Raw genomic sequence first — 112,940 nt, 5'->3', positions numbered from 1 at the left:
CGGCTCCCCGAGCCGGACGAGCTGCTCGGGCTCGTCGCCGCCGCCGGGTACACCGGCATCGACTCCGGCCCCATCGGCATGTTCGGCCGCGGGCAGCAGCTGCGCGACACCCTGCGCCGCCACGGGCTGTCCCTCGCCGGAGGCTGGGTCGACCTGCCCTTCGCCGACGACGACGCCTTCACCGCCGCCCTCCCCGGCTACCGCGACGCCCTGGCGTTCTTCGCCGAGGCCGCCCCGCTCAACCCCGAGCTGCCCCCGAGACCGACTCTCGCCTGCTCGGGGTCGCAGGAGCGCAAGGCCAACCCCGGCGGCGGACCCGGCCTCGGCCTGAGCCCCGACCAGTGGGACCGCTACGCCGCCAACGTGGAGCACGCGGTGGCGCTGGCGACCGAGCACGGGCTGGAGCCGACCTTCCACCACCACGCCTGCACCTACGTCGAGACCCCCGAGGAGATCGACGAGCTGCTCGCCCGCACGTCGGTCGGTCTCACGCTCGACACCGGCCACCTCATCCTCGGTGGCGGCGACCCGCTCACCGGCCTGTCCCGCTGGGGCGCGCGGGTCAACCACCTCCACCTCAAGGACGCGCGTCGCGACGTGCTCGACGGCGTCGTCCGGGGGAAGGGCGACCTGCGCACCGTGTGGGCCGGGAAGGCCTTCGTCCCGCTGGGGGAGGGGGACCTCGACGTCCCGGCCGTCATCGACGCCGTCCTGGCGATGGGCTACGCCGGGTGGCTGGAGGTCGAGCAGGACACCATCCCCGACCCCTCCGACCCCCCGGGCAGGGCGCAGGCCGACCAGGTCCACAACCGCGAGGTGCTGCGGAGGTGGTTCCCGTGAGCGGGCGGCTGCGGCTGGCCGTCGTCGGGCTGGGCGGGATCGCGCAGAGCGTCCACCTGCCGCTCGTCTCGCGGCGCTGGGACCTGGTCGAGCTCGCCGCCGTCGTCGACGTGTCCGCGGACCGCGTCGAGCGGCTCGGGCGGCGCTACGGGGTCCCGGCCGGACGACGGTTCCCCGACCTGGACGCCCTCCTGGGGGCGGTCGACGACGGGCTGGAGCTCGACGGCGTCGTCCTCGCCACGAGCGGCAGCCACGGCGCCGACCTCCTCCGCCTGGCGCGCGCGGGTCTGCCCGTGCTGTGCGAGAAGCCGGTCGCGCTGAGCACCGCCGAGGTCGACGCCGTCGAGCAGGAGCTCCGGCGGCGCGGACGCGACCCGCGCACCGCCGTCCTCGTCGGCTACATGAAGGAGCACGACCCCGCCGTCGTGCGCGCCAGGCAGGAGCTCGCCGGGACCGACCTGCGGGCCGTCACGGTGGAGGTGCTCCACCCCGCCGACGACGCACAGCTCGGGTTCGCACGGCTGCTGCCGCCCGCGCAGGACGTCGGCCCGGACGTCGCCGCCGCCCTGGAGCGCTCGACCGGTGAGGCCGTGGACCGTGCAGTGGGCGCCGGGACCCCGGCGCTGCTGCGCACGCTGTACACGAACGTCGTCCTCGGCTCGATCGTCCACGACATCTCGCTGCTGCGGCACCTCACCGGCGGGATCACGGCCGTCGACTCCGCCGCCCACTGGGGCGGGACGCCGGGGTCGCTCCAGCTCACCGGGGAGGTCGAGGGCGGGGCGCGGCTCCACCTCGGGTGGCACTTCATCGCCGACTACCCGGACTACCGGGAGACGGTGACGTTCCACCACGAGCGGGGCAGCGTCCAGCTCACCTTCGCGGTGCCCTACCTCCTCAACGTCGCCACCGAGCTCGTCGTCACGGTCCGCGCCGGCGACGACGGCGGGGAGGCGCGCACGACGTTCCGCTGGTCCCAGCAGGAGGCCTTCGAGACCGAGCTCGTCGCGTTCCACGCGATGGTCACCGAGGGCACTCCTCCAGCGTCCGGGCTGGCGGAGGGGCGGGCGGACCTGCGGACCGGGCAGCGGATCCTGGCCGCGCTCGCCCGCAGTCAGGGCACCGAGCTCGCGGGGGAGGCGGCGGCGCACTGAGGCTGCGGGGCCCGAGGAGGAACGCCGTGCCGCCGGTGAGCCGTCGCTGCCGGGCCGGGACCGGTGCGCGCCGCCGGCTAAGCGGTGGGGTGAGCGGAGCAGGGGCGGTAGCGTCTGGCCATGGCAGCGACGAAGAGCCCCGCCGTCGAGATCGACGTCGCCGGCAGACCGGTCCGGATCACGAGCTCGGACCGCATCATCTTTCCCGAGCCCGGGATCACCAAGCGGGAGGTCGTCGACTACTACCTCGCCGTCGGGGACGGGGTCCTGCGCGCGCTGCGCGAGCGGCCGGTGACGCTCGAGCGCTGGCCCAAGGGCGTGCGTGAGGGGATGAAGCGCGCCACCCGCAGCGACCCCCACGGCGACGCGTTCTACCAGAAGCGGGTCCCCGCCAAGGGCGTGCCCGACTGGATCGAGACCGTCGAGATCGCGTTCCCCAGCGGCCGCACCGCCGACGAGCTGTGCCCCACCGAGCTCGCCGCCGTGGCCTGGGCCGCCAACCTCGGCACCGTCACCTTCCACCCGTGGCCGGTGCGGCGTGACGACGTCGACCACCCCGACGAGCTGCGCATCGACCTCGACCCGCAGCCGGGGACCGACTTCGCCGACGCCGTCGAGGTCGCCGCCGTCGCCCGGGAGTACCTCGCCGAGCTCGGCTGGCGCGGCTTCCCCAAGACCTCGGGGAACCGCGGCGTCCACATCTACGTCCGCATCGAGCCGCAGTGGGACTTCACCCAGGTCCGCCACGCCGCGATCGCGTTCGGCCGGGAGCTCGAGCGGCGGATGCCGGGGAAGGTGACGACGAACTGGTGGAAGGAGGAGCGCGGGGAGACGATCTTCGTCGACTACAACCAGAACGCCCGCGACCGCACGATCGCCAGCGCCTACAGCATCCGGCCGCTCGCCCACGCCCCGGTCTCCGCACCGGTGACCTGGGACGAGCTGCCCGACGTCGACCCCCGCGACCTCACCGTGCGGACCATGCCGGCCCGCTTTGCCGAGCTCGGCGACCTCCACGCGGAGATCGACGACGTCGCGCACGACCTCACCCCGCTCCTCGAGCTCTTCGCCGAGCAGGAGAAGGCCGGTCTGGGCGACATGCCCTACCCGCCCGAGTACCCGAAGATGCCGGGTGAGCCCGCCCGGGTGCAGCCGTCGCGGGCGCGGAAGAGCGACTGACGGCGGTCACCGGCACCGACGTCCACGTCGTCCGGGACCAGTGCCGCTCCGCCACCTCGCTCCGCAGCGATATCCGCGACGGCGGCGGTGGTAGCAGATGAACGCAGAGCATCTTCACAGGGGACAGTCCGAGGCTTAGTCTGAACCACAGCCCGGCGACGGTGCCGGGCCGGTCCGAGGAGGCCTCGTGAAACTCCGTTCCACCGCACTGTCCCTGTCTCTCGTCGCGGTGGTCGCGTTGGCGTCCCCCGCCACCGCGCGCAACGTCTTCGACGACGCGACGACCACTGCTGACGGCTACCACACCTACGACTCCGACCAGATCGACATCGAGCACCTCACCCAGACCGGGGAAGGTGTCTACGTCGCCGTGCTCGACACCGGCCTGCTGCCCTACTGGTCCGAGTACTTCCCCGAGGAGCGCGTCGCCACCCACCTCGGCGCCGGCTTCTACCAGACCCTCACCTTCAAGCCGGGCGCGGCGGACGCCTGCGAGGCCGTGGAGTCCGCTCGTGGCCCGCTGCGGCAGACCAACTGGGTCAGCGCGCGCGGCAGCAGCCACGGTACCCACGTGGCCTCGACGATCCTGGGCTACAGCTACGACTCCAGCGCCGACGACGCCGAGGGCTACCCCCTGCCGCCCATCCAGGTGCGCGGCATCGCGCCGGACGTCACCGTGATCCCGGTCAAGGTCCTGGCCGACTACACCATCCCCAGGCTCAAGGGCTGTGACGACCCCTCCCAGCAGGTGGTCTTCGGCACGGACGAGATGGTGGCCGCCGGCATCGACTACGTCACCGACCTCAAGGAGAGCGGCGCCCTCGGCGACGCCCCGGTCGTCATCAACATGAGCCTCGGCGGCTCGGAGCTGGTCGGCGTGGAACAGGACGCCCTGGATCGCGCCATCGTTGCCGGCGTCATCATCGTCGCCTCCGCGGGCAACGAGGGCACCGAGGGCATGGGCTTCCCCGGCGCCTACGCGCCGGTCATCAGCGTCGGCGCCGCCGGCTGGACCGGAGAGTGGACCGAGGAGCCCGGCGAGGAGCCGGACAACGGCTTCCGGTACCGGCTGTGGTGGCTGAAGAACGAGAAGGGCACCCCGCCCGCGCCGGGCGACCTGCCGCTGCCGGCCGGCAGCGGAGAGGTCGCGGAGGGGCTCGGCGTGGTCGCCGAGACCTACGTCGCCGACTTCAGCAGCCGCGAGCTCGAGGGTCAGCAGCTCGACGTGCTGGCACCCGGGTCCTGGGTGCGCGGGCCGTTCCCGGGCACGCCGGGCTACAACCACCTGCCGTGGTGGTCCAGCGGTCAGGGCGGTCCGGGCAACTACTTCTACGTCGGCGGGACCTCCATGGCGGCCCCGCACGTGTCCGCCGTCGCCGCCCTGATGCTCGAGGACAACCCCGCCCTCACCCAGGCGCAGGTCGAGTCGGCGCTCAAGGACACCGCGGTGGACATTCCGGCCGGCTCGCGGCAGGTCTGGGACCCGTTCCAGGCCGTGCCGGGATGGAGCACCATCAGCTGGGCTGAGGACGCCACCGGTGAGGGTCTCGTCCAGGCCGACGAGGCGGTGGCCGCCGTCACGCCCTGACGCCTGGACGCAGCACGCGACACACCGTCGTACGGGTGCAGAGCAGTGCTCGTGCCCCTCGACCCGACGGACCGGCGTCCTCGTGGTCGAGGGGCAGTGGCCTCCTACCGGCCCACCTCGGACAACGTCAACCCGGTGTCGGCGTCGAAGAGGTGCGCACGGTCCAGGTCGACGGTGACGGACATGCGCTCACCCGGTGTGCCGGTGACGGTCGGCCGTGCCTTGACCTTGAGCATCTCCGTGCCCACCTTGACGTCGACGACGGTGCGGTCCCCGAGCGGTTCCAGCCCGTAGAGCTCCCCGGCGAGCGCCGTGTCACCGCGCGCCTCGACGGACAGGTCCTCGGCGCGCAGACCGAGCAGCAGCGGACGACCGTCCTCCGCGGTCGTCCACCGCGGCCGCGGGAGCGTCCAGCCCTCCGCACCGACCAGCCGGTCCCCCTGGGCGTGGCAGGCGAGCAGGCTGATCCGCGGGCTCCCGACGAAGGCGGCGACCCACTGGTTGGCCGGGCGTTCGTAGACCTCGGTCGGGGTCCCGACCTGCTGGACCGTGCCCTCGCGGAGCACCGCGACGTGGTCGGCCATGGACAGGGCCTCGACCTGGTCGTTGGTGACGTAGACGAAGGTCCCGCCGAGGCTGCGGTGGATCCGGGTGAGCTCGGTGCGCATCTCGACCCGGAGCTTGAGGTCGAGGTTCGTCAGCGGCTCGTCCATGAGGAACGCGCGTGGGTTGCGGACCAGTGCGCGAGCCAGTGCGACGCGCTGCATCTCACCGCCCGACAGCTGCCCCGGCTTGCGCGTGAGCAGCCGCTCGATGTGCAGCAGGCCGGCCACCTTCTCCACGGCTGCGGTGATCTCGTCGGACCCGGCGCTGCGGGCGCGGAGCGGCGAGGCGATGTTCTCGAAGACCGTCTTGCGCGGGTAGAGGGCGTAGCTCTGGAACACCATCGCCAGGTCGCGCGCGGCCGGGGTGTCACCGGTCGCGTCACGACCGTCGAGGTGCACCGAGCCGGCGTCCAGCTTCTCGAGCCCGGCGATCGCCCGCAGGGTCGTCGTCTTGCCCGCACCGGACGGCCCGAGCACGACGAAGAAGGAACCGTCCGGCACCTCCAGGGTCACCCCGTCGAGCGCCTGCACCTCACCGAAGGACTTGCGCAGCCCGTAGGCAGCCACCGTTCCCATCAGGCCACCAGCTCTTCCGTGCTCGAGTCGTAGACCGGCGGGGTCCCGCCGGTGTGCCGCAGACCCACCGGTGCCTCAGGTCCGAAGCGGACGGTCGGGGGCATCCGCACGCGGACGTCTCGCCCCCCGCTGTCGACGACGTAGATGATCTCGTCGCCCAGGACCTCGGCGGACACCACCCGTCCCGGGACCGTTCCGTCCGCCCCGGCCGAGGTGATCTCCAGCGCCTCGGGCCGCACGCCCGCGACGAGCGGGCGGTCGCGCCGCAGCCCCGGCGGTGGGCTGAGCGCGAGCCCACCGGGCGCACGCAGCGCACCGTCCGCCACCTCGACCTCGAACAGGTTCATCGGCGGCGAGCCGATGAAGGCCGCGCAGAACAGGCTCGCCGGGCGGTCGTAGACCTCCAGGGGCGTCCCGACCTGCTCCACCCGGCCCTTGTTGAGGATGGCGATGCGGTGCCCGAGCGACATCGCCTCGACCTGGTCGTGCGTGACGTAGACCATCGTCGTGCCGAGCTCGGCCTGCAGGTGCTTGATCTCGGTCCGCGTGTCCGCCCGCAGCTCGGCGTCGAGGTTGGTGAGCGGCTCGTCCATGAGGAAGGCGCGCGGACGCCGGACGAGGGCCCGGGCCAGCGCGACGCGCTGCTGCTCCCCGCCGGACAGCCGGTGCGGCTTGCGGTCCAGGAGCGGGCCGAGCCGCATCATCCGAGCGGCCTCCTCGACCCGTTCGCGGATCTCCGCCTTGGGCCGGCCCTCGGCACGTAGCGGGAAGGCCAGGTTGTCGCGGGTCTTCAGGTGCGGGTAGAGGGCGTAGAACTGGAACACCATGGCGATGTCCCGCTCGGCGGGCGGCAGGTCGTTGACCAGCGTCTCCCCGATGTGGATGTCGCCCGACGTCTGGCGCTCCAGACCGGCCATGGCGCGCAGCGTGGTGGTCTTCCCGCAGCCGGACGGGCCGAGCATGACGAAGAGCTCGCCGTCACCGATGGACAGGTCGACGTGCTCGACCGCGACCGTCCCGTCCGGGTATCGCTTGTGCAGGGAGGTGACCTCGATACCGGCCATCAGCGCCTCACCGCCCCGAGGGTCACGCCGGCCACGAGGTGCTTGCGTACCAGGTAGGCGAACACGAGCACCGGCAGCGCGAAGACCACGGCGGAGGCGGCGACCAGGCCCCAGTTCACCGTGGTGCCGCCGATGAGGCCGGCGATGGCCGGTGGGGCCGTCCGCACCTCCTGGCTGGACGTGAGGAAGATGGCATAGACGAACTCGTTCCAGGAGAAGATGAGGGCGAAGACCGCCGTCGCGGCGATGCCGGGGATGAGCAGGGGAAGGGTGAACTTCCAGAACGCCTGCAGGCGGGTGTAGCCGTCGAGCATCGCCGCGTCCTCGTACTCCGAGGGCACCTCGTCCACGAAGCCCTTCATCATCCAGATCGTGAAGGGGAGGTTGAACGCGGTGTAGACGAGGACGAGACCGAGCCTGGTGTCGATGAGCCCGAGCTCGCGGTACATGAGGAAGACCGGGATGACGACCACCACGGGCGGCATGAACCGGGTGGAGAGGATGAAGAACAGCTGGTCCTTCTTGCCCTTGAGCGTGAACCGCGAGTAGGCCCACGCTGCGGGTACCCCCAGCAGGGTGGCCAGCACGGTCGAGGACCCGGCGACCACGACGGAGTTGAGGAACGACTGGGACAGGTCCGAGCGCCCCCCGCCGGGGGCCACGAAGACGTCCCTGTAGTGCTGCAGCGTGACGTCGAACCCGAAGAACTTCGCCGGGACGGCGTAGATGTCCTGGCCGGTCTTGACGGACGTCTGGAGGATCCACATCACGGCGAAGAGCGAGCTGCCGAGGAGCACGGCCAGGAACGCGATCTCGACGGCGGACCGGGCCCTGCCGCGGCGAGCGCGGCGGGCGCGCGGTGGGTCTGCGGTGACGGGGCCGGGGACGGCGTCGTCGACGGAGATCGCCATCAGCCCTCCTTGAGCTTGTTGAGGTAGCGCAGGTAGAACTGCGCCAGGACGATGACGACGAGGACCATGAGGATCCCGTACGCCGAGGCGGCCCCGGTGCGGAAGCCGAGGAACGCGACCTTGTAGACGTGGAACGACAACGTCTCGGTGGACACCCCCGGTCCGCCGTTGGTGAGGACGTAGACGAGGTCGAACTGGCGGAAGGCCTCGATGGCCCGGAACATCACCGCGATGAGGAGCAGCGGCCACACCATCGGCAGGGTGATGTTGCGGAAGCGGAACCACTCCGAGGCCCGGTCGATCGACGCGGCCTCGTACAGGTACTTGGGCACCGCGGTGAGCCCGGCGAGCGCGATGAGCATGATGAACGGGGTCCACTGCCACGTGTCGACGAGGATGAGGGAGAACAGCGCCGTCCGCTGCTGCGTGAGCCACTCGACCGGCTCGAGCCCGAGGGAGGTGAGCATGCTGTTGACCACGCCGAACTGCGCGTCGAGCATGAAGCGCCAGAACAGCCCGACGACGACCGGCGAGAGCATCATCGGCACCAGGAACAGCGTGGTGAGCAGCCCGCGTCCGCGCGTCCGCCGCGAGATGAGGTAGGCGATGGAGAAGCCCAGCACGGTCTGCAGGATCACCGCACCGGCCACGAACAGCACCGTCGTCAGGGCTCGCGTGTGGACCTCCGACGACGTGAGGACGTCGGCGTAGTTCTCGAACCCGACGAACCTGCCGGGCACGTTGCTCGTCGCCGAGTAGTCCGTGAACGACAGGTACAGGGCCCACAGCAACGGGAAGACCGACATGCCGAGCAGCAGGAGCATCGCCGGCGAGATGAAGGCCACGGCGAGCCCGCGGTCACGCAGGCGGGGGGACCGCCCCGGTGCAGGAGGCAGGGGTGCTGCCTCCTGCACCGGGGCGTCGGTGGACGTCGTCATGCTCACCTCACAGCCCGCCGTCGCCGTCCAGCACCGACTGCTGCTCGCGGGCGATGTCGTCGAGCGCCGTCTCCGGGTCCTTGGCCCCGTTGAGGGCCGCGTTGACGTTGGTGTTCTCGATGTCGATGAGGCGGGCGTACTCGGGCACGTTCCACATGTCCCGCTGCCGCGACACGGAGTCGGCGTAGACCTGGTTGAAGGGTCCGGCGTCGAGGAACTCCGAGGACTCCAGGGCGTCCGTACGCGACGGCACCCCGCCGGCCGCGGCCCACTTCTTCTGGATGTCCTCCTGCTCGAACCACCGCATGAAGTTGAGCGCCTCGGCGACCCGCTCGTCGGGCGCGTAGGCCGAGATGTGCATCCCCATGCCGCCGAGCGGCACGAGGTCGGTCTCCTGCGTCGGCAGGGTGGCGAAGCCGAGCTTCTCGAGGATCTCCTCGCGCGTCTCGCCGAGCACCGTCTGCGCGGGGTCGAGCAGGCCACCGCTCGCCGCGATCCAGTTGAACGCGATGCACGCGTTGCCCTGCGCGACGGCCGCGTTGACCTCGTCGATGAACCAGTTGCCGGAGCCGGGTGCGGTCAGCGGCTTCATCTCGTTGACGAGGATGTCCATCGCCCGCTGCCCGGCCTCGTCGTTGATGACGCCCTCGATCTGGCCCTCCTCCCGGTTCCAGAGGTTGCCGCCGTAGAGGGCGTTCACGGTGTTGTAGGTGACCGCCGCGGCGTCGGAGCCGTTGGCCTGGTGGAAGGCCAGCCCGCTGACGCCCGGGTTGTCCTCCTGGCACTGCCTCGCGACCTCGATCATCTCGTCCCAGGTCTCGGGGGGCTCCTCGCCGATGAGGTCCTTGCGGTAGATCATCGTCCAGGTGTCGCCGAGCAGCGGCAGCCCGTACATGCTGGCGCTCTCGTCTCGCTGGCCCGTCTCGGCCTGGGGGTACTGGCCGTAGGCGGCCAGGAGGTACGGGTCGTACGCGTCGGTCTCGATGTTCTCGTTGATGAAGTCGGTGATGTCGAGGATGTTGCCGTTCGTCACGGCCTCGCCGATGTGCTGCGAGTCGAGGACGGCGATGTCGAAGTCGGTCTGGCGCGCGGCGAACTGGGTGAACATCGCGTCGTGCCAGTTCGCGTTCGGCACGGTGTTGACCGTGACGGTGACGTTCGGCCGCTCCTTGGTGTACTCCTCGTTCGCGAAGTCCTCGAGCAGCTGGGCGGGGGGCCACTCGAACCAGATGAAGCTGAGGTCCAGTGGCTCGTCGGTGAGCTCGGGGATCGTCGCGGGCGCGGCAGGGCCGCCGGCCGCGGCTGCTGCGTCGCCGCCGCCGTCGTTGCCGTCGTCACCGCCGCCGCCACAGGCCGCCAGCGCCAGGACGACCAGTGTGGTCGTCGCCGCCGCCCGCGTCCTGAGGCCGTGGCGAGAGCTCCGTCGGTCTCGCTGTGCGTTGCTCATCAGTTCTCCTGCTTCCTGCATCGGGGGGATGGTGCCGGATGTGTTGGGGGCGTGCGGCGGCGTCACCAGGACGTCGCGATGTACTGGGTCTCCATGAACTCGAGCAGGCCCTCGGTGCTCCCCTCGCGGCCCAAGCCGCTCTGCTTGGTGCCGCCGAAGGGCGCGGCCGGGTCCGAGACGAGCCCACGGTTGAGGCCGACCATGCCGCTCTCGATGCCTTCGGCGAGCCGCAGGCCGCGGCCGAGGTCACCCGTGTAGAGGTAGCTGACGAGTCCGTACTCGGTGTCGTTGACCATCGCCAGCATCTCCTCCTCGCGCTCGAAGCGGACCACCGGGGCCACCGGCCCGAAGATCTCCTCGTGCAGGAGGCGGGCGTCCGGCGGCACGTCGACCAGCACCGTCGGGGGGTAGAAGCAGCCGTCACCGGGCCGCTCGCCGCCCAGGACGGCACGGGCGCCCCGGTCGAGGGCGTCCCGGACGAGCTCGTCGACCTTGCGGACGGCGTCCTCGTTGATGAGCGGACCGCACTGGGTGCTCTCGTCGGAGCCCGGACCGACCCGCACCGCGGCCATCTGCGCGACGAGGCCCTCCACGAAGGTGTCGTGGACGGCGTGGTGCACGAAGAACCTGTTGGCGGCGGTGCACGCCTGGCCGCCGTTGCGCATCTTGGCGACCATCGCGCCCTCGACCGCGGCGTCGACGTCGGCGTCGGCGAGGACGACGAAGGGGGCGTTGCCGCCGAGCTCCATCCCGCACTTGATGACCTGGTCGGCTGCGGTGCGCAGCAGGCGCCGGCCGATCTGCGTCGACCCGGTGAACGAGAGCATGCGCGTCCGGGGGTCGGTGAGCATCGTCTCGACGACGGGACCGGGCCGGGTGGTGGTGACGACGTTGAGCACCCCGGGTGGCAGTCCCGCCTCCTGCAGCAGGGCAGCCACGGCGAGCGCCGTCAGCGGCGTCTCGGTGGCCGGCTTGAGGATCGCGGTGCACCCGGCGGCCAGGGCCGGTGCGATCTTGCGGGTGGCCATCGCCGCAGGGAAGTTCCACGGGGTGATGAGCACGCTGATGCCGACGGGCTGGTGCGTGACCACGAGCCGGTTGGCGCCGCTGGGGGAGCGGCCCACCTGTCCGCGCAGCCGGACACTCTCCTCGCCGTACCAGCGGAAGAACTCGGCGGCATAGGTCACCTCGGACCGCGCGTCCGCCAGCGACTTGCCGTTCTCGAGGCTGATGAGCAGGGCGAGCTCCTCGCTCCTCTCGTGCATCAGCGTGAAGGCACGCTGCAGCAGCTCGGCCCGGGCGCGGGGCGCCGTGGCCGCCCATCCGGCCGCCGCTGCGGCCGCCGCGTCCACCGCCGCCTGCGCGTCACGGACGCCCGCGTCGGCGACCGACGCCAGCACCGCACCGGACGCGGGATCGCGGACGTCGATCCGGTTCCCGTCGGAACCGCGGTGCCAGGCACCGGCGACCAGCAGGTCGGTGGGCACGTCGAGGCCGTCGAGGACCGGACGCATCAACTCGTGCATCGTGATGCTCATCGGGTACCTGCCGTCGTGGTGAGGTCCGGCGAGGCGGACCCGGGGAGGGTCTCTCGCAGGGCCGCTCGGTCGCCGGTGTACGCGGCGCGGACGATCTGCTCGAGCGCGTCGACGTCGAGCGGACGCGGGTTGTTCGCGATGAGCCGCGCGGCTCCCATCGCCTGCTCGGCCGTCCAGCGCAGCCTGTCGGCCGGCAGCACGAGATCCGCCAGCGTGGCGGGGATCCCCACCGAGGCGAGCAGGGCCGCGACCCGGTCGATCGCCTGGTCGGCCAGGTCCTCGTCGGACGCCTCGGCGGACGCACCCATCGCCAGCGCGACGGTGGCCAGCTCCCGGACCCGCACGGGCCGGTTGAACTCCATCACGTAGGGCAGCAGGACCCCGACCCCGATCCCGTGCGGGGTGTGGGTGAGGGCGCCGACCGGGTACTGGATCGCGTGCGCCGCCGCCGTGCCGGCGGTGCCGAGGGCGAAACCGCCGGCGGTGGCCCCGAGCATCATCGACTCCCGGGCACCCATGTCGCTCGGGTCCGACCAGGCACGCTGCAGGCTGCCGGCGATTAGCCGGACGGCCATGAGGGCGAAGGAGTCGGTCAGCTCGTTCTTGCCGACGAAGACGCGCTCGGTCACCAGCTCGGTCGTCACCGGGCGCCGGACCGCGGTGAAGGCCTCGATCCCGTGCGACAGCGCGTCAGCACCCGCGCTCGCCGTGAGGGCGGGCGGGCAGCCGACGGTGAGCTCCGGGTCGCACACGGCTGTGTGCGGGATGAGGTGCGGGCTGGAGATGCCCACCTTGCTCACGCGCTGCGGATCGGTGAGGACGGCCACGGGCGTGACCTCGGACCCGGTCCCAGCGGTGGTCGGCAGGGCCACGACCGGTATCACCGGTCCGGGGACCCGGGACTCGCCGTAGTAGTCCGCCGGCTCACCGCCGTGCGTGAGGATCACGGCCGCCGCCTTGGCGAGGTCCAGGCAGCTTCCTCCGCCCATGCCGATGACGACGTCCGGGGCGGCCGTCCTGGCGAGCTCTGCGCACCGGGTGACCTGGTGCACCGGGACGTCCGGCAGGACCTCGGCGAACACCGTCACGGCCACACCCGCGCGCTCGAGCAGCCCGACGAGCTCGGCGAACTCCTCGGTGGCCCCGAAGCGGGGGTCGGTGCAGACCAGGGCGCGGGAGCCGAGGGCCGCGGTCAGCGTGCCCAGGGCGTGCCGCTGCCCGGCGCCGAAGACGACTTGTCGAGGCCCGCGCAGGACACCGAGCTTGCTCATGGGGACTCCAGGGGGTCGGGGAGAGCCAGCGGGACGGGTACGCCACAATGCGATGAAGATGCTGACGCGCTGGTGTTTTCCGATACGATCCGATTTCGGGTGATCATGGAGCAACGGAGCGGCCGCTGTCAACCGTGAGCGCCGACGAGATGGAAAGAGGGCAGAGCCCCGTGGACGACGAAGCGATGACCGGGCGGGACCGTGGGAGCCACGGTGCGCAACCGAACGGACGACCCGGCAGACGGCTCGCCGACGAGGTGCACGACACGCTGCTCCGCCAGCTCATGTCATCGCGCTTCATGCCGGACTCGCGCGTCACGATCGACGCCCTGGCGCGCGAGCTGGGGGTCTCGCAGACGCCGATCCGGGACGCCCTGAACCGCATGGAGGCGGACGGGCTGGTGGTCCGGGTGCCGCACGCCGGTTACCGGATCCCGCCCTTGATCAGCCGTGAGCGGTTCGACGACATGCTCGAGATCCGTCTGCTGCTGGAACCTGCAGCAGCCCGCCACGCGGCGGAACGGGCCACGACGTCGCAGGTCAGCCATCTGCGGAGGCTGCTCGAGGAGATGGCCGGGCTGGAGGAGGGGGACGGGCCGACGGCCTACGGCGCCTTCGGTCTGCGTGACGCCGCCTTCCACGACCTCGTCGCGCAGAGCGCGGGGAACCAGCTGGTCCGCGAGGCGCTCGCCCGGCTGCACACGCATGTGCACCTGTTCCGACTGGTCTACGACACCCAGGTCACCTACCTCGCCATGGGCGAGCACGACGAGATCCTCGCCGGCATCGCGGCGCGTGACCCCGATCAGGCCGCCTATGCGATGCGCCAGCACATCCTGCTGTCGGGCGACCGGTTCCGGCGACTGTTCGACGACACCAGGCTCGGGGACGCCCGGTAGCCAGGGGCTTGACTGGCGAGGCCCCTACGCGTCATTCTTACTCGTCTGGACCGATCGGATCGGATCCGATCCCCGGTCCCGCTCGGCAGAGTGGGGCCCACACCCAACGTTGAGTGCGAGGAGAGATCACGTGCCCAGAGCGTTGCTCCTGACCGGCGATGCCGCCGAGGAGCTTGACACCATGTACCCCTACTACCGCGTGCAGGAGGGCGGCTGGGAGGTCGACGTCTCGTCGAGGACGATGCGCGACGTGCAGCTCGTCATCCACGAGTTCGACCCCAACTCCGACGCGTACGTCGAGAAGAACGGTCGCAAGCTGCCGGTCGACGTGCCGTGGGAGGACGTCGACGTCGAGCGTTACGACGCCCTCATCATCCCCGGGGGCCGCGCCCCCGAGTGGATCCGGGTGGACGACCATGTACGGCGCATCACCGAGCACTTCTTCGCTCGCAACCTGCCGATCGCCCTGGTGTGCCACGGCGCGCAGGTGCCGGCGGTGTACGGCCTGCTCCAGGGCCGCAGGACGGCCTGCTTCCCGCCCATCACCGGCGACATGGAGAACGCGGGCGCGACGGTGGTCGACGCCCCCGACGTCGTGGACGGCAACCTCGTCTCCTGCCGGGGATGGCCGGACATGCCGCAGTTCGGCCGGGCGATGATGGACCTGTTCGCGAGGTCCGTCGACACCGTCAGCGCCTGATGAGCACGACCGCTGTGGGCCGGTGACGGCGGAACGCACCGTCTCCGTCGACGGCTCGCCAGTCCGGGTGACCGAGGGCGGCACCGGACCGGCGGTGCTGCTCCTGCACGGCTCCGGGCCCGGGACCACCGGGTCCGGAGCCTGGGCCGCGACCATTCGTGCGCTCGCGGGGTCCTGGCACCTGGTGGCCCCCGACCAGGCGGGGTTCGGCGGGACGCCGCTCCCTCCGCGCTCCCGGGGCGGGCTAGGGGTGTGGACGGAGCAGGCCGCCGCGCTGATGGACGCCCTCGGGCACCCGTCGTACGCCGTCGTCGGCCACTCCATGGGCGGTGCCGTCGCCCTGGCGCTGGCGGCGGCGCGCCCCGAGCAGGTCACCCACGTCGTCCCGGTGTCGACCATGGGTGCCCCGGGGGCACCGCTGTCGGCCGAGCTCGACGCGGTGTGGGCCGCCCCCGCCCACGAGGACGGTGCGCGGGAGATGCTGGGCCGCCTGGTGCTGGACCAGTCACTCGTCACGGAGTCGGCGGTCGCGGCCCGGTCCGCAGCGATGCGTGCCGGCGAGGCCGCGTTCGCGACACTGTTCCCGCCGCCCCGGGCACGGTGGGCCGTGGACCTCACCCTGTCGGTGGAGACGCTGGCGGCGGTGCGCGCGCCCGTCCTGCTCGTCCACGGTGCTCAGGACCGCCTCACGCCGCTGCGTCCCGCGGTGCTGCCACTGCTCGACCTCCTCGCCGACGTCCGCCTGCACGTCCTCGGGCGGTGTGGGCACGCGCCGGCGGTCGAGCACCCGGACGACTTTCACCGCCTGCTGTCGGACTTCCTCAGTCAGGACTGACGGCGGCCCTGCGTCCACGAGCACCGTCCGTGAGCCGTGCCTGCCGACCGTCTCAGCGCAGCACGTCGGACAGGTCGAACCGCACCGGCTCCTCGAGCTGCTCGTACGTGCAGGACGCGGGCTCGCGGTCCGGGCGCCAGCGGCGGAACTGGGCGCTGTGGCGGAAGCGGGTGCCCTCCATGTGGTCGTAGGCGACCTCGATGACCCGCTCGGGTCGCAGCGGCACGAAGGAGAGGTCCTTCCCGGCGCTCCAGCGGCTCTGCGCGCCCGGGAGACGGTTCTTCTCGTGGGCGCCGGCGTTCTCCCAGTCGGCCCACGGGTGCTCCTCGCCCTCGACGACGCGCAGCGGCTCCAGCTCGGCGACGAGCTCCTCCCGCCTCCTTGCCGTGAAGGAGGAGGCGACACCGACGTGCTGGAGCCGCCCGGCGTCGTTGTACAGCCCGAGGAGCAGCGAGCCGACCACCGGGCCGCTCTTGTGCCACCGGAAGCCGGCGAGCACGCAGTCCGCGGTGCGCTCGTGCTTCGTCTTGAGCATCACCCGCTTGTTCGGCTGGTAGGGCAGGTCGAGCGGCTTGGAGACGACGCCGTCGAGCCCCGCCCCCTCGAAGAGGTCGAGCCACCGGGTGGCGAGGTCGGTGTCGCGGGTGGCCTGGGTGAGGTGCACCGGCCCCCGTGCGCCGTCGAGCACCTCCTCCAGCCGTGCGCGCCGCTCGGACATCGGCTTGCCCGTGAGGTCCTCGTCCCCGAGGGCGAGAAGGTCGAAGGCGACGAAGGACGCGGGGGTCTCCCCGGCGAGACGCCGGACCCGCGACTCGGCAGGGTGGATGCGTTGGAGGAGGGCCTCGAAGTCGAGGCGGTCCCCGGTCACGATGACGATCTCGCCGTCGACGACGCAGCGCTCGGGAAGCTGCTCGCGCAGGCTCTCGACCAGCTCGGGGAAGTAGCGCGTCATCGGCCGCTCGTTGCGGCTGCCGATCTCGACGTCGTCACCGTCGCGGAAGATGATCGCGCGGAAGCCGTCCCACTTGGGCTCGTAGAGGTAGTCACCCGCGGGGACCTGCTTGACGGACTTCGCGAGCATCGGTGCCACCGGCGGCAGGAGCGGGAGATCCATCCCGCCGACGCTAGCGCCCGCAGATCAGCCACGCGAGGGCATAGCCGTTCGACGCGGCCGCATGGTCGATCCAGTGGGGCACCGGGCAGCGCGGCACGGGCGGCGGGACGGGCTAGGGGCGGCGCCAGTCGTGGCTCGTGAGGTGGGAGCCGGCCTGCGGGCCCATCTGGAGCATCCCGCCGTCCACGGCCCAGGACGCACCGTTGACGTAGCCGGCCTCGGGGCCGCAGAGGAACGCGACCGTCGCGGCGACCTCGCGGGCGTCGCCGGGCCGGGCGACGGGGATGCCGAACCGCTCCTTGTCCTCCAAGACCGACTCGTCCTCCTGGCCGGTCATGGGAGTGGCGATCTCGCCCGGTGCGACGGCGTTGACGGTGATGCCGTGCTCGGCGAGCTCGAGGGCCGCGACCTTGACGAGCAGACCGAGCCCGCCCTTGGCCGCGCAGTAGGGGCCCGCGCCCACGCGTGGGGCGTGCTCGTGGACGCTGGTGATGGCCACGATCCGGCCACCCGTCCCGCCCGCGACCATGTGCCTCGCGGCGGCCTGCAGGCAGCAGAACGCACCGTCGAGGTCGACGGACACCACGTGCCGCCACTCGGTGTAGGCCATGTCGAGCAGCAGGGTCGAGCTGCCGGTGCCGGAGGACATGACGAGTGCGTCCACCCCGCCCATCGCCTCGGCGAGGTCGTCGACGACGGCGCCACCGGTCTGGGGGTCGGTGAGGTCGAGCCGGCGCACGTGCGCCGTCGCGCCCGCTGCCCGGACCTCCTCGGCGGTGCGCTCCACCCCGTCGCGGTCCTGGTGCCAGGTCAGCCCGACCTCCCGGCCCGGCGAGGCGAGCGCGACGGCGCTGGCCTTGCCGATGCCGGAGTCGGCGCCCGTGACGATGACCCGCCGTGGCTCGAACCCGAGCGGGCCGGGTCGTGCCGCGGTCACTGCCCCAGCCGGGCCACGAGGAGCTTCTTGGCGATCTCCGCGCCCTTCTGACTGTCGGCCTGGGCCTTGCGGAAGAGGTCGGCGACCTCGGCGTCGCCGTCCCGCTCGGCGTCGGCGATGAACTGCTCGAGCCGCAGCGCGTTGTCGAGGCACGCCTCGGTGTACCAGATGAGGTTGTAGTTCTTGTCCTTGGTACCGGTCACGTGCCCGGTCTCACCACTGATGTCGGTCATGACGTTTCCCTTCGGTGCGTGCGGATGGTTCAGCGGGAGACGAGCGTGAAGTGCTCCCTTCCCAGCCACGGACGTGGCCGCCTCTCGACGGTAGGTCCGGGTCCCGGTCGCTGCATCCGGAGAGGTGACCGGGGTCACACCGACGCGGGTGGGGCGGTCCGAGGGGCGCTCCGCGGGCTCGGATAGCCTCGCCCTGCCCAGATCCCCTGAGTTCGAAAGGCAGTGTCGTGAGCACCCCTCCGCCCGGTCCGTACCAGCCTCCGCAGCCGCCCTACGGTGAGCAGCCCTCCCAGGGTCAGCCGCAGATGCCTCCGCCCCCGCCCGCCTACCCGCAGGGCGGTCAGCAGTGGGGCTACGGCTCGACCGGCGTGCCCCAGGGCCCGGGCGGGGAGTCGCCGAAGAACTTCTTCGCGGCGCTGTTCGACTGGCGCTTCCACACGCTCATCACGCCCAAGATCGTCAGCTGGGTCTACCTGGCGACGATGATCCTCTCGGGCCTGTACTGGCTGTTCCTCGTCTTCGCCGGTTTCGCGAGCGAGCCTGTCATCGGGGTCCTGGCGCTGATCGTGGGCCCGATCGTGCTCGTCATCAGCCTCGCGTTCTTCCGCATGACCCTCGAGTTCTACTTCGCCGTGGTGCGCATGTCGGACGACATCCACCGCAGCAACCAGCGGGTCGGCAGCTGACCGAACGCCCGGACGGCAGCACCCTGCACCCGGTCGGGTGCAGGGTGCTGCCGTCTGAGGCCCGGGTGGATCGTGGGAGCCGCCCGGAGGAGGCAGCCGACCGGCCGGTCAGCTCAGCAGCTGGGCGAGCTCGCTCACCTCGTGGACGACGGCGTGGGCGCCGTCCTCCTCGCCGGGCCGGGCGTAGCCCCACCGGACGAGGATCGTCGGGAGTCCGTAGATGCCGGCGCCGTCGACGTCGTGGTGGCGGTCGCCGACCATGACCGCTCGCCCGAGGTCCACCCCGGCGTCGCTCAGCCCGGCGAGGGCGTCCGCGACGATGTCGGCCTTGACGGCCCGCGACTCGTCCTCGGAGGCGCCGCACATGACGGTGAAGTACTCCGCGAGCCCCGCGTCCCTGAGGATGACCACGGCCAGCGACTGGCGCTTGGACGTGGCCAGGGCCAGCGGGACCCCGCGGGCGTGGAGCTCGCGGACGAGGTCGGCCATCCCGGGGAAGACGGGCGCCTGGAGCATCCGGTCGTTGTACCGGTCGCGGTAGTCGGAGACGACGGCGTCGAGCTCGTCCTCGGGCACGCCCACGAACGTGCGGAACCCGTCCCGGATCGGCGGACCGACGAAGCGCAGCAGCTCCTCGGGCGTCTGCGCGGGGTAGCCGAAGTGCGCGAGGGTCTCGGCGATGGAGGCCGTGATGACCGGCCCCGAGTCGCTGATCGTGCCGTCGAGGTCGAGCAGCACGGCGGTCGGCCGCATCGGCTGCAGCGCGGTGGGGGCGGGGGTGGGGGCGTGCAGAGTCAATCGTCTTCCTGAGCTCGGGGGCGGGGGATCTGCTCCCAGGATCCCACGGAAGCGCCGGGAGGGACCCATCTGCGGCGAACCGCACACCTCTGGACGGGGCCAGGACGTGTCCGATTCTCGGGTACTGTGACCTGGACAACTCGATACGCCGCTCACCCGTGGCGGGAGAGCCCCGCCTCGAGCGGGCGCCGAAGGAGCAAGTCCTCCCGCAATCTCTCAGGCACCCCCACCGCCACGATCAGGCAACTCTGGAAAGCAGCGCGTCTGCGCTCACCGACGGTGCAAGCGAGCAACGCTCGCGAAATCTCTCAGGTCACCCCACAGAGCGGAGAGGACAGTCCCAGCACCGACCCTGGAGCCGTGTCCATGTCCTCGTCCCGCCCCGCGCCATCGCTCGAGTCCACGTTCGCCGACCGTCACATGGGTCCGCGCGCGTCGGACGCCGCCGCGATGCTCGAGTCCCTCGGTCACGCCGACTGGACCCCGCTGCTGGAGTCGGTACCGCCGAGCATCCGCCAGCGCCGCGTCCTCGACCTCCCCGCGCCCCGCACGGAGCCGGAGGTGCTCGCCCGTCTCCAGCAGCTCGCCGCGACGAACGTCCGGCGCGTCCAGATGATCGGCCAGGGGTACTACGGCACCCACACCCCGCAGGTCATCCAGCGCAACGTGCTGGAGTCCCCGGCCTGGTACACCGCCTACACGCCCTACCAGCCGGAGATCTCCCAGGGCCGGCTCGAGGGCCTGCTCAACTTCCAGACCGCCGTCGCGGACCTCACCGGCCTGCCGGTCGCCAACGCCTCGCTGCTCGACGAGGCCACCGCGGTCGCCGAGGCCGTCCTCCTCATGCAGCGCGCGCAGAAGAAGGACACCGCCGCGACGTTCGTCCTCGACGACGAGCTCCACCCCCAGACCATCGCCGTCACCCGTGCGCGCGCCGAGGCCGTCGGCCTCACCACCGTCGTCGCCGACCTCGACGACGGTCTGCCGGACCTCCCCGACGGCGTCACCGGTCTCGTCCTCCAGCAGCCCGGGACCTCCGGGCAGGTCCGCGACCACGCCGGGCTGATCGCTCAGGCCAAGGAGCGCGGCGCCCTCGTCACCGTCGCCGCCGACCTCCTCGCCCTCACGCTCATCACCCCGCCGGGGGAGCAGGGCGCCGACGTCGCCGTCGGCTCGGCCCAGCGCTTCGGTGTCCCGCTGTTCTTCGGCGGTCCGCACGCCGCCTTCATGGCGGTCCGCGAGGGTCTGGAGCGGCAGCTGCCCGGGCGGCTCGTCGGCGTGTCCAAGGACAGCGACGGCCGCCCCGCGCTCCGGCTGGCCCTGCAGCCCCGCGAGCAGCACATCCGCCGGGAGAAGGCGACGTCCAACATCTGCACGGCGCAGGCGCTGCTCGCCGTCGTCGCCGGCATGTACGCCGTCTACCACGGGCCCGAGGGGCTGCGGGAGATCGCCCGCCACGCGCACGGTGCGGCACGCACCCTTGCTCTGCGCCTCACCGCGGGTGGGGTCGAGGTGCTCCACGACGCGTTCTTCGACACCGTCACCGCCCGCGTCCCCGGGCGGGCGGCAGCCGTCGTCGAGGAGGCCGAGCGGCGGGGTGTCAACCTGCGGCTCGTCGACGAGGATCGTGTCGGGATCTCCTGCGACGAGACGACCACGCCGGACCACCTCACGGAGGTCCTTGCCGCCTTCGGCGTCGGGTCGGCCGAGCCGGGGAGCGGCTACGAGATCCCCGAGCAGCTGCGCAGGACGAGTGACTTCCTTACCCACCCGACCTTCCACGCCCACCGCTCCGAGACGCAGATGATGCGCTATCTGCGGCGGCTGGGGGACCGGGACCTGGCGCTGGACCGCACGATGATCCCGCTCGGCTCGTGCACGATGAAGCTCAACGCGGCCACCGAGATGCAGGCGATGCTCTGGCCGGGCTTCGCCTCGATCCACCCGCTCGCCCCGGACCACCAGACCGAGGGCTGGCGCGAGCTCATCGCCGAGCTGGAGGCCTGGCTCGCGGAGATCACCGGCTACGACCGCGTGTCCATCCAGCCGAACGCCGGCTCCCAGGGTGAGCTCGCCGGCTTGCTCGCGATCCGCGGCTACCACCGCTCCCGTGGCGAGGACGAGCGCACCGTGTGCCTCATCCCCTCCTCGGCGCACGGCACCAACGCGGCCTCGGCCGTGCTCGCCGGCATGCGCGTGGTGACCGTGCGGACCGCCGACGACGGCTCGATCGACGTCGCCGACCTCCGCGCGAAGATCGAGCAGCACGGGGTGCAGCTCGCGGCGATCATGCTCACCTACCCCTCGACCCACGGCGTCTTCGACCCGGAGGTGCGCGAGGTCTGCGAGGCGGTGCACGCCGCGGGCGGTCAGGTCTACATCGACGGCGCGAACCTCAACGCGATGATCGGGCTGGCGCAGCCGGGCGAGTTCGGCGGCGACGTCTCCCACCTCAACCTCCACAAGACCTTCTGCATCCCGCACGGCGGCGGCGGGCCGGGCGTCGGTCCGGTCGCGGTGCGCGAGCACCTCGTCCCCTTCCTCCCGGGGGACGCGGCGGCGGCCGACGACGACGGCGCGGTCCCGGTCTCCGCGACCCGGTACGGCTCGGCCGGGGTGCTGCCCATCTCCTGGGCCTACATCGCCCTCATGGGCGCCGAGGGGCTGGAGGCCGCGACCCGGACCGCACTCCTGTCGGCCAACTACGTCGCCAGGGCGCTGGACCCGTACTTCCCCGTGCTCTACACCGGGACCGACGGCCTCGTCGCCCACGAGTGCATCCTCGACCTGCGCGACCTCACCAAGCGCTCGAAGGTGACCGCCGAGGACGTGGCCAAGCGGCTCATCGACTTCGGCTTCCACGCACCCACGCTCTCCTTCCCGGTCGCGGGCACGCTCATGGTCGAGCCGACCGAGAGCGAGGACGTCGCCGAGCTCGACCGCTTCATCGAGGCGATGGTGACGATCCACGGCGAGATCCAGCAGGTGCTCGACGGCGAGATGGACGTCGCCCAGAGCCCGCTGCGCCGCGCCCCGCACCCGGCGGCGGACGTCGCCACGGACGCGTGGCACCGTGTCTACTCCCGCGACCAGGCCGTCTTCCCGGTGCCCGGGCTGAGGCAGGACAAGTACTTCCCGCCGGTGAGCCGCATCGACAACGCCTACGGGGACCGCAACCTCATGTGCAGCTGCCCGCCGGCCGAGGCCTTCGAGGAGGCGTGATGAGTGACCAGGTGACCGCCCTGCGCGCCGAGCACGAGAGGCTGGGCGCGCGGATGACGAGCTTCGCGGGCTGGCTCATGCCGCTGCAGTACGGCTCCCAGCTGGCCGAGCACCGGGCGGTGCGCGAGTCCGCCGGACTCTTCGACCTCAGCCACATGGGCACCGTGTGGGTGAGCGGGGAGGACGCCGGCGCCTTCCTCGACTTCGCCTTCGTCGGGAGCCTGTCCACGCTGGAGGTGGGCCAGGCGAAGTACACCCTGATGTGCACGCCCGAGGGCGGGATCATCGACGACCTCATCGTCTACCGGGTCGAGCCGGACCGGTACCTCACGGTGCCGAACGCGGCGAACACGGCCGGCGTCCTGGCGGAGCTGGCGGAGCGGTCGACGGGCTTCTCGGTCGAGATCACCGACTCGACCCAGGCGACGGCGCTGCTCGCCGTCCAGGGTCCGCGGGCGGCGGAGATCGTCGGTGGGCTCGCGGCCGAGCCGGTCGGGGACCTGCGCTACTACCGGGCACGCTGGACGACGCTGGCGGGTGTGCGCGTGCTGCTCGCCCGCACCGGGTACACCGGTGAGGACGGCTTCGAGGTCGTGCTGCGTGCCCCGGACGCCGTCGCGCTGTGGCACGAGCTCCTCGCGACCGGCGCCGACGCGGGCCTCGAGCCCGCCGGCCTGGCCGCCCGCGACTCCCTGCGGCTCGAGGCGGCGATGCCGCTGTACGGCAACGAGCTCACCCGGGAGGTGGACCCGTTCACGGTGGGGTTCGGCGGCGTCGTCGGCCTCAGGCGTAAGACCGCCGACTTCGTCGGCCGCCCGGCGCTGGAGCGGATCCGCGAGGCCCACGTCGCCCGCGAGCCGGGCCGGCGCGTGCTGGTCGGGCTCGCGGGCGAGGGGCGCCGCGCGGCCCGCGCCGGCAGCCCGGTGCTGCGCGACGGGCAGGAGATCGGGGTCGTGACGTCGGGGCTGCCCAGCCCCACCCTCGGCCACCCGATCGCGTTGGCCGTGGTCGACGTCGCAGCCGCGGAGGTCGGCACCGCCGTGGAGGCCGACGTGCGCGGCAGGTCCGAACCCCTCACCGTCGTCGAGCGCCCGTTCTACCGTCGTCCCTGACCCAACCCGAGGAGACCCCCATGGCAACCATCCGTCCCGACCTCAAGTACACCGCCGAGCACGAGTGGGTGGACGACTCCGTCTCGCCCGTGCGGGTGGGCATCACGACCGTGGCCACCGAGGCCCTCGGTGACATCGTCTACCTCGACCTGCCCGACGTCGGGGCGGAGATCACGGCGGGGGAGACCTGCGGCGAGGTGGAGTCGACGAAGTCCGTCTCCGACCTCTACGCGCCGATGACCGGCACCGTCGTCGAGGTCAACCAGGAGGCGATCGACGACCCGTCGCTCGTCAACCGCGAGCCCTTCGACGGCGGCTGGCTCTTCACCGTCGAGGTGGACGACGAGGGCGAAGTGCTGACGGCGGAGGAGTACGCCGAGACCGCAGGCGCCGAGATCGCCGACTGACGGGGGCGCCGGTGAAGCTCCCCGAAGCCCTCCAGTTCGTCCGCGACAACCCGCGCGGGGTCCTCGCCACGCGGCGGCGCAGCGGGGACGCGCAGCAGTCCCCGGTCCTCGCGGTGGTCGACGACGCGGGGCGCGTGCTCATCAGCACGCGGGAGACTGCCGTCAAGGTCCGTAACCTCCGGCGCACGCCGCGAGCCTCGCTCTGCCAGATCACCGACGAGTTCTTCGGCCGCTGGGCCCAGCTCACCGGGCCCGTCGAGATCGTGTCGCTGCCGGACGCGATGGACCTGCTCGTCGAGTACTACCGGCGCGCGGCGGGGGAGCACCCGAGCTGGGAGGAGTACCGGGCCGCGATGGAACGGGAGCGGCGGTGCGTCATCGTCCTCACCCCCGAGCAGGTCGGGCCGCGACTCAGCGGCTGAAGGTGAGGGTGTACCGGAAGTAGCAGCGACGGCGCAGCCGGGAGCCGGGGAGGAGCTCGGCCGCGGCCGCCCGGATCTCCGCGACCGACTCGACGGGGTCCGCCATCGCGACCCCGACGTCGCCACGTGCCCGGTGGAGGACGTCGAGCACGCGCACGGGCAGGACCTGCGCGCCGGACACGACCCAGTCGAGGGCCGAGCGGTTCGCCGCGAGCCCGACGACGATTAGCTGCCCTCCCGGGGCGACGAGCCCTCGCAGCCGCTCGAGCGCCGGGCGGAGCGGGAGGTGGTGCAGGGTCGCCACGCACGTGACGGTGTCGAAGCGGCCGAGCGCGGGCACGTCGTCGTCGAGGAGCCCCGCACGCACCACCCGGGCGCCGGCCACCCCGGCGAGGCGCTGCTGTGCCCGTCCGACGGCGTGCGCGTCCGGGTCGATGCCCACCACCTGGTCCGCGGCGGTCGACAGTCGTTCGAGGAGCAGTCCCTCACCGCAGCCCACGTCGAGCACCCTGCCTCCGCGGGCGCGCGCTGCCCTGGTGATCTCCGGGTGGTAGGCCGTGTTGTGGTTCCAGTACGCGGTCACCGCGCCATCATCCCAGCGCACCTCGGCCGCCCCGCGTCACGTCACCACCCGAGGTCGAGGACCTCCACGCCGGTCGCGTACGGCACGCCGAGGCGCTCGCCGGTCGCGCGGGCCGACTCCCGCAGGAAGCCGGCGACGTCCGTGTCCCAGCCCAGCCCGTCGAGGTAGGCGCGGTGGGCCTGGAGGGAGGCGACGCCGTCGTCCATGGTCGTGGTGACGTCGACGGCGTGCGCGGCCAGCGGCGATCCCGGGAGCCAGACCTGCCGGACGCCGTTCCACGGCTCGCGGCCGTCGCCGAGCTGCTCGGGGAAGACCCACCGGTTCCCGGCGTCCCGCACGGCGTCGAGGGTGGCGCGGCCCGTCGCGACGTGGTCCGCCTGGTTGAGCCCGCCGCCCTCCCAGGTGTCGCGGACGTTGTTGGTGATGACGATGTCCGGCCGGTGGCGGCGGACCTGCTCGCTGATCAGCCGCCGCAGGTGCAGGCCGTACTGGAGGACGCCGTCGGGCTGATGGAGGAACTCGACGTCGTGCACCCCGACGAGCCGGCAGGACTCGAGCTGCTCCGCCTCCCGCAGCGGGCCGGTCTCCGCAGGCGGGATGCCGTCGATGCCCGCCTCGCCGGAGGTGAGGAGGCAGTACACGACGTGCTTGCCCTGGCGGGTCCAGCGCGCGACGGCGGCCGCGGCCCCGAACTCCATGTCGTCCGGGTGCGCGACGACGGCGAGCGCCCGTTGCCAGTCCTCGGTCACGTGCTCAAGGTCGGCCATCGTGCCACGCTACCGGCGTGGCAGACACGGTCGAAGACCCCGGCGCGCTCGCGGCGGTGGCGCGCGAGCTCTACGCCCACGTGCCCGCCGAGTTCGTCACCGCCCGCAACGCCCGCGCCGCCGAGGCGCGCCGGGACGGCGACCGTGAGCTCGCCCGCCGGGTCAAGGCGCTGCCCAAGGCCTCGGTCGCGGCGTGGGCGGTGCTCGCCGTCGCCCGGCAGCACCCCGAGGAGCTCGACGCCCTCGGGGAGCTCGGCGCCGAGCTGCGGGTCGCCCAGGCACGCGCCGACCCGGCCGAGCTGCGCGCTCTGGGAAAGCGCCGCCGCCAGCTGACGTCGGCCACCACCCGGACCGCGGCCCGGCTCGCCGACGAGCGCGACGTCGGGCTCTCCGCCGCCGCGCGGGAGCAGGTCGAGGCGACGTGGCAGGCGGTCGTCATCGACCCGGGCGCGGAGCGCGCCGTCCGGAGCCTGCTGCTGGTCCGCACCCTGGACCCCGGAGACCCCGGGGCGCTCGCCGACGCGCTCGCGGTCCCCGGCGCGTTCCCGGCGGAGGAGGACGACGACGGCGCACCCGCGGCCCCGCCCGTCGACCTCGGGTCCCGACGACGGACGGCGCCGGCACCCCGGCGGGACCGGGAGGAGCCCGGGACGGCGGAGGCACCCGAGGAGGAGGTGCACGGGTCCGCCACGGCCGGGGAGCCGGACGAGGTGGTCTGGTCGAAGGGCGGCCTCACGCGCCGCCACCGTCGCGATGCCGCGGCTGCGTCCTCCTCCGGCGACGGCGCGGCCGCGTCCCCGCCCCGCGACGACGCGGTCGCGTCCCCGTCCCGCGACGGCGCGGCCGCGTCCCCGCCCCGCCGGCCCGATGCGGCTGCACGCCGTCCGTGTCGCGTGGAGCCCGAGCCGTCGGGACCGGGCAGGGCGGCGGCCGGCCGCGGCGAGGAGCGCGACGCGCCCGCACCCTCCGGTGACGTCGCCCGGGAGAGACGCCGCGTCGAGCGTCAGCTGCGGGCGCGGGAGCGGGCCGCCGAGCAGGCGCGGACGGACCTCGAGGAGGCGACGGAGGAGCTGGCGCGGGTCGAGGCGGAGGTGTTGCGGGTGGCGGCGCGGATCGAGGAGCTGCGGCGCGAGCTCGGTACGCGCGAGGACGAGCTCGCCGGGCTGGACGAGGACCGTGCCGCGGCTCGGGAGGAGCGGGAGGACGCGGAGGACCGAGCCGACGCGGCGGAGCGGGCCGTGGAGGAGACACGCACACGACTCGCCGAGCTCGCGGACTAAGCACTGGCCATCGGTGCACCCGGCGGGGCACGCTGGCCCGGACACATCCGGCCACGAGAACGGGGGCCACCATGGCTCAGCAGACGCCAGACGCAGCAGAGACGGCGAAGGAGAAGATGCGCGAGGCCCTGGAGCGCAAGAAGGAGCGCGAGCACCTGGCGAACGAGTCCCACCGGAACACCGGCTCGGTCCACGGCAGCCAGGTCAACGGGGCGGCGGGCAAGCGGACCTTCCGTCGCAAGTCGGGCTGACTCAGCCCTCGACGGCGCGGCGGAGGGCGGCGAAGCTCTCCGCCAGCGCCGTCGGCGTGAAATGCGCGTTGAGGCCGCTGGGGTTGGGCAGCACCCACACCCGGGTCGGTCCGAGCGTCGCCTCCTGCTCGCCAAAGGTGGCCGCGGGCCGGTCGAAGGCCGTGCGGTAGGCGGTGACGCCGAGGACGGCGAGCCACGCCGGCCGGTACTCGGCCACGTCCGCGACCAGTCGGCGGCCACCCTCCCTCAGCTCGGTGGGGGTGAGCTCGGCGGCCGCCGCCGACGCGCGCTCGACGACGTTCGTCACGCCCAGCCCCCAGTGGAGCAGCTCCTCCTGCTCGGCGGGCGCGAGCTGACGCGGTGTGAACCCGGAACGGTGCAGCGCAGGCCAGAAGCGGTTGCCCGGCCGCGCGAAGTGGTGGCCCGTCCACGCCGAGTACAGGCCGGGGTTGATGCCGCAGAAGAGCACCCGCAGGCCCGCCGCGACGACCGCCGGCAGCGTGCGGTCCGCCGCCGCGGCGAGGTCGGCACGGCTCGGGCGGCGCTCAGCTGGTGGCACGACCGCGCTCCGCGGTGACCACCGCGCCCTCGAGGGCGTCCAGGATGACACCCAGGCCGAACTCGAACTCCTCGCCGAAGTCGTAGCCCGGCTGCATGACGTGCTCGGTGGCGATCTCGACGAGGTGGGGGTACTGGTCCGGCGTGAACCGTGCCGCGATCGCGGCGGTGACCTCCTGGGCGCCGTCCCTGCCCACGAAGGGCAGCGCGGCCTCCTGGACCGCGAAGCCGTACACGTAGGCGTCGAGCAGCGCGTAGGCGTGGGCGGTCATCGCCACGGACAGCCCGGCGCCGCGCAGCGTCCCGAGCACGGCGTCGTGGTGGCGCAGGGTCGCCGGGCCCGGCGTCGAGCGGGACTCCAGCAACCCGATCGCCCAGGGGTGGCGCGCCAGAACCTCGCGGGCGGACCGGGCCCGTCGGGTGATCTCGGCCCGCCAGTCCTCGCCCGCTACGGGCAGCTCGATCTCGGCGAAGACGAGGTCGATGATCCCGTCGAGGATCTCGCCCTTGCTGGCCACGTGGTGGTACAGCGACATCGGCTTCACGCCGAGCGCCTGGGCCAGGGACCGCATCGTCAGCGTCGCCAGCCCCTCCGCGCGGCCCCGAGCCTCAGGAGCCCAGATGGCAGTTCGCGAGCAGGACACGACCCCGGCGCAGCACGACGCGACGGCGACCATGCGGGCGGCGGTGCGTGACGTCTACGGTGACGTCGGCGTCGTGCGGGTGGCCACCGTGCCGCGGCCCGTCGCCGGTGACGGCGAGGTGCTCGTCAAGGTGGGTGCCGCGGGTGTCGACCGGGGCGTCTGGCACCTGATGACGGGCCTGCCGTACGCCGGACGGCTCGCCTTCGGGCTGCGTCGCCCCCGGCAGCCCGTGCTCGGTCTCGACCTCGCCGGCACCGTCGTCGCCCTCGGCCCTGGCGTCACCGGCCTCGCCGTCGGCGACGAGGTGTTCGGCGCGGGGGCCGGCACGTTCGCCGAGTACGCGACCGCTCCCGTCCGTTCGCTCGCGCGCAGGCCGGCGGGCCTCAGCGCCGAGCAGGCGGCCGTGGTCCCGGTCTCGGCGGCCACGGCGCTGAAGGCGGTACGTGACATCGGGAAGGTGAGCCCGGGCCAGCGCGTCCTCGTCACCGGGGCCGCCGGGGGCGTGGGTTCGTACGCGGTCCAGCTCGCCGTCTCGGCCGGTGCCCACGTGACGGGCGTGGCGAGCGCCGCCAAGGCGGAGTTCGTCCGCGAGCTCGGGGCCGAGCGGGTGCTCGACTACCGGACCGAGGACTTCGCCGACGGAGCCGAGCGTTACGACGTCGTCATCGACATCGCCGGCAACCCCTCGATCTCCCGCCTGCGGCGGGCGCTGACCCCGACCGGCACGGCCGTCGTCACCGGCGGGGAGGGCGGCGGGCGGGTGCTCGGCATGGGGCGGCAGGTGCGGGCCGTCGCGGTGTCGCCCTTCGTGCGTCAGCGGCTGGCGACTTTCGTCGGCACCGTTCGCACCGCCGCGCTCGACGACCTCTCTGCTCTCATCGCGACCGGCGCGCTGCGGCCCACGCTCGAGCGGGCCTACCCGCTCGAGGAGGCGCCCGCGGCCATCGCGAGCCTCGTCGCGGGGGAGGTCCGGGGCAAGCTCGCCGTCGTCGTGTAGCGGCACGGTGCGGCACGAGGGCGACCCCGTGCCGCACCGCCGCCCACCTGACATGGTGCTGCCATGGAGCGGATCACCGACAAGCTGTACTCCTGGGCGTCGATCATCGACGACCACGCCCTGGCCCAGGCACGCCTCACCGCCGAGCTGCCGATCGTCGACCCGCACGTGGCCCTCATGCCGGACGCGCACGTGGGGATGGGTGCGACCGTCGGTTCGGTGATCCCCACCGTGGGTGCGGTCATCCCCGCCGCGGTCGGGGTCGACATCGGGTGTGGGATGGTCGCGGTCCGCACCCAGTACACGGTCGAGCAGCTGCGCTCCGCGGGACGGCGGCTGGCCGGGCTGCGCGAGCAGATCGAGCGCGCGGTCCCGCTCAGCCCGGGAAACTACAACCGCAAGGTCTGGGGACGTGCCCCGGAGGCGGTCGCCGAGCTCGAGCGGCTCGCCCGGGAGGAGGACGTCACACCCGAGTCCTTCGCCAAGAACTGGCGCCTCCAGCTCGGCTCCCTCGGCGGCGGGAACCACTTCATCGAGGTGACCGCCGACGAGGGCGGCTCCGTGTGGACCTTCCTCCACTCGGGCAGCAGGGGAGTGGGCAACCAGATCGCCCGTCGTTACATCGCGGCCGCGCAGGAGCGCACCGCGCGCCGGGGCGTCGAGCTGCCCGACCGGAACCTCGCCCACCTCACCGTCGACGACGCCGAGTACCACGCCTACCTCGCGCACCTGCACTGGGCCCAGGAGTTCGCGCGGCTCAACCGCGAGGTCATGATGGACCGCGTCGTCGACCAGCTCGGCCGGTTCATGGGTGGGGAGGTCCGGCGTGTGGAGGAGGTCAACTGCCACCACAACTACACCGCCGTCGAGCGGCACTTCGGCGCTGAGCGGCTCGTCTCCCGCAAGGGGGCCATCGCCGCGCACGAGGGCGTCCGCGGCCTCATCCCCGGCTCGATGGGTACGGCGTCCTACGTCGTCACCGGCAAGGGGCAGGAGATGTCGCTGTGCTCGGCGCCGCACGGCGCGGGACGCGCGTACTCACGCACCCAGGCCCGCAAGACCTTCACCCAGGCCGACCTGCGCCGTCGGATGAGGGGCATCGAGTACCGCGACCTGCCGGCGTTCATCGACGAGATCCCGGACGCATACAAGGACGTCGACGTCGTCATGGCCGACGCCGCGGACCTGGTCGCCGTCGACCACGTGCTGCGCCAGCTCGTCAACGTCAAGGGCCAGTAGCGGCGCCGCACCGCCGTGGGGGCACATTTCCGGGATATGCGCACGGCTAAAACGTGAGGCAGTCCACGGGCTGGATTTGGTGAGCATTTTGTGAGAAGGTGGTAAACGCTGGCTCGCGGAGGTCGGGCGCTTTCACCGGATGTGGCTGCGAATTCCTCCGTGTCCTCGTGCCGCTCGACGACCAGGCTTTCACCGTCAAGGGCTCGTTCGCGTGGCTGAGACAGTCGTCGGCGGGTTTCCGCGGACGCTGGGTGTGGCGCTCTGTCGCGGCGAAGGGTCACGCATTGAGTTTCTCCACTGGTCAGGTCGTCGTCCATCCGCACCACGGCCCGGCAACGGTCAAGAAGATTTTCACCCGAGTCATTCGAAACGAACGTAAGCGTTACCTGCGGCTCGCCGTGCACCACGACGAGCTTCTTTCCGTCGCGGTGCCGCTCGACGCCGCGGAGGAGATCGGGGTGCGGGCGACCGTCGACGTCGTGGAGGTCCGCGAGATCTTCGCCGAGCTCCTCGCGGAGAGCAGCCCGTACGAGAAGGTGTGGTCGCGCCGGATCAAGGCGGACACCGAGCGTCTGCGGTCGGGGCGGATCGGGACGATCGCCGGCCTGATCCGGGACCTCACCCGTCGCAACGAGGAGAAGCGGCTCGCCTTCGGCGAGATGAAGCTGCTCCGTGACGCCACCGGCCCCTTCGTCGCCGAGCTGGCCCTCGTGCTGGCCCTCACCGAGGAGAAGGTCGCCGCCATGGTCCACGCGGCCATCCTCGAGGGGACCAAGCCCGAGCTTCCGGACCACGAGCTCGCTGCCGCGAGCTGACGACAGGTCGACGACGGCGCGGCCTGCGCCGTCGTCGACCTACGCTTGGCAGCTATGAGACTTGCCGAGCTCGCCGCCGCCCTGAACCTCGAGCCTCCCGCCCAGGAGGACGCCACGATCGAGGTCCGCGGTGCGACGCACCAGGCGGACTGGGCCACGACCGGCGACGTGTTCGTCGCGATCCGGGGCGCGCGCGTCGACGGGCACACCTTCATCGCCGACGCGGTGGCACGGGGCGCCGTGGCGGTGCTGGGCGAGGGGCTGCCGGACGGCGCGACCTGCCCGGTCCCGTACCTGCGCGTCGCCGGTGCCCGCGCCGCCCTGGCCGACGCGGCCACGGTGCTCGCGGGCCGGCCCAGCCACGAGCTCACCGTGCTCGGCGTGACCGGGACCGACGGCAAGACGACGACGTCGGCGCTCGCCCGGCACCTGCTGCGCGCCGCCGGCCGTCCCACCGGTCTCCTCTCGACGATCGGCTACGAGCTGCCCGACGGCGTGCTTCGTCAGCCACCCACCCACTTCACGACGCCGGAGGCGCCGCAGGTCCAGCAGATCCTGCGGCAGATGGTCGACGCGGGCGCGAGCGACGCCGTCGTCGAGGCCTCGAGCCACGCGCTGGCGCTCGACCGCGTCCGCGGCGTGGACTTCGACGTCGCCATCTGGACAAACCTCACCGGGGAGCACCTCGACTTCCACGGGACGATGGAGCAGTACTTCGCCGACAAGGCGCTGCTCGTCCAGCGCGCCCGCCACGCCGTGCTGAACCTCGACGACCCGTGGACCGAGCGGCTCGTGCCCATGGCCGCCGAGCACGTGACCTACAGCGCCGACGGCGCACCGGCCGACTGGTGGGCGAGCGACGTCGTCGAGGGCACCGACGACCTCCGGTTCACGGTCCACGCCCCGGCGGGCGAGACCACGGCCGTGCTGCCGATGATCGGGCGCTTCAACGTCGCCAACGCGCTGGCCGCGATGGCCGGCGCGCACGCTGTCGGTGTGGGTCTGCCCGAGCTGGTCGCCGGCCTGGCGACGTTCGCCGGCGTCCCCGGCAGGATGGAGATGACCGAGCACGTGGCCGGCGACCCGCGCGTCATCGTCGACTTCGCCCACACCCCGCCGAGCCTGGAGAAGGCGCTGGAGACGGTGCGGGTGACCACCGAGGGACGGCTGTGGGTGGTCATGGGCTCCGCCGGTGGACCCCGCGACCCCTCGAAGCGCGCGCCCCTCGGCGAGGTCGCAACGCGCCTGGCGGACGTCGCCGTCTTCACCGAGGAGGACCACCGGGACACGCCGCTGGAGGAGATCCTGCAGGAGATGGAGCGCGGTGCCCGCGAGGCGGGACGCACGAACTTCCGCAGCATCGGTGACCGACGGGAGGCGATCCGGCACGCTGTCGCGGAGGCTGCCCCGCAGGACACGGTGGTGCTCGCCGGGAAGGGCCCGGAGACGACGCTCGAGCGTGACACCGAGACCATCGGCTGGGACGAGATGGCCGAGGCGCGCGAGGCGCTGAGCCGCCGCCGGCACCCGTAGTCGGCACGGTCAGCGGCCGGCGGCCGCCTCCAGCACCCGACGCGCCGCGACGACACGGTCCTCGTCGCCGGTGCCGCCGGCGGCGAAGTCGCCACGCAAGGCCTTGAGCGCCGTCCGCTCGACGTCGATCTCCCGCCGGGTGCGCACCCCGAGCCGGCGGATCACGGTCAGCGGCGGGCACCAGCCCTGGATCGCGTGCTGGAGGAGGAACGCCGGGACCACCGAGGACAGCACGAGCCACCGGCGTGAGTGGACCGCCGACAGGGCCAGCCCGAGCAGGGTGAGCGCGGAGGCGTTGGCCTCGAGGACTCGTTCGACGTCCCACTCGCGGTCCAGCTTCCTCAGGTGCTCGGCGATCTCGCCCGGTGCGGCGTCCACACATGAGGCGACCCGCTGCAGCCGCTCCTCGTCGAGCCGCTCGAGAACCTCCTGGGACGTGGAGGCGCGGACACGGTCGTGGTCGGTGCTCATCCCTGCTCCTTCGACTCGAGGTACCAGCACCGTAGCCACGACCGCGGGTACCCACCACGCGGGCTGAAGCCCCGACCATCCTCGTGACAGGGGCTCCCGAGGAAGGCGACAATGGACCCACGGCACGACGGCGAGGAGCACACGCGCGAAGGGTGTCGGTCGACGCCCTCTCGCGACCCACCTCGCCCCTGACTCGCAGAGGAGGCTGACCATGTCGGCAGCACCAGGAGACCGCGTCGTCGTCCACTCCACCAAGGTCGGTGGCCACACCCGGGACGGCGAGGTCGTCGCCGCGCGAGGCGAGGACGGCGGACCGCCGTACGTGGTCCGGTGGTCGGACACGGGGGTCGAGTCGCTGCTCTTCCCCGGCCCGGACACCGTCATACACCACGGCGGCACCGAGCACGCCACCACGCAGGACTGACCGCCCGGGCGGTCAGCCGAGCTGCCGCTACGCCGCGCGCCGGGAGCCGGTGCCCGCCGCCCGGGCCGATGGTCCCTTGCCCGGCCGGGGGGACGGGCACACGCTGGAGGGACACCGAAGAAGGTGATCCCCAGTGGCGACCGTCGCCGTGGCCCCCGTCCCCACCTACCCCGTCCACGTCGACGCCCGGCCGGAGCCTGACCGGACGTCGCGCTGGCTGTGGCTCGTCAAGTGGGTCCTGGTCATCCCGCACGTCCTCGTCCTGGCACTGCTGTGGGCGGCGTTCGTCGTGCTCAGCGTCGTGGCCCTGGTGGCGATCGTCGCCACCGGCCGCTACCCGCGCCCGATCTTCGACGTCAACGTCGGGGTGCTGCGCTGGAGCTGGCGGGTGGCCTACTACTCCTACGGTGCGCTCGGCACCGACCGGTACCCACCCTTCAGCCTGGCCGAGGACCCCGACTACCCGGCCCACCTCGAGGTGGACTACCCCGAGCGGCTCTCCCGCGGGCTCGTGCTCGTCAAGTGGTGGCTGCTCGTGCTGCCGCACTACCTCGTCCTCGTCCTGTTCATCGGCCTCGGTGCCCGCGCTGCCCGCGAGGTCGCGGGCATCCAGTGGGTGTGGGAGGGCGGGCTGATCTCTCTGCTCGCGCTCGTCGTGGGCTGCACGCTGCTCGTCACCGGCATGTACCCGCGGGGGTTGTACGACCTCCTGCTCGGTCTCAACCGGTGGGTGCTCCGCGTCGCGGCCTACGCCGGTCTGATGACCGACGCCTACCCGCCGTTCCGGCTGGACCAGGGCGGTGCCGAGCCGGTCGCGTTCACCACCGGGTCGCCGCCCCCGGCCGCACCGCCGACTGACGCCCGGCCCCGCGACGGCCACCGGACGGACGGGGGAGCGATGAGCACCGTCGTCGAACCGCGGCTCCGCCACGACGTCGCCGAGTGGTCGGGGCTGGTGCGCACGGGGGCGTGGGCGGCCCTGGCGAGCGTGGTGCTCATCGTCGTCCAGATCGGCATCTACCTCGTGTGGCCACCGCCGGAGACGACGGCCGGGTTCTTCGCCGTCCTCGTGGACGACCCGCTGCGCGGCACGCTCGCCCTCGACGCCCTGTACCCGCTGAGCAACGTGCTCGCCTACCTGCTCTACCTCGCCCTCGCCGTCACGCTGTGGCGGGTGAGCCGGTCCGCCGTCGTCCTCGCGCTCAGCTTCGGGATGCTCGGGATGGCCGCGTACCTGGCCTCGCCCCGGCCCGTCGAGATGCTCTCGCTCGCCCGGGCCTACGCCGACGCCGACGGCGCGGAGCGGGCGGCGCTGCTCGCAACGGGTGACGGCATGCTCGCCACCTGGATGGGGACGGCGTTCGACCTCTACTACCTCCTCAACCTCGGCGCGCTGCTCATCCTCACGGTCCTCATGTACCGCAGTACCGTCTTCAGTCGCGCGACCGCGGTGTGGGGCCTGGTGGCCGCCGGGCTCATGGCGGTGCCGTCGAACGTCGGGACACTCGGGCTCGTCCTCGCGCTCGCCTCCCTGCTCCCGTGGTCGGTGTTCGCGGTGCTGGTCGCGCGCCGACTGCTCGCCCTGTCCGCCGGCGGTCCCGAGCGCACGCCCTCCTGAGCCGGTCATGGACGCCGGCGGAGGCCCGAGGGACGCCGGCCGCGGACGCCCGGAGCCCGCGCCCGGTCGCCCCATCGGCCACGGCCGCCGGCGATGGCGCGCGCTGAACGCGGTCGGACTCGTCGTCCTCGGGGTGGCCCTCACGTCGGTGAGCCTCGGCGTGGGCCTGCCCCACCTCGCCGAGCCGGGCGTTCGTGCCGGTGACGTCGTCGGGCTCGTGTCACTCGTCGTGGGAGGCGGTGCGCTCCTCGCGGGCACGGTCGGTGTCGTGCGAGCCACCCCGGGCTGGTGGCGGCTGGTGGTCGCGCCCGCGCTGGTCGTCGCCGTGCTCGCCGGCGGCTACGTCCTCGCGGTGCCGCTGGCCGCGGCCGTCCCGGCACGCTCGCCCGTCCAGCGCAGCCCCGCCGTGGCCGCGGACGAGGTCATCGTCCCCACGGTGGACGGCGTGGAGCTGGCCGGGTGGTTCGCCTCGGCGCGGGGACGCGCCGCCGTCGTGCTGCTGCCCGGCGCCGGCTCCTCCCGCGACGCCGTCGTCGACCACCTGGCCGTGCTGCACGACGGCGGCTACCACGTCCTCGCCCTCGACCCGCGTGGCCACGGCGCCAGCACCGGGCGGGGCATGGACTGGGGCTGGTACGGGGAGGCCGACGTCACGGCCGCGGTGGACTACCTCACCGGGCGCGAGGACGTCGACGCTGACCGGATCGCCGTCGTCGGGCTGTCCATGGGCGGGGAGCAGGCGATCGGCGCGGCCGGCGCCGACGAGCGCATCCGCGGCGTCGTCGCCGAGGGCGTCACCGCCCGGACGGCGCGCGACCTCCACTGGCTGTCCGACGTCTACGGCTGGCGCGGGGCCGTGACGGAGGCGCTCGAGCACGCGAGGACGGCGGTCGCCGACCTCGTCAGTCCCGCGCACCAGCCACCGCCGCTGCGGCAGGCCGCGGCAGCGGCGGCACCCCGACCGGTCCTGCTCATCACGGCCGGGGCGGTACCCGACGAGCAGCATGCCGCGGCCGACATCCAGGCGGCCTCCCCGGACAACGTCACGGTGTGGACCGTGCCGGGTGCCGACCACGTGGCCGGGCTGCGCACCGACCCGCAAGCCTGGACCGCCCAGGTGCTGCACTACCTCGATGACGTCACCGGGTGAGTCCGGCCGGCGGTCGATGTGGGCCGATGGTCCCGGGGACGGCGGTGACACCCGTGGTACCACTGAGGGAGGAGGCGAGGACGATGAGATCCCAGACCTACGGCCCCACGGGCGCGATCGTCGTCGGTGTGGACGGGTCGCCGCTGTCCGACGCAGCCCTGCGGTGGGCCGCGGCCGAGGCCGAACGGACCCAGCTCCCGCTTCACGTCGTCCACGTCTTCGTCCACGTGGCCGTGATCGGTGGGTACGTGTCCTTCACGGCCGACCCGGAGGAGCTTGCGGGGCACGTGCGCGACGAGGCGGTGCGCACGGCCCGCAGTGAGCGCCCCGACCTCGAGGTGACGGCCGAGATCCGCGTGGGCGCGGCGGCCCCCGAGCTCATCGCCGCGTCGGAGGGCGCCGCGATGCTCGTCCTCGGCGCTCGCGGCCACGGCCGTGTCGCCGGCCTGGTCATCGGGTCGGTGTCCCAGCAGGTGGCGATGCACGCCGGGTGCCCGGTGGTCGTCGTCCGTGGGGTGGGCGTGGATCCGGCAGCGCCGGTGGTCGTGGGGATGGACGGCTCGGCCGAGTCCGTCGGGGCCCTTCGTTTCGCGGTGGGCCATGCCCGTGCGCTCGGTGCCCCCGTCCGGGTCGTGCGGTCGGAGTACGTCGAGTCCCCGCCGGGGGTCCCTCCCGGCGCGTGGTACGGGGAGCTGGTCGAGCAGACGCGGCAGGTGACCGCGGACGTCCGGTCCATGGTGGAGGAGCGCTACCCCGGCGTGGAGCTGCGGGTGGTCCGCGAGCACCCCGTCGCGGCGCTCGTGGAGGAGTCTGCCGACGCGAGCATGCTCGTCGTGGCGACTCGCGGGCTCGGCGGGTTCGCGGGGCTGCTGCTCGGATCGGTGAGCCAGGGCGTGCTCACGCGCGCGACGGTGCCCGTCGCCGTCGTCCCCCGGTCCGAGGCCGAGGAGGCTCCCGCCGATCCGGCGGGCTGACCGGACCCAGCGGTGCCGACCGTCAGTCCAGCAGGTGGCGGAGGTAGCGTCCCGGCGCCTCGAGGAAGCCCTGCCAGTGACGCACGATCTCCAGGTCCTCCCACGGGACCTGGGTGATGCCGGCGTCGTCGAGCTGGAGGATGCGTGCCCCGGGCAGGGCGGTGAGCAGCGGGGAGTGGGTGGCGCACAGCACGTGCTTGCCGGCGGCCGCCAGCTGCGCCAGCACGTCGGCCAGGGCGAGGGACGTCGTGAAGGACAGGGCCGACTCCGGCTCGTCGAGGAGGACGACGCTTGCCCGCCGCACCCAGGTGCCCGTGAGCATCTCGACGAAGGACTCGCCGTGGCTCACCTGGTGGAGAGGGTGGGACACCGGCGGGCCGTCGCCGGGGTCACCCGTCGCCGCGAGGTAGGAGACGAAGCGGTGCATGGTCTCCGCCCGCAGGAAGAAGCCCGCACGCCCGTACGCCGTCGTCGCCAGGGCCGAGTCCCGCACCGTGCGCAGGCGTCCGCCGAGGTCGGACTCGTCGCCGCTCGGCGGTCGGTCCGCGCCGCCGCGGTGGTCGCTCGACCCGCCGTCGGCGGGGATGTCGAGTGCCTCGGCCACCGCCTCGACGATCGTGGACTTGCCCGCCCCGTTCTCCCCGACGAGGAAGGTGACGCCCGCGGGCACCTCGAGCCCGTGCTCGAGCAGGTGGGCGACGGCGGGGACGGAGTCCGGCCAGCGCGACGGGTCCACCGCGGCGTCGGGGCGCCGCTCGACGCGGAGCACGGGAGCGCGGTCGGTCACGCCCCTACTGTGCCACCGACCGGTGCCCGGTCCGCGTGCGCGGCGCGTGCGGTGACGACGATCGTGGGGACGAGCACCACCAGCCAGGGCAGCGCCCAGCCCCACAGGCCCATGGCGAGCAGGCCGACCTTGAAGAGCGCGACGCCACCGAGCCCCACCAGCCGCCTGTGCGGGTCGTGGGAGAGCGCGAGCACGCCGACCGTCGCCTCGTAGCCGACCCCGACGACGGTGCCCCACACCCGCGGGTGCTCCGCGAACGTCAGGCGCCACAGCTCCTCGAGCGGCCCGAGGCTCCACGGGGACAGGTCGACGAACCACGTCCCGAGCTCGGCGTAGACCTCCGGGCGGGTGGTGACGAGGACCGTGTTGAGTGCGGCACCGCCGAGCATCATGCCGCCGACGACGATGCCCACCCGTCGGGGCCAGCGGGGTGGCGTGCCTCCGGGCGGTGCAGGTGCGGTGGTGGCCCGACGGCCACCTCGGGTGCGCACGGCACGCACTCCCGTGGCGAGGACGGTCGTCGGCATCCGGTGGACAGCCACCGGGCCACCTCCTCAGCAGCCGTGGCGGGATGGACCCGCCGTCCGCGATCGCGGCGTGCGCCGTGGCCGGTGCCGGGGAGGCCCCGGGGTCGCACGTCCATGGTCTCGCCGGACGCGTCGGCCGCGCCAGGGCCATAGGTCCTCCGGCCGGCGTCCCTCAGCCGGACCGCTCGAGCCCTGCCACTCCCGGCGCATATCCCTGGGCCAGCCCGTCGGTCAGGGCGGCGATCAGCGCGGGGACGTCGTCGGCGGCCACCCGGACGGTGCCGGTGCACACCTGGTCGCGCCACAGCGAGAGCACGACGACGCCGTCCTCGTGGTGCCACGAGGCGCGCAGCACCCGGCCTCCGCCTCGGGAGTCGGCGAAGACCTCACCACGCGCGGGTAGCGCGACGATGCGTCCCATGAACCCATGATCCTCCCTTGACCTCGATCTGACCAGGGCCCCTTCCCGCTGTCGCACCACCCGAGTAGCGTCGCGCCATGAAGTTCGGCGTGGTCGCCTCCTTCGCCTCACCCGACCAGGTGCTCGAGATGGCCGTCGCGGCGGAGGACGCCGGCTGGGACGGGTTCTTCACCTGGGACGGCATCAGCGTCGGTGACGTCGACACCTTCGACCCGTGGGCGCTGCTCGCCGCGGTCGCCGTCCGCACGTCACGCATCCGGCTCGGCGCCATGGTCTTCGCGCTCGCGCGTCGCCACCCGTGGAAGGTGGCACGGGAGGCCATCACCGTCGACCACCTCTCCGGCGGCCGGCTCGTCATGCCTGTCGGTCTCGGCGCCGTCGACGACGGCGGGTTCAGTCGCGTGTCCGGCGCCACCACCGACCGCCGCACCCGCGCCGAGCTCCTCGACGACGCGCTCGCCATCCTCGACCTCGCCTGGTGCGGGGAGCCGTTCAGCTACGTGGGCACCCACCACCGCGTGGAGGACCTCGTCTTCCGGCCGCGGCCCGTCCAGCGCCCGCGCATCCCGATCTGGGTCGTGGGCGCCTGGCCCGCCCCCCGCTCGATGACCCGGGCCGTGCGCTGGGACGGGGTGCTGCCCGCGCCGATGAGCGGGCCGGGGACCCCGGTGACCCCCGGGATGGTCGCCGAGATCCGCGCCTGGGTCGCCGAGCGGCGCGAGAACACGGGCTTCGACGTCGTCGTCGAGGGTGTGCTGCCCGAGGACGACGCGGCCGGGGCGGCCCGGGCGCTCGCCGACGCCGGGGCGACCTGGTGGGTCGAGTCGCGCTGGGAGGGCGCAGCTGCCCGGCCCGCGAACCTGCTCGCCCGGATCCGCCAGGGACCGCCGCGACTCTGAGGCCCCTATTCGAACGTCTGTACGAGTATGCTGGAGCCGTGTCCACCGGGCCCACCATCCTGCACGCCGACCTCGACGCGTTCTACGCCTCGGTCGAGCAGCTGCTCCAGCCCGCGCTCCGCGGCCGGCCCATCGCGGTCGGGGGGAGCGACCGCGGCGGCGTCGTGCTCGCCGCGTCCTACGAGGCCAAGGCGCACGGGGTGCAGGGCGGCATGGCGGGGTGGAAGGCCGCGCAGCTGTGCCCCGGCCTCACCTTCGTGCGCGGGTCCTTCCACCGGTACCAGGCGATCGCCGACGACGTCATGGGCATCCTCGGCGACGTCACACCGGTGGTGCAGCGGATCTCGATCGACGAGGCCTTCCTCGACGTGTCCGGCTCGACGCACCTCTTCGGCCCGCCGGCGGCGATCGCCACGCACCTACGCGACAGGGTGCGCCAGGAGGTCGGCCTGCCGATCTCCGTCGGCGCCGCCCGTACCAAGCACCTGGCGAAGATCGCCTCCCAGGTCGCCAAGCCGGACGGACTGGTCGTCGTCGAGCCCGACGACGAGCAGGCCTTCCTCGACCCGCTGCCCGTGGGCCTCATCTGGGGTGTCGGCCCGGTGACCGGGCGCCGCCTCGCCGACCGCGGGATCCACACGATCGGTGACCTCGCCCGGACGGAGCGGTCGGCGATGGAGCGGCTCCTCGGCCGCGCGACGGGTGGGACGCTGCACTCCCTGGCGCACAACGAGGACCCGCGGCGGGTGAGCACCCAGGCCCGCGCCAGGTCGGTCGCGGCGCAGTCGGCGATCGGGCGCCGGCCGGCGACGCCGGAGCTCGTCCGTGAGGTGCTCGGGCACCTCGCCGAACGGGTGGCCGGCCGGCTCCGCGCCAAGGACCGGGCGGGCAGGACGGTGACCGTCCGGGTGCGGTTCCTCGCCATGCGGTCGGTGACCCGGGCCCTCACGCTGCCCGGCCCGGTCTCCGCGACGCTCACGCTCACCGAGGTCGCGGAGCGGCTGGCATGGCAGGCGATCGGCGAGGAGCCGGGGGAGCGGTCGGAGATCACGCTGCTGGGCATCTCGGTGTCGAACCTCGCGCCCCAGGTGGCGATCCAGCTCGAGCTGCCGCTGCCGCCGCCGGACCCCTGGCGCGCGGGGTCGGAGACCGGCGCCGCGCGCTGGGCGCTGGACCGCTCGATGGATGCGGCCCGGGAGCGCTTCGGGCGCGCCGCCGTCGGCTACCTGCCGGCCACGATGGGCCACGCCACGAGCGTCCCGGAGGAGTTCCGCGAGCTCGCCGAGCACGACCTGTGACCGCGCAGGGCCCCGGCGAGCGGGCGGTCCTGCTCCGCCCGGTCACCCGACGGTGTTCACGCCGTCGAGCGCGGTGCGGGAGCCGAGCTTCTGCGCGGGGATGACGCTGAGCGAGCCGTCGCTCTCCAGGACGACGGCACCGATGTCGGCGAGGTCGCCGTTCCCGGTCGCGCGCACCGCCTGGCGCAGCTCACCGAGGGTCACGCGCTGCTCGCGCATGGCCCGCTCCAGCGGCTGCCCGTCCCGGAGCAGCAGGGTCGGCCGGGCGGTGATGACCGTCCGTGACCGCGGGGCCCGCGTGGACGTCCAGGTCACCACCAGCTGCAGCACCGCGAGCAGGGCGAGGGCTGTGACGCCCTCGGACCACGAGACGTCCGCGCTGAGCAGGATCGTCGCGAGCGTCGAGCCCAGGGCGACGGTGACGATGAGGTCGAAGGCGTTGAGCTTGGCAAGCGTGCGCTTGCCCGTCAGCCGCAGGACAACGACCAGCGTGACGTAGGCCGCGGCGCCGACGGCGAGGACTCGGACGATGTCGGACCAGGAGTCGAACCACATGGTTCAGGCCTAGCACGGCGGCCGGGGCCGGGCGAGCGGGCCGAGTGGCTCCCGGTGCGAGCGACCGACGGTGCAGCGACCGGCCTACCCGGCCGCGAGGGTGGTCTCGCTGGTGCGGGTACGCGTGAGGATCTCCTGCGCGCCGGCGGCGAACGCCTCCGGGCTGCTGTCCTCGAGGTAGGTCCGCACGGCGTGGCGGGCGTGCTGGAGCACCCCCCGGGCGGCGCCCTCGCGCAGCGCCTCGGGGAGCGTCTCGATGTCCGTCGTCTTCGCGGCACCGACGATCCGGCGCGACATCTTCGCGGCGGCGAACAGCCACATCTCCTGCTGCCAGCGCGTCAGCAGCTCCTCGAGGAAGGGCTCGCGCCACACCCGCGGGTCGAGCCGCTCGGGCCACCGGCGGCGGAACTCCTCCTCGAAGGCCTGCCACGTCTGCGCGGGGAGGGACAGCACCCACTCCGCACGCTCGTCCTCGCCGAGCGCGTAGGCCCGCGCCGCCGCGATGACGAAGTTCGCGCAGATCGCGCCGAGGTCGAAGGCGACCGGCCCGTAGAAAGCGAACTCCGAGTCGAACATCTTGACGCTGTCGGCCACGCCGTCCGCGCCACGCACCATGACCGAACCGGTGTGGAGGTCGCCGTGGATCAGCGCCTCGGCGTGCGTCATGAACAGCCACTTCGCCCGGCCCATCGCGGTGACGAACTCCTCGTCGGCCGCGAGCTCCGCGGCGTCGGGCTCGTTCGCCGGGATGGTGCTGTTGCGACCGGCGTCCACGCACGGCTCGGTGAAGACGAGGTCCTCGGTGATGGTGCACAGCTGCGGGTTGACCGAGTCGGCGAGCCGGCGGGCGAGGTCCTCGCGCTCGACGGCGAAGGTCGAGGTCCCGAAGGCCACTGCGGCGACGTAGCGACCGACGGCCGCCGCCGCGCCGTCGTGCCGGAGCCCGTCGTTGAGGGCGCCCCGCCACACGCGGTGGTCACTGAGGTCCTCGAGCCCGATGATGTAGCGCGTGCCGTCGTAGTCGTACACCTCGGGCGTCAGGCCGGGGGCCAGCGCGCCGTGGGCGCGCAGCGAGGTGACCTCGAACCGGGCCCGCTCCGGGGTCATCGGCCACCCCTCGCCGACCATGCGGACGTAAGGCAGCGCCTGCTTGAGGCACAGCCTGCGGTCGTCCGCGTCGCGCAGCAGGAAGACGAGGTTGAGGTTGCCGTCGCCGACCTCGTCGACGGAGACGAGCCGGTCGGCGTCGATCCGCTCGGCGAGGGCCGGCACGGACCGGATGTGGTCCGCGACGTTCTCGGCGGTGAGGAACTCGTACTCGGGCATGACGAACGACCACCTTTGGTCTCTAGGTCGCTGGTGTGTAGCGAGCCTTCTTGCGGGAGAGGGTGAAGGAGAAGAGGAGGGCCACGATGAGCACCGTGCCCTTGGCGGTGTCCTGGTGGTAGTACTGGAAGCCCTTCATCGTCAGGCCGGTGAGCACGATGGCGATGAGCACGGCGCCGAGCAGGGTGCCCCAGGCGTTGGGCTTGCCCTGGCCGAGCACCGACTGCCCGACGAGCGCCACCGCGACCGCCTCGAGCAGGCTGGAGGCGCCGGCGTTGACGTCTCCCTGCCCGATCCGGGAGACGAGGATGAGGCCGCCGACGGAGGCCAGCAGGCCCGACAGCACGTATGCCAGCGCCCGGTAGCGCCCCACCCGCACCCCGGTCAGCCGCGCGGCCTCGGGGTTGGCGCCGATCGCGTACATGATCCGCCCCCACGTCGTCCGGCTGAGGAAGAACCACGACGCGACGACGAGGAGGAGCATGATGACGACGGGCAGCGGGAAGGGGCCGACGAACCCGCGGTCGATGAGGAGGAAGTCCGGCGTGAAGCGCCCCGGGGCCACCGAGCCGTCGCGCAGCACCATCCCGCTCGTCACCGACTGGCCCGAGACCGGGATGAGCTTGACCCCCTGGATGACGAACATCATCCCGAGCGTCGCGAGGAGGTCGGGGATCTTGCAGACGACGATGAGGAAGGCGTTGACCAGGCCGACCACCGCGCCCGCGAGGAGCACGACGCCGATCGCGGTGGTGCCGGTGAGGTTGTAGAACACCATCGTCATCGCGGCCATCTGCACCGCGAGCCCGGCGGCCGAGCCGATGGACAGGTCGAGGCCCCCGACGACCATGGTGAAGGTGACCCCGAGCCCCAGGATCGCCGTCACCGACGCGAACTTGAGCATCGAGAACAGCGACCCCGACGTCGCGAAGGCCGGCTCGGTCAGCGCGAAGTAGACGAACAGGACGACGGTGACGGCGATGAAGCCGTACTTCACCGTCGCGTCCTGGACCTTGACGAGGGGAGTGGTGTGCTGGGCGAGCTGGGCCATCAGGCCACCTCCGACATGCTGCTGATGATTGCGCGGTTGTCGACCTCGGACGTGTACGCGTCGAGCCCGATGCTGCCCTCGACCATGACGATCACCCGGTCGGCGACCTCGCGGAGCTCCTCCACGTCGCTGACCAGGACGACGACGCAGGCGCCGCCGGCCGCCTGCTCGCGGGCCTTGTGCGCGATGTCGCGGCGGGCACCGAGGTCCACCCCGCGGAACGGTTCGTCCAGGAGCATGACCCGCGGCTCCTCGCGCAGCCAGCGCGCGACGACGACCTTCTGCTGGTTCCCGCCGGACAGGGAGTCCATGTCCTGCTCCGGACCGGTGGCGACCACGCCGTAGGAGTCGATGATGTCGGTGGCCACCTGACGCTGGCGGCGGCTCCGTACGAGACCACCGGGGCTGATCTTGCCGAGGAACGGCAGGGTCCCGGTGGCCGCCACGGTCCAGCCCGGAAGCATGGCCTCGGCCGCCCTGTCCTCGGGTGCGAGGTACACGCCGCGGCGGACGGCGTCGTGGGTGTGGCGGGGGGCGTAGGGCTTGCCGTCGAGCTCCATCGAGCCGCTGCGCAGCCGGTCGGCGCCGAAGACCGCGCGGGCCAGCTCGGTCTTGCCCGCGCCGATGAGGCCGATGACGCCGGTGACCTCGCCGTACCGGAGGTCGAGGTCCAGCGGGGCGGACCGGGTGAGCAGCTGGACGCCGCGCAGGCCGACCGCCACGCGGTCCCCGCGGTACTCCTCGTGGGAGCTCGCCTCGAAGCGGATGGTCTCGCCGAGCATCGAGGTGACGGCGGCCGACATGTCGAAGGGCGCCGTCTGCCGGTCGTGGATGCGGCCGTCGCGCAGGACGACGAGGTCGTCGGACAGCGCCCGGACCTCGCTCAGCCGGTGGGAAACGTAGAGGATCGCGACGCCGTCCTCCCGCAGCCGGTCGATGAGCGCGAACAGCCGCTGCGCCTCGCTCTCCGAGAGCGTCGACGTCGGCTCGTCGAGCACGAGCACCGTGGGCCGGTGGTTGAGCGCCCTGGCGAGCAGCAGCATCTGGCTGTCGGCGATGCCGAGCTCGAAGGAGTCCTTGAGCAGCGTCGCGTCCGACCAGCCGAGGTCGAGGGTCTCGGCGATCTCCCGGGCCCGGGGGAGCAGGCTGCGCAGCGAGGTCACGGGTCGCAGCCTGCCCTGGACGAGCTCCTCGAAGACGAGGTTCTCGGCCACGGTGAGACCGGGCACCATGCTCTCGTCGACCCGCTGGTGCACGGTCTGGATGCCGTGGTGGGCGGCGGACATGGGCGAGGAGATGTCCACCGGCTCTCCGGCGACGAGGATGCGGCCTCCGTCCGGGCGGTAGACGCCGGAGAGGATCTTGATGAGCGTCGACTTGCCCGCGCCGTTCGCCCCGAGCAGGGCGGTGACCCGGCCGGGGAACAGGTCGAGGGAGACGCCCTTGAGCACCCTGTTCGGCCCGAAGGACATCGTCATGTCCTCGAGCGTCAGGGCCGGCTCGGCCAGGGCGCCGTCGGCCGGGGTCCGGCTCGTGTCGCGCACCGTGTCGCCTCTCATGGTCTGCCTCAGGGGTCGGGCCGGGTGGCGGGGCCGAGAGCCCCGCCACCCGGGGCGGTCAGAAGGTCACCGAGGGGATCCAGTCCGCGGAGGACACGTCGGAGATGTTCAGCGCGGGCTCCGCCGCCCGCAGGTCCTCCATGTTGCGGACCTCGTTCTCCCGCAGGAAGTCCTGGGTGATGAGGATCGGCGGGAACTCCACCTTCATCTCCTCCAGCTCCCCGGCCATGTGGAGCGCGAGGGTGCGCACCACGGCGGCGCCGATCGCGTTGGGGTCGGTCGCACCGGTGGCCACCCAGGGGCTGCCGTCGGCGGTCATGAGCTCGATGTCGGCGGTCGAGATGTCGGCCCCGTAGACGAGGACCTCACCGAGGTCGGCGTTCTGCTCCATCGCGGAGAGCGTGCCCTTGGTCAGCTCGTCGTACGGAGCGTAGATCGCCGCGACGTCCGGGTTCGCCTTGAGCGCGTTGTCCACGAGCGGCGCGGTGTCGGTGGCGGTGGAGTTGGTGAACGTCCCGGTGAAGAACAGCTCGTTCCACCCGTTGTCCGCCTTGTACTCCTCCCAGACCGCGTGCCGCCGGTCCAGCGGCGCGATGCCGAGGACGTTGACGTAGCCGACGTTCTGGTCGCTGCCGATGTCCTCGACCATCTTCTCCAGGACGAGCCCGGCCATCTCGGCGTCGGACTGCTGGGTCTGGACCGCGTCGGGAGCGCACTGCTGGATCTCGACGTCGTAGATGATCACCGGGATGCCGGCCTCGATCGCCTGGTTGACCCCGGGGCACAACGTGTCGGGGAAGCCGTGCCGGACGATGATGCCGTCCGGCTGGGAGGCGATGGCCTGGTCGAGCTGGGAGGCCTGGGTGGCGTTGTCGCCCTGCGCGTCGTAGACGGAGAGCTCGGCGCCGAGCGCCTCGACCTGCTGGCGGGTGCCGTTGAGGTACTGCTGGAAGTAGTCGCCCTGTCCGCTCTGCTGGACGATGGCGATCTCCAGGCCCTCCTGGTCGAACGGTGCGGGGGCGTCGGCAGCGGGCGAGGCGACCTCACCCTCGTCGGTGGCGGCCGGAGCCGGCCCGGCGGCGCCGGTGCTGGCGTCGTCGCCGGTCGCGTCGCCCTGGCTGCACGCGGTCAGGAGGAGGGATGCGCCGGCGAGGCCGGCCAGGATGGTGCGTGTCCTCATGGTGGGTCCTTTCGAAGGGGCAGCCGGGGACGACGGCGTCAGCCGGCGATCTGGGACAGCAGGTCTGGTTGCGGGGTGAGGGCGGGCTCGACGACGCCGTGCTCGGTCACGATGGCGCTGATGAGGTCGTTCGGCGTGACGTCGAAGGCGGGGTTGAAGCCGCGGGCGCCCTCCGGGGCGGTCCGCACCCCGGCGAAGGCGACGACCTCGTCGGAGTCGCGCTCCTCGATGAAGATGTCCTCGCCGCGCTTGGTCCCGAGGTCGACGGTCGACGACGGCGCGGCGACGACGAAGGGGATCCCGGCCCTCGCGCAGGCGAGGGCGAGGCCGACGGAGCCGACCTTGTTGGCGGTGTCCCCGTTGGCGGTGATCCGGTCGGCGCCGATGATCGCGACGTCGACGAGGCCGCGCAGGATGGTGCTCGCTGCCGCGCCGTCGGCCTGGATGACGTGGTCGATGCCGTCCTTCATGAGCTCCCAGCTCGTCAGGCGGGCGCCCTGGAGGAGTGGCCGGGTCTCGTCGGCGTAGACGAGCCCCAGGCTCTCCCGCTGGTGGAGCTCGTGGATGATGCCGTAGGCGGTGCCCCAGGCACTGGTGGCCAGGGCACCGGTGTTGCAGTGCGTGACGACGCGCACCTGGTCGAGCCCGGTGCGCGCGAGGATCCAGTCCGCACCGAGGGCGGACAGTCGGCGGTTGGCGCTCTCGTCGTCCGCGACGACGCGACGCGCCCGGGTGAGGACCTCCGCCACCCCGTGGGGGACGGCGTCGCGGACCTGGTCCACGCCCCAGGCCAGGTTGACGGCGGTGGGGCGGGCGGTACGGATCCGCTCGATCTCCCGGTCCAGCCGGCCCGCGTCCCAGCCCTCGCGGGCCCCCTGCCCCATCGCGACGGCGACGCCGAGGGCTCCCGCCGCGCCGAGTGCGGGTGCCCCGCGGACGGCGAGTGTCTGGATGGCCTCGACGAGGACGTCGACGGTGGTGACGTCGATGTACCGCTCCTCGGCGGGCAACGCAGTCTGGTCGACGAGCCGGATCATCGGCTGGGGTTCGTCGAGCCACTCAACGGCGAGAACCATTGCACCTTCCCTTCGAACTGCGTTGTCCGACAACTGGTGTGCACAAGTTAGGGCGACGTTTGACGACTTGTCAACGGTTTCGCGCTCGCGGCGGTACAGTCGTCTCGCCGGCGCGACTCGGGGGTCGGCCGACGTGGACAGGAGGGCACTGATGGCGCGCACGGGAACCCTGGTCTCCCAGGTGTCGGAGAACCTCCGCAGCGCACTGGCGGCGGGCCAGTACGCGGCCGGCAGCAAGCTTCCGCCGGAGTCCGAGCTGAGCAGCAGCTTCGGGGTGTCGCGGCCCACCGTCCGGGCGGCGCTGCGCGAGCTGGAGACCCTCGGACTGGTCAAGACCGAGCACGGGGTGGGCACCTTCGTCGTGGAGCAGCCCGCCGTCCGCACGGGCCTCGAGCGCCTCGACTCGATCACCGAGTCGATCCGCGCCACCGGCAGAGAGCCCGGCATGGTCTACGCCAGCAGGCTCATCCGTCCGGTGCTGCCGGAGGAGGCCGCGAAGATGGAGGTCACCGGGGACACCGAGGTCCTCGAGCTGCGCCGCACCATCCTCGCGGACGGTGAGGTGCTCGCCTACTCCTACGACCTCATGCCCGTGCGGCTGCTTCCCAAGGACTTCCGCCTCGACGAGGTCGACGGCTCGATCTTCGGCTTCCTGCGGGAGCGGGTGGGCCGGCAGCCGGCGACGGCGGTGGCCGAGGTGCACGCGGTGGCCTCCAACCACGTCGGCTGGGGCAACGAGGCCGCCACCCACAACCTGTTCCTCCTGCTCAACCAGATCCACCACGACGCCACCGGCGAGCTGCTGCTCTACTCCCGCACCTACTTCATCGAGGGCCGGTACACGTTCTCGCTCGTCCGCGGCGTGTGAGGTCCCGGGCCCGCTGCCCGGCCGGTCTCAGGCCAGCGCGGCCCTGACGACCAGGTCGAGGGCCGGCCGGACGTCGGTGTCGTCGTCCCGCGCGATCCGGTGCAGGATGAGGCCCTCGCAGCAGGCCATGACGGCGCTGGCGGCGGTTCCGGGGTCGCGGGCGCCCAGATCGCGCAGCACCGGCTCGAGAGCGGTCGCGAACAGGGCTCGGCCACGCCAGAGGCTCTCGCGTAGCGCGGGATGGTGGCTGGCCTCCATGAACAGGACGAGCCGCGCGGTGGTCACGGTCCGCTGGTCGCGGGTGATGTGGTCGACGAGGGCGACCAGGGCCTCCAGGAACTCGTCGGTCGACGTGGGGGCGAACGCCGCGCCAGCGCCCGCCAGCTCGCGTTCGACGATGGTGTCCGCCGCGGCCGTGAGCAGGGCGTCGCGGGTCCGGAAGTAGTTCGACGTCGACCCGGGTGGCAGCTGGGCGTGCTGGTCGATCCGGCGGTGGGTCAGGGCCCGGAGGCCTCCGGTGCCCAGCAGGTCGATGGCCGCGTCGAGGGCACGGTCGCGTAGGGGACTCACGTAGCGCACTATAGACGTAGTGGCGGCGGGACTACGGGCGTAGTACAGTGGGGGCCTGGAGCACGATCGGTCAGTAAGGCGACGACTATGCCAACAGCACTGGTGACCGGGGCCGGACGAGGCATCGGACAGGCGATCACCCTCCGGCTGTCCCGCGCCGGCTGGACCGTGCTCGCCGGCGTCCGGGACGACGTCAGCGGCGAACGGCTCACCGCGGAGGACGGGCGCATCACACCCGTCCGGCTCGACATCACGAACGAGGCGCACGTCCTCGCCCTGGCCGACCGGCTGCCCGACCGCCTCGACGCCCTGGTCAACAATGCCGCCATCGGCGTGCTGGGCCCCATCGAGGCCGTGACGTCGGCGGACCTGCGACGCCAGTTCGACGTCAATGTCCTGGGCCAGGTCGCGGTCACGCAGGCCGTGCTCCCGCGGCTGCGAGCCGCCCGTGGCCGGATCGTGTTCATCTCCTCGACCGGCGGCCGGGTGGTGGTGCCCATGGAGGGCGCCTACTGCGCCTCGAAGTTCGCCCTGGAGGGACTGGCCGACGCACTGCGTGCGGAGCTACGGCCGTGGCACATCCGGGTGTCCGTCGTGGAGCCCGGTCCGACCGACACCGATCCGTGGCGGGAGATCCAGCGGATCATCGACGACATGGAGGAGCGCATGTCCCCGGAGCACCGGGACCTCTACGGCCGACACACCGCCGGACTGCGCAGCGTCGTCCGGCGCCTCGGGCCCCGCGCACTGCCGCCGGACGCCGTCGCTCGGGTCGTCGAACAGGCGCTCACGGCACGCCGGCCACGTGCCCGCTACCTGGCCGGGACCGCCGCGCACGTCATGGTCGCCATGAACCGGGTCCTGCCCACCCGGCTCGGCGACGCCGTCGGCGCCCGCATCGGTGGCATCGACTAGCGTCGCGCCCACGGGCGGCCCTACGCGGCAGACTCGACCGCCTCGCGCATCCGGGCGGCGTTCGTCGCCAGGTCTCCCCGGTGGAGCGCCCCGCCGACGAGGAGCGCGACGTCCCGCCCGTAGAGGTCGAGCAGCTCGGGAAGCCGCTCGACCGTCATCCCGCCGCCGGGCGCCGGAAGGGCGGGGGCGAGCCGTCCGCGCGGCGCGGCGCACTCGTCCCGGATCTCGGCGCACTGCTCCGGGGAGAACGCGAAGCGCCCGCCGTGGCTGGGGAAGACGCACAGGTCCGCCCCCGCCAGCCGGTTGACCAGACCGAGGAGCAGCCCGTGGGCGATCCCCTGGGAGGCGCTGACGATGTGGGAGCCGAGCATCGACGGGTGGCTCATGACGGGCAGCGCGAGCTCGTCGTCGTCCGCGAGCGCGCGCATCGCGTCGAAGCCGCTGATGCCGGGCAGCACGAGCAGCGCCCCGGCACCGAGCGCCTTGGCCTCGTGCGCCCGCTCCTGGACCTCCGGGGCGGGGACGTTGAGCGAGGGCATGTACAGCGCCCGCCCGCCCGTGCGCGAGTTCGCCTCCCGCACGGCCTCGGCGCAGCGTGCGACGCGCTCGCGCCACGGCGCCCACGGCTGGTCCCCGAGGGAGTGGTCGTCCTTGATGATGTCGAGGCCGGCGACGGCGAGGGTCCGGGCCACCTCGGCGAGCTCGGCCGCGCTCGACCCCATGGGTTTGAGCGCGGTGGCGAGCAGCGCGCGCCGCGGTGCGGCGAGGAGCTCACGCATCCCCGCGACGCCGAAGCGCGGTCCACGCAGCCCGAGCACGTCGTCGTCGGGAAGCCGCACGTCCACGACGCGCACCCCCTCGAAGATCGAGACGTTGCCCCACAGCACGTTGAGCAGCTGGGTCAGCCCTCCGGCGAGCACGCCGGGGGCGTAGGAGACGACGACGGAGTCGGTGTCGCGGTCCTCGACCCGGCCGACGATCTCCTCCTGGATCCACGGGGCGGCGAGGTCGGCGGGGAACTCGATCGTCTGCTCCACCCGGATCGCCTCGGCGACCTCGTCCGCGTCCCGCCCGGTGACGCGGTAGCGGACGTGGAGCCGGTCGGTCGCGTTCACAGGGCCTCCGCCTTCGCGGTCGAGTGCACGTCGGTGACCCGGACGTCGACGAGGTCGCCGTCCGCGATGTGGAGGTCGCGCCCGACCGCCTCCTCGACCGCGCGGACGAGCGCGGCGGCGTCCATCCCGTACTCGGCGAGGAGGTAGCGCTGCGAGGCCCCGTGCGCGTAGGTGTCGTCCAGCCCGAGCCGGGTGAGCGGGACGCCGACGCCCCGGTCGGCGAGCACCTCGGCGACCGCCGACCCGAGCCCACCGACGCGCAGGTGGTTCTCCATGGTGATGACGCGCTGGTGCGGCCCGCCGAGGGCCTCGATGACGACCGGGTCGTCGAAGGGCTTGAGCGTGGAGACGTGGAGGTGGCGCACCCGCACGCCCCGCTCGCGCACCACCGGCAGCGCCCGCAGCGCCTCCTCGGTGCAGATGCCCTCGGTGAGCACGAGGACGTCGGCCGGGCCGCCGTCGGGGCTCAGGTCGCGTGCCTTGCCGAGGACGAAGGGCTCGTCCCTGGGGAAGAGCCGGGGCATCTCCCCGCGGAGCATCCGCACGTACACCGGCCCCGGGGCGGCGTGGACGACGTCGAGGACGGTCTCCACCTCGGTCGCGTCCGCGGTGGACAGCACCGTCATGTTCGGGACGGCCCGCATGACGGCGACGTCCTCGATCGCCTGGTGGGTGACCCCGCCCGGGGTGGTGACGCCGGGCAGGAAGCCGATGAGCCGGACCGGGAGCGCCGGGTAGGCCACGGACATGAGGAGCTGGTCGAGCGGCCGGCGGTAGAGGAAGACGGCGAAGGTGTGCAGCCACGGCTCGAAGCCTTCGCGGGCCAGCCCGGCCGCGAAGCCGAGCATGTTCTGCTCCGCCATCCCCATCGAGAAGTAGCGGTCGGGGTAGGCGTCACGCCACGGGCCGACCTCGCAGGAGTTGGTGAGGTCGGCCGTGAGGACGAGCACCTCGGGCTTGTCCGCGCTCCACCGGATGAAGTTCTCCAGGTGCGGGCGGCGCACGATCTCGGTCATCAGCTGGTCCTCCCAGCGAGCTCGGTGTAGGCGTCGGCGTAGGCCTGCCGCTCCGCGTCGCTCGTGAAGCGCAGGTAGTGCAGGACGGGACGGCGCTCCTCCAGGAGCGGCAGCCCGCGCACGGGGTCGGTGTAGGCGAGGACGACGTGCGGCTTGCCGGTCTCGCGCCGCATCGCCGCGAGCAGGGCCGGCAGGTCGTGGCCGTCGACGGCGTCGACGCTCGCCCCGAAGGCGCGGAGCCGCTCGGCGACCGGCTCGATGGTCATCACCCGGTCCATCGGACCGTCGCACTGGGCCGCGTTGACGTCGACGACGACCCGCACGGTGTCCAGGCGGTGGAAGGCGAGGGCCGCGAACGCCTCCCAGGTCTGCCCCTCCTGGAGCTCGCCGTCGCTCATGAACACCCAGGTGCGGCCCGTCTCTCCCTTGAGCCGGCGGCCGAGCGCGATGCCGCCCGCCTGGGAGAGCGCCTGGGAGAGGGACCCGGTGGTCGTTTCGAACCCGGGGGAGTGCTCGGCGCCGATCATCTCGACGGTCGAGCCGTCCGCGTTGAACTGGTCGAGCGCGTCCGGGGAGAGCCTGCCGACCTCGATGAGGGCGGCGTAGACGACGAGGGCGTAGTGGGCGGGCGAGACGATGAGCCGGTCGCCGTCCGGGGACGGGGCCCCGTGGACGACGGCGCCGGTCCGCGGTGCCTGCCCCGGTCGCGGGACCGCGGTGAACGGGGGCGGCGCGTACGGCTCGTCGACGTCACCGAGCGCCAGTGCCCCGCCGTAGCAGGCGGCCAGGAGCTCGGCCGCGGAGCACGCCTGGCTCATGTAGCCGCCGTTGTTCTTCAGGGTGTGCTCCAGCACGCGACGGCGGATGCCGTGGGCGATGGCGGTCAGTCGTTGTGGATCGACGTCGATCACGTTCGGCTCCCCGATGTCAGACAACTGTGGGGCGTACCCTACCCGACTCGTCGCGGCTGTCCTTCTGTTCGGCGGTGGGCAGTTTTCCTTGCGCCCCGCGGTGTGCCGCGCCGGAACCCGTTGACCTGCCGCTGTGAGCAGCGTTACAGTCCACGCGACTGGTCGAGGTTGTCAGTCAACTGCCGAGTCGACGGTGCGGTCGAGGTCGGACGCACCGCTCCCGAAGCGCACACCCCGCGGTCCCTCCTGGGCCGCCCACAGCGGAGGAGTACACAGTGGCGACAAGGAAGTGGGGCCTGAGGGCCACGGCTCTGGGGCTCGCCCTGGGTCTGACCGCGTGCGGTGGGGGAGGGACGGACGAACCGGACGCCGGGAACGGCACCGGCGGCGGTGAGGGCCCGAGCTTCGTCTACATCACGAACACCCCGATCGGGATCAACCAGTTCCTCGAGCTCGGCAAGATCGGCATCGACGCCGCCGCCGAGGAGTACGACGGGACGGCGAAGACCTACGAGAGCACCGACGACCAGAGCCGGCGCTCCAACCTCGAGGCGGCGATCGCCGAGCAGCCCGACGTCATCGTGCTCATCACCTTCGACTTCGAGGACCTCGCCAAGGAGTACGCCGAACAGAACCCGGAGCAGAAGTTCCTGCTCATCGACGCCTGCCCGGCGGACGCCCCGGAGAACCTGCACTGCGCGGTCTTCCGTGAGCAGGAGGCCTCGTACCTCGTGGGCCTCGAGGCAGGCATGCTCAGCGAGACCGGCAAGGTCGGGTCGGTGATGGCGGTCGACATCCCGTTCCTCCACCGCTACACCGACTCCTTCGCGCTCGGTGCGCAGAGCGTGGACCCCTCGATCACCGACAGCCAGCTCGCCATCGGCGGCAGCAACCCGTTCGCCGACCCGGCGCGCGCCAAGGAGCAGGCGCTGGCGATGGCGGCCACCGGCGTGGACCACGTCTTCGCCGTCGGTGCCGGCAGCAACGGCGGGATCTTCGAGGCCGCCGCCGAGCAGGACTTCTACGCCTACGGCGTCGACGTGAACCAGTGTCCGATGGCGCCGGGCCACGGCGTGGACAACACGATGAAGGCCGTCGACGTGCTCGTGGTCTCCGGCATCGGTGACATCCTCGACGGGACCGCCGAGCCGGTCCGCTCCTACGGCCTGGCCGAGGGCGGGATGGACCTCACCAGCCTCATGGAGGGCGCGGACGAGTCCGAGTGCATCGTCATGGACCATCCCGAGGTCCTCGCGGCAGTCGAGGAGGCCAAGCAGGGCATCATCGACGGCACCATCGAGGTGCCCGACCCGGCCGCCCCGTGAGCCGGCCCGGCGGGTGGCGCCGTGGCTGAGCTGGAGCTGCGGGGCATCACCAAGCGCTTCCCCGGCGTGCTGGCCAACGACCGGATCGACCTCACGGTCGCCAAGGGCGAGATCCATGCGCTCATGGGCGAGAACGGGGCGGGGAAGTCGACGCTCATGTCCATCCTCTACGGCCTGCACCGGCCCGACGAGGGCGAGATCTGGTTGCGCGGTGAGCGGCGTGAGTTCGGCTCCCCGATCGACGCCATCGACGCGGGTCTGGGAATGGTGTTCCAGGCGTTCAAGCTGTTCCCGTCCCTCACGGTCGCGGAGAACGTCGTCTACCGGGCCGAGGTCACCCGGCGCGGCCTCCTCGACCGGCAGGCGGCCAACCGGCGTGTCGCCGAGATCGCCGACCGCTACGGACTCGCCGTCGACCCGGCGGCACGGGTGGACCAGGTGCCGGTGGGTGTCCTGCAGCGGGTGGAGATCGTCAAGGCGCTGTACCGGGACGCGCAGGTGCTCATCCTCGACGAGCCGACGGCGGTGCTCACCCCGCAGGAGGCGGACAAGCTCTTCGGGGTGCTGCGCGCCCTGGCCGACGACGGCCGCACGATCATCTTCATCACCCACAAGCTCAAGGAGGTCCTGGCGATCTCCGACCGGGTGACCGTCCTGCGTGACGGGCGGGCGGTGGCCACGCTCACCACCGGGGAGACCGACGCCGCCGAGATCGCCCGCCACATGACCGGCCGGGACGTGGAGCTGCAGGTGTGGCCGCCCGCCCGGGAGCCCGGTGCGCCGGTGCTCGAGTGCGAGGGGCTGCACGCCGAGGGCGCCGACGGCCGCGTGGCCCTCGACGACGTCAGCCTCACGGTGCGCGCCGGCGAGGTCGTCGGGATCGCCGGTGTCGCGGGGAACGGCCAGGCGGAGCTCGCCGAGGTGGTCGCCGGGCTGCGACCCGTCACCGCGGGCTCGATCCGGATCTCGGGCGCCGACGTCACCGCGGCCCCGGTGGCCGTCCGGCGCTCGGCCGGCCTGGCCTACATCCCGGAGGACCGGCACGACGTCGGCACGGCGCCGGCGGCGGACACGACCGACAACCTCTCCCTCGGCCACCACCGCCGCCCTCCGCTCGTCCGGCGCGGTCTGCTGCAACGTGGGCGCATGGTGGAGCGGGCCCGCCGGCTCATCACGAACTTCCAGATCAAGGTGTCCGGACCGGACACCCTCGTGGGCACCCTGTCCGGCGGCAACCTGCAGAAGATCGTCGTCGCCCGGGAGCTCGACCACGGCTCGCCGCTGCTCATCGCGGAGCAGCCGACACGCGGCGTGGACATCGGCGCGATCCAGTTCATGCACGGCCAGATCGCGCAGTACCGCGACAGGGGTGGAGCGGTGCTGCTCATCTCCGCCGAGCTGTCCGAGATCCTCACCCTCTCCGGGCGGATCCTCGTGATGTTCGAGGGCCGCGTGGTCGCCGAGCTCGACGCCGCGACCGCCACCGAGGCCCAGCTCGGTCTGCTCATGGCCGGTGGCGGCACCGACCCCACGGCCGCAGCCGCGGGGGCTCCCGAGCGGACGGGGCACAGCGATGGGCGTTGACACGGCTCCGGTCCTCACCCCGCAGCCGGGGAGCTCCCCGGAGGTGTCGGGCGGACGGTTCCGGCGGGCGGGCGCGGCGCTCGGCTCGGCCGCCACGGGCCCGGTCGTCGTCTCGGTCGTCGTCGCCCTCGTCATCGGTGCCGGGATCCTCGCCGTGGCAGGGGCCGACCCGGTCGCGGCCTACCGGGTGATGGTGCGCGGCTCGCTCACGGGCCCCGGGCTGGTCAACACCTTCGAGCGGGCGGTGCCGCTCGTCGGGATGGCGCTCGCCCTGTCCGTCGCGTTCCGCGCCGGGGTGTTCAACCTCGGCGGGGAAGGACAGCTCGTGCTCGGCGGCCTCGCCGGGACGGTCGTCGCGCTCTTCGTCCCCGGCCCCGGCGCCCTCGTCATGGTGCTCGCCCTCGTGGCCGCCGTCGTCGCCGGCGGGCTGTGGGGTGTGCTGGCCGCACTCCTCCAGACGAGCCTGGGCGTGCCGATCCTCATCAGCAGCCTGCTGCTGAGCTACCCGGCCCGCTACCTCAGCTCCTACCTCGTGCGTTTCCCGCTCAAGGAGAGGGACTCGAGCATGGTGGCCACCGAGCCGGTGCCGCCCGGCACCCGGCTGCCGGCGCTCGTCTCCGGCGACTCCGGGCTGGGCCAGTGGCTGTCCTCGACCCTCGGCGACTCGGTCCTCGTCCGGCTGACCAGCCGGCTCGACTGGAGCCTCGTCGTCATCGTCGCGCTCGTCGTCGGGGTGGCACTGGTCAACCGCCGCACGCCGGCGGGCTTCGAGGCCGGCCTCACCGGGCTCAACGCCGGCTTCGCCCGCTACGCCGGCGTCCGCACCGACCGGCTCACCGTCGTCACCATGTTCGCCAGCGGCGGCATCGCGGGTCTCGTCGGGGTGATGCTCGTCCTGGGCAGCCAGATCAGGCTGATCGACGGTGCGCTCGTCCAGACGAACTACGCGTGGACCGGCCTGCTGGTCGCCCTGCTGGCCGCGAGCCGGCCCGTCGGGGTGGCCGTGGCGGGCGCGTTCTTCGCCGCGATCGTCGTGGGCGGTGAGGCCATGCAGCGTGAGGCCGGCGTCTCGGCGCAGATCTCCCAGGTCATCCTCGCCGTCGTCATCGTGCTCTTCGCCGTCCGGCTCCAGATCACCTGGCGACGGCGCCGGACGGCCGCCGTCCGCTCAGCCACCGACGACCCGGGGAGGGTGTGATGGTCCTCGGTGACCTCGTGGACGGCGCGCTGCTCGCCTCGGTCCTGCGCGCCCTGCTGCCGATCCTGCTGGCCGCCCTGGCCGGCCTCATCTGCGAGCGGGTCGGCGTCTTCAACATCGCGCTCGAGGGGCTCATGCTCGCCGGTGCGTTCGCGGCCGTCGCTGGCTCCTTCTACACCGGCAACGCCTACGTCGGTGTGCTCTGCGGTGTGGCGGCCGGCGTCCTCGTCGCGGCCGTGCTCGCCTACGGCGCGGTCACCCGCAAGGGTGACCCGATCGTGCTCGCCATCGCGCTCAACCTCCTCGTCGTCGGGCTCACGAGCTTTCTCATCACCGCCCTGTGGGGGGTGCGCGGGGTGTTCCAGGATCCCGGGATCGTGGGGCTGCAGCGCCTCCCCGTCCCACTCCTCAGCGACCTCCCGTGGATCGGTCCCGCGCTGTTCCGGCTCACGCTCGTGGGCTACCTCGCGCTGGTCCTCGTCCCGGTCGTCCAGGTGGTGCTCTTCCGCACGCCGCTGGGCCTACGGCTGCGGGGCGTCGGGGAGCGGCCGCTGGCCGCCTCCAGCCTCGGTGTCCAGCCCGCCCGCTACCAGGTCGGGGCGGTGCTCGTCTCCGGCGCGCTGTGCGGCCTCGGCGGTGCCCAGCTCTCCCTGGGCAACGTCGTCCAGTTCGCCGAGAACATGACCGCGGGGCGCGGCTGGATCGCCGTCGTGGCCGTCATGCTCGCCCGGGCGCACCCGGTCGGGGTGCTCGCCGCGGCGCTGCTGTTCGGCTTCGCCGAGGCGATCGGCTTCCGCCTCCAGGGCCAGGGCCTGCCCTCCCAGATCACCGAGGCCGCGCCGTACGTCGTCACGCTCGTCGCCCTGCTGTTCGCCCGCAAGCAGTTCGCCCGGGTGCGCACCAGGGTCGCCACCTGACGTGGAAGGAGTGCCATGTCCGACCTGACCGCCCGGGAGGTCGTCGAGATCCTCGGGCTCGAGCCGCTGCCCGAGGAGGGCGGCATGTACCGCCAGACCTACCGTGACGAGCTGGTGAGCCCGATCTACTTCCTCACGGCCGGGGACGACTTCTCCGCGATGCACGCCCTCGACGCCGTCGAGGTCTGGCACTGGTACGCGGGGGCGCCGCTGCGGATGCTGCTGCTGCATCCCGACGGGTCCGTGACGGAGCCGGTGCTCGGCGCCGACCTGCGCGCGGGGCAGCGTCCCCAGGTCGTCGTGACGTCGGGGACGTGGATGGGTGCGTCCTCGGCCGGGGAGTGGACGCTCGTCGGGACGCAGGTCACCCCGCTGTTCGACTGGGACCGCTTCCGGCTGGGCCGACGGGAGGAGCTCACGGCGGACTACCCCGCGGCCGCGGACCGGATCGCCGACCTCACGCGCGGCTGACGGCCGCCGGGGCGTCAGCCGACCAGGGCCTCGAGCGCACAGCGCAGTGCGCCGTCCACGGCCCGGTGCACGATCTCGCGGAAGGGCTGGTAGTCGGACATGCCCTCGTCCTCCTGCGCCAGCGGGTTGCCGTCGACGGCGAGCACCGCCCCCGCCGGCACGGCGTGCAGCGCGGCCGTGACCAGGAGCGCGGCGACCTCCATCTCCACCGCGACACAGCCCGCCTGCTGCCACAGCCGGTGGTCGGAGCCCAGCACGGGGTGGGGGTAGAAGGCGTCGGAGGTCAACACGACGCCCCGGTGCCGCTCGAGTCCGGTGCGCCCCGCGGCCTCCCACAGCGCGAGCGCGAGCTCGGCGTCCGCGACCGCGGGGAACTCCGGTGGGACCAGCTGGACGGAGAGGCCGTCCCGCCGCACCGCGCCGGTGGCGACGACGACCGCACCGTCACGCACCCCTGGCTGCATCCCACCCGCGGTGCCGGAACGGATGATGCGCTGCGCCCCACCCCGGCAGAGCTCCTCGAACGCGACCGCTGCGCCGGCCGCCCCGACGCCGTGGGACATGACGCTGACCTCGGTGCCGCGGTAGGTCCCGGTGAAGGTGAGGTACTCGCGGTTCTGCCCGACCTGGCGCGCGTCGTCGAGCAGCTCGGCCGCGACCTTGCGCGCCCGTTCCGGGTCGCCGACGACGAGGACCCGGCGCGCCAGGTCACGCACGGGCACCCGGGTCAGGGTGAGCGTGTCGTCGGGGCCGAGGCGGACGGGTGGGACGGGCGTGGTCATCGGGTCTCCTTCTCAGACGTCGTCGAGTGCCTGGCGGCACGGACAGGTGCGCTCGGCGGGGATCGCGTCGAGGAGGGCGGTGAGCGCGGTGCGGATGCGGACCTGGTTCTGCGCCATCCGCCGCCACACCTGGCCACCGGTCACGGGGTCGTCGTCGGCCTGCACGCCGGCGTCGTGGTCGGAGACGAAGGAGAGGTTGACGCAGCACATGGCGAGCTCACGCGCCAGGGCGGTCTCGGGGTGCTGGGTCATGCTCAGCACGTGCCAGCCCATCTGCTGGAACCACCGTGACTCGGCGCGGGTGGAGAAGCGTGGGCCCTGGATGACCACGGCCGTACCGGTGGGGTGGTAGCGCTCGCCCAGCCCGTCGAGCACGGAGCGGGCGACCTGGCGCAGGTGTGGGCAGTACGGGTCGGCGACCGAGACGTGCACGACGTCCGGGCCGTCGTGGAAGGTGTCGGCGCGCCCCCAGGTGCGGTCCACGAACTGGTCGCACAGGACGAACTCGCCGGGCCTCATCTCCGGGCGAAGACTGCCCACCGCCGAGGACGTGAGGACCGTGCGCGCACCGAGCCGGTGCAGGGCCCAGAGGTTCGCGCGGTAGTTGATGGTGTGCGGCGCCAGCTCGTGCTCACGCCCGTGGCGGGTGAGGAACGCGACGTCCGTGCCGCCCTCGGTGCGCCCGAGCGACACGCTGCTGCTCGGGGGGCCGTACGGCGTCTCGACCCGTTCCTCCCGCGGGTGGTCCAGCAGCTCGTAGAGACCGGACCCGCCGATGACGCCGATGAGCTCACCCATCGGCGCTCCCGGCAAGCTCCTGGCGGATGCGGGTGGCGGTGCGGTTGACCTCGGCACGGACCTCGGCCTCGTCGAGCACCGTCACCCGGCCGTCGTGGACCAGCAACCGGCCGCCGACGACGACGTGGCGCACGTCCTGGCCCTGGGCGGAGAAGGCGAGGAAGGACTCGACGTCGTGCAGCGGGGTGCCGCGCGGGGTGTCGGTGCGCACGACGACGAGGTCGGCCCACGATCCTGGCGCCAGCTGCCCGGTCTCGGGGAAACCGGCGGCGCGGGCTCCGTCCCGGGTCGCCATGGCCAGGACGTCGGCCGCGGCGAGTGCGTCGACCTGCCCGCGGTGCCCGCGCTGGACGATCGTCGCGGTCTTGATCTCCTCGAACATGTCGAGGGTGTTGTTGCTCGCCACGCCGTCGGTGCCCAGGCCCACGGTGAGCCCCGCGGCGAGCATCTCGGGGACGGGCGCGACCCCGGAGCCGAGCTTGAGGTTCGACACCGGGTTGTGCGCGACGGAGGCCCCGGCTGCCACGAGCAGGTCGATGTCCTCGGGGGTGGCGGTGACCGCGTGGGCGGCGAGCACCGGCACGTCGAGGAGGCCGAGTGAGGCCACGTGCCCGATCGGCGTCCGTCCCGTCGTGGCGAGGCTGCGCTCGAGCTCCGCGGCGTCCTCCGAGAGGTGGATCTGCACGCCGGTCCCGGCGCCGGCGGCCCGGCGCGCGACCTCCCGGATGAGCTCGGGCGGGCAGGTGTAGGGCGCGTGCGGGCCGAAGGTGATGCGAACGTGGCGGTCGCCGGCGAACTCGGCGGCCAGCCGCTCGGTGAGGTCGAGGGCGCCGCGCCCGTCCTCCGCGCTGGCGGCGGGGAAGGGCACGGCGTCGGCCGTGAAGAGGGCCGGTGCGGCGAGCACCCGCATCCCGGCGCCGACGACCTCTCCGAGCAGGCCCGCGTCCCAGCGGAACATGTCGGCGAACGTCGTCGTCCCGGACCGCAGCATCTCCACGAGCGCGAGCCGCAGGCCCCACGTGAGGTCGGCGGTGGTCAGCCGGACCTCGAAGCGGCGCATGTCCTGGAGCCAGGCGCTGAGGGCCTTGGAGTCGGAGTAGCCGCGCAGCGGGGTCATGGCGGAGTGCGCGTGGGCGTTGACCAGGCCCGGGATGACGACGTCGCCCGACACGTCCAGGTCCCCGCCCGGTCCGCGACGGGGACCGACGTAGGTGATGGTGCCGGCGCCGTCGCAGGCGACCTCACCGTCCACGTGCACCGTGCGCGCGTCGTCCATCGTCACGACCGTGCCACCGACGATCCTGGTCTCGGCCACTGCCACCTCCCGTTGTCGCGGTCAGTACGGCGTGTCGCCGCCGTCCACGCTGATCGACTGGCCCCGGATGATCGCGGCGTCCTCGCTCAGCAGGAAGGCTATGACGCGCCCGACCTCGACGGGGTCGATCCGCCGCCCGCCGAGCTGCTCCACGCCCATCCCGGCGAGGATCTCGTCGGCCGGCAGGTCGATGCGTGGGGAGAGCCACCGGGCGACCTCCCCGAGCATGGGGGTGTCCACGGCGCCGGGGCAGACCGCGTTGACGTTGATCCCGGCGTCCGCCCACTCCATGGCGAGCGAGCGGGTCAGCCCGATGACGGCCGACTTGCTCGCGTTGTAGGCGGCCATGTTGCGGTACCCCGCCTTACCGCAGTTGGAGGACACGTTGACGACGGCGCCACCGCCCGCGTCGCGGAAGACCTCGGCCACCGCCCGCGAGCACACGAAGGTCCCGACGACGTTGACCTCGAGGTGCCGGCGCCAGTGGTCGGCGTCCTCCTCCCAGGAGGTCGCCATCGTGATGACGCCCGCGTTGTTGACCAGCCCGTCGAGCCGCCCGAAGCGGGCGGTCGTGGCCTCGACCGCAGCGGCCACTGCCGCGGCGTCGGTGACGTCGGCGGCCAGCGCGAGCACGCGTGAGCCCTCCGGGTCGAGACGGTCGGCGACCTGCTGGGTGCGCTCCCGGGACAGGTCCCACAGCGCGACGAGCGCCCCCTCGTCCAGGAGCGCGCGGGTCACCCCCTCACCGATGCCACCGGCCGCGCCGGTGACCACGACCACCCTGTCCTGCACGCGTCCGCTCACTGCTGCTCCCTCCGTGCTCGACACCGCACCGCTCACCACGTGGGACGTGCGAGCATGCCGCCGTCCACCCGCAGGTCCTGGCCGGTGATGAAGGCCGCCATGGTGGAGGCGAGGAACACGCACGCGTCGCCGACGTCGGAGCTGCGGCCGAGGCGGCCCAGCGGCGCGGCCTCGAGCCAGCGCCCCACACCGTCGGGCCACGCGTCCTCCAGGCCGTCCCGGTGGATGAGGCCGGGGGACACGGTGTTGACCCGCACGCCGAGCGGGCCGTACTCGATCGCCGCCGTGCGGGCGTGCATGATGACCGCGGCCTTCGACGCGCAGTAGTGGGCGTGGTCGTACGCGGGCTGCGAGCCCTCGATCGAGGCGATGTGCGTGACCGACCCGCCGCCACCGTCCCGCATGACCTCGACGGCGGCCTGGGTGGCCAGGAAGGTCCCGGTGACGTTCGTGTCCACCACGAAGCGCCACTGCTCGACGCACATGTCCGCGAGCGGCTCGTTGGGCTGCACGCCGGAGTTGTTGACGAGGGCGTCCAGCCGTCCGAAGTGGTCGACGGCGGTCCGCACGAGGGCGCGGCACTGCTCGGGATCGGTGACGTCGGCCTGTGCGGTGACGGTGCGCCCGCCTGCCGCGTTGAGCTCCTCGGACAGCGCGGCGGCCTCGTCGGCGGAGCTGAGGTAGTGCAGGACGACGGCCGCGCCGGCGGCCGCGAACTGCCGTGCGATGCCGGAACCGATCCCACCCCCTGCTCCGGTGACGAGGGCGACGGTGCCACTGAGGTCGGGCAGGCGCTGGGTCGACGACGTCACGATGGAACCTCCCTTGGTTGTCGGACAACGTACCGCAGGCGATGCCCGTGTCAACGGCTTTTGCGGGTTGATTCGCTTGGAACGCCGCGGGCCGGGTGCTAGGTTGTCAAACGACATTCGCCCGAGGAGGTGGGGATGGGGACGACCGTGGTACCGGACGCCGTGCTCGACGCGCTCGACGAGCTCGTCGCGGGATCGCGTGAGCTGGGAGTGGACGCGGGCCTCGTCCTGCACGGAGGCGGGAACACCTCGCTCAAGGTCGCCTGGCCCGACGTCACGGGCCGTAGCGTGCCGGTGCTCCTCATGAAGGGCAGCGGGCACGACCTCGCCACCATCGACCGCTCCGGGTTCACGCCGCTGCGCCTCGACCGGCTGCGCGAGCTGCTCCCGCCCACCCGGCTCACCGACCGGCAGATGCGCAACGAGCTGCGGTGCGCCCGACTGGACGCGGAGGGCCCCGACCCGTCCGTCGAGACGTTCGTCCACGCCCTGCTCCCGCACGACGCGGTCTTCCACTCCCACGCCGACGTCCTCCTCGCGCTGACGAACACCGACGACGGTGAGCGGATCGTCCGCGAGCTCTACGGCGACCTCGTCGTCGTCGTGCCCTACGCGATGCCCGGCCCGGACCTCGCCGCCGCCTGTGCCCGCGCGTGGGACGAGGAGTCACATGCGGGGACGCGGGGCCTCGTCGTCCTGCGGCACGGACTGTTCACGGTCGGTGACAGCTCCGGTGAGGCGCTCGCGCGCCACCACGAGCTCGTGGCACTCGCCGAGGAGCGCGTCGCCGCAGCCGGCGCGGCCCGGCTCGACGACCCGCGCGGCGCTGCCGGGACCACGGCACCCTCGTCGGCCACCGAGCTCGCCCGTCTCCGGGCCGAGCTCAGCCGGGTGGCCGGGTTCCCGATGGTCGTGCGGCACCACGACGACGCCCAGGTCCGCCGCTTCCTCACCGACGGCGGTCTCCGGGCGGCGACCCAGCAGGGGCCGCTGACACCGGACCACGTGCTGTGGACCAAGCGGGTGCCCCTCGTGGGGACCGACGTCGACGGCTACGCGGCCGAGTACGGGGAGTACGTCGCCCGGAACGAGCACCGCCGTGGTGAGCCGATCACCCTGCTCGACCCTGCTCCGCGCGTCGTCCTCGACGACGCCCTGGGCATGCTCACCGCCGGCCGCACCGCGTCCGAGGCCCGTGCCGCCGCCGACGTCTACCGGCACACGATGACGACGATCGAGCAGGCCGAGCGACTGGGCGGCTACCGGGCACCTGACGAGGGCCACATCTTCGACCTCGAGTACTGGTCGCTCCAGCAGGAGAAGCTGCGCCGCGCGGGTCCCCGGCCACCGCTGGAGGGACGGGTGGCCGTCGTCACCGGAGCGGCGTCGGGGATCGGCCGCGCGTGTGCCGCGGAGCTGCTGGCGGCGGGTGCCGCCGTCGTGGGCTGGGACCTCTCCCCGGACGTCGCGTCGACCTTCACGGGACCCGACTGGCTCGGCCTGACCGTCGACGTCACCGACGAGCACCAGGTCACCGCGGCCCTGCAGCGGACCGTCGAGGAGCTCGGCGGCCTCGACGTGCTCGTCGTGGCGGCGGGCATCTTCCCGCGCAGCCAGCCGCTCGCCGAGCTCGAGGCCGAGACGTGGCGCCGGACGATGGGCGTCAACGTCGACTCGGCCGCCCTGCTGTTCAGCCGGGCCCACCCCCTGCTGGCCTGCGCCCCTGACGGGGGGCGCGTCGTCGTCGTCGCGTCGAAGAACGTGGCCGCTCCCGGCAAGGGGGCCGCCGCGTACTCCGCCTCCAAGGCCGCGCTCACCCAGCTCGCGCGGGTGGCCGCCCTGGAGTGGGCGGAGGACGGCATCCGGGTCAACCTCGTCCACCCGGACGCCGTCTTCGACACCGGCCTGTGGACCGCCGAGCTGCTCGCCACCCGGGCCGCCCACTACGGGCTGTCGGTCGAGGAGTACAAGCGCCGCAACCTCCTCGGCACCGAGGTGACGAGCACAGCCGTCGGACGCCTCGTCCGGGCGATGGCGGACCAGACCTTCGCCTGCACCACCGGCGCCCAGGTGCCCGTGGACGGCGGCAACGAGCGCGTGATCTGAGAGAGGAACCGCCATGGACGTCGCCTCACTGGGGGAGCCGGAGTACCGGCACGGGGACTGGGGGCCGGCCTACCTCATCCAGGGGCCGACCTCGGACATCGGTGTGCTGCTCATGCGCCCCGGTGACTCCATGCCCAACCACCTCCACCGGCACTGCGACGAGTCCTTCGTCGTGCTCGAGGGGCGCGCCACCCTGTGGGTCGACGCGGCCGAGCGCCACGACATGACGCCCGACACCGCCTTCCGGTGCAGCCCGGGGGAGATGCACTACCTGGTCAACGACTCCGACGCACCCTTCCGGTGCGTGTTCATCAAGTCGCCGGCAAGTCCTGGCGACACCGTCACCATCCCCTGGACGCCCGGTGAGCCGGTGCCGTCGATCCCCAAGGAGACACCCCATGGCTGACCTCGAAGGCAACGCCGACGCCAAGGACTACGGCCTCGACCGGCCCCAGGAGTCGCGCGGCTTCCACGTCAAGGGCGCCGGACAGCTCGACTTCGGCATGCAGCACCGCCTCGCCCGCATCTTCGACCCGGCCGACGGACGCACCGTCATGCTCGCGTTCGACCACGGCTACTTCCAGGGGCCGACGCGTGGGCTCGAGCGCGTCGACCTCGGCATCGTGCCGCTCGCGCCGTACGCCGACGCCCTCATGGGCACCCGCGGGATCTTCCGCTCGGTGGTGCCGGCGGCGTCGGACAACGCGCTCGTCCTGCGGGCGTCGGGCGGTCCCTCGATCCTCAAGGACCTCTCCGACGAGCGCATCGCCATGGACATGACCGACGCCGTGCGCATCGACGCCGCGGCCGTCGCCGTCCAGGTGTTCATCGGCGGGGAGCACGAGACCCAGTCCGTGCACAACATGACCCGGCTCGTCGACCAGGGGCTCGCCTGCGGCATGCCGGTCCTCGGGGTGACGGCGGTGGGCCGTGAGCTCACCCGCGACGCCCGCTACCTCGGTCTGGCCACGCGCATCATCGCCGAGCTCGGCGCGCAGATGGTCAAGACGTACTTCTGCGAGGAGGACTTCGAGCAGGTGACGGCGGCGTGCCCGGTGCCGGTGATCATGGCCGGGGGCAAGAAACTGCCGGTCCTCGAGGCGCTGACGATGGCGCGCCGGGCGATCGACCAGGGCGCCTCCGGCGTGGACATGGGGCGCAACATCTTCCAGCGGCAGCGCCCGGAGGCGATGATCCAGGCGGTGCGCGCCGTCGTCCACGACGGTCTGAGCGCCCAGGATGCCGCCGCGATGTACGCGGACCTGTCCGGCGGGACCGCGGACTGAGCTCGGCGGGCTCGGCCCCGGGAGCGGCGGTGCGCCCGCCCGGGGCCGGTCGTAGGGTGGTGGGGTGCCTTCCACGCGGCCGCGCGTGACCGTGGTCCAGAACTTCGCCGGGGCGCCGCTCAACCGCTTCGCCGGCTGGCTGAGCGACGTCGAGGTCCGCACCGTGCGCGCCTTCGCCGGCGAGGTGCTCCCGGCTGCTGCGGGCGAGGGACTGCTCGTCCTCGGCGGCCGGATGAACGCCTACGCCGACGACGTCGCACCCTGGCTCCCGGCCACGCGGCGGCTCATCGCGGACTCGGTCGCGGCGGACGTCCCGGTGCTCGGCATCTGCCTCGGCCACCAGCTGCTCGCGGTGGCCACCGGCGGGGAGGTCACGGTCGGGACGCCGGAGGACCGTGAGGCGGGGCTGGTGGACGTCACCTGGAACCCCGCGGCCGCCGCCGACCCGGTGCTCGGGGGCGTCGCGGGCGGCAGCACGTCGAGCTACCAGTACGCCATGCACACCGACGGCGTCACGCGCCTCCCGCCGGACGCGGTGCACCTCGCCGGCTCCGCGCGGTACCCGGTCCAGGCGCTCCGCGTCGGCTCGGCCGTCGGTGTCCAGTTCCACCCCGAGGCCTCACCGGCCGTGGTCGAGCGCTGGGCCGAGGGCAACGGGTCGCGTGGCATGCCGTCCGTCGAGGCGGCCGTCCGCGCCGAGCACGACGACGACGTCGCCCGCGTCGGCCGGACCATCGCCGGGAACTTCGCCGCCGCCGTCCGCGACGCCGCGTAGTCACGGCCGCCCCCACGCCGGGGGAGAGTATCTACGCGATCGAGCCCGTCCCCGTCGAGGACGCGGTCGACGACGGCGACCGACCGGCGGTCGCCCGCTGGAAGTGCTCCCCCCACGCGTCCATCGCGGCGACGACCGGGGCGAGACTCCGGCCGAGCTCCGTCAGCGCGTACTCGACCCTGGGCGGCACCTGGGCGTGGACCGTGCGCGTGACGATGCCGTCCTCCTCGAGCTCTCTCAGCTGGCGGGTGAGGGTCTTGCGGTTGGCCAGCGGCACGAGCCGACCGAGCTCGCCGAAGCGCCGCTCACCCTCGCCGAGGTGCTTGACCAGCGTGAGCTTCCAGGTCCCGCCGAGCACGGAGACGGCCACCTCGACGGGGCACACCTCGATGGCGCGCTGCACGGGGAGTCGCACACCGTTCACCTCCTTCCAGGGACAGAAATGTCCGTACTGTTCAGTGTGCCCCTAAGGCCTCAGACTGGCGAGATGGAACGGACACGGACGGTGCTCTGGGTCAGCGCCCATCCCGAACCCGCCTCCCTGAGCGGGAGCCTGCGCCGCGACGGGATCACCGCGCTGCGCGGGTCCGGCCACGAGGTGGTCGAGTCCGACCTCTACGCCATGGACTGGGACCCGGTCGTCCGGCCCGACAACCTCGACCGTCGCGGGATCACCGGCCGGGTCGACGTCACCCGCCACGGCCGACGCGCGGTGCTCGAGGACGCGGTCCCCGACGACGTCGCCGGCGAGCAGGCCAAGCTCGCCCGGGCCGACGTCGTCGTCGTCCAGTTCCCGCTGTGGTGGTACGGGATGCCGGCCATCCTCAAGGGCTGGTTCGACCGGGTGCTCGTCAGCGGCTTCGCCTTCGGCAAGGACCCGGTCACCGGGAGGCGGCTGCGCTTCGAGCAGGGGCCCTTCCGTGGCACCCGCGCGCTCGCGGTCCTCACGCTGGGGGACCGGGCGGCGTCGATCGGTCCGCGCGGCAAGGGTGGGGAGCTCACCGAGCTGCTCTTCGGGCTGCTCCACGGCACCTTCGCCTACACGGGCATGGACGTGCTGCGGCCCTGGGCGCTGCCGAGCGCGGACTTCACCGACGCCGACGGCTACCTCGCCGCCCGCGCCTCGCTCACGTCCCGTCTCGAGTCGCTCTTCGCCGAGCAGCCGATCCCGTACCGCGAGCAGTTCACCGGGGACTACACCGACCAGTGGGAGCTGCAGCCGCACGTCGTGCCCGGGGAGACAGGCCTGTCGGTCCACGTCCGTCGCTGAGGACGGTCGGCCGGGTCCCGGGTCACTGCCCGTCCGGACCCGCACCCGCGCGGGCGCGCTGCTCGGCGGCCCGCTTGAGGCCGTCCGCCTCCAGGGCGACGTACCGGCGGGTCCGGGAGCCGAAGAGGAGGTGGGCGAGCCAGGCGAGGGGGCCCTCGTGCCGCAGCCGGAGTCGCAGCTCGGTGCGGTCGGGGCCGACCGGGACGAGGACGTGTTCGCCGGTGGTCGTCACGCCCGGTGACGTGGACGTCCAGGTGAAGCGCGAGCCCTCGTCGTAGTCGGTGACCGTCCACACCGCCGGCCGCAGCCGCGGCTGGACGACACGCACCCGCGCGCCGGGGCCGAACCGGCCGTCGAGCAGCTCGACCTCGTCCATCGAGGCGGTCCACGTCGGCCACCGGTCCGGGGCGGTCAGCACCGCCCAGACCTCGCCGACCGGCGCCTCGACCTCCGTCGTCGTCATCGCTTCGGTGTCCATGACCACCGACCTCCTCGTCCGAGACAGTCGCCCGCGTGTTCCACATGGTACACACGGGTGTACCATGTGGTCCATGACCGTGACCGAGAGACCGACCGGACGTCAGCAGCTGCTCGACGCGGTCATCGAGCACCTTGCCGAGCACAGCGTGGACAGTCAGAGCCTGCGGGGCATCGCCACCGCGATCGGCACCAGCCACCGGATGCTCATCTACCACTTCGGCTCCCGTGAGGGGCTGCTCGCCGAGGTCGTGGCCGCGGTCGAGCAGCTGCAGCGGGAGGCCTTCGCCGTCGTGGCCGACGACGACGACGCCGCCCCCGGTAGGCACGTGGCGGAGCAGTTCTGGGAGCGGGTCGTCGGCCCCACGCTGAGGTACGGACCGCTGTTCTTCGAGCTCTCGGCCCACGCCATGCAGGGCCGGCCCCACGCCGAGCGGCTCGTGGGCAGCCTGGTGGAGCCGTGGCTCGAGATCCTCACCGACACGCTGGTGGCGGGCGGCATGGATCCCGGGCGGGCGCGCACCCAGGCCCGGCTCGGCCTGGCGACCGTGCGTGGCCTCCTCTTCGACCTGCTCATCACCCGTGACCGCAGCGGCGTGGACGACGCCTACCGGCTGCTCCTCGACGTCATCGCCGCCACCTCGGACGACCGCCCGGGCCCGGGGGCCCCGCCCGCACCGGGCGAGCGTGGCGCCCCGCTGGGAGGACGGCGATGACCCGCAGGATCACCACGGCAGTGGTCGTGCTCGGTGCGGCGGCGTTCCTCGTGCCCGGCGTGTGGGCCTTCCTGTGGCCCCAGTCCTTCCACGAGCACGTCGCCATGTTCGACCCGTTCAACCTGCACCTCTTCCACGACGTCGGGGCGTTCCAGCTCGGCGTGGGCGTCGCTCTGGTCGGGGCGCTCGTGTGGCACGACGCCCTCTCGGTCGCCCTGCTCGGTGCGACCGCGGGGGCACTCGCCCACGCCGTCTCGCACATCGTCGACCGTGACCTCGGCGGGCGGTGGAGCGACCCCTGGACGCTCAGCCTCCTCGCCGTGCTGCTCGGCTCGGCCCTCGTCCTGCACCGCCGTACCCGCATCCCCCACGACGAGCAAGGAGCGCCATGACCTCCCGACCGACGACGTCGGACTCACCCGCCGAAGCCGCACCACGTCCCGGGCGGTGGGCGCGCGCCACCCTCGTGGCGCCCTCGTCCCACGGCTTCGTCCTGCTCGCCGCGGACACCGGGACGTGGCGGCTGCCGCTCGCCCTGCCCAGCCGCCGCCGTCGGGCCCTGGTGGACCAGCTCCGCACCACCGCACGCGTGCTGCGCCGGGACGACCGCGTCCGGCGCGCCGACGTCTTCACCGCGCTCGTCCGTCCTCCCGGTGGTCCGGGCCGCAGCCGAGCCGGCGGCAGCCCCGCCCGCTACGACGTCGTCATGCTCGTGGAGACCACGTCCCCAGTCGAGGCCGAGCATCTCACGGACGGCAGCGCCATGGCCGTCCTCACCCGACTCCTCCGCTCGCAGGGGCACGGCGTGCTGTCCTTCGCGGGCAGCAACGCCCGTCGGATCGCCCCCGTCGACCACGAGCGCCCGGGGGTCTTCCTGTTCAACTACTTCTCGGCCCCCGACGTCGCCACCAACCTCGCCGTCTGGGAGCACACCGCCGGCTGGTTCGAACGGGAGACCGGCCTGGACAACTCCACCGTCCTGGAGCCGCTCACCGACGTGCCCTACGCCGTCGTCAACCACTGCCGGTGGGACCGCGTCCGTGACGTCATGCCGTCGCTGGTCCTCAAGCCGAGCTTCCGCGGCTTCGTGCTCCGGGCGTTCGCCGACCGGGACGTCGTGCCCGAGCCGCTGCTGTACCGACAGGTGGGGGAGGAGCGATGAGAGTCCTGGTCACCGGCGCCTCGGGCACCCTCGGCCGTGACGTGCTGCCCGTGCTGCTCGCAGCCGGCCTCGACGTGCGCGCACTCAGCCGCTCACCCAGGACGGGTCCGCCCGGGGTGACGTGGGTGCGCGCGGACCTCGCCACCGGGGACGGTCTGGAGGAGGCCGTGCGTGACGTCGACACCGTGCTCCACCTCGCCTCGGCGCCCTACCGGCGCGGCTACACCCGGGAGGTCGACGTGGACGGCACGCGGCGGCTCGTCGCCGCGGCTCGCGCCGCCGACGCCCGGCACCTGGTCTACGTCTCGATCGTCGGCGTCGACGAGGTGCCGTGGGGCTACTTCCGGATCAAGGTGCAGGCCGAGCGGATCGTCCGTTCCGCGGGACTCGGCTGGACGATCCTGCGCGTCACGCACTTCTTCCCGTTCATCGAGGCGGCGCTCCGGGCGGCGGCGCGGCTGCCCGTCATCCCGCACGACCCCGGCATCCGGTCCCAGCCCGTGCACACGGCTGATGTCGCCCACCGGCTGCTCGCGACCGTGACCGCGGGCCCGACCGACGACGTCGAGGAGTTCGGTGGGCCGGAGGTCCTCACCCTGCGGGAGGCCGAGCGGCAGTGGCTCGAGCTCACCGGCACCCGCCGCGCCCTGGTCCCCGTGCGCCTGCCCGGTCGTCTCGGCGCGGCCTTCCGCGCCGGACACTTCACCACGGCCGCCGAGCCGGTGGGGACGGTCACCTGGCGGGACTACCTCACCCGCACGCCGGCGGTGACCATGAAACCCGGTCAGTAGCCGCGCCCGACGTCGACGACGTGCCGTGGTGGCCGTCCGGCCGACAGCGCCTGGTACGCCTCGACGATCGCGTCCACGACGTCGTCGGGCTCGGTCCGGCCGGACACGTGCGGCGTGACGGTCACGCGCGGGTGCGACCAGCGCCAGTCGTCCGCCGGCAGCGGCTCCGTCTCGAGGACGTCGAGCACGGCGCGGCGCACGTGCCCGGTCTCGAGCGCGGCGTGCAGGTCGCGGGCCGCCATGGTCGCGCCACGCCCCACGTTGACGACGACGGCGCCGTCCAGCTGCGTCAGCACCGTCGCGTCGACCAGGCTCCGGGTGGCGTCCGTGAGCGGGAGGGCGTTGACGAGCGCCGTGCACGACGCGAGGTGCGGCCCGGCGTCGGCGAGGGCGGCGACGTCGTCGACGTCCGCGGCCTGCCGGCCTCCGGTATTGAGGCCGACCACGCGGTACCCGGCCGACCGCAGCACCCGGCTGACGCCGGTGCCGATCTCGCCGGTGCCGAGGACGACGACGGTGGTCCCGTGGACCCGTGCCGAACCCAGCGGACGCCACTCGGCGCGCGCCTGCTGCTCGGCGTACTCCCGCAGGTGCCACGCGTCGGCCAGGAGGTGGGCGAGCACGTACGTGCCGATCGAGCGCGGCATCGCGCCGACCGTCCGGGTGAGCACGACGTCGCTGCCGGCCAGCGACTCGACGACACGGTCGACGCCCGCCATCGGCAGGTGCACCCACCGGACGCCGGAACCGGCGAGGTTCTCCGGGACCGTGAAGCCGGTGTAGCTGTCCGCCCAGGCGGCGTCGTCGGCCGGGAGCGGCCCGTGCGGGACGGAGCGGGTGGCGAGGTCGGGCAGGACGGCGGCGAGGGCGGCGGCCAGCCGCGAGCCGTGCCGGCCGGCGAGGAGCATCCGGCGGGGGGTGAACGCGTGCATGGGCCGACGCTAACCCGCCGGCCCGACGGGGCCCGAGGTCAGTCCACGCCGGCGACGTCCAGGATCGCCGCCGCCGCGGTGGGGACGTCGAGACGGTGGTCGCCGCCGGCGATGGCACGCAGCTCGGCGTTCGGCAGGGCCGCGGCGAGCGCGGCGGCGGACGCCGCGAGCAGCGGCCAGGTGCCCTCGCCGTGGAGCACGAGCGCGGGAGTGAGGAGAGAAGAGAACGCCTCGGCGCGGGGGTAGCGGCGGGTGAGGGCGGCGTCGTACACCGTGCTCGGGGCGAGGGGCATCATCGCGGGCCACTCCTCGCTCTGCCTCATCCCCGCGACCATCTCGGCAGGGAGGCCGACCGCCCGCGTGAGGAAGAGCTCGACGGCGTCCCCGTCTCGCCCCTGCGTGACGAGCGCGGCGAGCTGCTCGGGCATGTCCGGGGGAGCGACCGGCGGGAACTGCTCGGTCGCGAACGGCGGCTCGAAGAGCACCAGCCGGTCCACGGGCAGGTCGTGCGCGGCGGCGGCGAGGCACAGCACCGCCCCCGACGACGCCCCGACGAGCGTCGCGCGCCCGCCCACCGCCTCGACGAGGGCGGCGAGGTCCTCGACCTCCCGCTCGACCGTGCCGGCGATGCCCGGCGTCCGGTCCCCGCTCTCGCCGCGCGCGCGCCGGTCGACGACGACGGCGGTGAGGTGCGGCGACAGCGCCTCGGCGAGCGGCAGGCCGCCGGTGTGGTCGCTCATCGCGCCCCCGACGATGACGACCGGCGGTCCCTCACCGAGCCGCTGGTAGGCGATCTGCGTCCCGTCGCGCGAGGTCACGTGCTCCATGCCGGACGAGCATGGCACCCGGCCGGCCACGAGAAAAGGCCAATTCGCCTCAGGCGCCGCCTACGGCCGTCTCTGCGGACCGCTCGGGAATGGCGCACGCGCCACGAGTGTTCGGACGGATACCCCGGGGGGTATAGTTTCCCACGACAACAGAAGGACAGCCACATGACCGAGGTCTCCATCGACCAGTTCGCCGCCGCGAAGGTGGACGGCGCGTTCGTCGTCGACGTCCGCGAGCCGGGTGAGTACGTGCAGGGCCACGTGCCCGGCGCTCGGCTCATCCCGTTGAGCGAGGTCCCCGCGCGGACCGCCGCCCTGCCGACGGACCAGCCCGTCTACGTCGTCTGCGCCAGCGGCAACCGCAGCCTGCGCGCCACCGAGTACCTCCGCGCGGCCGGGCTCGACGCCTACTCCGTCGACGGCGGGACCACCGGCTGGATCCGCGCCGGCAAGCCCGTCGTCACCGGGCCGAAGGCCGAGGCCTGAGCACCTGCCCACCCCGCAGCGTCCCAACCAACCGGAAGGACCAGCTCCCATGAGCACCACGATCATCTCCATCGAGACCCCCTCGCTGGGGGACCGCAGCTACCTGGCCCACGACGGTGAGGTCGCCTTCGTCGTCGACCCCCAGCGGGACATCGACCGCGTCCTCGACGCGGCCGCCAAGGCCGGTGTCCGGATCACCCACGTGTTCGAGACCCACATCCACAACGACTACGTCACCGGCGGCTACGCCCTCGCCCAGGAGACCGGGGCGGCGTACTTCGTCAACGCGGAGGACGAGGTCTCCTTCGAGCGGACCGGCATCCGCGACGGCGACGTGGTCGAGGTGAGCCCGCAGATGCGCGTCCGCGCCATGCACACCCCCGGGCACACCTTCACCCACCTGTCCTACGTGCTCGAGGGCCCGGACCCCGCGGTGTTCTCCGGCGGCTCGCTGCTCTTCGGCTCCACCGGCCGGCCGGACCTGCTCGGTGAGGACCACACCCACGCGCTCGCCCGCCACCAGTACAGCTCGGCGCGCAGGCTCGCCACCGAGCTGAGCGACGACACCAAGGTCATGCCGACCCACGGGTTCGGCAGCTTCTGCGCCGCCACCTCCGCCGGGGGTGACACCACCGCCTCGACGATCGGGCGGGAGCGGATGATCAACCCGGTGATGTCCCAGGACGAGGAGGACTTCGTCGCCGACACGCTCGCCGGGCTGGACGCCTACCCCGCGTACTACGTCCACATGGACCCGGCCAACGCGTCCGGGCCGAGCGCCTCCGACCTCTCCGAGCCGGAGCGGGCCGACAAGGACCAGCTCCGCCGTCGCCTCGAGGCGGGGGAGTGGCTGGTGGACCTGCGCACCCGGACAGCCTTCGCGAAGGGGCACGTGCCCGGCACGTTCAACTTCGGGCTGGACGGCCAGTTCGCCACCTACCTCGGCTGGCTCATCCCCTGGGGCACCCCGGTCACGCTGCTCGGCGAGAGCCGGGACGAGGTCGCCGAGGCCCAGCGCGAGCTGAGCCGGATCGGTATCGACCGGCCCGCCGCCGCGGCCACCGGCCGCCCGGAGGACTGGACCAACTCCCCGCTCGCCGAGCTCCCGAGCGCGGACTTCGCGGACCTCGCGCAGGTCCGGCACCACCGCCCCGTCACCGTGCTGGACGTCCGCCGTGTGAGCGAGTGGCGCGACGGTCACATCGACGGCGCCGTGCACCTTCCCATCCACGACGTCGTCACGCGCATGGACGAGGTGCCGGAGGGTGAGGTCTGGGTGCACTGCGCGTCCGGCTACCGCGCCTCCATCGCCGCGTCGCTCGTCGCGGCCACCGGCCGCCGCGTCGTCGTGGTGGACGACAGCTTCGACGGCTCGGCCGAGGCAGCCGGCCTGCCGATCGTCACCGACCAGGCCGCCGCCTCGGCGTGAGCGAGATCGTCCTCGCCGTCCCGCTCGGGGTCGTCGTCGGGATCGCCCTGGGCGCCCTGGGCGGGGGCGGGTCGATCCTGGCCGTCCCCGCCCTCGTCTACCTGCTCGGTCTCGGCGCCCGGGCCGCGACGACCGGATCGCTCGTCATCGTCGGCATCACGACCCTCATCGGGATGCTGCCGCACCTGCGCGCCGGCCGGGTGCGGCTGGGGCAGGGCGTGGTCTTCGGGCTCCTCGGCGTCGGCGGGGCCTTCGTCGGCTCGCTGCTGTCGACGACGGTGCCGCAGAAGGTCCTGCTCGTCTCCTTCGCCGGACTGATGCTCGTCGTCGCCGTCGTGATGACCCGGCGACGGCGTGCCTCGGCCCGCGCACAGTCCGCGGGCCAGGGCGAGGTCGAGGGCCGGAGCACCCCGATGCTCTCGCTGCGCCCGTTCCGCTGCGACTGCCGCGCCGTGGCGGTGCTGCTCCTGACCGCGACTGCCGTCGGGCTGCTGACCGGGTTCTTCGGGGTCGGCGGAGGGTTCGCCGTCGTGCCCGCCCTCGTGCTGGCCCTGCGGCTGCCCATGCCCGTGGCCGTCGGTACCTCCCTCGTGGTCATCACCGTCAACAGCGCCAGCTCGCTCGTCTCCCGGCTCGGCCAGGACGTCACCCTCGACTGGGCGCTCATCGGTGCCTTCACCGCCGCCTCGGTGGTCGGCGGCCTCGTCGGCGCGCGGATCACCGCCAGGGTGAGCCCGGCCCGGCTCAACCTCGCCTTCACCGTCATGCTCGTGGTCGTGGCGCTCTACACCGCGGCCCGCAGCGTCCCGCAGCTCTTCTGACACCGGAGGATCGCCCGATGTCCCTCACCGCACCCGTCACACGCACGTCCCGGTCCCGCCGGTGGAGCGGCACCGAGCGGCGCTCGGTGGCCGGCATGGTGGCGGTGGTGCTGCTGCTCAACGTCGTCGGCTGGGGAGTCCTGCTCCTCGCCGTCGCCCCGCAGCGGCTCACCGTCGGCAGTGCCGGCGTGTTCGGCGTCGGGCTGGGTGTCACCGCGTTCCTGCTCGGGGTGCGGCACGCCTTCGACGCCGACCACATCGCCGCGATCGACAACACCACCCGCAAGCTCGTCGGCGAGGACCGCCCGGCGCTGAGCGCGGGGTTCTGGTTCTCCCTCGGCCACTCGAGCGTCGTCTTCGGCCTCTCCCTGCTGCTCGCCGTCGGCCTGCGGGCCGTCGCCGGTCCGGTTGCCGACTCGGGCTCGGCGCTGCAGCAGACCCTCGGCACGGTCGGCTCGGTCGTCGCAGGCACCTTCCTCATCCTCATCGGCCTGCTCAACCTCGGCTCCGTGCGCGGGATCGTGCGGGTGTTCCGGGAGATGCGTGGGGCTGCCCTGGACGAGCGCGAGCTCGAGCGACTGCTGAACAACCGCGGCGTGATGGCGCGGCTGCTCGGCCGGTTCACGCGCCGTGTGACGAAGCCCTGGCACATGTACCCGGTGGGGCTGCTCATGGGGCTGGGGTTCGACACCGCCACCCAGGTCGCCCTGCTCGTCCTCGCCGGAGGCACCGCCGCGCTCACGCTGCCCTGGTACGCCATCCTCGTGCTGCCGGTGCTCTTCGCTGCGGGGATGAGCCTGTTCGACGCCGCCGACGGCGTCCTCATGGCCCGCGCCTACCAGTGGGCCTTCCTCGCCCCGGTCCGCAAGGTGTACTACAACCTCACCGTCACGGTGCTGTCGGTCATCGCGGCGCTCGGCATCGGTGCGACCGTGCTCCTCCAGCTCCTCGCCGAGCACCGCGAGCCCACGGGCGGGTTCCTCGGCTGGGCGGCCGGCCTCGACATGGGCACCGTGGGCTACACCCTTGTCGCCCTGTTCGTCGTCGCGTGGCTCGTCAGCCTGGTGGTCTGGCGGGTGTGGCGCATCGAGGACCGGTGGACGGCGGCGGACGGAACCTGACCTGGGAGCGAAGGAGGCGCCGCGCTGGGTGCGCGGCGCCTCCGGGGCCAGGTGCCGAAGCGGCGGCTGGTGTCCGTCAGTCCGTGGAGCTGCTGAGCTGCGCGATCGCGTCGGCCGGGTCCAGGGACGCCCCGCGGTTGTAGGGCAGCTTCGACAGCGCCGCCCCCATCGCGCAGGTGTTGGTCAGCGAGGCCACCGTGAGCCCTCCACCGAGGGCCGCGGCGAGCCACTTCGCGCCCGGTACGCGCACGCTGGCCACGATGCTGCCGAGCACCACCGTGCCCGCCACGAGGCGGACCTGGCGCTCGAGGTCCCACGTCTGCCTCCCGCGCCGGACCTCGCCGCCGGAGGCCTGCCAGGCCTGCATGCCGCCGTCGAGCAGGTGCACGTTCGGCAGCCCGGCCGCGGCCAGGGCCTCCTTCGCCCGGCCGGAGGGCGCGGCAAGGGCCGCGCGCGTTCGCCGCGTTACCTCGGCGCGGTTAGGCTTGGCCCCCGGTGAGCCGGGAAGTCTGGTCGGCAGTTCTCGTCGTCGACCCCCCACATGGGAGCCACTGTGAATCAGCCACCCCCACGCACGCCCATCCGGTCCCTCATCGGGTACGGGAGCTTCGGTGAGTCGCTCCGGATCGGGGAGATCCTCCGCAAGGAGACGGTCGGCGGCATCGTGCTCGTCGTCGCCGCCGCGATCGCGATCGTCTGGGCGAACTCGCCCTTCGCCGACTCCTACTTCGCCCTCCGGGACATCCGGGTCGGGTACGAGCCCTGGCACCTCGACCTCACGCTCGGCACGTGGGCGGCCGACGGGCTGCTGGCGATCTTCTTCTTCCTCGTCGGGCTCGAGCTCAAGCGGGAGTTCGTCGCCGGCGACCTGCGCGACCCGCGGCGCGCCGTCGTCCCGATCGCGGCGGCGGTCGGTGGCGTCGCCGTCCCCGCCCTCATCTACGTGGGCGTCAACGCCTCGACCCCGGAGAACACCGTCGGCTGGGCGATCCCGACGGCGACGGACATCGCGTTCGCGGTGGCCGTGCTCGCCATCGTCGGGTCGCACCTGCCCAGTGCGCTGCGGATCTTCCTGCTCACCCTCGCGGTGATCGACGACCTCATCGCCATCACGATCATCGCGGTGTTCTACACCGACAGCCTGGAGCTCGGGCCGCTGCTGTGGGCCCTGCTGCCCCTCACCCTTTACACCGTCCTCGCGCAGCGCTTCCGCCGGTTCTTCGGGCTCCGGTCCTCGGGCGCCTGGTTCATCCTGCTGCCGCTCGGCTTCGCCACGTGGGCACTGGTCCACGCCTCCGGCATCCACGCGACCATCGCCGGCGTGCTCCTCGGCTTCGCCATCCCGGTGATCCGCAGCCAGGCCAGCGGCGGCCCGAAGGCGGGCCCGGGCCTCTCGGAGATCTTCGAGCACCGCTTCCGTCCCCTCTCCGCGGGCTTCGCGGTGCCCGTGTTCGCGTTCTTCTCCGCCGGGGTCGCCGTCGGTGGTCTGGAGGGGCTGGCCTCGGCGGCCACCGACCCGCTGACGATCGGCATCGTCCTCGGCCTGGTGGTCGGCAAGCCCATCGGGATCGTCGGGGTGACGTGGCTGCTCGAGAAGTTCACCCCCGTCACGCTGGACAAGACGCTCCGGTGGGTCGACCTCATCGGGCTCGCCCTGCTGGCAGGCATCGGGTTCACCGTCTCGCTGCTCATCGCCGACCTCAGCTTCGCCGTCGGCGAGCCGCCCAACGACCACGCCAAGGTCGGGATCCTCGGGGCCTCGGTGATCGCGGCGATCCTCGCGTCGATCCTCCTCAAGACGCGTGACCGCCGCTACCGCGCGCTGGCCGAGGAGGAGGCCGTCGACGCCGACGCCGACGGCATCCCCGACGTCTACGAGCACGACGACGCACCGGTCGGCGAGCGGGACCCGCAGCCCGGCGACGCGGACGGCGCAGGCCGCTCGCGCTGATGGCCCCGGTCCGCCCGGGGTCACCGTCGTCCGTCGTGGCGTCGGCCGGCACTTGCGGGAGGGTGGGCTGAGGCGTGGGATGGGGGCATGGACCTCACCGGCTCACTCCCCGTCCTGCGGTCACGGATCGTCGTCGACGCCTCGGCCTGCGAGCTGGACGACCTCGCGCCGTGCGGCGGAGTGGGCGTGACCGTCGGCGGTGACGTCGACTGGGGTGAGCTCGTCGAGCAGGCGGTGAGCTCCGGCTGGCCGGGGATCGAGCGCCTCGGCGGTGTGGGGGGCACCGTCGCGGACGCGGTCCGCGCGAACGCGGAGGCCGACGGGCAGGCCGTGGCCGGTGCCGTCGCCTCCGTCAGCACGTGGGACCGCGGTGCGGAGCGGAGGCGGACCTTCGCGCTCGTGGAGTGCGAGTTCGGCCCGTCGACCTCGCGGTTCCAGGAACGACTGCCGGACGGGCAGCTCCGGTACGACATCATCGAGGTCGAGTTCCTCTTCGAGCAGGGCGACCGCACCGCGCCGATCCGCGACGTGGAGCTCGCCGCCCGGCTGGGGATCGCGCCGGGTGAGCGGGTGCCGCTCGCCGAGTACGCCGCGCGCAGGGGCGGCCGCGACGGCTGACGCGCGGGTCGGTCCCGCGGGCCGGACTGCCGGCTCAGACCAGCCCGTGCGTGAAGGCGAACGCGGTGGCGGCGGTGCGGGAGCCGACGTCGAGCTTGGTGAAGATGTTGGACAGGTGGCGGGCGACGGTCTTCTCGCTGAGCACGAGGTCGGTGGCGATCTGGGCGTTGCTGCGGCCCGTGGCGACCAGCCTGAGCACCTCGACCTCCCTCGCCGTGAGGCCGGCCGGGAGGTCCTCCGGCGCAAGCAGGACGGCGATCTCCTCCACCGCGGGGCGGGCCCCGAGGCGGCGGAAGGTGGAACGGGCGGCCTCGAGCTCACGCCGGGAGGACTGCGCGTCCCCGACGGCGGCCAGCGCCCGGCCCATGAGCGCCTGGACCCGGGCGCACTCGTAGGGTGACCCGGCCCGTGTCCACAGCTGGTGCGCCTTGCGGAGGTAGGGCAGAGCGCCGAGCGCGTCCCCGGCGGCCAGCTCGACCGTGCCGGACGCCTGGGCGGCCGCCGCCTCCAGGGGGAGGCAGCCGAAGGCCGTGGCCAGCGAGTCGAGCTCCCCGGCCGCCTCCTGGGCGCGTTCGACGTCCCCGGCGGCGACGAGGACCTCGATGGCCGCGGGCAGCAGCCGGCAGCGCTGGACCGGGCCACCGCCCTGGGCCATCAGCCGGTCGATCACGCCGCGCGCCGCGTCCGGCTGGTCGCGTGCGGACCACAGCAGCGCTAGACCGGGCTGCGGGTCGAAGCCGTGGTCCGCGGCGACCTGGTAGGCCGCGTCGGCCCGCTCCCAGTCACCTGTGAGCCGGTGCACCTCACCGGCCTCGTAGGCGGCCAGCCCGACGGCGTCGGACGCGGAGACCTGCCGGTAGCGTTCCGCCGCCAGCTCGAACTCCTCCAGCGCCGCGGCCCACTGCCCGCGCACCCGCATGAGCTGACCCCGGTGTACGGCGCACTGGCCGGTGAAGGCGAGGAGGCCCGGCTGTGCGGCGCACCAGCGCTCGAGCGCTGAGGTCCACTCCGCCACCCGCGCGAGGTCGCTGATCTCCTGGCAGCCCTCGATGGCCGTGCAGTACACCTCACCGGCGATGACCGGGGACAGTTCCCCCGTGAGGACGCGGACCATGGCCTCGTCCAGCAGCGCGAGGCCCTCGGTGACCCGGCCGGCGTAGAGGGCAAGTCGGCCCCGCGCGCACTGGGCGAAGGCGATGACGTCCGCGTCGTGGTGGCGGTGGCCGATCTCGGCTGCCTCGTCGGCGGCCGTGGCCGCGCCGGCGTAGTCGCCACTGCCGAGGGCGCGGAACATGCGCAGGAGCGCGACCCAGGCACGCTCGGGGCCGTCGCCGTCGGCCTCCGCGACCAGCTGCTCGGCGCGGGACGTCCAACCGGCGGACATGGACGGCTCGCCGTGGGAGGCGGCGGTCATCGCCAGCCGGAACGCACACGTCACCGACCGTGCCGGGTCCTCCTCCTGCTGCCGGCGCAGGAAGGCGCTCTGCAGCGCGCGCACCGTCTCGTCGTGGCGGCCGAGCAGCTCCGCGGTGGTGGCGAGGTCCTCGAGGTCGGCGGCCGTGAGCGCCCCGGTGTCCGCGGCGGACCAGTTCTCGAACGCGACGTCCCACTCGCCCCGGTCGAATGCGGCGCGTGCCTGCTCGAGCTCGACGTCGGCCATGACGTACCCTCCACGGCCGAGTCTACGGCGGATCAGGTGGGGACCGGGAGTGCCTGCAGCCGCTTCTGACGGGCCTCGATCCGGTCGACGACGTACTCCGCGTCGCGACCGGCGCCCGTGATGAGCATCGAGCTGAAGGAGTACTGGTAGCTCAGGCCGCAGAAGAACAGTCCCGGCGCGTCGTCCACCACGCCCCGCGTCTCGCGTGGGTACCCGTCGTCCCCGATGATCGGCAGCCGGACCCAGTCGAAGGCCTGGCGGAAGCCGGTGGCCCACACCACGTTGGCCACCTCGCGGGGTGTGCCGTCGACGACGGGCAGACCGTCGCGCACCTCCTCGATCCGCGAGGTGACCCGCTCGACGCCGCGGGCCGCGAGGTCCGACCGCTTGACCCGCAGCGACGGCCCCCCGTGGAAGCGGACGTGCGGCATCCCCTTGCGGCCGAGCGGGGTGCGCCGGGTGAGGACGTGCCCGCCACAGCACGAGCAGCACCGGGAACAGCATGTGCATCGCGCGCGAGTCCAGGCGCGGTGGGATCTGCCCGCAGTCGCGCCCGGCGAGGATCGTCGGGTGGGCGGCCGCCGCCTCGTAGGCGATGTCGGTGCCGGAGTGGCTTGCGCCCACGACGAGCACCGGGCCCTCGCGCAGCTGTCCGGGCCGGCGGTACTCGCTGGAGTGGAGCTGCAGGATGTCCGGGTCGAGCTGGCCCGCGACGTCGGGGACGTGGGGTGTGCGCCCGAACGTCCCGGTGGCGACGACGACGTTCGTGCAGTGGTAGCGCCCCCGGTCGGTCGTCACGACGTAGCCCTCGCCCAGTTGCTCGAGTGTCTGCACCCGGGTGCCGAGCGTGACGGGCAGCTCGAAGTGTCGCGCGTAGTCCTCGAGGTAGTCACCGACCTCGTCCTTGCCGGGGAACGTCCACCTCCCGGCCGGGAACGCCAGCCCGGGCAGGCTGTCGTACTGGGCGGGGGAGTAGAGCCGGAGCGTGTCCCACTGCCGGCGCCAGTTGTCGCCGACCCGGGATGCGGCGTCGAGGATGACGAACGGGCGGCCGCGCCGCTTCAGGTGGTAGCCGGCGGCCAGGCCCGCCTGTCCGGCGCCGATGATGACGGTCTCGATCTCGTTGGTGTCCATGTGGACGACGCTAGGAGCCGGTAGGGGAGCGCCGCGTCGGGCGTCGTGCGCATCTGTTGTCCCGTCGCGCATGGGTGGGATTACCCATGGAGCGTCGGTTGATCACGGGTGCAGACTGGGCCCATGGCTGGGTGTTGTGACCCGCGCGGGTGTGACCAGATGTTCGGGGCCGGTTTCGCGCGCCACGTGGCGAGGCGGTTCCGGCGGCGTGGCCTGGACGCGACGGCGAGCGAGATGGTCGACTTCCTCGCCGCTGACGGCCTGGATGGTGCCACCGTGCTCGACATCGGTGGCGGGGTCGGGGAGATCGGCATCGAGCTCCTCCGGCGTGGGGCGGCGAAGGCGACGACCCTCGAGCTGTCGCCGGCGTACGACGACGAGGCACGGCGGCTGGCGCAGGAGGCGGGCGTCGCCGACCGGGCGCACCGGGTGGTCGCCGACATCGCGACCGCGCCACAGGACGTGGAGCCGGCCGACCTGGTGGTGCTGCACCGGGTGGTCTGCTGCTACCCCGACTTCGAGCGGCTGCTTGGCGCCGCCGCCAGCCACTGCCTGAGTCGGTTGGCGTTCAGCCACCCACCGCGCAACGTCGTCACCCGCGGCTTCTCCGCTGCGCAGAACGCGGCGTTCCATGCCGTGGGGCGCAGGTACCGGTCCTTCGTGCACCCCCCTGCCGCGATGGTCGACACCGTCGTCGCTCATGGGCTGCGGCCCGTGCTGGCGGGGCACGGCATGATCTGGCGGGTCCAGGGCCTGGCGGTCAGTACGGCGGGTCTTCCCCGTCGGTGAAGCTGGGCCCCACCTCCGGCACGCCGCTGCCCGGTGCGGGTGCCCAGCGTCCTCCGGCGTCGCTGCCGCCGCCGACCTGGGCGAGGACCGTGTCGACGACCGAGCGGTCGAGGTCCCGGTGGTCCCGCTTGGCTGCCAGCGCCGCCGCCCGGAGGGACTCGGCGGTGCGGCGGGGGAGGGTGACGACGGTGGCGTCGGTGCGGCGCAGGTAGCCGTGGCCGGTGGGGGTGGTCCAGGCGTAGCTGCCGTCGGAGGCGCGGGCGACGACGAAGGCGCCGATGGTCTTGACCCGGTGGTCGTGCTTGCACAGCGGGTCGAGGCTGTCCACGGACGTCACCCCGCCGTCCTGCCACTCGTGGCGGTGGTCGAGGTCGCAGGTCCCTGCGGGGGCGGAGCAGGAGGGCCGGACGCAGGTGCCGTTGCGTTCGCGGACGTGGTCGGCAATCGCGGCCGTCGGTTGGTAGCGGGTGCGGCCCACGTCGAGGACCTCGTGACCGAGCGGGTCGGTGACCAGCCGCCGCCAGGTGCCACCCGCGGCGAGTGCCCGGGCGACCTCGGGTGGGACGGGACCGTAGCCCTCGAGCTCTGCGACGGGGACGGGCTCGCGCTCCAGGGCAGTGAGGTCGCTCGACCCGCTCGGACCGGGCAGCATGACGCTGAGCGGAACGGTGATGCGGATGTCGGCACGTCCGCCGCCGAGGAGCCCGAGGCGGATCGTGGGCAGACAGCACCCGGGCACGCGCTGGCCGGGATGTGGTGGCCCGGTACCGACCGCGCCGGAGGACGGAGGCGGACCTGTGCCCGAGAGCGATGTGGGCGGCGGCGGGTCGTGAGAGACGGTGCCGATGCCGGTGGGCGTGCCCGTGCCGCCATCGTCGTCCGCGCGAGCACCGCCGTCGTCGCCCGAGCCACCGACGCGACCGGGGTCGGGTCCACCGCCCGTGCCCACCTCGGAGCCGGGGTCGGTCGAACACCCGCAGGAGCACGCGTCGTGGGCGTGGGGGCCGATGTGGCCGAGCTGCAGGGCGGTGTGAGCCATGAGCGCGAGGGAGTCGGCGCGCAGCTGGTCCAGGGTTCGCTGGTCGCCGGTGTTCTTCGCGGCGCGGGCAGCGGCCTCGAGAGAGATGTCCAGGGCGACGGCATCCACGGCGGGCAGGACGGCCGAGACACTGGCCATGCCGTCGGGCAGCGCGCGGGGCCGGTTCACCCGGCGTTGCCGGCGGGCGGCGCGGTGCCGGGCGTCGGCGCCGTCGGGGTCGACCGCGATGACGGCCTTGGCCAGGTCCTGCTGCAGCTGTCGCAGCGTTCGACCTGGCGCGTTGTCCAGGACGTCGAGCTGGGCGGCCATGGCGACGTCGGAGGGCAGGTCCTGCAGGGTCGAGACGATCGCCTGGGCGCGAGGGAAGTCGATGAGCCCGCGCTCGAGCAGCTCGGCGGTGGGCTGGAACATGGCGTTGAACGCCCGCCCGCAGGCCACCATGCGCACGGCGGTCAGGCGACTGAGGCGCAGCCGCACGGCCAGCTCGTCCCCGGCCACGCACTCGCCACGGGTGCGCCCGGGCAGGCTGCCGGGCCAGGTGGGGTTCATGACCTCACGCTCGGCCAGCTCCGCGGCCGCCGCGGCCGCCTGCGCGGCCGACCACGCCTCCATGCGCTTGTGCGCCGCGACGACCTCCACGAGGGAGAAGTCGTCCACCTCGGTGACGTCGATCGCCGCGAGCAGCCTGGCCAGGCGCAGCCCCGGCGGAAGGTGCTCGAGGTAGTCCCCCAGCGCGCCCTTGTGCGTCGGCAGCCCGGCAAGGATCTGCTCGGGCCAGTCCGGCGGGTCCTCCGTGGCGTAGTGGGGGAGCCCGAAGACCGCGTACTCCAGCTCCACGGCGACCTCGGGGATGGGCAACAACGGGACAAGGCCCCTCGACGGACCGGCCGGCAGCATCCCCGACAGCGCCGCCTCCATGGCGGAGTCGCCCACGCCGGCACGCTCAGCGACGGCCACTGCGCCGCTGCCTGCGTCTGCCTCGATGCCCACCGGGTCTCCCCTTTCCGCTGTCCCTATCCCATCACCGACCACTGACATCGGACCGAGAACCGCCACGCGTCGCCGGATCGCCTACCGTGGCTGCATGACCACCCCCACCGCGCTCCAGCCCGTCCTGCCCCCGCACGAGGTCCAGCTGGGCCTGGACACCTTCGGCGACATGACGGTCGACGAGGACGGCCGCCCACGGACCTTCGGCCAGGTGCTCCGTGAGGTCGTCGAGCAGGGAGTGCTCGCCGACGAGGTCGGCGTGGACGCCATCGGCCTCGGCGAGCACCACCGCGACGACTTCGCCATCTCGTCACCGGAGATCGTCCTCGCCGCGATCGCCTCCCGCACGCAGCGCATCCTGCTCGGCACCGCGGTCACGGTCCTCAGCTCGGACGACCCGGTCCGGGTCTACGAGAAGATGGCCACGCTCGACGGCGTGTCGAACGGACGCGCGGAGGTCACCCTGGGACGGGGCTCCTTCACCGAGTCCTTCCCGCTGTTCGGGCTGAACCTGGCCGACTACGAGCGTCTCTTCGCCGAGAAGCTCGACCTCTTCGCGCACCTGCGCTCGGAGGAGCCGGTCACGTGGGAGGGCACGGTCCGCGGTCCGCTCCGCGACGCCCAGGTCTACCCGCGCACCGACGCCGGCGCGCTGCGGACGTGGATCGGCGTGGGCGGCTCACCGGAGTCGGTCGTGCGGGCCGCGCGGTACGGCATCCCGATGCTGCTCGCGATCATCGGTGGTTCGCCCGAGCGCTTCGTGCCGTTCGCCGACCTCTACCGCCGTGCCCTGGAGGAGCTGGGACAGCCGGAGCTGCCCGTCGGTGTCCACGCGCCGGGCTTCGTCGCCGGCACCGACGACGAGGCCCGCGAGCTGATGTTCCCGCACTTCAAGGCGAACCGGGACCGCATCGGTGCCGAGCGCGGCTGGGGTCCGACCACGCGCGCCCAGTTCGACGCGGAGGTCGACCACGGGGCAGTCTTCGCCGGCTCACCCGAGACGGTGGCCCGCAAGATCGCCGACACCGTGCGCCAGCTCGGACTGAGCCGGTTCGACCTGAAGTACAGCAACGGCCCGATGCCTCACCGCCACAGCATGGAGGCCATCCGCCTCTACGGCACGGAGGTCGTCCCGCGGGTGCGGGAGCTGCTGGCCTGACCGCCGTCGTACCCCCGCCTCGTCGAGGACGACGACGGCGCCTCCGTGGTCCTCGTCGGCCTCACCATCCGCGCACTCGGGCCCACGACGACGGCGCGCCCCGACCCGCCGTCGTCGTCAGCCGTGCTCGGCCCGGGTGACGTCGCACGAGTCCGTGATGAGGAAGCGGAGGACGTCCTCGTCGACGTCGTCGAGCTTCTTGAGGTACAGGCAGGCGTTCCCCGGTCTGTACGGTCCGAGCGCGGCGAGCTGCTCCGGGTACCGCTCCTCGTACCCACCCACGAGGTAGACGACGAGGTTCGCCTTGCGCGGGCTGAAGGCGGCCAGCGGGGCGTCGCCCTCGCGTCCCGACTCGTAGACGTAGTGGTAGCTGCCGAAGCCGATGATGCTCGGGCCCCACATGACCGGCTCCTCGCCGGTGACGTCCCGCATGATGTCGACCAGCCGCTGCGCGTCCGCCCTGCGCGTGGCGTTCTGCACGCCGGCGATGAACTCGTGCGGGTCGACTGCCGTGGGCTGCATGGTGTGCTCCGACTCGGCCAGAGGGACGTGCCTTCTCCCGGCGTGCGGCTGCGCCGGCCGGCGAGCCGCAGCGCTCGGGCACAGCCTACGGCGTGAGGTGAGGCCGCGACATGGTGCTGGTGACGCCGGCCCTGGCAGGCGTACTCTGGCGCTCCCTGGCGCCCGCCCGGTCTCAAAGACGGGGCCGTGTGTGCGACGGGCGCCGTAGCTCCGGGGGGAGTGGTGGAAGTGCGTACGATTCACCGTGGAGGCCTGCGGATCGCGGGCGCGACACTGGCCCTGGTCCTGGCGGGCGGCGCCGGCGCCGTAGTGCAGGACTGGGACGACGACGGTCGCGGCCGCGGTCACGAGGCGCGTGACGACTGGCGGAACGGGCGTGACCGGCAGCGTGCGAAGAACGTCATCTTCATCGTCGGCGACGGCATGGGCATCGCCCACCGGGAGGCGATCCGGCTGGCGACGGTCGGCCGCGAGGGTGACCTGGAGATGAACCAGCTGCTGTACCAGGGCTGGACGCAGACCGACCCGGCCGACCCGGAGGAGGTCGTCACGGACTCGGCAGCGGGTGCGACCGCGTTCGCCACGGGCGTGCGGTCCTACAACGGTGCGATCGCCGTCGACCTCGACGGCAACCCGGTGCGGACGCTGCTCGAGCACGCCGAACGGGCCGGGAAGTCCACCGGTCTGGTGACGACGTCGCAGGTCACCGACGCCACACCTGCGGCGTTCGGGGCGCACGTCCTGGACAGGGGCAACCAGAGCGAGATCGCCCGACAGTACCTGGAGGTGACGAAGCCCGAGGTCATCCTCGGCGGCGGCGAGGACTGGTGGTACCCGGCCGGCACCGAGGGGCAGTGGCCCGACAACCCGCCCACGGACCCGACCGAGGCCAGCAAGGGCACCGCAGGGAACCTCGTCGAGCGCGCGGAGGAGCTCGGCTACGAGTACGTCACCAACGCCGACGAGCTGGCCGACGCCGACGGCCGCAGGCTCCTCGGGCTGTTCGCGAACGAGGAGATGTTCGAGCACGTCGGCCCGGCGGCGCCGCTCTACGAACCGTCCGTGCCGCTGCCGGTCATGGCGGCGAAGGCGCTGGACGTGCTGTCGCAGGACCGGGACGGCTTCTTCCTCGTCGTCGAGGAGGAGGGCATCGACGAGATGGCCCACCACGGTCACGCCCGGGAGATGATCGACGCCGGCAGCCAGCTCGACGAGACGGTCGCCCTTGCCCGCGAGTTCGCCGCGGAGCACCGCGACACGCTCATCGTGGTCGTCGGCGACCACGAGACCGGCGGCATGGCGATCGAGCTCGTCGACGACGAGGACGAGTCGGGCGAGGGCGAGCAGGCCGAGGAGGGGCCGTTCACCGTGGCCGGCACGGACCTCACCTTCACGGTCGACTGGACGACGGGCGGGCACACCGGGGCCGCGACCCCGGCCAGCGCCGAGGGACCCGTCGCCTCCGCGATGGTCGGGGTGCGGGACAACACCCAGATCCACGACCTCGTGCTCTACGCGCTGCGCGGTCGTCTCTGACCCGGGCCTCGCGCGTCAGACCGCGCCGCGGGTGACCGCGGTGGTCGGCTCGGGATCACGTCGACGTGGCGACAGCCGCACGTGGACGTGACCACCGGGCCGGCCACCCGCGCCCGGGGAAGCACGGCCCGGACGGTCTCACTCCGGTCCGGTCGCAACCGGCCGGCTCGGGTCGGTGATCCAGTGCGACCAGGAGCCGGGGTAGAGCGCGGCCTCGACGCCTGCCTCGTGGGCGGCGAGGACGAGCTGCGCCGCCGTCACGCCCGACCCGCAGTACGCGGCGACGGGCTGCGTGCCGTCGGCCCCGACCGAGCCGAGGAGCTCCCGCAGCACAGGGGCGGGCAGGTAGCGACCGTCCGGGTCGAGCAGCCGGGCGGTCGGCAGCGACCGCGCGCCGGGGATGTGTCCCGCCACCGGGTCGACCGGCTCGGCCTCGCCCCGGAAACGCTCCGGCGCCCGCGCGTCGAGCAGCACGCCGCTCGAGTCTGCGGTGAGCTCGTCCGCGTCGACGGTCGGCATCCCCGGGGGCGGTGGGTCGTCGTCGCTGGACGACGACGGCGCGAGCGCGGCTTCGGGCACGACCTCGCCGTCCGCGAGGTCCCCTCCCGCCGCCACCCAGGCCGGGAGGCCGCCGTCGAGGACTCGGACGTCGTCGTGGCCGATCCAGCGCAGGCACCACCAGGCGCGCGCGGCAGCGGCTGCCACCCCGCCGTCGTAGACGACGACGCTCGTCCCAGGCCCGACGCCGAGGCGCCGGAACGACTCGGTGAGCGAGGTTGGGTCGGGCAGCGGATGACGGCCGCCCGCACCGGGCGGCCCGGCGAGGTCGGCGTCGAGGTCGCAGAAGACGGCGCCGGGGAGGTGTCCGGCCAGGTAGCCCGCGCGGTCCGGTCCGGCGAGCGTCCAGCGGACGTCGAGGAGGAGCGGGGCGTCCCGCTCCAGCTCGGACCGCAGGTGGTCCGCGGTGACGAGTGCGCTCATGGCTCCACTGTGGCACGGGCCGCCGTCGGCGTCGGCAGGGGGGCTCGCACGCGCATTCTCGAGAAAGGGTCGGTGATTCCGGAATAGAACCTGGCGCGATCGGCTTGAGGCGGTCACACTGATACCCCATGGGGGTATGCGTCACCGGAGGGAAGACCTGAGATGAATGCTCGAGCGGGACACGACCACAGCCGCGGAGACGGGCCATCGGGAGGCGCGGGTGTACGCGGCGGCACTCGCCAGGACCTGCCGTCCGGCGGGGTGCCGGAGGACGAGACCACCCACGGGCAGGCCATCCCGGCCGAAGGGGGTGAGGTCACCGACCCGTTGACGGCCGCGGGCCACGACGCGCACGACGGCCAGGGCTCTCACGGCGAGCACGCCGACCACGCCGGCCACGGCTCTCACGGCTCTCACGGCGAGCACGGCGACCACGCCAACCACGGGGCTCACGCCGACCACGGCGGCCACGGCGCTGAGAGCGGCCACGGCGGCCACGGCTCTCGCGGCGAGCACGTCGACCACGGCGGCCACGGGGCTCACGCCGACCACGGCGCTGAGAGCGCCCACGGCGGCCACGACGCTCACGATGCCCACGGCGGCCACGATGCCCACGGCGGCCACGATGCCCACGGCGGCCACGATGCCCACGGCGGCCACGATGCCCACGGCGGCCACGCCGGCCACGGCTCTCACGGCGACCACGTCGCGATGTTCCGCCGGCTGTTCTGGATCATGCTGGCGCTCGCGGTCCCCACCGTGCTGCTCAACGGCATGTTCGCCGACCTCCTCGGCTACTCGCTGCCGGACGTCGCGGGCATCGACTGGGTCTCCCCGGTCCTGGGCACGGTCATCTTCCTGTGGGGCGGACGCCCCTTCCTCACCGGAGGCGTCGGGGAGCTGCGCACCCGCAAGCCGGGCATGATGCTGCTCATCGGCATGGCGATCACGGTCGCGTTCGTCGCCTCGCTCGGCTCCAGCCTCGGCCTCTTCTCCCACGAGCTCGACTTCTGGTGGGAGCTCGCGCTGCTCGTCGTCATCATGCTGCTCGGGCACTGGCTGGAGATGCGCTCCCTCGCGCAGACCACCTCCGCGCTCGACTCCCTCGCCGCGCTCCTTCCCGACGAGGCCGAGCGGGTCGAGGGCGACCAGCTCGTCCGGGTCACGCCCGCTGACCTGCGCCTCGGCGACGTCGTCGTCGTGCGCCCGGGTGGGCGGGTCCCCGCCGACGGCGAGGTCGTCGACGGCGGCGCCGACATCGACGAGTCCATGATCACCGGTGAGTCCCGGCCCGTGCTCCGCTCGGTCGGCGACCACGTCGTGGCGGGCACCGTCGCCACCGACAACGCGCTCCGCGTGCGGGTGTCCGCCGTCGGCGACGACACCGCGCTCGCCGGCATCCAGCGGCTCGTCGCGGAGGCCCAGGCCTCCACCAGCCGCGCCCAGCTCCTCGCCGACAAGGCCGCGGGCTGGCTGTTCTGGTACGCGCTCGGCGCCGCCGCCGTCACCACCGCCGTGTGGCTTGCCGTCGGCGTCCCGGAGAGCGCGCTCGTCCGCGCCATCACGGTGCTGGTCATCGCCTGCCCCCACGCCCTGGGCCTGGCGATCCCGCTCGTCGTCTCCATCTCCACCGAGCGCGCCGCCCGCGGCGGGGTGCTCGTCAAGGACCGTGGCGCCCTCGAGCGCATGCGCGTCGTCAACACCGTGCTCTTCGACAAGACCGGCACCCTGACCAAGGGCGAGCCCGCGCTCAGCGAGGTCACCAGCACCGGCCGGTTCGACACCGATGAGCTGCTGCGCCTGGCCGCCGCCGCCGAGGCCGAGAGCGAGCACCCGCTCGCCCGGGCCGTCGTCGCCGCCGCCGAGCACCTGGAGGTTCCCCCCGCGACGGGCTTCCGTGCAGCGACCGCGGTCGGCGTGCGCGCCACCGTCGAGGGCCACGAGGTGCAGGTCGGTGGCCCCGCGCTCCTCGCCGACCACGGCGCGGACCCGCTGCCCGCCACCGCGCCCTGGGCCGAGGCGGGCGCCACCGTGCTCCACGTCCTCGTCGACGGCGAGGTGGCGGGTGCCCTCGCGCTGGCCGACGAGGTCCGTGAGGAGTCCCGGCAGGCGGTCGCCGCGCTGCACGAGCTCGGGGTCCGCGTCGTCATGGTCACCGGTGACGCCGAGCCGGTGGCCCGCGCCGTGGCTGCCGAGCTGGACATCGACCAGGTCTTCGCCCAGGTCCGCCCGGAGGACAAGAGCTCCACGGTCCTCGAGCTCCAGCGCGAGGGCAGGGTCGTGGCCATGGTCGGCGACGGCGTCAACGACGCCCCCGCCCTGGCCCAGGCGGACGTCGGCATCGCCATCGGCGCCGGCACGGACGTCGCGATCGCCTCCGCCGGAGTCATCCTCGCCTCGGACGACCCGCGCTCGGTGCTCTCGGTCATCCAGCTCTCCCGCGCCGGCTACCGGAAGATGAAGCAGAACCTGTGGTGGGCCGCCGGCTACAACATCCTCGCCGTGCCCCTCGCCGCGGGCGTCCTCGCCCCGGCCGGGTTCGTCCTCCCGATGTCGGTGGGCGCGATCCTCATGTCCCTGTCCACCGTCGTCGTCGCCCTCAACGCCCAGCTGCTGCGCCGCCTGGACCTCAGCCCCGAGGCCAGCACCGCGGCTGCGCACGGAGCCCCCGAGGTGCCGTCGGCCGAGAGGCGCGAGGAGCAGCCGGTCCCGGCCGTGCGCTGACCGGGCCGGTCCGGTCGGTCTGCACATCACGACGGCGGAGGCGCCCCTGCGTGGGCGGCCTCCGCCGGCAAATGGGCTGCGACACCCGGTTCGGTTCTGCAGGATGGGCGGCAGCCACCGGATGCAGGGACGAACCGCGCCATGACCACAGCAGACGCCACACCCGATCCCACGATGGAGGCGATCACCGCAGCCGTCGCCCTCGGGCACCGCGGCGAGGTCGAGTCGGCCCGCCGCGACCTCCTCACCCTCTGGCACCGGATCGGCGCGACAGGCGACGCGCTCCACCGCTGCACGCTCGCGCACCACCTGGCCGACCTCTGCGACCATCCCGCCGAGTCCCTCCTGTGGGACGTCCGCGCCCTCGACGCCGCCGACGCCCTGTCCGACGAGCGCGCCGAGCAGCACCACGCCGGGCTCCGGGTGGCGGGCTTCTACCCGAGCCTCCACCTCAACCTCGCCGACGACCTCCGTCGTCTCGGTGCCCTCGGGGCGGCGGCCGAGCACGTCGGCGAGGCCGAGCACCACGCCTCGGCGCTCCCCGACGGTCCCTACGGGGACACCGTCCGCACCGCCATCGCCGAGGTGAGCCGGGCCGTCGCCGACGGCGACACCTCGCCGCGCGCGTCCGCGCCCGCACCCCGTTCACGTCCCGTCAGCGCCCCTCACACAGGCCGGTGAGGTCAGCCTTTCCTTGCTATACAGCGGGAAGGAAGAGGCGTATCACTGAACCATGAGGAGATTCTTCACGGGACTTCTCCACTACCCGGTGGTCATCGCCACCCTCATCACCGGGACCGTCGGCGGGGTCCTCGAGCTCGGTGGGCAGCCCACTGCCGCCCGCTGGGTGATCTCCGCCTTCGCCGTCGTCGTCGCGCTGTGGCAGGTGCGCGGGATGGTCGAGGACCTGCGGTCCGGCAGCTACGGGATCGACCTGCTGGCGGTCACCGCCATCGGCTCCACCGTCGCGGTGGGGGAGTACTGGGCGGCCCTGGTCGTGTGCCTCATGCTCTCGGGGGGCGAGGCACTGGAGGACTACGCCGCCGGTCGCGCCACCCGCGAGCTCACCGGCCTGCTCGCGAACGCCCCGCGCACCGCCCACCGGGTCGACGACGACGGCGCCCCCACCGACGTCCCGGTCGAGGACATCGCCGCCGGCGACCGGCTCCTCGTGCGGCCCTTCGAGGTCGTGCCCGTCGACGGCGTCCTGGAGTCCGAGGCCGCCACCCTGGACGAGTCGTCCCTGACCGGGGAGTCCCTGCCCGTGGACCGCCGTCGGGGTCAGGAGCTGCTGTCCGGCGCCGTCAACGGCGGCGAGGCGATCGAGGTCCGGGCCACCGCCCCCGCGGCGGAGTCCCAGTACCAGCGCATCATCGAGCTCGTCCGCCAGGCGCAGGAGTCCAAGGCGCCCTTCGTGCGGCTGGCCGACCGCGTGGCCGTGCCCTTCACCCTCGGCGCCCTCGCGCTCGCGGTCGGTGCCTGGACCGTGTCCGGCGACCCCAGCCGGATGGCCGAGGTGCTCGTCGTCGCCACCCCCTGCCCGCTCATCATCGCCGCACCCGTGGCCTTCATGGGCGGGATGTCACGCTCGGCCCGCAACGGCGTCATCGTCAAGAGCAGCGGCGCCCTCGAGCAGCTGGCCCGCGTGCGCACCGCCGCCTTCGACAAGACCGGCACCCTGACCTACGGCGAGCCGCACGTCGTCGACGTCCACACCGACGGCAGCGACGCCGAGGAGCTGCTCGCGCTCGCCGCCGCGGTCGAGCAGTACTCGGGCCACCCGCTGGCGGTCGCCGTCGTCGACCACGCCCGCAGCGCGGGCCACGACGTGCCCTCCGCGCAGGACGTCACCGAGGTGCCCGCCCACGGCGTCCGCGGGACCGTGCAGGGGCGCGCCGTCGCCGTCGGCAGCGCCCGCTTCATCCAGGGGGAGACCGGTGAGCCCTCCCTCCCGCGGCCCGACGGCGCCACCGCGGTCCACGTGGCCGTCGACGGGCGCTACGCCGGCCACCTCGCCCTCGCCGACGAGCTGCGCAGCGAGACCCGCGCGACCATGGCTGCCCTCCACCGCGCCGGGGTGAGCACGACGATGATGCTCACCGGCGACGGTGAGCAGGTCGCCCAGCACATCGCCGAGCAGGCCGGTATCGACGACGTCCGCGCCGAGCTGCTCCCGCAGGACAAGGTCGACGCCGTGCGCGCCGCCCGCCCGCGGCCGGTGATGATGGTCGGCGACGGCGTCAACGACGCCCCCGTGCTCGCGGTGGCGGACGTGGGCGTCGCCATGGGCGCACGCGGCTCCAGCGCCGCCAGCGAGTCCGCGGACGTCGTCATCACCGTCGACGACCTCGCCCGCGCCGCCCGCGCCGTGCTCATCGGCCGGCGCACCATGCGCGTGGCCTGGCAGGCGATCGGCATCGGGGTCGCCATGTCCGTGGCACTCATGGTCGTCGCCGCCGCGGGGCTGCTCCCCGCGATCGTCGGCGCGTGGATGCAGGAGGTCGTCGACCTCGCCACCATCCTGTGGGCCCTGCTGGCGATGCGGCCCAGCCGGGCGGAACGGACCGCGCTGGGCCGCCTCACGGCCGACCTCGCCGGCGCCGACCGCACCCGTGAGCGGGAGCTGGTCCCCGCCTGAGCAGGGCCGACGGCCAGATCGTTATCGTTCTGTAACGGATTTTCGCGGCTCCTCGGCGTGTGCGCCGCGCCGTCTGCTTACGGTGCTTCCGGGGGGCACCACACGAGTCCCCTCGTCTCACAACCGAAGGGGATCCCGTGACACGACCAACCCGTATGCCACGCGGCGCGCAACGGTGCGTGCGCGTCGGCATCAGCGTGGGGACGGCAGGTGCGCTCATCGTCGCGCTCGCCGCCCCCATGGCCACGGCCGACACCGACTCCGGCCCTGAGTTCCTCGGCACGGCGGCGGACCTCGGCGTCGACACGCCGACCGCCAGCCCGGAGCTCACCAGCGAGTTCGCCTCCTCGCCCACCGGGGCGTGGTTCGTCGAGCTCGAGCCGCGGCCCACCACCCGTGGCGGCTCCACCGCGTCGATCCAGCGCGCCCAGCGCGACTTCGTCGCCGAGGCGGAGTCCGCGGGCGCCGAGCTCGACGTGCGCCAGACCTTCAGCAGCCTGTGGAGCGGCCTGTCCGCGGACATGGACGACGACGCCGTCGAGATCGTCAGCGAGCTGCCCCAGGTCCGCGCCGTCTACCCGGTCCTGCCCGTCCAGGTGCCGACGACACCCACGTCGGAGCCCGACCTCGTCAGCGCGCTGACGATGACCGGCGCGGACATCGCCCAGAGCGAGCTCGGCTTCGACGGCACCGGCATCAGGGTCGGGATCATCGACACGGGCGTCGACTACGACCACCCGGACCTCGGCGGGTCGGGCACCGACGGCGAGACCGGCTTCCCGACCGCCAAGGTCGTCGCCGGCTACGACTTCGTCGGCGACGACTACAACGCCGACCCGGAGAGCGAGGACTACCAGCCGGTCCCCATGCCGGACCCGGACCCCGACGACTGCAACGGCCACGGCACCCATGTGGCCGGCATCGCCGGAGCCCAGGGTGACGTCACCGCGGGCGGCGTCCGCGGCGTCGCACCGGGCGTCGAGCTCGGCGCCTACCGCGTCTTCGGCTGCGACGGCTCCACCGAGTCCGACATCATGGTCGCGGCGATGGAGCGCGCCCTGGCCGACGGCATGGACGTCGTCAACCAGAGCATCGGCTCGGCCTTCTCCACCTGGCCGCAGTACCCGACGGCGGTGGCGAGCGACAACCTCGTCGACGCGGGCGTCGTCATGGTCGCCTCCATCGGCAACAGCGGCGCCTCGGGCACCTGGTCCGCCGGCGCACCCGGCGTGGGGGAGGACGTCATCGGCGTCGCCTCCTACGACAACATCCAGGTGACGGCCTCGATCCTGGAGATCGACGGCGAGGACGTCCCCTACATCCCGGCCAGCGCGGCCCCCGAGCCGCCGACCGAGGGCTCGCTCCCACTCACGCGCCTCGGCGCACCGGGAACGGCCGAGGCGCGCGTCTGCGCCCCGATCACGGCGGACCTCACCGGCCAGGCCGTGCTCGTCGAGCGCGGCGCGCACGAGAGCAACGCCGCGTGCGACGCCAGCTTCTACGCCAAGGCACTCGCCGCGCAGAAGGCGGGCGCCTCCGCCGTGCTCATCTACAACAACGTGCCCGGCCTGTTCAGCGCGACGGTCGCGGGTGCGGAGCAGATCACCATCCCCGTCGTCGGCATCTCCCAGGCGTCCGGGATCGCCGCCGACGCCGCCGTCGTCGACGGCGGGGCGACGCTCACCTGGACCGACGAGGTCGGCTCCGCGGTGAATCCGACCGGTGGCCTCATGTCCAGCTTCAGCTCCTACGGTCTGGGGGCCGACCTCAGCCTCAAGCCGGACCTCGGCGCACCGGGCGGGAACATCTACTCGACCTACCCGCTGGAGGAGGGCGAGTACGCCACCGTCTCGGGCACCTCGATGTCCGCCCCGCACGTCGCGGGCGCGGTCGCGCTGCTGCTGGAGGCCCGTCCGGGGACCGACGCGCACGACGTGCGTGACCTGCTCCAGAACAGCGCCGACCCGGCCACCTGGTCGCTCGTCGCGAACCAGGGGTACACCGAGCCGGTCCTGCGTCAGGGCGCGGGCATGCTCGACATCGACGACGCGATCCTCTCGACCACCACGGTCACGCCGGGCAAGCTCTCGCTGGGCGAGTCCGAGGGCGGCCCGGTCACCCGTGAGCTCACGGTGACCAACGACGGCGACGCGGACGTGACGTACGAGCTGTCCTCGACCGACACCGTCGCGACGGCCGGGAACCCGGACAACCCGAGCTTCTTCGCGGCGGAGGCGGACGTCGACATGCCCGACCTCGTGGTCGTCCCGGCGGGGGAGAGCGCGACCTTCAGCGTCACCGTCTCCCCGGGCGACCTCGAGCTGGCCCAGTACGGCGGCTACATCGTCCTGACTCCCATCGACGACGACGGCGAGCCGCTGAGCGTGCCGTTCGCGGGGTTCGCGGGCGACTACCAGGCGCTCCCGCTGCTCGAGGACCTCTCGGACCTCGACCTGCCGGCGCTGGCCCAGCTGACCTCCTGCGACCGGCTCATCGGGGTCGACTGCGCGTGGGGTGCCGAGTGGGACCTCGCGGGACAGAACGCGGCCTTCACGATGGCCGACGGCGACGTCCCCACGCTGATCGTGCACCTGGAGCACCCGGCACAGTCGCTGACGTTCACCATCTTCGAGGCCCGGGCCGCGGGGACCGGGACGGACGCCGTCGCGGAGAACCAGGCGGTGGCGCGGTACGAGCAGTACGTCGGCCGCGACTCCGGGACCTTCACCGCGTGGACGTGGGACGGGATGAGCAGCAACGTCGGCGGGACCCGCGCCGCGGTGCCCGACGGCCGCTACATCCTCGAGGTCCGCGCGCTGAGCGCACTGGGCGACCCGGACAACCCCGCGCACACCGAGACGTGGTCCACCCAGGTCTTCACCATCGACCGCGACGGCGACGGCGAGATCCCGCCGCTCGAGCCGGAGGAGCCGGCGGAGCCGGGTGAGCCGCTGCAGTACGGCTTCTTCCTCAACGACGGGTGGGACGGCCAGGCCGAGCACGTGTTCCAGTACGGCCGCTACACCGACGAGGTGCTCATCGGTGACTGGGACGGTGACGGGACCGACTCGATCACGGTGCGCCGCGGGTCGCAGTTCTTCGTGAACAACGCCCCGAGGGGCGGGCTCGCGAGCAGCGTGTTCAGCTACGGGCGTCCCGGTGACGTCGTCCTCGTGGGCGACTGGGACGGCGACGGCACCGACACCCTGGCCGTGCGCCGCGGGTCGGAGTACCACGTGAAGAACACCCTGGCCGGCGGCAAGGCCGACCACGTCATCGCCTACGGCCGCGCAGGCGACGACGTCATGGTGGGCGACTGGGACGGCGACGACACCGACACCTTCGCCGTTCGGCGCGGGTCGACGTACTACGTGAAGAACTCCATCAGCGGCGGCGACGCCGACGAGGTGTTCTCCTACGGCCGCGCGGCCGACGTCACCCTGGCCGGCGACTGGGACGGCGACAAGCTGGACACCTTCGCCGTCCGCCGCGGGAACGTGTACTTCGTGAAGGACTCGCTCGCCGGCGGCCCGGCGGACTTCTCCGTGGTCTACGGCCGCACCGGCGACGAGGTCTACGTCGGTGACTGGAACGGCGACGGCACCGACACGCTCGGGGTGCGCAGGACGCCGTGACGGCGACCTGACCCGCTCCGCGTGAGCTGAGGGACGGGGCCCCGCACCGTGACGGTGCGGGGCCCCGTTCGTCGTGACCGGGCGCAGTTCTTCGGCGGCGCGGGGGAGTCAGTCGTGGTGGATCGTGCCCCGTGTCTGCCCGAGCGCGAGCCCGCTGCCTCCCCACCGCACGGCGACGATCTCGGCCATGATCGACACGGCGGTCTCCTCCGGCGTCCGGCCGCCGAGGTCGAGGCCGACAGGGCCGTGCAGGCGGGCCACCTCGGTCTCGCTCAGCCCCGCCCTGCGCAGCTCCTCCACGCGGGTGGCGAGGACCTGGCGGGACCCGAGTGCGCCGACGAAGCCGACCTCGAGGCGCAGCGCCCGTTCCAGGAGCGGCAGGTCGAACCTCCGGTCGTGGCTCAGGCTGCAGATCGCGGTCCGCGAGTCGAGTCGTCCGGCAGCCGCCTCCCGCTCCAGGTAGTCGTGCGGCCAGTCGACGACGCGTTCGACGTCGGGGAAGCGCGCCGGGGTGAGGAACACCGGGCGTGCGTCGCAGACCGTCACGCGATAGCCGAGGAACGTGCCGAGGTGCGCGAGTGCGACGGCGAAGTCGGTCGCGCCGAAGACGAGCAGACGCGGGCGCGTCGTGAAGGCGGAGACGAGCACCCGCATCCCCTCACCGCGTCGCTCGGCGTCGGGCCCGTACGTGAGGGTGGCCGTCCGCCCGCCGTCGAGGAGACCCAGCCCGTCGACCGCCACCGCGTCGTCGGCACGGCGCCAGCCGAGGGAGCCGGTGACGGCCCGGTCGGGACGCAGGAGCAGCCGACGGCCGACGAGGTCCGGGACGACGTGCTCGACCGTGGTCGCCACGGCCGCCCTGCGGCCCGCGTCCAGCTCCCGCCGCAGAGCCTCCAGCTCCGCAGCCGCCTCCGGCCCGAGGATCTCCAGGAACACCTCGATGGTGCCCCCGCACGTGAGCCCGACCGCCCCGGCCTCGTCGTCGCTCACGCCGTAGCGCTGGACGTAGGGGGTGCCACCGGTGGACCGGAGCTCCTCGAGCCGGTGGATCACGTCGGCCTCGACGCACCCGCCGGACACGGAGCCGCGGACCTCACCGCCGGCCGTCACCGTCATCGCCGTGCCCGCGGGCAGGGGAGCCGAGCTCCAGGTCGCCACCACCGTGGCGAGCCCCACGGACTCGCCGCGCGCCCAGCGCTCGCCGAGCTCGGGCAGGAGGTCACGCACGGTGGCCCCCCGGCTCCATGGGACGGAACCACCCGTCGGGGTCGACGGCGGCGAGCATTCCGGGGAGTCGGGCCCGGTCGACCGTGCCGAAGCAGTCGAGCGGGGACACGAGCCCGAGGTCGGCCTCACCGATGAAGTGTCCTGCGGTCGGCAGTGCCCGGATCGTCGCCCGGCACCACGTGCGACCGGTCGGGTGCGGCGTGTGGGCGTAGGCGGCGACGCTCACGGGCGCGGGCACCGTGTAGACCGAGTCGAGGTCGCCGGTTCGCACCGGTGCGCGGGCGACGAGGACGCTCGTCACGGCGGAGGGAGGCGCCCGCAGCGCATCGACGAGGAGCGGGAGGGTGGTGGCGTACGGGGCGTGCGTCCAGGTCTGGTGGAAGGCGGCCGGGGGGACCGGGCCGCTGGACAGGGTCGCCAGCAGGGCGCCGAGCGACGAGAAGCTGCTCACTGCCGTGGGCTCGCCCGGCGTGGTCAGCGTCCCCAGCAGGGACAGCTGCTCCTCGGCGTCGGTCGCGTCGAAGGCCGTCGCCGCGAGCGTGACGCGGGGTCCGTCCGCCTCCCCGGGCCGGAGGAAGACCGTGAGCTCGAGGCCCGGTGGGCAGGCCGGCGCGAGCTGGTCGAGCTCCTCACCGAGCGCCGCGGCCGCGTCCGCGGGAAAGGTGATGCCCTGGCGTGCGATGCGCACCGGATCGGCGAGGGCGAGACGAAAACGGGTGACGACTCCGGGGAAGAGCGGGCCAGCGCCACGCACGAGCGTCATGAGGCCCGGGTCGGAGCCGTCGTCGACCACGCGCAGCTCGCCGTCGGGCGTGACGACCTCCACGGCCACCACGCGGTCACCGGCCGCGCCCCAGGCGCCGCCGTTCCACCCGTTCCCGCCGGAGAGGAGGTATCCACCGACCCCGACCTCCGGTGCGTGGCCCAGCGGGAAGCCCGAGTCCCCGAGCAGGCTCGCCGCCGCAGCGCTCGACAGTCCGGGTCCCACCCAGGCCGTCGCCCCCTCCCGCGTGACGTCACGCAGCTCGCGCAGGTCGATGGAGACCGGCTCGTCACGCAGCGGACCGAGGCCCAGGTGCCAGCCGCCACTGCGCACGAGGACGGGACGCCGGTCACGCCGCGCGGCTCGCACGGCGGCCTGCACCTCGGCGGCCGTCCGGCGGTGCTGGGTGGTCATGCCGGCTCCGGCGTCGACGCCACCTCGCTCGCCCGGTTCACCACTCCGGAGCCCGGGTCCGAGCGGCGCGCAACGGCGAGGTCGACGGCGTGCGGGGCGTAGACGAGGTCGACGAGCCGGCGCGCCAGGCCCGTCGTGGTGCCGCGGTCCCCGAGCCGGGCGCCGGTGACCTGGAGCCGCTGGACGGCACGGTCGACGACGTCGGCGTGCACCTGCTCGTCGATCTGCTCGACGACGGCGCGCAGGCGTCCGAGCGACCCGCCGACGACGAGCACGTCGGGGTTGATGGCCGTGATGATCGAGGCGAGGACGCGGCTCAGGCGCGAGACGGCCTCCCGGAGTGCCTCCCGCACCTCGGGGTCACCGGACTGGGCGCGGTCCACGACGTCGCCCAGGTTCTGCACCCCGGCGTGGGCGAGCGTCCGGACGAGCGCGTCACCGGAGGCGTACGCGGCGAGGCAGCCGCGGCGGCCGCAGGTGCACGGTGGTCCGTCACTGTGCAGCCGGATGTGGCCGATGTCCCCGGCCGCGCCGTCGGACCCGACGAGCACGCGGCCGTCGACGACGATGCCGGCGCCGATCCCGGTCGAGTACTTGACGGCCAGCACCGACGTCCCGAGCGCCTCGACCGACGCCTCACCGATCGCCAGGGCTCGGGCGTCGTTCTCGATGACGACCGGTGCCTGCCAGTGCTCGCGGATGGCCTCCATGACAGGGAAGGACTGCCACAGCGGCATGGTCGTCGACCGCCCGAGCACGCCCGTTGCCGAGTCGACCGGGCCGGGGATCCCGAGCGCCACCCCGACGAGGGACTCCCCGGTGCGCCCGTCCACGAGCTGGTGCGCGTGCTCGAAGACGGTGTCGAAGTACGCGGCGGGCGCGGTGTTGATCGCGAGGCGGTGCTCGCTCATCCGCAGGATCTGACCGTGCACGTCGACGACGCAGACCCGTGCGCTGGTCTGCCCGAGGTCGAGGACGAGCACGATCTTGCCCCGGTCGTCGAAGCGGAGGAGCTCGGACCTCCGGCCCCGCGCGCCGGCGCCACCCGGGGGTGGCACCGACCCGGCCGAGTAGATGAGCCCCGCCTGGAAGAGGGTGTCGAGCCGGTCGTAGAGGGTCGTGCGCGAGACGCCGGTGACCTCGAGCAGCTGCTGTCGGGTCCAGCCCGGCCGGGTGCGGAACAGGTTGAGCAGGTACCCGTGGGACGCGGCAGAGGGGGTGGCCGAGGCCGGCGCCAGGAGGTCGGGCGCGGACGTCGCGTCCTTGGACATGCCACCTCCGTGGTGCTGCGCCGCGGCCCCGGTGCTGCGGTTCGTTGGCGCCATCATGGCAAACGTTGACACGCGGAGTCCAGTGCTTTACGTTCACCAACTGTACGTAAAGGCGCGAACAGTTCGCGCCGGGCGTGGGACGTCGACGACGACGAGAGGACCCCAGCGTGAGTGGAGTGGTCGACCGGGTCGCGGCTCGTGCCGCGGACGTGCTGCGGGAGAACGACCGCGGCGGAACGACCCTTGCTGCGCCGCGCCTGTACCCGCACCAGTGGAGCTGGGACGCCGCGTTCATCTCGATCGGGCTGACGCGCCTCAGTGTGCCGCGCGCACTCACCGAGCTGGCGAACCTCCTGCGCGGGCAGTGGGGAACGGGCATGATCCCGCAGATCGTCTTCTCCGGCCGGGACGGGTACTTCCCGGGTCCTGACCGGTGGCGGACCGCCGGCGCGGCCGCGAGCCCCGCTGCCGTGCAGACGTCTGGTATCTGTCAGCCGCCTGTACACAGTGTGGCGCTGTACCTCATCTGCGACCAGGCCCGCCGCAACGGCGGCGACGACGCCCGTGCGGCCACCGAGTTCGTGCGGAGCACCTTCGACGACTGGTTCCGCTGGCACAGCTGGCTCTCCGACGTCCGCGACCCGGCCGGCCGCGGCCTGGTGGAGATCCACCACGGCTGGGAGTCGGGGATGGACAACTCACCCCGCTGGGACGCGGCGTACTCGCGGATCAGGGTGGGGCCGATGCCGCCCTTCGTGCGGGAGGACACCAAGCACGTCGGCGACGTCGCGCAGCGTCCCTCGGACGAGGACTACCGGCGCTACCTCTGGCTCGTCGAGCAGCTCGCCTCGGTGGGGTACGACGACGAGCGGACCCGGGAGGTCATCGACTTCAGGGTCGCCGACGTCTTCTTCTCCGCGGTGCTCGCCCTGGCCTCGGACCTGCTGGCCGACCTCGGCGAGGAGCTCGGGCGGGTGGAGCAGGTGCGGTCCCTGCGGGAGATGGCGAGGCGGGGGCGGGCCGGGGTCACCGCGGCGGTCTCCCCGACGACCGGTCTCGCCATGGACTACGACGTCCGGACCGGCGAGTGGGTGGCGACGCAAACCCTCGGTGGCTTCGCCCCGCTCGTCTGCGGGGCCGACCCGCAGACCTACACGGCTCAGGTCGACCTCCTCCTCGGGGAGCGGTGGTGCGGCCACCCGGCGCTCCGCCTCCCGCTGCCGCCCACCACCTCGCCGATGAGCGGGGCCTTCACACCGAACAACTACTGGCGCGGGCCGCAGTGGCCGGTGACGTCCTGGCTGCTGTCGTGGGCGCTGGAGCACCACGGCCACGCCGACGCCGCGGCGACCATCCGCGCGGCCGGGCTCGAGCAGCTGAGCGACCTCAGCTTCGCCGAGTACTACGACGCCACCGACGGCACGGCCCTCGGCAGCCGGCACCAGTCCTGGACGGCCGCCGCGGCGCTGGCCTGGGCGGGGGAGGCGACGCGATGACCGTCGTCCGCACCCGGCGGCCGGTGCCGCTAGCGCATCTCGTGCTCCAGCTGCTCCCCGAGCAGGGCGCGTCGGACGTTCGCCCCGACGAGCGCGCGGACACGCATCCGTGCCTGCTCGGTGCTCGCGGCGACGTGCGGGGTCAGGTAGACCTGGGGCAGCTCGAGCAGCGGGCTGGTGGCCGGCAGCGGCTCCTCGGCGAAGACGTCGAGCGCAGCCGCCGCGGGCCGGCCGGCCTGCAGGGCCGCGACCAGCGCGTCCTCGTCGACCAGGGCCCCGCGGGCCGAGTTGACGAGCACGCTGCCCTCGCGCATGCGGGCCAGCCGCTGCGCCCCGAGCAGGTGATGGGTCTCGGGGGTGTGCGGGACGTGAAGGCTGACGACGTCGCTGCGCCCGAGGAGCTCGTCGAGCTCCACCTGCGTGGCACCGCCGTCCCGGGCGGTCCCGCGAGCCGAGACGAGCACGTCGGACCCGAAGCCGCGCAGCCGGTCGTGCACGGCGCGCGCGACGGCGCCGTAGCCCACCAGCCCCACCGTGAGCTCGCCCAGCTCGCGACCGAGCGGGGCGGTACACCAGCCGTCGCTGCGCAGCGCATTCGCGGCACCCAGACCGTGGCGCAGGACCACGAGCATCGCCATCACCGTCCAGTCGGCGACAGCGGCCGCGTTGTAGCCGGGAGCGTTCGCCACCCGGATGCCGAGCCGGTGGGCCGCCTCGACGTCGATGACCCCGTCCACACCGACGGAGGGCTGCACGACCGCCGAGCAGCGGTCGAGGCGTTCCAGTGCTGCGGCATCGAGGCGGAAGTGACGCGACGCGTCGCCGATGACGACGTCCGCGGTGGTGAGGTCGAGGTCCGCCAGGCCGGCGCGGCGCGGTGCCACGGTGACGCGGCAGTCGAGTCCCACCACCCATCCCTCGACGAGCTCGCGCGGGTAGTCGGACAGGCAGAGCAGGTGCTTCACGGGCGTGGCTCCCACGGCTCAGAGGATCAGCGGACGGCGGTCGAGCACCCGGGACGGGTCGACCGCCATGCCCAGGCCGGGGGTCGTGGGCGCGGGCACGGCGCCGTCGACGGGGACGATCGGATCCGCGAGGAAGAGCTGGTACCAGGCCATGAGCCGGCCGAGGTACTCCATCTGCGGGACGAAGCTGGGCGGCGCGGCGAAGGTCAGCGCGGCGTTGGCCTGGAGCGACTGACCGTGCGGGACGACCTGCCCACCGGCGGCGCTGACGACACCCATGATCTTCATGGTCTCGGAGATGCCCCCGGCCCAGTGCGGGTCGGGCTGGTACAGGTCGAGGACGTCGGCCGCGACGAGGTCGGCCACGCCCCACCGCGTGTACTCGTGCTCACCACCGACGATCTCGGTGAGACCCGCGAGCCGGGAGCGCAGCGTGCGGTACCCGCCGAGGTGGTCGGCCGGGAGCGGCTCCTCGATCCACCGCAGCCCGAGGTCGGCGGTGGCCCGTGCCACGGCCACCGTGAACGGCACATCCCAGGAGCTCCAGGCGTCGAGCATGACGTCCAGGTGCGGTCCGCCGGCGTCGCGCACGGTCCCGACCAGCTCGACGATCCTGTCCACACCGCGCGTCCCGTCCTCGGGTCCCCAGCGCGGGAACCACTTGACACCGGTGAAGCCCTGGTCGCGGACCTCGCGGGTGCGGGCCGCGACGTCGTCGAGCTCCATGGACTCCCCGAGCATCGACATGTACGCCGGTGCCTGCTCGCGCGTGGGGCCGCCGAGGAGCACGTGCGCAGGGACGCCGAAGTGCTGGCCCCTGATGTCCCACAGCGCGCAGTCGACGGCGGACAGGGCGAGCATCCCGGTGCCCTTGCGGCCGTGGATGGCCGAGCGGTAGGCGACGTCCCACAGCTTCTCGGTGGCGAGCGGGTCGGCGCCGATGAGCAGCGGCCGCAGCACGGTGAGGATGGTGTGGGCCTGCTCCGCGGAGAGCTGGTTGGTGCTCCCCACGAGCCCCGTGTCGGTGTGGACGTGCAGGTACGTCGAGGTGACCTCGAAGCGTCCCGGCTCCCGCTCGGGGAAGCGCTGCGGACCGCGCGAGCGGAACTCGGGGTACAGGTCGACTGGGCGGCGCAACCGGTCGAGAAATACCCCGCCCGAAATCTCCAGCAGCCCGGTGTACTGCACGCACTCGACCTCGGTGACAATCACGCGGGAGCGCCTTTCTCGGGGAATTCTCGGACGGGGGGCAAAGTATCATGACGGTAAACACGACGACGGGCGCGGACTACCCGGGACGGACCCCTTTCGTCGGGCAGTCGAAACCTGCCCTGGAAGCACCGGAAATCGTCACCGGCGCGCTGCGGTACGTGACCGACCTGCGCGAGACCGGCATGCTCCACGGTGCCGTCCTGCGCTCGCCGCTGCCCCACGCCCGGATCGATCGCCTCGACACCGCTCGGGCGGCGGCGCTGCCCGGCGTCGTGTGCGTGGTCACGGGACACGACGTCCCGTGCAACGCCCTGGGGCCGCGGGACGTCGACGGGCCCGCCCTGGCCACCGACGTCGTGCGGCAGGTCGGCGAGGCGATCGTGCTCGTCGCCGCCGAGACCCCGGAGCAGGCACGGGCAGCGGTCGCCGCCGTCGACCTCGTGCTCGACCCGCTGCCCGTCGTCGGCAGCGCCGAGGCCGCGCTGGCGGAGGACGCCCCGCAGCTGTGGCCGGCGGGGAACGTCGCCGCCACCTCCCGGTTCTCCGCCGGTGACGTCGACGCTGCCCTCGCGGGAGCCGACCTGGTCATCAGCCGCACCGTCCGCACCCCCGGGCAGGAGCACGTCGCCATCGACACCCCGGGCGGGGTAGCCAGCGTCGCCGACGGCGCGGTCACCATCTGGTGCGGCTCCCAGAACCCCGGACTGCACCAGCGCAAAGTCGCGCGCGCCCTGGCGCTGGAGCCGGACGCCGTCCGGATGGTGGCCAACCCGGTCGGCGGAGCATTCGGTGCCCGCAACGACGACCCGGTCCCCGTGCACCTCGCGCTGCTCGCGTGGGCGAGCGGGCGCCCGGTCCGGCTCCACCTCACCCGCGAGGACGTCATGGCTGCGGGCGCCAAGCGCCACCCCTTCCGCACCGAGATCACCATGGGGTTCGACTCCACGGGGCGGATCCTCGGCTCGCGGATGACGGCGCTGGCGGACACCGGACCCGTCGTGACGTCCGGGCCCAACGTGCTCAAGACCTCGGCGGAGATGTCCACCGGGCCCTACGGGTTCGAGCACGCGGCCTTCGACGGGACGGTCGTCTACACCAACAACGCGAACGCGGGGGCGTTCCGGGGCTACGGCGTCCCGCAGGTCGCGTTCGCCGTCGAGCTCGTCCTCACCGAGGCCGCCGACCGGCTCGGTCTGGACCCCGGGGAGATCCGCCGGCGCAACGTCCTCGCCGGCGGCGCGCGGCACAGCCTCTACCGGCACGAGGTCACGGAAGGGCTGGCTGCCCGGGAGGCGCTCGAGACGGCCCTCGCCCACCCGCTGTGGACCGGTCGCGCGTCCTGGAAGGCCGCCGCCGGCCCGGTGTGGCGGCGGGGGACCGGCATCGCGATGGCGATGAAGGGCGTGGGGATGGGCAGCGGGACCGGGGACGCCGCCCGGGCCCGCCTGCGGGTCGACGACGACGGCGAGGTGACGATCTGGGCGGGCCCCAACCACACCGGCCAGTCGATCCACACCACCTACACGCAGGTGGCAGCCGACGTCCTGGGGCTGCCCTTCGAGTCGGTGCACGTCGTGGTCGGGGACACCGCCGTCGTGCCGGAGTCCGGGCCGACGGCGGCGTCGCGCTCCACCTACGCGGGTGGCGGCGCGGTCCGTGCGGTGTGCGACGCCCTGCTGGAGGAGTGCGCACGCCTCGGTCTCCCGTGGAGCACCGACCCCGCCGGGGTGGGGGAGAAGCTGCTCCGCCTGGGCCTGGCGGAGCACGAGGCGACCTTCCGCCTTCCCGACACCGCGGACCGCGGCCTGGTCCCCGAGGCGGACCTCGCCCGATACTCCCCGCACCGTGTCTACGGGTCGTGCGTGCAGGTGGTCCGCGTCGAGGTCAACCGCCACACCGGCGAGCTGCGGGTGCCCGACGTCCTGTGCGTCGTCGACTGCGGCACCCCGATCAACCCGGGAGGCGTCGTCGGGCAGGCCGAGGGCGGCCTCCTCCAGGGCCTGGGGATGGCCGTCATGGAGGAGCACCTGCTTCGTGAGGGGCGGGTGCTGACGACCAGCCTGGAGAACTACCTCATTCCCACCATTGTCGACACCCCCCGGATGGAGACCATTCTCGTTCCGGGTTCGGAACCCACCGGACCATATGGCGCAAAAGGCATGTCGGAGGTGGTCGTCGTCCCCGTCGGACCCGCTCTCGCGGGAGCCGTCCACGACGCCGTCGGGGTGTTTCCGACGCAATTGCCCGTGACCCCGGAAAGAATGCTCGACCTCATCGCGACGGAGGGAATGTGAGAGTCAACGGAACGGCCGTGCCACGAGAGCTGGCCGAGGCCTCCACCGGGCGCCGGCTGCTCGACTTCCTGCGCGAGGACCGCGGGCTCACCGGGGCGAAGGAGGGCTGCGGCATGGGCGAGTGCGGCAGCTGCACCGTGCTCGTCGACGGCCGCAGCGTGTGCTCCTGCCTCGTGCTCGTCGGGCAGGTGCTCGACCGGGACGTCCAGACCGTGGAAGGGCTGGCCGAGCACGGCGCGGACCTCCAGCGGGCCTTCGTCGACCACCAGGCCGTGCAGTGCGGCTACTGCATCCCCGGTGTGCTCATGTCCTGCCACGCGCTGCTCTCCCGCCGTGAGCAACCCAGCGAGGAGGAGGTCGCCGGCGCGCTGAGCGGCAACCTGTGCCGCTGCACGGGCTACCGCCGCTTCGTCGACGCCGTCGACGCCACGGCCCGCGGGCGCCGGGACACCACCGCTGCGGGAGGACCGGCATGAGCGTGCACCTGCTGCGGCCCGAGCGGACCGCCGCCGTCAGTGCGGCACTCCTCGAGGGCCGGGCGCTGGCCGGGGGCACCGACCTGCTCGTCCAGCTCCGCGCCGGCGCGGTCGCCGGCGTCATGGTCGACGTCACCAACCTCGCCGACGCCCCCGCCCCGGTGACGAGCACCGAGCTGGACGGCGCCGCGGCGGTCGTGCTCTCGGCCGTGACGCCGCTGACCGACATCGCCGGTGCGCTCGGTGACCGCTTCGGGGCGCTGCGGCAGGCCGTCGACGTCTTCGCCTCCGAGCAGATCCGCAACCGCGCCACCTTGGGCGGCAACCTCGTCACCGGCTCACCCGCTGCCGACACCGTGCCCGCCCTCGTGGCGGCCGGCGCCCTCGTCGACCTCACGAGCCAGGACGGGGACCGCACGGTGCCGATCGGGGACTTCCTGCTCGGTCCCCGTCGCGTCGACCTGCGCCCGGCGGAGTGGGTGCGCACCGTCACCGTGCCGCTGCCCCCCGGAAGCAGCGGCTTCCGCAAGGTCGGTGGCCGGCGCGCCCTGGCGATCTCCTACCTCAACCTCGCGTGGCAGTGGCGGCGCGACGAGGCGGGGCGGCTGCGGGACGTGCGGCTGGCCATGGGCTCCGTCGCCCCCACGGTGGTGCGCCTGCACCACGCGGAGGCGGCCCTCGAGGGCCGAGCACCCGTTGTCGACGCCATCGCCGACGCCGCCGCGGCGACCGCCGAGGACATCTCGCCCATCGACGACCTGCGCGCGAGCCAGACCTACCGCCGGCGCGCCGCCGCCGGCCTGCTGACCGAGGTGCTCCACAGCACCGCCACCACCTCCCAGGAAGAGGACCGATGAGAGTAAGCGTCACCGTCCGGCTCGACCAGCCCATCACCGAGGCGGCCGACCGGGCAGCCCGGATCGAGGACCTCGGGTTCTCCGGTGTGTGGCTGGCCGACCACTACTTCCACCGCGACGCCGCGGCGGCGCTCGCCCTCATGGCTGCCCGCACCGAGCGGCTGGTCCTCGGCACCGCCGTCGTCTCACCGTTCCTGCGTCACCCGGCGCTGCTGGCGAGCATGGCGGCCACGCTCCAGGAGATCGCCCCCGGGCGCTTCATCCTCGGCATGGGTGCCGGTGGCTACGAGTTCTCCAGCGAGCTCGGGATCGCGATGAAGCGGCCGCTGCGACTGACCGCCGAGGCCGTCGACATCGTCCGCGCCCTGGCGACCGGACGCTCCGAGGTGGTCGGTGAGACCTTCAGCGCCAACGGCTCCCAGCTGCGCTGGACCGCGCCACCGAGCCCGCTGTACCTCGCGGCGCGCGGCCCCAAGATGCTCCAGCTCGCCGGCCGGGTGGCCGACGGCGTCATCACCCACGGCCTGGCACCCAGCCACCTGCAGTTCGTCAAGGACAACCTCGCCCTGGGCGCGGCGGAGCGCACCCAGGGCCGCAGCGAGGTGTGCCTCATGCTCGACGCCGAGATCCACCCCGACCGCTCGACGGCACTCGCGGCGCTGCGCCCCCGCTGCGTGACGATGGCCGCCGGCTCCTACGCCGAGGAGCTCATCGGGGTCTACGGCCTCGACGCCGCCGAGGTCCAGCCCGTGCGCGCCACGCTGCGCACCGGTGACCGGGCCGCGGCCGCCGCGCAGATGACCGACACGATGGCGGAGGCCTTCGGCCTCGCCGGGCCGGCCGAGCACGTCGCCGACGGGCTGCAGGCCCTCGCCGACCAGGGCGTCGACGAGGTGATCGTCAGCCTCGGCGGCACCGACGCCTCCGAGGTCGACTCCCAGCTCACCCAGCTCGCGAAGGCGGTGCTCCGATGACCACCCTGCCCGCCTCCGCCGTCGTCCTCGGGTCCGGGGCCGGTGCGCTGAGCAGCGCCATGGAGCTCTCCGAGCGCGGCGTCGACGTCACCGTCGCCGACTTCGAGCGCTTCCGCGCCAACGTCGACGCGATCATCGAGACCGGCGTCATCCGCCTCAAGTCACCCTGGCACCAGGTCACCGAGGCACCCGCCCGCGGCTCCCTCGACCCGGCCGCCGCCGTCCGGGACGCGCCGCTCGTCGTCGTCTCGGTCCCCGCCTTCGGGCACGACACCTTCGCCGAGCTGCTCGCGCACAACCTCAGCGACGGCCAGCTCGTCGTGTTCGCCGGAGAGGGCGGGGGCAGCCTCGCGCTCGTCGCCGCGATGCGGCGTGCGGGTGTGCGTCCCCGCGTCGAGATCGCCGAGCTCAACAGCCTCCCGTACGGGGCACGTGTCCGCAAGCCGGGTCTCATCACGGCCTCCCGCAAGGTCGGCGGCACCCTCGTCGCCGGCCTGCCCGCCGGCAACCGCGCACAGGACGTCGCGTGCGAGCTGTGGCAGTCGGTGAGCAAGGCGGAGAGCGTGTGGGAGACCGTGCTGCTCAACTTCAACGCCATCGACCACGTGCCCCCGATCCTCGGCAACCTCGGGACCATCGACGGCGGCCCGGGCAAGTTCCTGCTCTGGGGCCAGGGCGCGAGCCCCGCCGTGTGCCTCGTCATCGCCGCGGTCGACGCCGAGCTCGTCGAGATCCGCCGCGCGCTCGGCTTCACCAACCTCAAGGGCTACGAGGAGTACCTCGTCGAGCAGGGCTTCGCACCCGAGTACCTCGGGGACCTGTACCGGACGCTCCAATCCAGCGCCTTCGCCGACTCGACCTTCGCCACCGGGCCCCGCGCCCTCGAGAGCCGGTACATCACCGAGGACGTGCCCTACGCCCTCAACCTCATGGCGTCCATCGGCCGCGAGGTGGGCACCCCGACCCCGACGATCGACGCCCTCATCCACCTCGCCGGGGTGGCCACCGGCACCGACTACGCCCGCGAGGGACGCACCCTGGCCGCCTTCGGCCTCGAGGGAGCGGGCCGGGACGGCCTGCTCGCGGCCTCGACGACGGGGTGGTGGTGAGCATGGTCCTGGCGCTGAGCGGGTGGGCGGTGGAGGACACCGCCTGCGATCCGGTGCACGCCACCGCGCACCTGGACGGGGGACGGGTCCGGCTCGAGCCGAGCCCGGCGCCCGCCGGCCCGCCGCGCAGCCTCCTCGTCCCCGGGCTCGTCAACCTCCACGAGCACCTGCGCGCCATGATGCCCACCGGCCGGCGCTCCGAGGGCGCACCGCTGCGCGAGGTCATCACCGCGGCGTCCCGGGTCCAGGAGGTCGCCACCGCGCAGGACTACGAGGTCCTCACCGCGCTCGGCAGCGCCCGGCAGGTCAGGGCGGGGGTGACCTCCGTCGTCGACCACGTGTACCCGCTCCACCGGCCCGACCTCCTGGCCGGTGCGGTCCGCGGCCACCAGCGCGTGGGGCTGCGCGCGTCCGTGGCGCTCGGCGTCATCACCGAGGGGTACGAAC

General features: G+C 73.2%; 110 protein-coding genes, 1 pseudogene and 1 riboswitch (2 of these 112 running past the window's edge). Of the genes and pseudogenes, 60 read left to right on the top strand and 51 right to left on the bottom strand.

All coding sequences use genetic code 11. From position 1 onward, the window contains the following. The 4 genes from VR894_RS12190 to VR894_RS12175 form a co-directional block, all read left to right on the top strand. Positions 1-840: the 3' portion of a sugar phosphate isomerase/epimerase gene (locus VR894_RS12190; RefSeq protein WP_324651889.1), read on the top strand. The gene continues 66 nt to the left of window position 1, outside the view; the window shows 840 of its 906 coding nt (coding positions 67-906); its start codon lies beyond the left edge, outside the window; its stop codon occupies positions 838-840. Next, positions 837-1,994: a Gfo/Idh/MocA family oxidoreductase gene (locus VR894_RS12185; protein WP_324651888.1), complete on the top strand. Its 1,158-nt coding sequence runs from the start codon at positions 837-839 to the stop codon at positions 1,992-1,994. The genes VR894_RS12190 and VR894_RS12185 overlap by 4 nt, the downstream gene beginning before the upstream one ends. Before the next feature lie 120 nt (positions 1,995-2,114). Beyond that, on the top strand, positions 2,115-3,173 hold the full coding sequence (ligD, locus tag VR894_RS12180) for a non-homologous end-joining DNA ligase (RefSeq protein WP_324651887.1): 1,059 nt from the start codon (positions 2,115-2,117) through the stop codon (positions 3,171-3,173). 187 nt (positions 3,174-3,360) lie between these two features. Beyond that, the gene (locus VR894_RS12175; protein ID WP_324651886.1) at positions 3,361-4,761 is read left to right on the top strand and encodes a S8 family peptidase; all 1,401 of its coding nucleotides are present in this window, start codon (positions 3,361-3,363) and stop codon (positions 4,759-4,761) included. A 104-nt stretch (positions 4,762-4,865) separates the two neighbouring features. On the opposite strand, the gene VR894_RS12170 is transcribed toward VR894_RS12175, so the two are convergent. From VR894_RS12170 to VR894_RS12140, 7 genes are all read right to left on the bottom strand, one after another. Continuing rightward, entirely contained in the window at positions 4,866-5,942 is a 1,077-nt protein-coding gene (locus tag VR894_RS12170) for an ABC transporter ATP-binding protein (protein ID WP_324651884.1), read from the bottom strand. Then, positions 5,942-7,006 carry an ABC transporter ATP-binding protein gene (locus VR894_RS12165; RefSeq protein WP_324651883.1) on the bottom strand — a complete coding sequence of 355 codons (1,065 nt, stop codon included), beginning with the start codon at positions 7,004-7,006 and terminating at the stop codon, positions 5,942-5,944. The genes VR894_RS12170 and VR894_RS12165 overlap by 1 nt, the downstream gene beginning before the upstream one ends. Next, entirely contained in the window at positions 7,006-7,917 is a 912-nt protein-coding gene (locus tag VR894_RS12160) for a carbohydrate ABC transporter permease (RefSeq protein WP_324651881.1), read from the bottom strand. Before VR894_RS12160 ends, VR894_RS12165 begins: the two co-directional genes overlap by 1 nt. Continuing rightward, the gene (locus VR894_RS12155) at positions 7,917-8,855 is read right to left on the bottom strand and encodes a sugar ABC transporter permease (RefSeq protein WP_324651880.1); all 939 of its coding nucleotides are present in this window, start codon (positions 8,853-8,855) and stop codon (positions 7,917-7,919) included. The genes VR894_RS12160 and VR894_RS12155 overlap by 1 nt, the downstream gene beginning before the upstream one ends. 7 nt (positions 8,856-8,862) lie before the next feature. Further along, a complete protein-coding gene (locus tag VR894_RS12150) occupies positions 8,863-10,302 on the bottom strand; it encodes an extracellular solute-binding protein (RefSeq protein WP_324651878.1) in 1,440 nt (479 codons plus the stop codon). A gap of 62 nt (positions 10,303-10,364) precedes the next feature. Beyond that, the gene (locus VR894_RS12145) at positions 10,365-11,840 is read right to left on the bottom strand and encodes an NAD-dependent succinate-semialdehyde dehydrogenase (protein WP_324651876.1); all 1,476 of its coding nucleotides are present in this window, start codon (positions 11,838-11,840) and stop codon (positions 10,365-10,367) included. Further along, positions 11,837-13,111 carry an iron-containing alcohol dehydrogenase gene (locus tag VR894_RS12140; RefSeq protein ID WP_324651875.1) on the bottom strand — a complete coding sequence of 425 codons (1,275 nt, stop codon included), beginning with the start codon at positions 13,109-13,111 and terminating at the stop codon, positions 11,837-11,839. Before VR894_RS12140 ends, VR894_RS12145 begins: the two co-directional genes overlap by 4 nt. A 170-nt stretch (positions 13,112-13,281) precedes the next feature. Here VR894_RS12140 and VR894_RS12135 point away from each other — a divergent pair, with 170 nt between their 5' ends. The 3 genes from VR894_RS12135 to VR894_RS12125 all read left to right on the top strand — a co-directional run bounded on the left by VR894_RS12135 (position 13,282) and on the right by VR894_RS12125 (position 15,545). Beyond that, on the top strand, positions 13,282-14,010 hold the full coding sequence (locus VR894_RS12135; RefSeq protein WP_324651873.1) for a GntR family transcriptional regulator: 729 nt from the start codon (positions 13,282-13,284) through the stop codon (positions 14,008-14,010). Between the two features lie 130 nt (positions 14,011-14,140). Beyond that, on the top strand, positions 14,141-14,710 hold the full coding sequence (locus VR894_RS12130) for a DJ-1/PfpI family protein (protein WP_324651870.1): 570 nt from the start codon (positions 14,141-14,143) through the stop codon (positions 14,708-14,710). A gap of 22 nt (positions 14,711-14,732) precedes the next feature. Next, complete coding sequence (locus VR894_RS12125; protein ID WP_324651869.1) at positions 14,733-15,545, top strand: alpha/beta hydrolase; 813 nt, start codon at positions 14,733-14,735, stop codon at positions 15,543-15,545. Positions 15,546-15,597: 52 nt separating this feature from the next. Here the strand turns inward: VR894_RS12125 and VR894_RS12120 are convergent, their stop codons facing one another. The 3 genes from VR894_RS12120 to VR894_RS12110 form a co-directional block, all read right to left on the bottom strand. Continuing rightward, complete coding sequence (locus VR894_RS12120) at positions 15,598-16,659, bottom strand: ATP-dependent DNA ligase (protein ID WP_324651868.1); 1,062 nt, start codon at positions 16,657-16,659, stop codon at positions 15,598-15,600. Positions 16,660-16,771: 112 nt separating this feature from the next. After that, entirely contained in the window at positions 16,772-17,596 is an 825-nt protein-coding gene (locus VR894_RS12115; RefSeq protein ID WP_324651866.1) for an SDR family oxidoreductase, read from the bottom strand. Further along, complete coding sequence (locus VR894_RS12110; RefSeq protein ID WP_324651865.1) at positions 17,593-17,829, bottom strand: hypothetical protein; 237 nt, start codon at positions 17,827-17,829, stop codon at positions 17,593-17,595. The genes VR894_RS12115 and VR894_RS12110 overlap by 4 nt, the downstream gene beginning before the upstream one ends. 227 nt (positions 17,830-18,056) lie before the next feature. Here VR894_RS12110 and VR894_RS12105 point away from each other — a divergent pair, with 227 nt between their 5' ends. Further along, positions 18,057-18,515 carry a DUF4282 domain-containing protein gene (locus VR894_RS12105; protein ID WP_324651863.1) on the top strand — a complete coding sequence of 153 codons (459 nt, stop codon included), beginning with the start codon at positions 18,057-18,059 and terminating at the stop codon, positions 18,513-18,515. Positions 18,516-18,623: 108 nt separating this feature from the next. Here VR894_RS12105 and VR894_RS12100 read toward each other — a convergent pair whose 3' ends face one another. Beyond that, positions 18,624-19,313 carry an HAD hydrolase-like protein gene (locus VR894_RS12100; RefSeq protein WP_324651862.1) on the bottom strand — a complete coding sequence of 230 codons (690 nt, stop codon included), beginning with the start codon at positions 19,311-19,313 and terminating at the stop codon, positions 18,624-18,626. Positions 19,314-19,465: 152 nt separating this feature from the next. Next, a riboswitch (glycine riboswitch) is annotated at positions 19,466-19,555 on the top strand. 124 nt (positions 19,556-19,679) lie between these two features. Between VR894_RS12100 and gcvP the strand changes: the two genes are divergently transcribed. From gcvP to VR894_RS12080, 4 genes are read left to right on the top strand one after another with little or no spacing between them, the layout of a single operon-like run. Then, entirely contained in the window at positions 19,680-22,535 is a 2,856-nt protein-coding gene (gene gcvP, locus VR894_RS12095; protein WP_324651970.1) for an aminomethyl-transferring glycine dehydrogenase, read from the top strand. Next, the gene (gene gcvT / locus VR894_RS12090) at positions 22,535-23,647 is read left to right on the top strand and encodes a glycine cleavage system aminomethyltransferase GcvT (protein ID WP_324651860.1); all 1,113 of its coding nucleotides are present in this window, start codon (positions 22,535-22,537) and stop codon (positions 23,645-23,647) included. Before gcvP ends, gcvT begins: the two co-directional genes overlap by 1 nt. A gap of 20 nt (positions 23,648-23,667) precedes the next feature. After that, complete coding sequence (gene gcvH / locus VR894_RS12085; RefSeq protein WP_324651858.1) at positions 23,668-24,054, top strand: glycine cleavage system protein GcvH; 387 nt, start codon at positions 23,668-23,670, stop codon at positions 24,052-24,054. A gap of 11 nt (positions 24,055-24,065) precedes the next feature. Next, a complete protein-coding gene (locus VR894_RS12080; protein ID WP_324651857.1) occupies positions 24,066-24,476 on the top strand; it encodes a PPOX class F420-dependent oxidoreductase in 411 nt (136 codons plus the stop codon). On the opposite strand, the gene VR894_RS12075 is transcribed toward VR894_RS12080, so the two are convergent. Then, positions 24,466-25,059 (bottom strand): class I SAM-dependent methyltransferase, encoded by a 594-nt coding sequence (locus tag VR894_RS12075; protein WP_324651856.1) that lies wholly within the window; start codon positions 25,057-25,059, stop codon positions 24,466-24,468. The genes VR894_RS12080 and VR894_RS12075 overlap by 11 nt on opposite strands. A 41-nt stretch (positions 25,060-25,100) precedes the next feature. After that, on the bottom strand, positions 25,101-25,826 hold the full coding sequence (locus tag VR894_RS12070; protein WP_324651854.1) for a PIG-L deacetylase family protein: 726 nt from the start codon (positions 25,824-25,826) through the stop codon (positions 25,101-25,103). A gap of 17 nt (positions 25,827-25,843) precedes the next feature. Between VR894_RS12070 and VR894_RS12065 the strand changes: the two genes are divergently transcribed. Both VR894_RS12065 and VR894_RS12060 read left to right on the top strand, forming a co-directional pair. Beyond that, a complete protein-coding gene (locus VR894_RS12065; protein WP_324651852.1) occupies positions 25,844-27,106 on the top strand; it encodes a hypothetical protein in 1,263 nt (420 codons plus the stop codon). Positions 27,107-27,177: 71 nt separating this feature from the next. After that, on the top strand, positions 27,178-27,357 hold the full coding sequence (locus VR894_RS12060) for a DUF5302 domain-containing protein (RefSeq protein WP_324651850.1): 180 nt from the start codon (positions 27,178-27,180) through the stop codon (positions 27,355-27,357). Position 27,358: 1 nt separating this feature from the next. On the opposite strand, the gene mug is transcribed toward VR894_RS12060, so the two are convergent. Beyond that, on the bottom strand, positions 27,359-27,916 hold the full coding sequence (gene mug / locus VR894_RS12055; protein ID WP_324651849.1) for a G/U mismatch-specific DNA glycosylase: 558 nt from the start codon (positions 27,914-27,916) through the stop codon (positions 27,359-27,361). After that, complete coding sequence (locus VR894_RS12050) at positions 27,903-28,451, bottom strand: TetR/AcrR family transcriptional regulator C-terminal domain-containing protein (RefSeq protein WP_324651968.1); 549 nt, start codon at positions 28,449-28,451, stop codon at positions 27,903-27,905. Before VR894_RS12050 ends, mug begins: the two co-directional genes overlap by 14 nt. An 85-nt stretch (positions 28,452-28,536) precedes the next feature. On the opposite strand from VR894_RS12050, the gene VR894_RS12045 reads away from it, so the two are divergent. The 4 genes from VR894_RS12045 to VR894_RS12030 all read left to right on the top strand — a co-directional run bounded on the left by VR894_RS12045 (position 28,537) and on the right by VR894_RS12030 (position 33,143). Continuing rightward, positions 28,537-29,556 carry an NAD(P)-dependent alcohol dehydrogenase gene (locus tag VR894_RS12045; protein WP_324651847.1) on the top strand — a complete coding sequence of 340 codons (1,020 nt, stop codon included), beginning with the start codon at positions 28,537-28,539 and terminating at the stop codon, positions 29,554-29,556. Between the two features lie 63 nt (positions 29,557-29,619). Then, a complete protein-coding gene (locus tag VR894_RS12040; RefSeq protein ID WP_324651845.1) occupies positions 29,620-30,795 on the top strand; it encodes an RtcB family protein in 1,176 nt (391 codons plus the stop codon). A 284-nt stretch (positions 30,796-31,079) separates the two neighbouring features. Continuing rightward, positions 31,080-31,610 carry a CarD family transcriptional regulator gene (locus tag VR894_RS12035; RefSeq protein WP_324651844.1) on the top strand — a complete coding sequence of 177 codons (531 nt, stop codon included), beginning with the start codon at positions 31,080-31,082 and terminating at the stop codon, positions 31,608-31,610. A gap of 54 nt (positions 31,611-31,664) precedes the next feature. Next, positions 31,665-33,143, top strand: coding sequence for a UDP-N-acetylmuramoyl-L-alanyl-D-glutamate--2,6-diaminopimelate ligase (locus VR894_RS12030; protein WP_324651843.1), 1,479 nt, complete (start codon positions 31,665-31,667; stop codon positions 33,141-33,143). 9 nt (positions 33,144-33,152) lie between these two features. Here the strand turns inward: VR894_RS12030 and VR894_RS12025 are convergent, their stop codons facing one another. Further along, on the bottom strand, positions 33,153-33,614 hold the full coding sequence (locus tag VR894_RS12025) for a hypothetical protein (protein WP_324651842.1): 462 nt from the start codon (positions 33,612-33,614) through the stop codon (positions 33,153-33,155). Positions 33,615-33,825: 211 nt separating this feature from the next. On the opposite strand from VR894_RS12025, the gene VR894_RS12020 reads away from it, so the two are divergent. The 4 genes from VR894_RS12020 (at position 33,826) to VR894_RS12005 (ending at position 37,780) form a co-directional block, all read left to right on the top strand. Beyond that, positions 33,826-34,038 (top strand): DUF1918 domain-containing protein, encoded by a 213-nt coding sequence (locus VR894_RS12020; protein WP_324651841.1) that lies wholly within the window; start codon positions 33,826-33,828, stop codon positions 34,036-34,038. Positions 34,039-34,171: 133 nt separating this feature from the next. Continuing rightward, on the top strand, positions 34,172-35,656 hold the full coding sequence (locus tag VR894_RS12015) for a DUF4389 domain-containing protein (protein ID WP_324651839.1): 1,485 nt from the start codon (positions 34,172-34,174) through the stop codon (positions 35,654-35,656). Positions 35,657-35,663: 7 nt separating this feature from the next. After that, a complete protein-coding gene (locus VR894_RS12010) occupies positions 35,664-36,806 on the top strand; it encodes an alpha/beta hydrolase (RefSeq protein WP_324651838.1) in 1,143 nt (380 codons plus the stop codon). 83 nt (positions 36,807-36,889) lie between these two features. Next, entirely contained in the window at positions 36,890-37,780 is an 891-nt protein-coding gene (locus VR894_RS12005) for a universal stress protein (RefSeq protein ID WP_324651837.1), read from the top strand. A gap of 22 nt (positions 37,781-37,802) precedes the next feature. Here the strand turns inward: VR894_RS12005 and VR894_RS12000 are convergent, their stop codons facing one another. From VR894_RS12000 to VR894_RS11990, 3 genes are all read right to left on the bottom strand, one after another. Continuing rightward, positions 37,803-38,567: an ATP-binding cassette domain-containing protein gene (locus VR894_RS12000; protein WP_324651835.1), complete on the bottom strand. Its 765-nt coding sequence runs from the start codon at positions 38,565-38,567 to the stop codon at positions 37,803-37,805. Continuing rightward, a complete protein-coding gene (locus tag VR894_RS11995; RefSeq protein ID WP_324651834.1) occupies positions 38,564-39,109 on the bottom strand; it encodes a hypothetical protein in 546 nt (181 codons plus the stop codon). Before VR894_RS11995 ends, VR894_RS12000 begins: the two co-directional genes overlap by 4 nt. 157 nt (positions 39,110-39,266) lie before the next feature. Beyond that, positions 39,267-39,515, bottom strand: a complete 249-nt coding sequence (locus tag VR894_RS11990; protein ID WP_324651832.1) for a hypothetical protein — start codon at positions 39,513-39,515, stop codon at positions 39,267-39,269. Between the two features lie 77 nt (positions 39,516-39,592). Between VR894_RS11990 and VR894_RS11985 the strand changes: the two genes are divergently transcribed. Both VR894_RS11985 and dinB read left to right on the top strand, forming a co-directional pair. Continuing rightward, positions 39,593-40,414 carry an LLM class flavin-dependent oxidoreductase gene (locus tag VR894_RS11985; protein WP_324651831.1) on the top strand — a complete coding sequence of 274 codons (822 nt, stop codon included), beginning with the start codon at positions 39,593-39,595 and terminating at the stop codon, positions 40,412-40,414. Positions 40,415-40,452: 38 nt separating this feature from the next. Beyond that, positions 40,453-41,712 carry a DNA polymerase IV gene (dinB, locus tag VR894_RS11980; RefSeq protein ID WP_324651830.1) on the top strand — a complete coding sequence of 420 codons (1,260 nt, stop codon included), beginning with the start codon at positions 40,453-40,455 and terminating at the stop codon, positions 41,710-41,712. Positions 41,713-41,754: 42 nt separating this feature from the next. Here dinB and VR894_RS11975 read toward each other — a convergent pair whose 3' ends face one another. From VR894_RS11975 to mtnA, 6 genes are all read right to left on the bottom strand, one after another. Next, positions 41,755-42,267 carry a DUF421 domain-containing protein gene (locus tag VR894_RS11975; RefSeq protein ID WP_324651828.1) on the bottom strand — a complete coding sequence of 171 codons (513 nt, stop codon included), beginning with the start codon at positions 42,265-42,267 and terminating at the stop codon, positions 41,755-41,757. Between the two features lie 84 nt (positions 42,268-42,351). Beyond that, entirely contained in the window at positions 42,352-43,593 is a 1,242-nt protein-coding gene (gene mtnK, locus VR894_RS11970; RefSeq protein WP_324651826.1) for an S-methyl-5-thioribose kinase, read from the bottom strand. 22 nt (positions 43,594-43,615) lie between these two features. Further along, positions 43,616-44,644, bottom strand: coding sequence for an ABC transporter permease (locus tag VR894_RS11965; protein ID WP_324651825.1), 1,029 nt, complete (start codon positions 44,642-44,644; stop codon positions 43,616-43,618). Then, on the bottom strand, positions 44,644-46,188 hold the full coding sequence (locus tag VR894_RS11960; RefSeq protein ID WP_324651824.1) for a sugar ABC transporter ATP-binding protein: 1,545 nt from the start codon (positions 46,186-46,188) through the stop codon (positions 44,644-44,646). Before VR894_RS11960 ends, VR894_RS11965 begins: the two co-directional genes overlap by 1 nt. A 73-nt stretch (positions 46,189-46,261) precedes the next feature. After that, positions 46,262-47,383, bottom strand: a complete 1,122-nt coding sequence (locus VR894_RS11955) for a substrate-binding domain-containing protein (protein ID WP_324651823.1) — start codon at positions 47,381-47,383, stop codon at positions 46,262-46,264. Positions 47,384-47,421: 38 nt separating this feature from the next. Continuing rightward, on the bottom strand, positions 47,422-48,459 hold the full coding sequence (gene mtnA, locus VR894_RS11950) for an S-methyl-5-thioribose-1-phosphate isomerase (protein WP_324651822.1): 1,038 nt from the start codon (positions 48,457-48,459) through the stop codon (positions 47,422-47,424). 151 nt (positions 48,460-48,610) lie between these two features. Between mtnA and VR894_RS11945 the strand changes: the two genes are divergently transcribed. Further along, positions 48,611-49,327 carry a GntR family transcriptional regulator gene (locus VR894_RS11945; protein WP_324651821.1) on the top strand — a complete coding sequence of 239 codons (717 nt, stop codon included), beginning with the start codon at positions 48,611-48,613 and terminating at the stop codon, positions 49,325-49,327. A 27-nt stretch (positions 49,328-49,354) separates the two neighbouring features. Here the strand turns inward: VR894_RS11945 and VR894_RS11940 are convergent, their stop codons facing one another. Further along, positions 49,355-49,897 (bottom strand): TetR/AcrR family transcriptional regulator, encoded by a 543-nt coding sequence (locus VR894_RS11940; protein ID WP_324651819.1) that lies wholly within the window; start codon positions 49,895-49,897, stop codon positions 49,355-49,357. A gap of 87 nt (positions 49,898-49,984) precedes the next feature. Between VR894_RS11940 and VR894_RS11935 the strand changes: the two genes are divergently transcribed. Next, complete coding sequence (locus VR894_RS11935) at positions 49,985-50,812, top strand: SDR family oxidoreductase (RefSeq protein ID WP_324651818.1); 828 nt, start codon at positions 49,985-49,987, stop codon at positions 50,810-50,812. A 20-nt stretch (positions 50,813-50,832) separates the two neighbouring features. Here the strand turns inward: VR894_RS11935 and VR894_RS11930 are convergent, their stop codons facing one another. From VR894_RS11930 to VR894_RS11920, 3 genes are read right to left on the bottom strand one after another with little or no spacing between them, the layout of a single operon-like run. Next, positions 50,833-51,927: a RuBisCO large subunit C-terminal-like domain-containing protein gene (locus tag VR894_RS11930; protein WP_324651817.1), complete on the bottom strand. Its 1,095-nt coding sequence runs from the start codon at positions 51,925-51,927 to the stop codon at positions 50,833-50,835. Further along, a complete protein-coding gene (locus tag VR894_RS11925) occupies positions 51,924-52,943 on the bottom strand; it encodes a transketolase family protein (protein WP_324651816.1) in 1,020 nt (339 codons plus the stop codon). Before VR894_RS11925 ends, VR894_RS11930 begins: the two co-directional genes overlap by 4 nt. Continuing rightward, complete coding sequence (locus tag VR894_RS11920) at positions 52,943-53,854, bottom strand: hypothetical protein (RefSeq protein ID WP_324651815.1); 912 nt, start codon at positions 53,852-53,854, stop codon at positions 52,943-52,945. Before VR894_RS11920 ends, VR894_RS11925 begins: the two co-directional genes overlap by 1 nt. Before the next feature lie 275 nt (positions 53,855-54,129). Between VR894_RS11920 and VR894_RS11915 the strand changes: the two genes are divergently transcribed. Genes VR894_RS11915 through VR894_RS11895 form a run of 5 tightly spaced genes read left to right on the top strand, consistent with a single transcriptional unit; the run spans position 54,130 to position 59,349 of the window. Then, positions 54,130-55,179: a BMP family ABC transporter substrate-binding protein gene (locus tag VR894_RS11915; protein ID WP_324651813.1), complete on the top strand. Its 1,050-nt coding sequence runs from the start codon at positions 54,130-54,132 to the stop codon at positions 55,177-55,179. 21 nt (positions 55,180-55,200) lie between these two features. Continuing rightward, a complete protein-coding gene (locus VR894_RS11910) occupies positions 55,201-56,763 on the top strand; it encodes an ABC transporter ATP-binding protein (RefSeq protein ID WP_324651811.1) in 1,563 nt (520 codons plus the stop codon). Beyond that, on the top strand, positions 56,753-57,961 hold the full coding sequence (locus VR894_RS11905) for an ABC transporter permease (protein WP_324651809.1): 1,209 nt from the start codon (positions 56,753-56,755) through the stop codon (positions 57,959-57,961). The genes VR894_RS11910 and VR894_RS11905 overlap by 11 nt, the downstream gene beginning before the upstream one ends. Beyond that, complete coding sequence (locus VR894_RS11900) at positions 57,961-58,878, top strand: ABC transporter permease (RefSeq protein ID WP_324651808.1); 918 nt, start codon at positions 57,961-57,963, stop codon at positions 58,876-58,878. The genes VR894_RS11905 and VR894_RS11900 overlap by 1 nt, the downstream gene beginning before the upstream one ends. Positions 58,879-58,893: 15 nt before the next feature. Further along, positions 58,894-59,349, top strand: a complete 456-nt coding sequence (locus VR894_RS11895) for a cupin domain-containing protein (RefSeq protein ID WP_324651807.1) — start codon at positions 58,894-58,896, stop codon at positions 59,347-59,349. A 14-nt stretch (positions 59,350-59,363) separates the two neighbouring features. On the opposite strand, the gene VR894_RS11890 is transcribed toward VR894_RS11895, so the two are convergent. Genes VR894_RS11890 through VR894_RS11870 form a run of 5 tightly spaced genes read right to left on the bottom strand, consistent with a single transcriptional unit; the run spans position 59,364 to position 63,860 of the window. After that, positions 59,364-60,131 carry a nucleoside phosphorylase gene (locus VR894_RS11890; protein ID WP_324651806.1) on the bottom strand — a complete coding sequence of 256 codons (768 nt, stop codon included), beginning with the start codon at positions 60,129-60,131 and terminating at the stop codon, positions 59,364-59,366. Positions 60,132-60,143: 12 nt separating this feature from the next. Then, positions 60,144-60,929, bottom strand: coding sequence for an S-methyl-5'-thioadenosine phosphorylase (locus VR894_RS11885; protein ID WP_324651804.1), 786 nt, complete (start codon positions 60,927-60,929; stop codon positions 60,144-60,146). After that, complete coding sequence (locus VR894_RS11880) at positions 60,922-62,244, bottom strand: amidohydrolase (RefSeq protein WP_324651803.1); 1,323 nt, start codon at positions 62,242-62,244, stop codon at positions 60,922-60,924. Before VR894_RS11880 ends, VR894_RS11885 begins: the two co-directional genes overlap by 8 nt. Positions 62,245-62,265: 21 nt before the next feature. Continuing rightward, the gene (locus VR894_RS11875) at positions 62,266-63,048 is read right to left on the bottom strand and encodes an SDR family NAD(P)-dependent oxidoreductase (protein ID WP_324651802.1); all 783 of its coding nucleotides are present in this window, start codon (positions 63,046-63,048) and stop codon (positions 62,266-62,268) included. A 32-nt stretch (positions 63,049-63,080) separates the two neighbouring features. Next, entirely contained in the window at positions 63,081-63,860 is a 780-nt protein-coding gene (locus tag VR894_RS11870) for a glucose 1-dehydrogenase (protein ID WP_324651801.1), read from the bottom strand. A 135-nt stretch (positions 63,861-63,995) separates the two neighbouring features. Here VR894_RS11870 and VR894_RS11865 point away from each other — a divergent pair, with 135 nt between their 5' ends. From VR894_RS11865 to VR894_RS11850, 4 genes are all read left to right on the top strand, one after another. Beyond that, complete coding sequence (locus VR894_RS11865) at positions 63,996-65,966, top strand: bifunctional aldolase/short-chain dehydrogenase (protein ID WP_324651800.1); 1,971 nt, start codon at positions 63,996-63,998, stop codon at positions 65,964-65,966. Positions 65,967-65,979: 13 nt separating this feature from the next. Then, on the top strand, positions 65,980-66,372 hold the full coding sequence (locus VR894_RS11860; protein ID WP_324651799.1) for a cupin domain-containing protein: 393 nt from the start codon (positions 65,980-65,982) through the stop codon (positions 66,370-66,372). Then, on the top strand, positions 66,365-67,252 hold the full coding sequence (gene lsrF, locus VR894_RS11855; RefSeq protein WP_324651797.1) for a 3-hydroxy-5-phosphonooxypentane-2,4-dione thiolase: 888 nt from the start codon (positions 66,365-66,367) through the stop codon (positions 67,250-67,252). The genes VR894_RS11860 and lsrF overlap by 8 nt, the downstream gene beginning before the upstream one ends. Positions 67,253-67,316: 64 nt before the next feature. Continuing rightward, positions 67,317-68,027 (top strand): type 1 glutamine amidotransferase, encoded by a 711-nt coding sequence (locus tag VR894_RS11850; protein WP_324651795.1) that lies wholly within the window; start codon positions 67,317-67,319, stop codon positions 68,025-68,027. 31 nt (positions 68,028-68,058) lie between these two features. Here VR894_RS11850 and VR894_RS11845 read toward each other — a convergent pair whose 3' ends face one another. After that, positions 68,059-68,442, bottom strand: a complete 384-nt coding sequence (locus VR894_RS11845; protein ID WP_324651793.1) for a helix-turn-helix domain-containing protein — start codon at positions 68,440-68,442, stop codon at positions 68,059-68,061. 72 nt (positions 68,443-68,514) lie between these two features. On the opposite strand from VR894_RS11845, the gene VR894_RS11840 reads away from it, so the two are divergent. Beyond that, complete coding sequence (locus VR894_RS11840) at positions 68,515-69,297, top strand: NAD(P)H-dependent oxidoreductase (protein WP_324651791.1); 783 nt, start codon at positions 68,515-68,517, stop codon at positions 69,295-69,297. A gap of 22 nt (positions 69,298-69,319) precedes the next feature. Here the strand turns inward: VR894_RS11840 and VR894_RS11835 are convergent, their stop codons facing one another. Then, the gene (locus VR894_RS11835) at positions 69,320-69,775 is read right to left on the bottom strand and encodes an SRPBCC family protein (protein ID WP_324651789.1); all 456 of its coding nucleotides are present in this window, start codon (positions 69,773-69,775) and stop codon (positions 69,320-69,322) included. 73 nt (positions 69,776-69,848) lie between these two features. Between VR894_RS11835 and VR894_RS11830 the strand changes: the two genes are divergently transcribed. The 4 genes from VR894_RS11830 to VR894_RS11815 are packed head-to-tail and all read left to right on the top strand — an operon-like array spanning position 69,849 to position 72,443. Continuing rightward, positions 69,849-70,490 (top strand): helix-turn-helix domain-containing protein, encoded by a 642-nt coding sequence (locus tag VR894_RS11830; RefSeq protein ID WP_324651787.1) that lies wholly within the window; start codon positions 69,849-69,851, stop codon positions 70,488-70,490. Then, entirely contained in the window at positions 70,487-70,882 is a 396-nt protein-coding gene (locus VR894_RS11825; RefSeq protein WP_324651786.1) for a hypothetical protein, read from the top strand. The genes VR894_RS11830 and VR894_RS11825 overlap by 4 nt, the downstream gene beginning before the upstream one ends. Beyond that, complete coding sequence (locus tag VR894_RS11820; RefSeq protein ID WP_324651785.1) at positions 70,879-71,652, top strand: hypothetical protein; 774 nt, start codon at positions 70,879-70,881, stop codon at positions 71,650-71,652. Before VR894_RS11825 ends, VR894_RS11820 begins: the two co-directional genes overlap by 4 nt. Next, positions 71,649-72,443, top strand: a complete 795-nt coding sequence (locus tag VR894_RS11815) for an SDR family oxidoreductase (protein ID WP_324651784.1) — start codon at positions 71,649-71,651, stop codon at positions 72,441-72,443. The genes VR894_RS11820 and VR894_RS11815 overlap by 4 nt, the downstream gene beginning before the upstream one ends. On the opposite strand, the gene VR894_RS11810 is transcribed toward VR894_RS11815, so the two are convergent. Then, positions 72,437-73,375, bottom strand: a complete 939-nt coding sequence (locus tag VR894_RS11810; protein WP_324651783.1) for an NAD(P)-dependent oxidoreductase — start codon at positions 73,373-73,375, stop codon at positions 72,437-72,439. The two genes, VR894_RS11815 and VR894_RS11810, sit on opposite strands and share 7 nt — an antisense overlap. 38 nt (positions 73,376-73,413) lie before the next feature. After that, on the bottom strand, positions 73,414-74,202 hold the full coding sequence (locus VR894_RS11805) for an alpha/beta fold hydrolase (RefSeq protein WP_324651782.1): 789 nt from the start codon (positions 74,200-74,202) through the stop codon (positions 73,414-73,416). A 165-nt stretch (positions 74,203-74,367) separates the two neighbouring features. On the opposite strand from VR894_RS11805, the gene VR894_RS11800 reads away from it, so the two are divergent. From VR894_RS11800 to VR894_RS11785, 4 genes are read left to right on the top strand one after another with little or no spacing between them, the layout of a single operon-like run. Continuing rightward, positions 74,368-74,688, top strand: a complete 321-nt coding sequence (locus tag VR894_RS11800) for a rhodanese-like domain-containing protein (protein WP_324651780.1) — start codon at positions 74,368-74,370, stop codon at positions 74,686-74,688. 49 nt (positions 74,689-74,737) lie between these two features. Continuing rightward, complete coding sequence (locus tag VR894_RS11795; RefSeq protein WP_324651778.1) at positions 74,738-76,117, top strand: MBL fold metallo-hydrolase; 1,380 nt, start codon at positions 74,738-74,740, stop codon at positions 76,115-76,117. Next, positions 76,114-76,938, top strand: a complete 825-nt coding sequence (locus VR894_RS11790; RefSeq protein ID WP_324651776.1) for a sulfite exporter TauE/SafE family protein — start codon at positions 76,114-76,116, stop codon at positions 76,936-76,938. Before VR894_RS11795 ends, VR894_RS11790 begins: the two co-directional genes overlap by 4 nt. A gap of 17 nt (positions 76,939-76,955) precedes the next feature. Next, a complete protein-coding gene (locus VR894_RS11785; protein ID WP_324651774.1) occupies positions 76,956-78,059 on the top strand; it encodes a HoxN/HupN/NixA family nickel/cobalt transporter in 1,104 nt (367 codons plus the stop codon). A 76-nt stretch (positions 78,060-78,135) separates the two neighbouring features. Here VR894_RS11785 and VR894_RS11780 read toward each other — a convergent pair whose 3' ends face one another. After that, on the bottom strand, positions 78,136-78,447 hold the full coding sequence (locus VR894_RS11780; protein WP_324651773.1) for a DUF2892 domain-containing protein: 312 nt from the start codon (positions 78,445-78,447) through the stop codon (positions 78,136-78,138). A gap of 153 nt (positions 78,448-78,600) precedes the next feature. On the opposite strand from VR894_RS11780, the gene nhaA reads away from it, so the two are divergent. Next, the gene (gene nhaA / locus VR894_RS11775; RefSeq protein WP_416380834.1) at positions 78,601-80,010 is read left to right on the top strand and encodes a Na+/H+ antiporter NhaA; all 1,410 of its coding nucleotides are present in this window, start codon (positions 78,601-78,603) and stop codon (positions 80,008-80,010) included. Between the two features lie 87 nt (positions 80,011-80,097). Then, complete coding sequence (locus VR894_RS11770) at positions 80,098-80,628, top strand: hypothetical protein (protein WP_324651771.1); 531 nt, start codon at positions 80,098-80,100, stop codon at positions 80,626-80,628. 34 nt (positions 80,629-80,662) lie between these two features. Here the strand turns inward: VR894_RS11770 and VR894_RS11765 are convergent, their stop codons facing one another. From VR894_RS11765 to VR894_RS11755, 3 genes and pseudogenes are all read right to left on the bottom strand, one after another. Further along, complete coding sequence (locus VR894_RS11765) at positions 80,663-82,288, bottom strand: response regulator transcription factor (RefSeq protein ID WP_324651966.1); 1,626 nt, start codon at positions 82,286-82,288, stop codon at positions 80,663-80,665. A gap of 32 nt (positions 82,289-82,320) precedes the next feature. Continuing rightward, positions 82,321-82,719, bottom strand: coding sequence for a hypothetical protein (locus VR894_RS11760; protein WP_324651972.1), 399 nt, complete (start codon positions 82,717-82,719; stop codon positions 82,321-82,323). 202 nt (positions 82,720-82,921) lie between these two features. Continuing rightward, positions 82,922-83,422 (bottom strand): annotated as a pseudogene (locus VR894_RS11755) (NAD(P)-binding domain-containing protein); the annotation flags it as partial. 123 nt (positions 83,423-83,545) lie between these two features. Between VR894_RS11755 and VR894_RS11750 the strand changes: the two are divergent. Then, positions 83,546-84,211, top strand: a complete 666-nt coding sequence (locus VR894_RS11750; protein WP_324651769.1) for a methyltransferase domain-containing protein — start codon at positions 83,546-83,548, stop codon at positions 84,209-84,211. On the opposite strand, the gene VR894_RS11745 is transcribed toward VR894_RS11750, so the two are convergent. Then, a complete protein-coding gene (locus VR894_RS11745; protein ID WP_324651767.1) occupies positions 84,183-86,240 on the bottom strand; it encodes a DUF222 domain-containing protein in 2,058 nt (685 codons plus the stop codon). The two genes, VR894_RS11750 and VR894_RS11745, sit on opposite strands and share 29 nt — an antisense overlap. A gap of 94 nt (positions 86,241-86,334) precedes the next feature. Here VR894_RS11745 and VR894_RS11740 point away from each other — a divergent pair, with 94 nt between their 5' ends. After that, positions 86,335-87,399 carry an LLM class flavin-dependent oxidoreductase gene (locus VR894_RS11740; protein WP_324651766.1) on the top strand — a complete coding sequence of 355 codons (1,065 nt, stop codon included), beginning with the start codon at positions 86,335-86,337 and terminating at the stop codon, positions 87,397-87,399. A gap of 117 nt (positions 87,400-87,516) precedes the next feature. Here VR894_RS11740 and VR894_RS11735 read toward each other — a convergent pair whose 3' ends face one another. Continuing rightward, the gene (locus VR894_RS11735; protein WP_324651765.1) at positions 87,517-87,921 is read right to left on the bottom strand and encodes a DUF1801 domain-containing protein; all 405 of its coding nucleotides are present in this window, start codon (positions 87,919-87,921) and stop codon (positions 87,517-87,519) included. Positions 87,922-88,149: 228 nt separating this feature from the next. Here VR894_RS11735 and VR894_RS11730 point away from each other — a divergent pair, with 228 nt between their 5' ends. Next, a complete protein-coding gene (locus VR894_RS11730) occupies positions 88,150-89,457 on the top strand; it encodes an alkaline phosphatase (protein ID WP_324651763.1) in 1,308 nt (435 codons plus the stop codon). Positions 89,458-89,595: 138 nt separating this feature from the next. Here VR894_RS11730 and VR894_RS11725 read toward each other — a convergent pair whose 3' ends face one another. Beyond that, entirely contained in the window at positions 89,596-90,438 is an 843-nt protein-coding gene (locus VR894_RS11725; RefSeq protein WP_324651761.1) for a sulfurtransferase, read from the bottom strand. A 141-nt stretch (positions 90,439-90,579) separates the two neighbouring features. Continuing rightward, positions 90,580-91,143 (bottom strand): hypothetical protein, encoded by a 564-nt coding sequence (locus VR894_RS11720; protein WP_324651759.1) that lies wholly within the window; start codon positions 91,141-91,143, stop codon positions 90,580-90,582. Positions 91,144-91,149: 6 nt separating this feature from the next. Here VR894_RS11720 and VR894_RS11715 point away from each other — a divergent pair, with 6 nt between their 5' ends. The 4 genes from VR894_RS11715 to VR894_RS11700 all read left to right on the top strand — a co-directional run bounded on the left by VR894_RS11715 (position 91,150) and on the right by VR894_RS11700 (position 99,435). After that, positions 91,150-93,162, top strand: a complete 2,013-nt coding sequence (locus tag VR894_RS11715; protein WP_324651757.1) for a heavy metal translocating P-type ATPase — start codon at positions 91,150-91,152, stop codon at positions 93,160-93,162. A gap of 141 nt (positions 93,163-93,303) precedes the next feature. Continuing rightward, complete coding sequence (locus VR894_RS11710) at positions 93,304-93,843, top strand: hypothetical protein (protein ID WP_324651756.1); 540 nt, start codon at positions 93,304-93,306, stop codon at positions 93,841-93,843. A gap of 52 nt (positions 93,844-93,895) precedes the next feature. Then, positions 93,896-95,800, top strand: coding sequence for a heavy metal translocating P-type ATPase (locus VR894_RS11705; RefSeq protein WP_324651755.1), 1,905 nt, complete (start codon positions 93,896-93,898; stop codon positions 95,798-95,800). Between the two features lie 137 nt (positions 95,801-95,937). Next, complete coding sequence (locus VR894_RS11700; protein ID WP_324651754.1) at positions 95,938-99,435, top strand: S8 family serine peptidase; 3,498 nt, start codon at positions 95,938-95,940, stop codon at positions 99,433-99,435. A 108-nt stretch (positions 99,436-99,543) separates the two neighbouring features. Here the strand turns inward: VR894_RS11700 and VR894_RS11695 are convergent, their stop codons facing one another. Genes VR894_RS11695 through VR894_RS11685 form a run of 3 tightly spaced genes read right to left on the bottom strand, consistent with a single transcriptional unit; the run spans position 99,544 to position 103,110 of the window. After that, a complete protein-coding gene (locus VR894_RS11695; RefSeq protein WP_324651753.1) occupies positions 99,544-100,662 on the bottom strand; it encodes an XdhC/CoxI family protein in 1,119 nt (372 codons plus the stop codon). After that, on the bottom strand, positions 100,655-101,839 hold the full coding sequence (locus VR894_RS11690) for an FAD-binding protein (protein ID WP_324651752.1): 1,185 nt from the start codon (positions 101,837-101,839) through the stop codon (positions 100,655-100,657). Before VR894_RS11690 ends, VR894_RS11695 begins: the two co-directional genes overlap by 8 nt. After that, a complete protein-coding gene (locus VR894_RS11685) occupies positions 101,836-103,110 on the bottom strand; it encodes an ROK family protein (RefSeq protein WP_324651750.1) in 1,275 nt (424 codons plus the stop codon). Before VR894_RS11685 ends, VR894_RS11690 begins: the two co-directional genes overlap by 4 nt. Before the next feature lie 167 nt (positions 103,111-103,277). Between VR894_RS11685 and ggh the strand changes: the two genes are divergently transcribed. Continuing rightward, on the top strand, positions 103,278-104,606 hold the full coding sequence (gene ggh, locus VR894_RS11680; RefSeq protein ID WP_324651748.1) for a glucosylglycerate hydrolase: 1,329 nt from the start codon (positions 103,278-103,280) through the stop codon (positions 104,604-104,606). Positions 104,607-104,635: 29 nt separating this feature from the next. Here the strand turns inward: ggh and VR894_RS11675 are convergent, their stop codons facing one another. Then, on the bottom strand, positions 104,636-105,586 hold the full coding sequence (locus tag VR894_RS11675; RefSeq protein WP_324651746.1) for an NAD(P)-dependent oxidoreductase: 951 nt from the start codon (positions 105,584-105,586) through the stop codon (positions 104,636-104,638). Positions 105,587-105,589: 3 nt separating this feature from the next. Then, entirely contained in the window at positions 105,590-106,783 is a 1,194-nt protein-coding gene (locus tag VR894_RS11670) for an enolase C-terminal domain-like protein (protein WP_324651744.1), read from the bottom strand. Between the two features lie 47 nt (positions 106,784-106,830). Here VR894_RS11670 and VR894_RS11665 point away from each other — a divergent pair, with 47 nt between their 5' ends. The 6 genes in view from VR894_RS11665 to VR894_RS11640 are tightly spaced (at most 2 nt apart) and all read left to right on the top strand, a layout consistent with a single transcriptional unit that may run on beyond the window. Further along, a complete protein-coding gene (locus VR894_RS11665; protein ID WP_324651743.1) occupies positions 106,831-109,077 on the top strand; it encodes a xanthine dehydrogenase family protein molybdopterin-binding subunit in 2,247 nt (748 codons plus the stop codon). Next, positions 109,074-109,553: a (2Fe-2S)-binding protein gene (locus VR894_RS11660; RefSeq protein WP_324651742.1), complete on the top strand. Its 480-nt coding sequence runs from the start codon at positions 109,074-109,076 to the stop codon at positions 109,551-109,553. Before VR894_RS11665 ends, VR894_RS11660 begins: the two co-directional genes overlap by 4 nt. Continuing rightward, positions 109,550-110,410: an FAD binding domain-containing protein gene (locus VR894_RS11655; RefSeq protein WP_324651740.1), complete on the top strand. Its 861-nt coding sequence runs from the start codon at positions 109,550-109,552 to the stop codon at positions 110,408-110,410. Before VR894_RS11660 ends, VR894_RS11655 begins: the two co-directional genes overlap by 4 nt. Further along, on the top strand, positions 110,407-111,384 hold the full coding sequence (locus tag VR894_RS11650) for an LLM class flavin-dependent oxidoreductase (protein ID WP_324651738.1): 978 nt from the start codon (positions 110,407-110,409) through the stop codon (positions 111,382-111,384). The genes VR894_RS11655 and VR894_RS11650 overlap by 4 nt, the downstream gene beginning before the upstream one ends. Continuing rightward, positions 111,381-112,493 carry an NAD/NADP octopine/nopaline dehydrogenase family protein gene (locus VR894_RS11645; protein WP_324651736.1) on the top strand — a complete coding sequence of 371 codons (1,113 nt, stop codon included), beginning with the start codon at positions 111,381-111,383 and terminating at the stop codon, positions 112,491-112,493. The genes VR894_RS11650 and VR894_RS11645 overlap by 4 nt, the downstream gene beginning before the upstream one ends. A gap of 2 nt (positions 112,494-112,495) precedes the next feature. After that, positions 112,496-112,940: the 5' end (the start) of an amidohydrolase family protein gene (locus VR894_RS11640; RefSeq protein WP_324651735.1), read on the top strand. 881 nt of this gene lie beyond the right edge of the window; 445 of the gene's 1,326 nt are visible here — the first part of the coding sequence; the start codon lies at positions 112,496-112,498; its stop codon lies beyond the right edge, outside the window.

The organism is Georgenia sp. H159 (assembly GCF_035607575.1).
Taxonomy (GTDB): Bacteria; Actinomycetota; Actinomycetes; order Actinomycetales; family Actinomycetaceae; genus Oceanitalea.
Note: the sequence above shows the minus strand (reverse complement) of the source record. Positions and strands in the feature narration are given on the sequence as shown.

Bases quoted from the DNA above. Each gene is read 5' to 3' on its own strand.
- ligD (WP_324651887.1), top strand. From the start codon at position 2,115: ATGGCAGCGACGAAGAGCCCCGCCGTCGAGATCGACGTCGCCGGCAGA.
- VR894_RS12170 (WP_324651884.1), bottom strand. From the start codon at position 5,942: ATGGGAACGGTGGCTGCCTACGGGCTGCGCAAGTCCTTCGGTGAGGTG.
- VR894_RS12165 (WP_324651883.1), bottom strand. From the start codon at position 7,006: ATGGCCGGTATCGAGGTCACCTCCCTGCACAAGCGATACCCGGACGGG.
- VR894_RS12160 (WP_324651881.1), bottom strand. From the start codon at position 7,917: ATGGCGATCTCCGTCGACGACGCCGTCCCCGGCCCCGTCACCGCAGAC.
- VR894_RS12155 (WP_324651880.1), bottom strand. From the start codon at position 8,855: ATGACGACGTCCACCGACGCCCCGGTGCAGGAGGCAGCACCCCTGCCT.
- VR894_RS12150 (WP_324651878.1), bottom strand. From the start codon at position 10,302: ATGAGCAACGCACAGCGAGACCGACGGAGCTCTCGCCACGGCCTCAGG.
- VR894_RS12145 (WP_324651876.1), bottom strand. From the start codon at position 11,840: ATGAGCATCACGATGCACGAGTTGATGCGTCCGGTCCTCGACGGCCTC.
- VR894_RS12140 (WP_324651875.1), bottom strand. From the start codon at position 13,111: ATGAGCAAGCTCGGTGTCCTGCGCGGGCCTCGACAAGTCGTCTTCGGC.
- VR894_RS12120 (WP_324651868.1), bottom strand. From the start codon at position 16,659: ATGGATCTCCCGCTCCTGCCGCCGGTGGCACCGATGCTCGCGAAGTCC.
- VR894_RS12110 (WP_324651865.1), bottom strand. From the start codon at position 17,829: ATGACCGACATCAGTGGTGAGACCGGGCACGTGACCGGTACCAAGGAC.
- gcvP (WP_324651970.1), top strand. From the start codon at position 19,680: ATGTCCTCGTCCCGCCCCGCGCCATCGCTCGAGTCCACGTTCGCCGAC.
- gcvT (WP_324651860.1), top strand. From the start codon at position 22,535: ATGAGTGACCAGGTGACCGCCCTGCGCGCCGAGCACGAGAGGCTGGGC.
- gcvH (WP_324651858.1), top strand. From the start codon at position 23,668: ATGGCAACCATCCGTCCCGACCTCAAGTACACCGCCGAGCACGAGTGG.
- VR894_RS12070 (WP_324651854.1), bottom strand. From the start codon at position 25,826: ATGGCCGACCTTGAGCACGTGACCGAGGACTGGCAACGGGCGCTCGCC.
- VR894_RS12060 (WP_324651850.1), top strand. From the start codon at position 27,178: ATGGCTCAGCAGACGCCAGACGCAGCAGAGACGGCGAAGGAGAAGATG.
- VR894_RS12050 (WP_324651968.1), bottom strand. From the start codon at position 28,451: ATGTCGCTGTACCACCACGTGGCCAGCAAGGGCGAGATCCTCGACGGG.
- VR894_RS12045 (WP_324651847.1), top strand. From the start codon at position 28,537: ATGGCAGTTCGCGAGCAGGACACGACCCCGGCGCAGCACGACGCGACG.
- VR894_RS12040 (WP_324651845.1), top strand. From the start codon at position 29,620: ATGGAGCGGATCACCGACAAGCTGTACTCCTGGGCGTCGATCATCGAC.
- VR894_RS12030 (WP_324651843.1), top strand. From the start codon at position 31,665: ATGAGACTTGCCGAGCTCGCCGCCGCCCTGAACCTCGAGCCTCCCGCC.
- VR894_RS12025 (WP_324651842.1), bottom strand. From the start codon at position 33,614: ATGAGCACCGACCACGACCGTGTCCGCGCCTCCACGTCCCAGGAGGTT.
- VR894_RS12020 (WP_324651841.1), top strand. From the start codon at position 33,826: ATGTCGGCAGCACCAGGAGACCGCGTCGTCGTCCACTCCACCAAGGTC.
- VR894_RS12010 (WP_324651838.1), top strand. From the start codon at position 35,664: ATGGACGCCGGCGGAGGCCCGAGGGACGCCGGCCGCGGACGCCCGGAG.
- VR894_RS12005 (WP_324651837.1), top strand. From the start codon at position 36,890: ATGAGATCCCAGACCTACGGCCCCACGGGCGCGATCGTCGTCGGTGTG.
- VR894_RS11990 (WP_324651832.1), bottom strand. From the start codon at position 39,515: ATGGGACGCATCGTCGCGCTACCCGCGCGTGGTGAGGTCTTCGCCGAC.
- VR894_RS11985 (WP_324651831.1), top strand. From the start codon at position 39,593: ATGAAGTTCGGCGTGGTCGCCTCCTTCGCCTCACCCGACCAGGTGCTC.
- VR894_RS11975 (WP_324651828.1), bottom strand. From the start codon at position 42,267: ATGTGGTTCGACTCCTGGTCCGACATCGTCCGAGTCCTCGCCGTCGGC.
- mtnK (WP_324651826.1), bottom strand. From the start codon at position 43,593: ATGCCCGAGTACGAGTTCCTCACCGCCGAGAACGTCGCGGACCACATC.
- VR894_RS11965 (WP_324651825.1), bottom strand. From the start codon at position 44,644: ATGGCCCAGCTCGCCCAGCACACCACTCCCCTCGTCAAGGTCCAGGAC.
- VR894_RS11955 (WP_324651823.1), bottom strand. From the start codon at position 47,383: ATGAGGACACGCACCATCCTGGCCGGCCTCGCCGGCGCATCCCTCCTC.
- mtnA (WP_324651822.1), bottom strand. From the start codon at position 48,459: ATGGTTCTCGCCGTTGAGTGGCTCGACGAACCCCAGCCGATGATCCGG.
- VR894_RS11945 (WP_324651821.1), top strand. From the start codon at position 48,611: ATGGCGCGCACGGGAACCCTGGTCTCCCAGGTGTCGGAGAACCTCCGC.
- VR894_RS11935 (WP_324651818.1), top strand. From the start codon at position 49,985: ATGCCAACAGCACTGGTGACCGGGGCCGGACGAGGCATCGGACAGGCG.
- VR894_RS11925 (WP_324651816.1), bottom strand. From the start codon at position 52,943: ATGACCGAGATCGTGCGCCGCCCGCACCTGGAGAACTTCATCCGGTGG.
- VR894_RS11905 (WP_324651809.1), top strand. From the start codon at position 56,753: ATGGGCGTTGACACGGCTCCGGTCCTCACCCCGCAGCCGGGGAGCTCC.
- VR894_RS11900 (WP_324651808.1), top strand. From the start codon at position 57,961: ATGGTCCTCGGTGACCTCGTGGACGGCGCGCTGCTCGCCTCGGTCCTG.
- VR894_RS11895 (WP_324651807.1), top strand. From the start codon at position 58,894: ATGTCCGACCTGACCGCCCGGGAGGTCGTCGAGATCCTCGGGCTCGAG.
- VR894_RS11890 (WP_324651806.1), bottom strand. From the start codon at position 60,131: ATGACCACGCCCGTCCCACCCGTCCGCCTCGGCCCCGACGACACGCTC.
- VR894_RS11885 (WP_324651804.1), bottom strand. From the start codon at position 60,929: ATGGGTGAGCTCATCGGCGTCATCGGCGGGTCCGGTCTCTACGAGCTG.
- VR894_RS11865 (WP_324651800.1), top strand. From the start codon at position 63,996: ATGGGGACGACCGTGGTACCGGACGCCGTGCTCGACGCGCTCGACGAG.
- VR894_RS11860 (WP_324651799.1), top strand. From the start codon at position 65,980: ATGGACGTCGCCTCACTGGGGGAGCCGGAGTACCGGCACGGGGACTGG.
- lsrF (WP_324651797.1), top strand. From the start codon at position 66,365: ATGGCTGACCTCGAAGGCAACGCCGACGCCAAGGACTACGGCCTCGAC.
- VR894_RS11840 (WP_324651791.1), top strand. From the start codon at position 68,515: ATGGAACGGACACGGACGGTGCTCTGGGTCAGCGCCCATCCCGAACCC.
- VR894_RS11835 (WP_324651789.1), bottom strand. From the start codon at position 69,775: ATGGACACCGAAGCGATGACGACGACGGAGGTCGAGGCGCCGGTCGGC.
- VR894_RS11830 (WP_324651787.1), top strand. From the start codon at position 69,849: ATGACCGTGACCGAGAGACCGACCGGACGTCAGCAGCTGCTCGACGCG.
- VR894_RS11825 (WP_324651786.1), top strand. From the start codon at position 70,487: ATGACCCGCAGGATCACCACGGCAGTGGTCGTGCTCGGTGCGGCGGCG.
- VR894_RS11820 (WP_324651785.1), top strand. From the start codon at position 70,879: ATGACCTCCCGACCGACGACGTCGGACTCACCCGCCGAAGCCGCACCA.
- VR894_RS11815 (WP_324651784.1), top strand. From the start codon at position 71,649: ATGAGAGTCCTGGTCACCGGCGCCTCGGGCACCCTCGGCCGTGACGTG.
- VR894_RS11810 (WP_324651783.1), bottom strand. From the start codon at position 73,375: ATGCACGCGTTCACCCCCCGCCGGATGCTCCTCGCCGGCCGGCACGGC.
- VR894_RS11805 (WP_324651782.1), bottom strand. From the start codon at position 74,202: ATGGAGCACGTGACCTCGCGCGACGGGACGCAGATCGCCTACCAGCGG.
- VR894_RS11800 (WP_324651780.1), top strand. From the start codon at position 74,368: ATGACCGAGGTCTCCATCGACCAGTTCGCCGCCGCGAAGGTGGACGGC.
- VR894_RS11795 (WP_324651778.1), top strand. From the start codon at position 74,738: ATGAGCACCACGATCATCTCCATCGAGACCCCCTCGCTGGGGGACCGC.
- VR894_RS11785 (WP_324651774.1), top strand. From the start codon at position 76,956: ATGTCCCTCACCGCACCCGTCACACGCACGTCCCGGTCCCGCCGGTGG.
- nhaA (WP_416380834.1), top strand. From the start codon at position 78,601: ATGGGAGCCACTGTGAATCAGCCACCCCCACGCACGCCCATCCGGTCC.
- VR894_RS11770 (WP_324651771.1), top strand. From the start codon at position 80,098: ATGGACCTCACCGGCTCACTCCCCGTCCTGCGGTCACGGATCGTCGTC.
- VR894_RS11765 (WP_324651966.1), bottom strand. From the start codon at position 82,288: ATGGCCGACGTCGAGCTCGAGCAGGCACGCGCCGCATTCGACCGGGGC.
- VR894_RS11760 (WP_324651972.1), bottom strand. From the start codon at position 82,719: ATGCCGCACGTCCGCTTCCACGGGGGGCCGTCGCTGCGGGTCAAGCGG.
- VR894_RS11750 (WP_324651769.1), top strand. From the start codon at position 83,546: ATGGCTGGGTGTTGTGACCCGCGCGGGTGTGACCAGATGTTCGGGGCC.
- VR894_RS11740 (WP_324651766.1), top strand. From the start codon at position 86,335: ATGACCACCCCCACCGCGCTCCAGCCCGTCCTGCCCCCGCACGAGGTC.
- VR894_RS11735 (WP_324651765.1), bottom strand. From the start codon at position 87,921: ATGCAGCCCACGGCAGTCGACCCGCACGAGTTCATCGCCGGCGTGCAG.
- VR894_RS11725 (WP_324651761.1), bottom strand. From the start codon at position 90,438: ATGAGCGCACTCGTCACCGCGGACCACCTGCGGTCCGAGCTGGAGCGG.
- VR894_RS11715 (WP_324651757.1), top strand. From the start codon at position 91,150: ATGTTCCGCCGGCTGTTCTGGATCATGCTGGCGCTCGCGGTCCCCACC.
- VR894_RS11710 (WP_324651756.1), top strand. From the start codon at position 93,304: ATGACCACAGCAGACGCCACACCCGATCCCACGATGGAGGCGATCACC.
- VR894_RS11705 (WP_324651755.1), top strand. From the start codon at position 93,896: ATGAGGAGATTCTTCACGGGACTTCTCCACTACCCGGTGGTCATCGCC.
- VR894_RS11690 (WP_324651752.1), bottom strand. From the start codon at position 101,839: ATGACCACCCAGCACCGCCGGACGGCCGCCGAGGTGCAGGCCGCCGTG.
- VR894_RS11685 (WP_324651750.1), bottom strand. From the start codon at position 103,110: ATGTCCAAGGACGCGACGTCCGCGCCCGACCTCCTGGCGCCGGCCTCG.
- VR894_RS11665 (WP_324651743.1), top strand. From the start codon at position 106,831: ATGACGGTAAACACGACGACGGGCGCGGACTACCCGGGACGGACCCCT.
- VR894_RS11655 (WP_324651740.1), top strand. From the start codon at position 109,550: ATGAGCGTGCACCTGCTGCGGCCCGAGCGGACCGCCGCCGTCAGTGCG.
- VR894_RS11650 (WP_324651738.1), top strand. From the start codon at position 110,407: ATGAGAGTAAGCGTCACCGTCCGGCTCGACCAGCCCATCACCGAGGCG.
- VR894_RS11645 (WP_324651736.1), top strand. From the start codon at position 111,381: ATGACCACCCTGCCCGCCTCCGCCGTCGTCCTCGGGTCCGGGGCCGGT.